Raw genomic sequence first — 115343 nt, forward strand, 5'->3', positions numbered from 1 at the left:
AGCAGATGCTTGGTGTGTTGTTTACAGCATTCAAAAAAAAGCGTTCTTTAGAAGAAACCGTATTGAAAATTCAACAAGGCGATATAAGCCTTCGTAATGATACTATAGAGTCATTCAAACCTTTTATTGCGAAAACAGTGTCATCGGTTTGCAAACGTTACATATACGAATCAGATGATGAATTCAGTATTGGAATGATTGCTTTTAACGAGGCAATCGATAAATATTCCCCGGAAAAAGGCCGTTCTTTATTGGCATTTGCCGAAACCCTCGTTAAACGAAGGGTTATAGATTATTTAAGAAGCCAGTCCAAACAAAAAGAAGTTGTATTGGATTTATCACTGAATGATGATAATGATCAAAGCCATATATATATTGATAATGAAAATTCCATCAATGAATACGAGAAGCAGAAGGAATCGGAAAGAAGAAAAGAAGAAATTCAGCTTTATATAAGCCATCTACAGGATTTTGGTCTGTCATTTGAGGATTTAGTTGAAAACTCTCCCAAACATGCAGATGCCAGGAAGGGAGCTATTATGATCGCTAAATTGTTAATGGAAGATGACGAACTGAAAGAAATCCTGTTTGCAAAAAAGCGGCTGCCGGTAAAACAACTTGAGGGAAAAGTGAAAGTAAGCAGAAAAACGATTGAACGGAATAGAAAATACATCATTGCTGTGGCAATCATAATAAACGGAGATTTTTTGTATTTGAATGATTATATAAAAGGGGCTATCGATGAATGAAAAAAGGAGTTATTCTTTCAGTTAATAAGCGATTTGTAACCCTATTGACCCCCGAGGGTGAATTTCTGAAAACCAAAAGGCAGGAACGGGTATATGAAGTGGGTGAGGAAATCACTTTTTCACCTGCTAAACAAAAGTTCACTTTAGCCTTTTCCAATTTTCATTCATCTTTCAAAAAAACCGCCGTGCTAAGCATTGCCTCCACCTTCTTGATTCTCTTTTCGATTCTTCCTTCTTATTTCTCAGGTCCTGTGTCGGCATATATGACGATAGATGTGAATCCAAGCATTGAATTGGAGCTTGATAATGATTTAGAAGTTCTCAAACTTACCGGTTTAAATGAAGACGGCAAGCTTGTGATAGGTCAGCTGAGGGACTGGGAAGGCAAGGATATAAAGATTGTTACAAACCGTATCGTTGAAACGACGAAGCAACTTGGTTATTTGAAAGGAAATAAACAAATCGTCGTTTCCACAACGTTATTGAAAAAAAATAAAGAACTGGACAAGAATTTAAAAGAAGAGATAAAAGAAATATCGGAGCAGGATAATGTTTCTAATACAAAAATGAAAGTGATCCAGGCAACAAAAAGCGATCGGAAGCAAGCAAGGGAACAAGGCATATCCACGGGTAAGTATCTCGAAAAGAAGTTGAATGAAGATAAAGAAAAGGTAAAAGTCAATAAGAGGGAGCCTGCTCCAGCGCCAGATAAAAAGGTCGAGGAAAAGGTTGTTATTCCTAAAGAGAAGAGCGTAACGCTGAGTACGGAAAACAAATCGGATGGAGAAAAGAAAAAAGAGAATGATGCAATTGAAAAAAAGCAAAAGCCGGCCAATGAAGCCAAACCGATTGAACGGAAAAAACCAGGAGCGCAATTTACAAAAATTAAGGAAAAAACCGAACGGGAAGATTCAATTGGAAAACGGAATGCGATAAATGGATACAAAGAAAAAAGCAAGGAGTCAAAAGGAAAATCCGAGAGCAATCATACCAACCAATCAAAGAACAAGCAGAAAAATGAAAAGAATGATAAAAAGTTCGATGTGAAAAAAGTTCCATCAGCCATAGAAAAGAATAATAATGGTCAGATAAAGCACGACAATAAAAAAAAACAAGGTAAGCAAGATAAGCAAAATAATCAATGGAAAGATAAGCAAAATAATCAAGGTAAGCAAGATTGGGATAAGTCGAAAAGGGGTAAAGGCAATAATGGAAACCGAAATGGACATAAGGATTAAAAAGAGTCCAGCATGCAGCTGGACTCTTAGCCATGGATATTTAATTGTGGTAGAAATTATTGACCTTTAAGTTGAGATTGTGCTTGTTGTACAAGACGTTTCGTGATTTCTCCGCCAACTGAACCATTGGCACGTGCTGAAGTATCGGAACCTAATTGTACACCGAATTCAGATGCAATTTCATATTTGATTTGTTCTAATGCTTGTTCGATTCCAGGAACAAGAAGATTGTTACTGCTGTTAGCCATTTGTATCTCCCCTTTACTTTTTCAACGGCTTTTGCCGCTGTAATGATAGTATAAGTAGAATGCGGATTTTTACTTATATGAGCGGCATCAAACTTATTGGTAAACCTGCCTTTTTGTTGTAAGTAAGTCAGTTTTAAAAGAGAATGGAAAAAAGAATGAAAAAAGGGTAAACTAGATTTTTAATGGTTATGTGATACGCATAACTATAGAGGAGTAAGAAAGGAAACTCTTAATGGTTGCTATCAAAAAAATATTATCAAAGTTAACACCAGCTCAGCTTATCGTCGGTTATTACTTTTTGGCCGTAAGTATCTCGACCGTACTGTTGAGTCTGCCGGTTGCTCTTAAGCCAGGCGTAGAATTTGAATTCATGGATGCATTATTCACAGCCGTAAGTGCAGTTAGTGTGACAGGTCTAACAGTTGTTAGTTTGCCCGAAGTGTATAATGAGGTAGGGTATTTCATTCTAATGTTTGTTCTCCAATTTGGCGGTATTGGCATCATGACACTTGGAACGTTTTTCTGGTTGATTTTGGGTAAGAAAATCGGCTTGAAGGAAAGACAATTGATCATGACAGATCAAAACCAATCGAATCTTTCGGGGCTTGTTAAATTATTGATTCAAATCATTCAAATATTTGTCGTAATTGAAATGATTGGAGCTCTAGTTTTAGGCATTTACTTTCTGAATTATTTTCCAAACTGGAAAGAAGCCTTTTTAAATGGCTTATTTTTAGCCGTAAGTGCCACCACGAATGCTGGTTTTGATATTACCGGTATTTCAATGATTCCATTTAAAGACGATTATTTTGTACAGTTCATCACGATTATCCTGCTTACCCTTGGAGCTATCGGGTTTCCTGTCTTGATTGAGTTGAAAGAGTTTTTATCCAATAGAGCCCGTACTTATAAGTTTCATTTTTCTTTGTTCACGAAACTGACATCAGTCACTTTCTTGTGCCTTATCATTGGGGGAACTATTCTTATCTTCCTGCTGGAGATGAACGGTTTTTTTAAAGATAAGAGCTGGCATGAATCTTTTTTTTACTCTCTATTTATGTCATCGAATACGAGAAGTGGTGGCCTTACAACGATGAATGTGAGCGATTTCTCGGAACCGACCCTTTTATTGATGAGCATATTGATGTTTATTGGAGCGTCTCCGAGCTCAGTTGGAGGCGGTATCCGGACAACTACCCTGGCAATAATGATTCTCTTTTTATGGAATTTTATGAGGGGAAGGCGTTCCATTAAAGTGTTCAAGCGGGAGATTCATCCCGATGATATTCGAAAAGCGACAGCAGTTATGATCATGGGATCGCTCCTTTGCATAATCGCGGTCTTCATTTTATCTATTACTGAGAATTTTACTTTGATGCAAATCATTTTTGAAGTATGTTCGGCTTTTGGTTCAGTTGGCCTTTCGATGGGTATTACGCCTGAACTCAGTAATACCGGTAAAATTGTCATTATGATCATTATGTTCATTGGCCGTGTCGGGATAACTTCCCTCCTGTATATCATAGGCCATAAAGAAGTTACGGAAAATTTCCATTATCCAAAGGAACGCGTCATCATTGGGTAAATGATTTAATTAGGACAGTAACCTTTCCATCGAGGAAAGGTTTTTTGTTTTGTTTGCAGGAATCATGAACAAAATGTTGAAATTTACCTATAAGTGAGTGTTCTACCATTTCTATATATAGAAATATGTTTAATTTGACCCCTTACTTCGAATTCATTCGGATGAAGTATAAATCATTTTGGTAAGGAGGTGGATGAAGTGAAGAAATATACTGGAAGGATCTTTGTCCCTATCCTTTTCTTCATATTGATTTTACCCTATATAGGGTGGCTGGGGCATGAAGAAAGAAGGTTTTCCGCCTTTGCAGGAATATATTTAATCGTAATTTTAACCATTGCCTGGTGTTTGGGTGCCATCTTTGATCATAAACGGAAAACGATTGCTTTATTGCAGGATAGCGAAGGGCGTTATCGCATTATCTCCAACTACTCTAAAGAATTGATCAATAGCTTCAATGAGGTTATTTTCCAAACGGATGAGAAAGGGAAATGGTTGTATTTAAACCCGGCATGGAAATCGATGAGTGGTGCAACCGTGAATGAATCCCTGGGGCTTCACTTTTCTAAATATATGGATAACACTTCTTATCAAGAAGTATTAAAGGCCTTTGCGGACTCCTTTCATCGAGGGAATAAATATTTTCGTGCGGACATTAAACTAAATGCTAAAAAGGGAACAAGTTGGGTTGAAGCATTCGTTAAACTAATTTACGATGACGCTGGGAAATTCATCGGGACGGCGGGCATATTATCGGAAATCAATGAACGTAAACATGCGGAGGAAAAGCTTGTGAGCCTAAATGAACATTTGGCGATCACATCAAGCAAATTATCAACGGCTGCCCAACTTGCGGCAGGGATTGCACATGAGGTCAGGAATCCGATGACAGCGATAATGGGATTCGTGAAGTTGATTAAAGATGGCGGTGCCGAAAAGCAGGAATACTATGATATTATTTTTTCGGAAATAAATCGAATCGAGCAAGTGCTGAATGAACTCTTGCTGCTATCGAAACCTGCTGAGGCGGTTTTTCTTGAAAAGGATTTAAAAAAAAGCTGCAACCATGTTGTTACGCTGTTGGAGACAAACGCCGTACTGAACAATATTCAAATTCATAAAAATTATGATCCAGAACCTATTTTTATGTACTTTGATGAAAACCAAATCAAGCAAGTACTAATAAACATGATAAAAAATTCCATAGAATCGATGCCTTATGGAGGAAATATTTTTGTGAGCCTAAATGAAAAAAATGGAGAAGTTTTTTTGAGCATTTTGGATGAAGGGGAGGGTATTCCGGAAAACTCCCTTCAAAAAGTAGGAGAACCATTTTTCACTACAAAAACATCAGGAACAGGATTGGGTCTTTCCGTTTGTTTTAGAATCATCGAAAAGCATGGCGGAAAAGTTTTCATCACAAGTGAACTGAAAAAAGGTACGAAGATCGTTTGTATATTTCCAACCGTCCAACAAAAGGAATTTAGTGAGAACGAAAAGGCCCAGGTACAGGGCCTTGATTGATAAGAAAATAAATGATTTAATTGTTGAAAAAATCTGAATGTTATGTATATACTTTAAAAGTAATAACATACTAACCGGTTAGTAAGTTTAAAAGGAGGAATTCAATTTGAACTTTGAACATACTCAAAAGGTGAAAAATCTGGAAAAGAAGTTAACGGAATTCATGGAAAAGCACGTATACCCAAATGAATCATTATACAAAAAGCAGCTCGAAGCACAGAAGAGCCGCTGGAGTGAAATACCCCCGGTATTATCCGAATTGACGGCAAAAGCAAAAGAAGAAGGATTATGGAATTTATTTTTACCTGATAGCGATTATGGCGCGGGTTTAACAAATCTAGAATATGCACCGCTTTGTGAAATCATGGGTAGGTCGTCGATAGGACCCGAAATCTTCAACTGTAACGCGCCGGACACTGGTAATATGGAAGTGTTGGTGAGATACGGTTCAGATGAACATAAGGAACGCTGGCTGAAGCCCTTGCTTGCTGGGGAAATCCGCTCATGCTTCTCGATGACAGAACCGGAAGTGGCGTCTTCCGATGCGACCAATATCGAGTGCAGGATAGAAAAGTCGGGTAATGAGTATGTCATAAACGGCCGGAAATGGTGGTCTTCAGGAGCAGGCGATACCCGATGCAAGATTGCCATCGTCATGGGTAAGACAGATCCTGAGGCGTCCAAGCATGAACAACAGTCAATGATTCTTGTACCGCTGGATACACCGGGGGTCAAAATCGAGAGAATGCTCCCTGTGTTTGGTTATGATCATGCCCCGCATGGCCATGCCGAAATCACTTTTGAAAATGTGAGGGTCCCGGCAACGAATATTCTATGGGGTGAAGGCAAAGGATTTGCGATTGCCCAAGGAAGACTAGGACCCGGAAGGATACATCATTGCATGAGGCTGATCGGCGCTGCTGAAAGAGCACTTGAAGAATTATGTAAGCGCATTCAAAATCGTGTCGCTTTTGGTAAAACATTGGCGAGACAAGGTGTGATCATGGAGTGGGTGGCTGATTCACGGATTGAAATCGAACAAGCAAGACTTCTGACCTTAAAAGCTGCTTTTATGATGGATACTGTCGGGAACAAGGAAGCGAAGGCGGAGATTGCCATGATAAAAGTGGTGGCACCAAATATGGCATTGAATGTGCTGGACAGGGCCATCCAAGGCTTTGGAGCTGCAGGCATTTCCGACGATTTCCCTTTTGCTGCACATTGGGCAAATGCACGGACGTTAAGGCTTGCTGATGGTCCAGATGAAGTTCACCGCTCACAAGTTGCTAAAATAGAACTTCGAAAATACCAACAAAAGCATGAGGTGAAAATATGAAAGTTACCGACTTATTCGATCTAACTGGAAAGACGGCGATCATAACCGGTGGAGGGAGAGGATTGGGAGCACAAATAGCGACCGGCTTTGCCGAAGCTGGGGCAAATGTCGTTCTTTGTTCAAGGAAGAAGGAGGCATGCGACGAAGTTGCTTCGCAAATCGAAAAGCTTGGAGTCAAGGCGCTTTCCTTCAAGTGTGATATCACCAATCCGTCAGATGTACAGGAAGTCGTTAACGAAACTTACCGTGAATTTGGTGCCATCGACATTTTAGTAAACAATAGCGGGGCATCCTGGGGGGCACCTGCCGTCGACATGCCCCTTGAAGCGTGGCAGAAGGTGATGAATGTCAATGTAACCGGCACCTTTATCATGAGCCAGACAACAGGCAGAGTCATGATTGAGCAGGGACATGGGAAAATCATAAACATCGCTTCAGTTGCAGGATTAGGCGGGACCGACCCGAGGGTGCTCGATACGGTTGGATATAATGCGAGTAAAGGGGCGGTCATTACTTTAACGAAGGATTTAGCTGTTAAATGGGGTCAGCATAATATCAATGTTAATGCAATCGCACCCGGATTCTTTCCGACAAAAATGACGAAAGGGGTTCTTGAGCAAGGAAAGAATCCTATCTTGGATTCCACGCCGCTAAAAAGATTAGGGAGTGATGATGATTTGAAAGGGGCAGCGGTTTTCCTGGCTTCGAAGGCATCTGATTTTGTGACTGGAAATATCTTGATTGTCGATGGGGGGTCACATGCAAAGTAATGAAAGGTAAGTAAATATGGCTGGAGGGTATGAAATGATGAATGAAAAAAAATGGCTTTCCGTTTATCCTGATTCAATTTCAAAGGAAATAAAAGTCCCTGAGTTTCCGATGCAAAGAATCCTTCAAAATGCATGTCAGTCCTATCCAAACAATACAGCTATTACTTTTTATGACCGAAAGATATCTTATCAGGAACTTTTTCATGCATCGCAAGCCTTTGCTTCAGCCCTGCAAAAAAAAGGTGTTCAAAAAGGCGATCGTGTCGCCATCATGCTACCTAATTGTCCGCAATACGTCATAGCTTATTATGGATCGTTGACAACAGGAGCCATTATCACCCAAATCAACCCAATGCTGGTTGAAAGGGAGCTGCAGCATATCTTGCAGGACTCCGGGGCAGAAACCATTGTGGTATTGGACGGTTTATATCCGAAAGTCAAAAGTGTGCAGCAGCACGCAAATGTGAAAAATATTATCGCAGTGAGCCTGCAGCCATCGGAAGCAGATTTCCAACCTGATGCTTCTTTTGACCAATTCATGAAGGCAGGGGACGGCAAAATCAATCCCGTATCTATCGATCCGGAAAATGATATAGCCGTTCTTCAGTATACAGGAGGAACGACTGGCCGTTCAAAAGGGGCGATGCTGACTCACAGCAATATTCTGGCCAATGTCGTTCAATCGTATGAATTCTTCAAGCATGAATTAAAAATGGGCTCTGAAAGAACGCTGTCGGTCATCCCGCTATTTCATGTTTTTGGAATGACGTCCGCAATGAATTTATCCGTGTATATCGCGGGTGACTCCATCATGCTGCCACGATTTGAAATAGAAGAAGTGCTGGAAACGATTAAGCGTGAACAGCCGACCACTTTTCCTGGTGTACCGACCATGTATGTAGCGTTGACGAACCATCCAAAGGCAGAAGAATATGGAATGGGCTCAATTCAGGTCTGTAACAGCGGAAGTGCACCGATGCCCGTGGAACTGCTACGTGAGTTCGAACGAAAATCAGGTGCGAAGATATTGGAAGGCTATGGACTTACGGAAGCTTCGCCAACAACGCATTGTAACCCCGTATTTGCCGAAAGAAAGCCTGGGAGTGTCGGGATTGGTATCCCTTCGACTGAATATAAAGTGATGGACCTGGGAGACGGGACAAAAGAAGTGGCCCCCGGCGAATTGGGGGAATTGGTCGTCAAAGGACCTCAAGTGATGAAAGGTTACTGGAATATGCCGGAGGAAACGGCGGTGACCCTTAGGGATGGTTGGCTTTATACAGGTGATATCGCCAAAGTTGATGAAGACGGGTATCTCTATATTGTCGACAGGAAAAAAGATTTGATCATCGCAAGTGGTTATAATATATATCCGCGAGATGTGGAGGAAGTTCTCTATGAACATCCTGCTGTGCAGGAAGCGGTTGTCATCGGAGTTCCAGATGCTTACCGAGGGGAGTCGGTAAAAGCGGTGCTTGTACTTAAAAATGATAAAACGGCAAATGAACGGGAAATCATCGATTACTGCCGAGCAAACCTATCGGCCTATAAAGTTCCGCATTTCGTTGAATTTCGTGAAGAGTTACCGAAAACAAATGTCGGAAAGATTTTAAGGCGAGCTTTAAGAGAAGAACTTTCCAGGAAATAAGAGGGCTTTGATAGTACGAAAGCGTATGATATCAATTCAGCTGAAATTTTAACAGATTGCGAGGATGCATACATGAAAGAAAAAATGACAGAACATAGCATACGCTTATTTGAAAAGAAGGGCTTTAGTGAAACGTCGATTTCTGATATCGTCGAATCGGTCGGGGTGACAAAGGGAACGTTTTATTATTACTTTACGAGCAAAGAGCAATTGCTTATGGATATTCATCTAGCCTATATAGACGAGTTGCTTAGTGAGCAGGAAATAATCATGTTGGAACCTAGGAAAAGCTGTAAGGATAAGCTTTTCGATATGGTATTGATGCTTTTAAAAAGCATAAAAACCAAAAAATCCAGCGCAACGGTCTTTTTCCGTGAAATGAAAAATCTAAGTGACGAAAAACTTGCACAAATCCTTCCAAAGCGGGATGAGTTCCGTAATAAAATTGAGCAAGTGCTGATTAGTGGCATCGAGAGCGGAGAACTACGTTCCAATCTCGATGCATCCATCATCTCGTTTGCTATTTTGGGCGTGGCCAATTGGAGCTATCATTGGTTCGACCCAGAAGGTGAAAAAACCGAACAGGAAGTTGCAACCATTTTTATGGGGATGATTCTGCAGGGAATTGAAGCGTGACCAGGTTACATACTAACCAGTTAGTAGAAGGGAGATAGAAGGCATGACCAACAAGCAAATTCAATCAATAACCGTAATTGGGGCTGGGCAAATGGGGCATCAAATTGCGATGCTTGCTGCACTTGGAGGTTACGAAACGATTCTTCAGGATGTTCAGGAAAAAGCGTTGAATACAGCCCAAGAAAAATTGGAAGTCATTTTGACTAAATGGGTTCAAAAAGGAAAATTGTCTGAAGATCGTAAATTGGCTGCTTTTAGCCGTCTTCAATATACCACCGATCTTGAGAAAGCAGCCAGTGGAGCTGATTTGATCATTGAAGCGATTGTTGAAAAGCTTGATGTGAAACAGGAAGTCTTCGCTAAACTTGAACAATTGGCCCCAGCAGAAACCATTTTTGCAACGAATAGTTCAACAATCGTCAATAGCCTGATTGCGAGTGTGACAAATCGTCCGGAAAAGTTCATTAATATGCATTTCTTTTTCCCGCCTCTAATAATGGATTGTGTTGAAGTTGTCATGAGTGATCAAACATCGGAGGAAACAGCGAAGCTTGCGATGGAAGTCACAGAGAAAATGAATAGGACAGGAGTTTTGTTAAGGAAAGAGATATCTGGATTCGTAGCCAATCGAATTTTGGGAGCGTTGCAGCGTGAGGCCTTATATTTGTATGAAGAAGGAATTGTGGACTATAAGGATATCGATTTAATTTGCAGGAAAGCTTTAGGCCATCCCATCGGCCCTTTTGAACTGATGGATCTATCAGGTATTGATGTAGGATACTTTGTCATGCAGCAGCGATACAATGAAACTGGAAATCCAGAAGACAAGCCAAATGCTTGTATAGAAGAAAAGGTGAATAAAGGACATTTAGGAAGGAAAACAGGGAAAGGCTGGTATGATTATCCAAATCAAGGAGTGAAGAATCAATGACAAAATTTATTAGAGTCGTTAAGGAAAATAAGCTTGCGGTCATAACCATCGATAATCCTCCATTAAACGTAATCAGTAAACAAGTATTCAGAGAATTGGGAGAAACATTCGATGAACTTTCAAAAGATACTGAAACTGTTGCGGTACTCATAACCGGTTCAGGCAATACCGCATTTGCGGCTGGTGCTGATATAAAAGAATTCCCTAGCATGATGGGGAACCCGAATATGAAAGAAATGGTAAAGGAAAGTCATGCAGTCCTAACGAAAATCGACCAGTTTCCTAAACCTACAATAGCTGTATTAAATGGTTTGACTTTGGGCGGCGGATGCGAACTGGCTCTGGCCTGTGATTTGCGAGTGGCTGAAACACAGGTTCAAATTGGTCTGCCAGAAGTGAAATTAGGCTTATTTCCTGGAGCTGGCGGTACACAGCGTTTGTCCAGACTTGTAGGAAACGCAAAAGCAAAAGAGATTATATTTACCGGTGATCCGCTTGGTGCCATAGAAGCGGAAAAGATCGGGCTTGTCAATAAAGTCGTTGAGCAGGGCTGCGGCTTATCGGAAGCGAAAATTTTGGCCTCACGAATGACAAGGCACTCACTTCAGGCACTTTCGAGAATCAAGAAGGCAATTAATGAAGGAAGTGAGGCAACGCTTGAACAAGGTCTAGAGATTGAAACGAATCTTTTTGAAGAGATCTTCCAAACTGAAGATATTAAAGAAGGGGTTTCCGCTTTCTTGGATAAACGTAAACCTGCTTTTGTACATCGTTAATCAAGGAGGGGTTTTATGCATGAATTGGAAGTCAACGTCCGTTTTTCCGAAACGGATGCTTTGGGCCATATCAATAACACAAGCTATTTCATATACCTTGAAGAAGCACGCATGAAATTTTTTGAAGCTTTAGGCCTAGCGACGAATGTCGAATCTTGGAATTTTTTGTTAGCCTCCACTAACTGTGACTTTATTGCCCAGGGATATTTCAATCAACTCTTGACCATTCGTACATATTTGACAAAGGTAGGTACGAAAAGTTGTGAAATGGTCCATGATATCATCTGTTCACAAACTGGGGAAGTGATTGCTAAGGGAAGTGCAGTTTTAGTCTGTTTTAATTTTTTGAATCAAAAAAGTGAACCTATTCCTGAACTTATTAAAGAAAAGCTCATTACGCATCTTGTTCATAATTAGAATGACAAAAGTCTAAAGGAGTGGAAGAACATGGCGGACGATACGATTCCTGTTCGGCCCGGCGAAGAACTGAATATTGGTGCATTAGAAGGTTTCCTAAGAAAAAATGTATTGGACCTTCCAAATGAACCGTTAGAATTGCAACAATTTTCAACGGGCTATTCCAATTTGACCTATCAACTGAAAATTGGTGAGTGGGAGGCTGTTCTCAGAAGGCCACCGCTTGGCCCTGTTGCTCCAAAGGCACATGATATGAAGCGTGAACATCATATCCTTTCCTCAATCAACCCATATTTTCAAGCCGCTCCCGAGCCTATTCTGTTCTCGGATGATGAATCGATTGCGGGGGCCCCTTTTTTCCTAATGGAAAGGAAACATGGAATTGTAATAGATACCGAATTTCCCAAGGGAATCGAGCCTACTGTTGAAAAGTGCCGACAGCTTTCTTATGTCATGGTCAATCGGCTTGCTGATCTTCACTCGATTCCCTATGAGAAAACGGGTTTGGTTGAAATCTCCAAACCTGAAGGGTTCATTGAAAGACAAGTACGCGGATGGATTTCCCGCTATGAGAGAGCAAAGACAGATGAAATCAAGGAAATTCGTCCGCTTATCGATTATTTTCAACAGAATATCCCGAAATATAGCCAGACTTCAATTATCCATTATGACTATAAGATCAATAATTCCATGTTTAACCAGGACCTTACAGAGATGGTTGGTTTATTTGATTGGGAAATGTCCACCGTTGGTGATCCGCTAGCCGATCTAGGAGTGGCTTTAAGCTACTGGACGGAAAGTGGTGACCCGGAACTTATCAAAATCGGCGTTGGTCAAGCGTCCGTCACGACTTTAACTGGTTTCCTGACACGAAGGGAGTTTATCGAGACGTATGCAGCAAGAAGTGGCAGGGATGTTTCCAACGTCGATTTTTATTTAACCTTTGGTTACTTTAAGTTAGCTGTCATCCTCCAGCAAATCTATTATCGATATAAAAAAGGCCAGACTAATGATCCCCGTTTTTCCAATCTCGAAAAAACGGTTAAAAGCTTACTCACTCATGCTGCAAATGTAGCTGCGAAGGAAGTTTAATAAAATGGAATATATACAAAACATTCATTTGCTACTAAAAAAAGAAGAGATAGATGGGGAAAAGCTTCAAGAAGGGGAGAAAGTTGCGGTCATCCTGGATGTGTTATTAGCGACCACAACGATTATTTCAGCACTTCATGAAGGAGCACGCCAGGTGATACCGGTCATGAATCCAGTGGATGCCTTGATGAAAAGCCAGGAATTGGACCATGGGGAGTCCATAGTGGCAGGTGAACTAAAAGCAAAGCCGGTTGATGATTTAATGTATCCAAGTCCTACGTTATTGCGTAAGTTGGTACGCGGCAAAACATTAATACTCTCCACTACTAATGGAACGGTTGCGTTGAGAAATTCAGCAGCTGCCAAAAAGGTTTATATCGCATCTTTGTTGAATAATCCGTCTGTTGCGGAAAAAATAAAAAAACATCATAAAACAGAAACGATCATCATCGTTTGTTCGGGAAATTCAGGTGAATTCAGTCTGGAAGACTTTTACGGTGCAGGTCATTTGATAGATTGCCTGATTGCTGGATCGCAAGGCTCGTTCATACTCAACGATGCAGCAAAGGCTGCCAATGCGCTTTATCGTACGAATAGCGAAAATGCCTTTGATATCCTGAAATCATCATATGTCGGACAGTTGTTTGACAAACATAGTTTGATCGCCGATTTGGAATTGGCGGCGCAAAAAGGTTCGTTGGATCTTGTCCCGGAGTTGGTGGATGGAAGGATCGAAGCTGAATTGAAAAGGCAGGAAACGTAGTTCAAAATCCAGATAAGGAGTGAAGGGGATGAGGTTTTCACAGTCAATAGCGGTGGTGACAGGTGCAGGCTCTGGTATTGGGAAAGCTACAGCGATACGCTTGTCGGACGAAGGGGCAAAAGTGTTGTTGGTAGGGCGGACGAAAGGAAAGCTGGAGGAGGCAGCAGCAGAAATCAATGTGAGGCACACGATTCCAGTGGCCGACATTTTCCCTGCAGATGTTACCGTCGAGAAAGATGTAATAGAGCTGGCCATGTATGTGAAGGAACAATATCGTGACCTGCATATTTTAATCAATAACGCAGGTGGATCAAAGTCCTCGAAGCTCTTGGATACGTCTGCAGCTGATTGGGATATGATTCAACATGTCAATTTGAAAAGTGTCTTTCTAGTTTCCAAGTACTTGGGGAAAGTGATGGAAGAAGGAGCGGGTAGTGGAAATGAAGGCTCCATCAATCGGGCAATCGTGAATGTGGCTTCACTGTCAGGGCATCAGGCAGGGGCATTCATCCCGCATTATAGCTCTGCTAAAGCCGGAGTAATCAGTTTAACGAAATCATTGGCACTGGAACTTGCTGCAGTCGGCATTCGGGTCAATTCCGTATCACCGGGATTCATTGAAACGCCATTAACGGAGGATGGATTGCAAAATGAAAAATTCGTAAAGTCCATTCAACGGAACACGGCACTGGAAAGAGTGGGGAAAGCGGAGGAAATAAGTAATGTCATTACCTTTGCTGCTTCCCCGGAGGCTTCCTATATGACTGGGACGGATTTATTGGTGGATGGCGGCTGGTTGATCAAATAGAAAAAGGGGATGGGTAAATGTTAAAAGAACACTTATTGACAGAAGTAATCGATAATGTAATGATCCTGACTTTAAATCGTCCTGAAAGTTTGAATGCATTTAGTCCGGATATGATTGCAAGCTTAACGAAAGCGATTAAGGATGTAAAACAAACACCACATATAAGGGCAGTCATCATCAAAGGGGCGGGAAGGTCATTCACTGCAGGAGGAGACGTTAAGTCAATGGGGAAGGCGTCTGCAGGTCAATTGTATGATCATGTTGGCAGAATGAACGAATGCATATTGGCTCTGGATGCCTCTGAGGTTCCCGTAATCGCTGCCGTCCATGGATTTGCGGCAGGGGCCGGATTCAATTTGGCACTCGCTTGTGATATGATCTTGGCTTCCGATGACAGTCAATTTGCCATGAGTTTTTCACAGGTAGGCCTGATCTCTGACGGAGGGGGCTCGTATTTTTTACCTAAATTAGTAGGGCCCCACCTTGCAAAGCAGCTCTTCTTTTCAGCAGAGCCAATTTCTGCGGAACGCTTATACCAGTTAGGTGTCATTAATTATATATATCCACTCAATCAACTTGAAGAGGAATCATTGAAGCTAGCGGAAAAGCTGGCAAATGGACCGACAAAAGCATATGGGATGATGAAAAAGCTCGTTAGCCATTCATTTACGGCTACTCTTGATGAAATACTCGAACAGGAACGTATCACGCAAACCTTGATGGCTTCCACAGAAGATCATCTTGAGGGAGTTGCAGCATTCAAAGAGAAAAGAAAACCGGAATTTACAGGAAATTAATAAGGGAGGGAAAAAGATGAGAGCCATTCATTTTGAGGAATACGGCGGACCGGAAGTACTGAAATTGACTGAAATGGAAAGACCCGTGCCAACTGGGCATGAAGTTCTGATTGAAATCGATTGTGTCGGAGTCAATTATGCAGATACGGCCAGAAGGGAAGGGCAATATGTAGTACCTACGCCGCTTCCGTTCATTCCAGGTGCGGAAGTGGCTGGCGTAGTGGTGGAAGTTGGTGGAAAGGTGACCAAAATCAAGCCAGGTACAAGGGTCGTGAGTTTAATTGAATCGGGTGGATATTCAGAATATGCCCTATCTGATGAATTCTCGGCCATTCCGCTTCCTGATGCCATTCAGTTCCATGAAGCTGTTGCACTGCCCCTTCAAGGTCTGAGCGCCTATCATATTCTAAAGACAATGGGACGCATACAACAGGGGGAAACGGTATTGGTCCATGCTGCTGCAGGTGGAGTGGGAACGATTGCTGTACAGTTAGCCAAAATCTTCGGGGCTGGAAAAGTGATAGCCACCGCCAGTACAGTGGAAAAGTTGGAACTCGCTAAAGAGATGGGGGCAGATGAACTTATCGATTACACGAAAGAAGGCTGGGAAATGAAAGTCCGTGAGGTCACGGGAGGAAAGGGAGTAGATGTGGCGCTGGAAATGGCTGGAGGGGATATTTTCAATAAAACATTGAAATGTTTGGCCCCATTTGGACGTCTTGTTGTTTTTGGTAATGCCAGTCGTAAGCCTTATACGATGAACCCGCAGCAATTAATGAGGCGCAATCAATGCGTCGTAGGTTTTTTCCTGCCACAGATCATGAAACAGCCAGATTTGCTGTTGCCTAGCATTGAAGACCTTTTTTCTTACGTCGCGTCTGGGGAGCTTAAGCTAACTATCGGCGGTATCTACCCAATTGAAAAGGCTGCAGCTGTTCATGAGGAAATGAACGCCCGTCAAACGAAAGGGAAGTTGATTTTGCAGGTTAAATGAGAATAAGGGGTATGTGATGCACCCCTTGTAGGTTAATGAGATTTCACTGTCATTTGACCTTCTGGAACGACTCAATCCGTATCAGTGCTAACATCTTTATCGGGATGCATGAAAGGCGGCTGCGGTGCTTTTTTAGCCTCTAACAGTTCACGGTTTTCAGTTGAATTCCACCCTATATCATTGGTGGGGTGTATCCATTCGTCTCCAGCCATGATTTCCGGGTCTGTATCTTCGCTCCAATTTTCGAGTGGTGAGTTTTCAGATGCATATTTACTGTCGCCAATGACGACTCCATAATCATTGACGAATGGAGCTTGTGGTTTTATGCCGGTTCCTTTAAAGCTTGGTGCGTTAATTTGGTGTGGTTGTGTATCGTCGACAATTGGTGAATCCAATTTCTTTTTCATATAGTGTCTCCCTTTTCGTTTTAAGGTTATTTTTCTCGTCTGTCCCTATATTATCCCTGAATAATTTCAGGCATTTTTACCCCATTCTAAAAAGTAAACTATATTAAAAAGGGTGGATGAAAATGAAACGGAAAGCCAATGTGGATGGTGCTGTCAAAGCAAGTAAAACGCCAAAAAGAAACCAAGCAGAAAATGAATTTTCCAATGAGTTCGCAGTGGAGGAAAACGCAATGAAAGGTGCCAACCGTAATTCAAAGCAAGGCAGAAAAGGAAGAAGTTAATGGATAAAGAAAAACAGAACAGCCAGGAAATGATGGGAAAACATGTACGAACTGAATTTGGAATTGAATTCAGCGGCGATATGAATGCAACCAAAATTTATGAAATTTTGTCTAAAGAAAATAAAAAACGTGATAGTGATAAGTAAATAAGGACGGACCCAATTCTTGGGTCCGTCCTTATTCTTAAAAAATGATGCTACCGGATTTTGAGAGAGGGAAAATCGTTGAGCCCTTACCACTCGGATCGAAATAGGCAAGCATGAACGATGGTTTCTCGACAATTGTTCCCTCAGCTAAATAAGTTTCCAAATCAAAGGGAAGTGCCTCGAGCAATGTGTGTTTGTGTATTTCTTTTTCATTAAGTTCCAAAGCTGTGAAAGAGGAACCAAGCTGCTCAGGCTTATTCAGAATATCTTCATATATCTCTTTCCGCCCAATTTTATCTAATGAAGCTTCCCACCAAGGTTTACGTGGTTTGTATTTTTGATTCGTAAAATAATCCAATTTCATGAGCCCGATAATGTTTTTCAGTTCAGCAGATTCCCGGGAAGCCAAAAACTGCTGTAAACGTCTGAACAAGTCTTCTAGCTGATGTCCGATTCGTGACCAACCTTGTTCATCCCAATAGGTACCGAAATCTTGAAAGAAGTCGAATGGTGATTGAAATACCGTTTTGACAAGATATTCCGTAGTATGATCCATTCTATGATCGTTCCAGTATTTTTCAAGGACATCTTCAACTTGTTTAATACGGACAATGTCATCAAAGGATAAAACATTATTTCCTAGGATTTCATAGGGAGCATGTTCGCTGTATATATATTGATGTTCATCGGCACGTATCCGTAAGCCAGTGCCACGAAGCATCTTTAAGAAACCAAGCTGCATCTCTTCAGGTCTGAGCTCAAAAACATCATTGAAAGTTTTTCTGAAAGAATGATAATCTTCTTCTGGTAAACCGGCAATAAGGTCTAAATGCTGATCAATTTTCTGCCCTTCTTTTACCATGGTTACGGTTCTGGTCAGTTTTTCGAAGTTCTGCCTTCTCATTACTAGATCATTCGTATGATCATTCGTCGATTGTACCCCAATTTCAAAGCGGAACAGTCCTGCAGGTGCATTATCGTTCAAGAACTGGATAACTTCCGGACGCATGATGTCCGCCGTGATCTCGAATTGGAAAACCACACCGGGAAGATGTTCATCGATTAAGAATTGAAACATTTCCATGGCATAGCTTCGGCTAATATTGAAGGTTCGATCAACGAACTTAATGGTCTTTGCGCCATTAGCCATAAGGTACCTGATATCTTCCTTAATCTTTTCACGATCAAAATACCTGACACCCACTTCAATCGATGAAAGGCAAAATTGGCAGCTGAACGGGCACCCTCGGCTAGTTTCGATATAGGTGACACGTTTAGATAGGTCGCCACGGTCTTCCTCCAAACGATATGGAGTAGGGAGGGATTTCAAATCAATCTTGCCGTTCTGAGGCTGGATGATTTTTTTTCCATCCTGACGATACGCAATGCCACCGACCTTCTTATAGTCATTCGAACCTTCAATTTCAGATAAAAGGGCCTTGAAGGTGACTTCACCTTCGCCAATTACGATGAAATCAGCCCCGGGAATCTGATCAAGCCATTCCCCAACATCATAGGTGACTTCAGGTCCGCCGAGAATGATAACCAATTCTGGATTGATCTTTTTCAGCATGGCAACGACTTTCATTGTTTCCTCGATGTTCCAAATATAGCAGCTGAACCCTATGACATCAGGTTTTTTAGAATGAAGGTCACCAACTATGTTCATAATTGGATCTTTTATCGTATATTCTGCCAGCTGTACATCATAATCTGGCTGGGCATAAGCTTTTAAATATCGGATGGATAGCGATGTATGGATATATTTTGCGTTAAGAGTACTGATTATTATATTCATGTTAAAGGGCGTAAAAGAAACGCCTGGCTCCTTTCGTGTACATGTCTTTTTAAGCCAACAAGCACTAACGAGTAATTTTACCATAGCGTGCTTCATTTGAAAAATGAGTTATGGTATTGAAGGGGAATCTTTTCAGCTTAAGAGTCGAAATGAAATGGACTTTTAAAAAACGGATAAAGCAGAAAATGCTTCATCCGTTTTTTTAAAAAGCTTGTTTAATATAATCTTTCGTTTTGGTCATGAAACGTTTCGTTTTGGTCGCCTTCAATTCGATGATCGGCTGGGCCATGGTAGCGATCATTTCACTTGATAATAACACGGTAATCAAGAAAGAGAGGCCGGCGAGCATGATAAAGCTCTCTGTATTGCTGAAGTATTCCTGTATGGTGCTTTCACGGAAGAACCGAATGAAGAAACCATGCAGCAGATAGACATAAAGGGTTTGTTTACCCCAATTCGTAAAGAAATATTGTCTGCGTGGGATGAACGACAGGAAGCTGAACACTGAAATTATGCTCAATCCATAAAATCCTAGGCGTTTAAACATGGACACGATTGTCGCATCTTCAAGTTCGGCATATGGTTTCGAACCGAGCAGCCATTTATAATTGATATCGGTATTTAAATAAAAACCGATAAAAATCACTAACATGACACTAAATGAAGCCAGACGAACTTTGGGAGTGAATAGTTTTTTTAAATGTTCCTTGCTTAAATGGTACCCGATCAAAAACATCGGGAAAAAAACGAATGTCCTGGAGAGACTAAGGTAATTGGAGATATTGTCAATATATCCAATCAATAATGCGATTAAAATAGATAAACCTATGCCTACTGATGGCTTTAGCTTTGAGAAACCAAGCAGCATGATGTTCCAACAAAATAAACTGATCAAGAACCATAGCGACCATTGGGGGTCAAGCAGGTCTACAGTGATGGCAGAACGTTCATATAAGAAATAATAGTAAACGGTATATATCAATTGGAAAATGATGTAGGGTAAAATCAGCTTTTTAGTAATTTTACCTAAATACCCTTTTTGATAAAAACCTTTCGCAAAGAACCCTGAAACAAGGATAAAGGCAGGCATGTGAAAGGAATAAATGGTTTTATATAAAGCATATATCGTTTCACTGTCATGTATATACGTATTCAGCAAATGTCCAAAGACGACAAAAGCCATGAGAATGAACTTGGCGTTATCGAAGAAAAAATCACGTTGTTTCATTGTTGCCTCCATTTAATAAATTTTTAAGGTAGCTAGAAAGCATTGTTATTTCTTATACCCTAAATACCTTGTACAAAATCAATATTTATTAAATTTATTATAAAAACCTTAAATTAAGCTTAACGCTAAGTTTTACAGCATTCAATATACTATAATTTGATGTATAGTTAAAATTTGGAATTTATGTTTGCGCCAATTTTCGAAAAATACCGAGGAAAATCAATATGGATGTCGAATAAAGTTGGTAAGTATGGGTTTTGATGAGGGGGGTTAATATGAATATCGATTATGAGAATGAAACGGAATATAAACGGGAAATTTTAAAATTGAATAAACAGATCGAAGGGCTTTTGAACATTTTCAATTCGATGTCAGAACCTTTTATTAGGGTTGATGAGGAACTGCGTCTCACTTATGCCAATGATGCCGCTTGTGCCCTGCTGGAAACAGCGAAAGATCAGCTGGAGTCCATGAAGATAACTGATTTTCTCGATGTCATACCATTAAATAACCAGGAAGTGTCAAGTTCCCTAAAAACCTCGAATGAAAGTGAAAGGCAAATTATTCAGCTACATACCGGAGCCCTTAAGCAAATAGAGTTTATACGTATAGGCTCAGTTACCGAAGGACAGCAGTTCTATCGTTTGGGGGATGTGACATTGGATGTTTCTTCATCAAGGGAAACAAGGATGTCAAGGCAGATGTTTTTGGACATTTTCGATACAGCCATAGAAAGCATCGTTCTATTCGACAGTTCAGGAATAATAATGGAAGTGAACCATGCATTTATTCATGTCCTGGGCATCCCGAAAAAAGAGATTGTCGGCAAGAATATGAGGGACCTCATATCCCCAGATTATAGGGGATATTGGTATGAGAGCATACAAAGAGCCTTTGATGGGTCGAACTTCAAAGGAGAGGTAGAGATAAAGGTTGGGGATGAACTGCATCATTTTACTTTTTCAATAAGTTCAACGGTAGGAAATGAATTATATATGTCGGTGCTTCGAAGAATTACAGAATCAAATATAATAGAAAAAAAGTTAGAGACGAGCGAACGTATTTTTGCGGAATTATTCGACCAGTCCATGGATGCGATCATATTCTGGAATGATGACGGGATCATTTTTCGGGTCAATCATTCAGCATGTAAAATATTCGAATCCAGCAGAGAGGATTTGATAGGCAGTTATATCTGGAAATACGTGTACAGCAATAATCACCATTTTGGTCAGATGATGGAAACGTTTGAAAGAGACACCCAGGTGCGGGGTGAGTTGATTTATAAAATGCCTAATAACCAAATTAAACTGCTTGAATTGACTGCCAAAAAACATGAAGGTGACGGATATAACGTAACCATCTTTCGAAATGTCAGTGAGCGCTGGCTGATTGAGAAGGAATTAAGGGATAGTGAGAAGAAGTTCAGGAAGATTTTTGAGGGAACATTAGACGGCTTGATTTTATGGAATCATGAAGGGTTCACGGATATTAATGAAGCGGGTCAGAAAATATTGGAGATTTCGAAGCGTAAACTGCTCTCTTTATCTGTAAAGGGATTCATCGAAAAGATTCCTGAAAATGCTCCTGTCTTGAACGCTCACATTGAAAATGTTTATAAGCATGAGGTCTACTCTTCCATCATTCCGATAACATTCGAAGATGGAAGAGTTAAGCATATTGAATTTTTGACGAGGAAAAATTTATATTCGAACCTGAATTTAAGCATTTTCCGTGATGTGAGTAAAAATCTCGAAATGCAGGAACAAATTCGAAAATCGGATACTTTGAATGTCGTTGGTGAACTGGCGGCCGGGATTGCTCATGAAATCAGGAATCCAATGACAGCCTTAAAAGGTTTTATCCAGTTGCTTGAGGATGGTGTTAAAGGGGAGTTTTCCACATATTTTCATGTGATTACATCCGAAATTAAGCGAATCGAAACCATTATCACGGAATTTTTGGTACTGGCAAAGCCGCAGGCGCTAAAAATTTTCAAACAGGATGTTCATACCATATTGAGAGAGACACTAGAATTACTGGCCGCTCAGGCACTGTTGGAAAATATTCAATTCGAAACAGACTTTGAAGAAGATGAATTCAAGGTTTTATGTGAAGCGAACCAGTTAAAGCAAGTGTTCATTAACCTCATCAAAAATGGATTGGAAGTCATGCCGGATGGCGGATCTGTTCATATTAAAACAAGCCGATTTTCAGAGAAATACGTTTGCATTTCAATTACCGACCAAGGCATGGGGATTTCAACGGAAATGCTAAAAAAATTGGGTGAACCATTTTATACGACTAAGGATAGGGGAACCGGGCTGGGGCTCATGGTCAGCTATAAAATCATTGAAGAGCACAATGGCTATATAGAAGTGGAAAGCGAAGTGGGAAAAGGGACGAGCTTTCATATTTATTTGCCATTCAAGTAATGCAGAAGGGAATGTTCTAAAACCTTTCTTAAGTTAACAGAAAGCATATGAAATTTTCATTAGTTAATGGGGAATCCTTTTCGGACTCCTTTTTTTTGTTCGATCATTTATTATCATGGAATCACAATTGAGGTTGTAACCATGAAAAATATTGTGCTCCCATTAAAGGGAAACTGGCCGAAATAATTAAGCGGAAACAAATAATGACATCCAAATTGGGGAGTTTTCGAATCGATTTTCAGAGCTGGCTTCATATGAAATCTTCCTAACCAATATAAGAGGTTTATGCTTAGAAATTTCCGTCATATCCTGTCTGCTGGTGGGTAAAGCCTTATCGCAATTTAAGAAGTTTTGTCTTTTTTTGCGAATCTATTTACATATAAGGCATATTTTGTAATACTTCTTTATTATAATGTAACTTTAAAAGGGCAGGAGTAGTGAATGTAGTTATGAATTCTAGGTGTGCAACAGAAATTTGTTCTGAGATTCGTATGAAGCGTTGGGAAATGATGGAGTTGGCCAAGATGTATGGACTAGGTCATGAGTATACCCTTCGCCAAAGCGAGCAGCTTGATAAACTAATAAATGAGTATTTGATCCTTCAACATCATTCATCAGTGGAAGTGAGAAATAAGCGAGAAGAAATGGTTGTTATTGTGCAGCAGCCCTTTAATGATGACATTACATTTTAAAGGGAACTGAATGCATGCATGACTTTTTATATTAGCAGGCAGAGAAACATTCCCCTTTATCCGATTTCTGGTGAATGAACCTTTACAAACATATCATGAAAACAATTAAAGAAAGACTCATATACACAAGAATATATCTTTTGATTTTCCTAGGGGTTTAAGGTATATCGAGGGGAGGTCACCAGAAGGTGTCCTTCATGCATCGGGATTGGTTTAGAGGTCTTAATTTTTCTGAATGGATTTAACTGATAACAAAAAAGTAAGAGCTGACTCACTTGATGGAGCCAGCCATGGAAGTTTGGGAATTACAAAATTTCCAATAATATTACCATGAACAAAAGGCCGACAATGAAGGAATAGGTAGATGTGCGTTCATTACCATCCCCATGGCTTTCAGGAATCAATTCCTTATAAACGATGAAAAGCATGGCCCCGGCGGCGAAAGCTAGGCCATATGGAACCAGGAACCCAATGTAAGAGGTTAAATAATAACCCAGTAAGCCCGTAATTATTTCAATGGTACCAGTTAAGGTTGCTATCAGGAACGCTGTGAGTTTACCGATTTTTTGATTAATTAAAAACAAGGCAACTAGTAAGCCTTCCGGAGCATTTTGCAGGCCGATGGCAAAAGCGATCAAGTTACCTGTATCAGCTGTATCAGAGGCGTAACTGACCCCTACAGAAAGACCCTCAGGAATATTATGGAGTGTAATAGCAGTGATGATGAGCAAAGCCTTTTCATCGAACTGAATGCCACTTTTCGTATGGCTGAGATCGATATGAGGAATGTTTTGTTCCATGATCGTTAATGTCATTACCCCGAGAAAAACCCCAATTACTAGCTGAATATACCCTCCTGTGGCCAGAGACTCCGGGATCAGGCTCAATAACGAAGCAGCCATCATGATTCCAGCGGTAAATGCCAGAAGCGTGTCTCTGAATCGATGTGTGATTGAACCTTGAATGAACAAGATCGGTAACGCACCAAACCCTGTAGACATTGCAGATAGGATGCTGCCTATTAAAACTCCACTCATAAATTTCTCCTTTGTAAGGTACTTATCTTTACTTACTTGTAAATTTTTGGGCGGAACAATAATTTATTGTATTTAGACATAAAGAATATGTTCCAGGAAAAAACCATTTTGAATCATTCTTCTGCATACCATTTTTTCAATGTCAGGTCAGAAGGTAGCAATATGCTGATGATCCCCAGTAATGGCAGGAATCCCACTAGCTTAATCATGGATTCGATTCCAATTATATCTGCAATGGCTCCCAATGAAACGGATCCAATGGCACCCATTCCAAAGGCTAACCCTACAGTCAAGCCTGCCATCGTTCCGACTTTTCCCGGGACCAATTCCTGTGCGTATATTACAGTGACGGAAAAACTGCTCATTATAATGAATCCTGCTATCAATAATAAGATAAAAGCGGCTGTAGGAGGTACGAATGGTAAAAGTGCGGTTATTGGCATGCTGGCAGCGAAAGAAAAGAAAATGACATTTTTACGCCCGAATCTATCAGCAAGCGGACCTCCGAAAAATGTACCTACAGCACCAGCGGCTAAAAAGGCAAATAGGAAAAATTGTGCGGATTTTATCGTGAATGAATACTGCTCGATCAAATAAAAACTATAAAAGTTCGTCATGCATGATACATACCAGGAACGGGCAAAGATTATGAATAAAATCAATACCAGGGCTTTGGCCACTTTATGTGACCGCTCTTTATTGACTATTTTTGCAGCAAGCTTTTTAGGCTGGAAGTGAACTAATTTTTGGGAATACCACTTGGCAATATACAGCAATAGGATTACGGCCATTAAGGCAACCAAGGCAAACCAAAGTGCGCCTTTTTGACCAAAGGGAACAAGTATTATGGCTGTGATGAGTGGAGCAAGTGCCTGCCCGCTATTCCCGCCGACTTGATAAATTGATTGTGCCAGGCCTCTCTTTGGTCCTCCTGCCATGTAGGCAACCCTGGAGCCTTCAGGATGGAATATGGCTGACCCTAAGCCCATCAAGATGACTGCACCAAGGATCATGGTATAATTGGGGGCAATTGCGAGAATGATGACCCCGATTAAGGTACTGGTCAACCCAATGGGCAACGCATATGGAAATGGCTTTTTATCCGTATAGAACCCAACTGCTGGTTGCAGGAGCGATGAGACGATATTCAGGCAGAATGCAATCATCCCCAGCTGAGTATACGTTAGCGACATTGATTTTTCGAGGATTGGGAACATGGCCGGTACAACGGCCTGAAGAGAATCATTCATTAAATGGCATATGCCTATGATGATCATGATTTTCAAAGTCATATCTTGTTTTTGCGGTTTTGTTTTAATGGCAGCGATACTTCCCATCTGTATATTTCCTTCTTCCTGATTAAGATTTTTACCTATTCCATAAATAGATTCAAGAAGCATGCACCGTATGCATGACACCTTTAAATAACTCAGAATCGTTACTAGTCTTCATAAAAAAATGAAACTCTTCAAAGTATTGCTAAGGGTGGTCTTTTATCAGCGGTAAGCTGATTGTAACGGTTGTACCGTTCAGAGGTTTACTTGAAAACTCGATGGTACCGTTAAACGATTCAATTATTCGTTTACACACAAATAGCCCTAATCCCGTGCCTTCCTTTTTCGATGTATAGAAGGGATCGAACACTTTACCTATATCTTTTTCATTCAGTCCTTGCCCGGTGTCGATGATCATGATTTTAGCCCATTCATTTTCATGGTGAATTCGAATCCTTAACTTTTTCCCAGCTTCCATGGACTCAAAACCGTTTTTGGCAATGTTGAGAATGACTTGTTTGAGTTGGTCCTTTGTACAATGGACCAGGATCGGCTCCTTTATGATATTCCATTCCACTTCAATATTGAAGTGACGTGCTTCAGATTCTATTATTGGTCTCAATTCAGCAATGATACTGCGAATATCATATAAGGATAATGTCTGGGCCATTGGCTTCCCTAAAATCAAAAATTCGCTGACGATACTATTGATTCGTTCAATTTCCTTCATGATGACAGAGTAATAGAACTGATCTTGTTCATCTGGGTGTTTTTCAAGCAGTAACTGCACTAGCCCCTTTATGCCGGTAAGTGGGTTTTTTATTTCATGCGCAGTACTGGCAGCCAATGTACCGACAAAATCTAATTTCTTCCTTTCGTTTAGTAACTTCTGGTTTTTGGTATTTCTGCGAACGATCAGTTCCTCCACGATGGTATAGATCATGTGAGTAAAAAAGAAAGTGAAAAAGACAAGCATTAAAAAAACATTCATGTTATTTGTGTTAATCTTGTCGGGTACTTTGACGGACAGTGTCCAATCGACTTCGGTCAAAGGAACATCCACCCATGTAGAATGTTCAGTGAATCCATCTCCATTTATATCTAGGATTCGGGTTTTTCCCTTTGTTTCCAATATAAAGGTATGACCAGGGCTGAGCATTTTTAATATTTTTTCCATATGATCCAGCCTGATATGTGCCAATAAAAACCCTTGCACTTTTTTATCATGATCCAGAATGGGAGCAAAGATGGAAAAATAATTGAAATCAGGGTTATATAGCTCCTTTGTTCCTACAACAACGGCTTTTTGAGTTTTTACTGCACGCTCAATATCATTTTGTTCAATTAAATAGTGATGATGGAAATTCTTATTCGTACCTGAAACGGAAACACCGTCGCGATTTAGCCAATATACTCCGGCATACCTGGAATCTGTATCTTTGATCCATTTCATAAGAGATTCGGTTTTTTTGTCATCCATATAAAGCACGGAACTGCTAAGGCTAAGCAGCTCAAGGTTTTCCTTAGTTTCTCTGATAACTTGATCTATGTATTCTTGATAAACCGTACCCGCCCATTCAGCTTGTTCCTGTCTTTCTTTTTGAATGGAACGTTCTAAAAGCATCCAATAAATGATAGAGAGAATAATTAATGGTAAAATAACAATAAGTAGATAAGTGGTGAATTTATGCCTTGTTTTCATGTTTGTCACTACTTTAGCTTTTTTTTCAAGTATATCAAAATGAGTGTTTAAACAATAGTGCATACTAACAGGGCAGATTGACAAAAAAGTCTTAATGTCATATAATAACTTTTAATTCAAGATATTTTAATTAAAAATTTTTAAGGTTGTGAAGTTATGGAGAATAATAACATCCAACAGTCTTTGAAACTGTTCATTGTGATGTCAAGAGCTCATCGATCCATTAATGATGTGGTAAATAAACATATAGCTGAAGAGGGTTTGAATCCAACTGAGTTTGCAGTACTGGAATTACTTTATCATAAAGGTGATCAGCCTCTTCAGCAAATAGGCGGAAAAATCCTGCTAGCGAGCGGCAGCATTACCTATGTCGTGGATAAACTTGAACAGAAGGAATATCTACAGCGAATAGCATGTAAAGAGGATCGCCGTGTAACCTTTGCAAAAATAACGGATAAAGGAAAGGCCTTTATTGAAGGAGTATTTCCTGAGCATGAAAAAAGAATCGATGATATCATGAGTGTACTTACGCAAGATGAAAAAGCCACTGTGATCGAATTGCTTAAAAAGATTGGGTATTCCGCTCAAAATTAGCTAAAGAACCAGCACCAGGATTTGACTATAGGTGCTGGTTTTTTATGTCTGATAAAACCTGAATTTGTTTCGAGGACATAAAGGTTTCTAATAACGCTTTGGCGAATTAAATTATATTACGATAACCGCGATAATGTTGATGTGTCTTGAAAGCAAATCGATTGGATAACTTTCTCTGGATTATACAGGAAATTTTTTTTTTATATTGTTAATAGGAGCGTGTACATATGAAATTTAATGAGTATGAATATAAACGTCCTGAAATGGATGAAATTAAAACCCGGTTCATGAAAGCTTTGGAAAAGTTTACTGACGCTGCTAATGCTGATGCACAAATAAAAGCCATGGAAGAAATAAATGAAATACGAAATTATGTAGGCACGATGTTTAATTTGGTCTATATAAGGCATTCCATTGATACCAATGATGATTTTTATAAAGCGGAGAATGATTATTTAGATGACTTCTCCCCTGAAATGGAAGAGTTAACCTCAAAATTTTACAATGAACTCGTTCGCTCGAAATATCGTAAGGAGCTTGAGGTGAAATGGGGAAATCAACTATTTGACCTGGCAGAGGCCCAACTCAAAACTTTTTCGCCCGAAATCATACCACAGCTGCAAAAAGAAAATAAATTATCAAGTGAATATTCACAATTAATTGCATCTGCAAAAATTCAATTTGATGGAAAAGAATTAACACTTGCGCAGCTTCAACCTTTTATGGAGTCTTCGGACCGTGAATTAAGGAAAAATGCAAGTGAAGCATATTACGGTTTCTTTGAGGAAAAGGAGGAGGAATTGGATCGTATATTCGATGAACTTGTCAAAGTGAGGCATGGAATTTCGACAGCGCTAGGTTATGGGGATTTCGTGGAACTTGGGTATTATCGAATGACAAGGACTGATTATGATGCTGAAATGGTTGCTGCATTCCGCAAGCAGGTTAAAGAGGAAGTGGTACCGCTTGTCACCCGGCTGAAGGGACGTCAGCGCGAACGTCTTGGATTGGAGAACCTGAACTATTATGATGAGAATTTTCATTTCAGAACGGGTAATGCCATTCCAAAAGGCAATGCTGAGTGGATCATCGAAAATGGGAAAAGGATGTACCAGGAACTTTCGCCTGAAACGAATCAGTTTTTCAACTATATGATAGATAATGACCTGATGGACCTTGTGGCGAAGAAAGGAAAAGAAAGCGGAGGCTATTGTACTTTTATAGAAGACTATAAAGCTCCATTCATCTTTTCTAATTTCAACGGTACTTCCGGGGATATAGATGTTTTGACACATGAGGCAGGTCATGCATTCCAAGTGTATCGCAGTCGTGATCTTGACATTCCTGAGTATTATTGGCCCACATATGAAGCGTGTGAAATCCATTCGATGAGCATGGAATTTTTAACTTGGCCATGGATGGAGCTATTTTTCAAGGAAGATACGGAAAAGTATAAGTTTTCCCATTTAAGCGGTGCCCTCATATTCCTCCCGTATGGGGTAGCTGTCGATGAATTTCAGCATTTTGTCTATGAAAATCCTGATGCCTCCCCTGCTGAAAGAAAGCAGGCTTGGCGTAAGATCGAGATGGAATATTTGCCACATCGCGATTATGAAGGAAATGAATTCTTGGAGAATGGCGGGTATTGGCAGAGGCAAAGTCACATTTATCAATCACCTTTTTATTATATCGACTATACATTGGCCCAGATTTGTGCTTTCCAATTCTGGAAAAGGTCGACTGAAAAAGATGAAACGGCTTGGGAGGATTATTTGAATCTGTGCCAACTTGGAGGCAGTAAGTCCTTCCTTGATCTCGTTGAATCTGCGAATCTGAAATCCCCATTTGTTGAGGGGACTGTACAGTCCGTTGTGATGGTGATAGACGAATGGCTCTCCACTGTAGATGATAAGGCATTATGAACTATTAGGGTATATGATACGAACTGGATACTTGAGAAAACGCTTGGAGATTATTCCAAGCGTTCAGTTTGTCGACAAAAAGGGGGCGGAGTCCGAATAGTGAGGTGAAGGTCAAAAAATTTGTGAACGGTCGAAAAAAGTGCTCCGGCTGAAAATCAACTGCAACTTTATTAAAAGGAAAGCTGTAGGCAAACTGGATTTCCATCGAGTTTGTCGAAAAAAGGGGTTCGGAATGGTCTCACTCCGAACTATGATTATAAAAGAAGACTTGGTTATCCATCATGAACACTTTTTTTATAGAATGAAACCTCATTGGATTGAAGAAATTTGCGACACTCCTGCCGAATAACTGGCTAGCCGAGACCCCACAGGCGCTTGCGCCGAGGAGGCTTGGCAAACAGTCGGCGGAAAGGGAGCGGATTTCTGAAATCAACTGGAACTTTTATTAATTAGTCTACAGTCTGAACGCTTGGAGATTATTCCAAGCGTTTTTTCTACGCTCGGAAGTGCGGGCATGAAAAGTGCTGATTTAAGCCTCACAGAGAAATGCACAGGGAGTTTCAGACTGCACAATGAGAGAATGTTAGCCAAGGAAAAAACAGCCGACGAAAGGAATATTGATCGGCTTGTCTTAAATGTCTCTTCCTTACATATAAATGTAGGGAGGAGGGGAGAGTATGTTGTCAAGGTGGTCAGGGAGTTTCCAGATTGCAGCGGTTTATGTAGGCACAGTCGTCGGTGCAGGATTTGCAACTGGAAAAGAGATTGTCGAGTTTTTTACCCGTTATGGCTTTTATGGCTTTATCGGGATTTTAATAGCAGGTTATATTTTTATCTTCACTGGAACGAAGATCATGCTCATTTCCGCAAGGATCAGAGCATCTTCTTATGAGGAGTTCAATCAATTTCTTTTTGGCAGGAAAATAGCAGGAATTATCAACATCTTCTTCCTTATTATGCTGTTAGGGGTGACGGCTGTCATGATTTCGGGTTCAGGAGCCGTTTTCGAAGAACAACTCGGCGTGCCCAAAAGTATAGGAAGTTGGTCTACGATCATACTGGCATCCTTGGTCCTGATGATGGGCATGCGCGGTGTTTTCACTGTGAACTCTTTTGTTGTACCAATTATGATCTGTTTTAGTTTGATCCTGTTTTTCTCGACTTTGGGTAATGGGGATTTCTTTAAGACCCTTACAAAAGTTCCTGATGAAGTGATCACCGTTAAAATGATTTTGTCACCATTTGCTTATACAGCCTTTAACCTTGCTTTGGCACAGGCTGTGCTGGTTCCAGTTGCGTATGAAGTTCGAGATGAGAAGGTCATTAAACATGGTGCAATACTTGGAGGGATATTCCTAACGATCATTTTATTAACGGGGCATTTTTCACTTATGACACTTACTGACGTGAATAGTTATGAAATTCCTTCAGCAGTTATTATGAGAACGGCAGCCAGTCAGTTATATTGGATGTTCATTTTGGTGATTTACGGGGAGATATTCACTTCGGTCATCGGAAACATATATGGATTGCAGAGGCAAATCAGCAGTTATATTAAATTGCCAAGCATGCTGATCATAGCTGTGATTTTTTTAATAGCTTTGATCATTAGTGAATTCGGATATGGAAGGTTACTAGGATATATTTATCCGGTTTTTGGATACATAAGCCTTCTTTTTTTAATGCTGGTCTGGAAAAGTAAGGAGGGGAAGGAGTAATGAAGAACGGGGGGCCTGTCCTTAGCCCTCCGTATCAGGGTAAAATGGATGTTCATCCTTTCAACAGCGTCTTAGCCATCTCTAGAAAAGCATCCCGGTAATCTCTATCTTTTTTCGTGAATATAGTTAAGCGGACGGGTGCTTTTTCATCCTTTAGCAATATGGAAGTGATCACATCATCCCCACTTTCCACTTCAAAGCCCGTGCCGCCCTCGAAATCAAGTGAAGGATCCCTAATCGTTTTTGAAATGCTTTTCAGCTGGGCTTGAACATTTTTTTCCACCTCATCCCAATTGACATCCGCCTTCAACAATTCGATTCTCATATAAATGGAGTCATCTTCAGTCAGGAACACAATATCCTTTCCTGGTTCTTCACCACTTAATTTGAATTGTTGTAAAACATAGAGGCTGAACGGTTGATTATCACTTTTTTTTAGGAACGCTGTTCTTTCTTTTGCTTCCCCGTTAATTGTATACTGCAGGTTTTGCTCCATCAGTCTTACTTTGTTATCACTTCGGTCATTGCGATTATCTCCTTGAGAAGTATTACCTTCGTTCCCCTCTTTTACTGAATCTTCCTGTGGCTCATCTGCATTTTCGTCTGTGGTCGTACCGCAGCCAGTCAGAAGAAAAGCGGCGAATGTGACACAGCCAATATAACGTGTCCAACTAGTCATTTGTTTCCCTCATCTTTCTGATTGAAATTCCAACCTGAATGTGGATATACCTGCATCACATACAGGTGTTTTGCCCTTTAATGAATTAGACGGCATGAAGTGGAAATGGTTACAAAAAACGGGAGAATCAATTCGCACGATTGCTATAAAGTGAAAAACGGAATGGTCATCTAGTAACCATCCCGTTTAAGTACATTGAATTATCCTATGATTTTATAATTTTTATGGTTGACGACGGTTTTCTGTTCAAGTTCCAAATCACGATAATTTTCCATATACGTGACGTCCACGATTACTGAGTTCTCGTTCACTTTCTCGACGATTCCTTTTAAGCCTTCTCTAAATTCAATGATATTTCCAACTTCCGCTTTCTTCATGGTAATCATCCTTTCCCATTTTGTTTCCAATGATCAAAAAGTAACTATGGAGTAATTGGATTATTCGAACATCTTGCGGTTTAGATTTTGACGTGGGAAGTGCTAGTAAGAGAATTAGTTATCTCTTATGTCGGTACAGTAAGCTAAACTTTTAAAGGAAGGTGCAATTCTTAAAATGGAGCAACTGTAATGATGTGGCATAATTTGGTATATCTTGAAAACGCAGTTATGCGTACCAGTATGTAATTCTATGTACAAAAAATGCCAATCATTTTACATTATGATATTTTACTATACAGTTTGCACTATTTTAAGACATTCGTAAAGAATAATGTAGCAAGTGGACCTCAAAAAGTTCTGATTTATATTAAGTGGCAAGCTTATGTTAAAATGAAAACGGAATTTCTCCTGTCTGAATATGATGGAACATTTGATAATTAAGGAGGATAATATGATGAATGCAGAAGAAGCAAAAGATGTACTCGATAAACTGGCAAATCGTGAAATGGATGAATTCCGGATAACAAAAGAAGAATTTTTAGCTTTTCGTGAGGTTCTTGTTAAAAGGGAAGACTTTAAACATTTTCGGGGGAATGCTCAACATAACGGTGTGATAATTTATACGTATTTAGAAGAAGCGAGAAGTTGATGGATGTATATTTGGGGGTGGCTCATGATTGAGCCACCCTAAATTATTTATAATGGAAAAATTAATTGTTTCCTTAATTTATTTAAAGCGGACCTTCTCCATGATTTGACGGATGCTACAGTAACTTGATACATCTCAGCGATTTCAGTCACCGTTTTATTTTCCAGGTATGTCTGTAAAAGCCAGCGTTGCTGATTCAGTGTCAATCCTTCCGTGTAGTTTAAGATATTATCGATGGCAAAGGCCTCTTCATGCATTGAAAAAGGATCCTTAATGTCTAATATGAAGGAATCAAAGGGTTCGGTGCGGATTTCATATTTATGATGATGCTTTAATTCGTTCAGAATTTTGCCTTTGATTACCGTGTAGGCATAGTTGGAGAATTGTCCGTATTCCTCATTGAAATTCCTAAATGACTCCCATAAAGCAATCAAGCCTACTTGAAAATATTCTTCCTTATTTTTATAGATGGAAAGTGAGCGGATAATATGATGGATCATCGGAGTGAATTCCTTCGTTAGTGCTGAGAAATCTTCCATTAAGCAAGTCACCTTTAGAAAGTGCACTTTCCTGTATTCCCGGGTGCTTCTACCATAAAATAAATCGATCGGATATTGCCAAATGGCATAACGGAAAAATGGAGGGAATAAAAAGTTGGGTTTAAGGGAGCTAAAGAGAATCTTATTGAAGGAAAAAAAGGGAGATTCATGTAATGTAGAATGTGGGGGGTGACCAAATGAAAAAACACATCCTGATATTGGATGTGCTTAAACAATTCATTCGTTATTCTTTTAGTTTTTTCTCTTCATTCTATGTAAAGTCATATATCATGAAGATGTGTTTACTGTAGACAAATTTGAAGAAAGCGATTTGCCTTACAGTTTTTTCTTTAAAAAACATTGTAGTTGATTTTAGAAATACGCTCCCTTTCCGCGGACTGTCTGCCAAGCCAGTTATTCGACAGGATTGTCGCAATCCAATTCAAAACAGTAAACTAGTCTTGTATAAAAATCATGGTTCAGGATGAACCATTCCGAACCCCTTTTTGTCGACAAACTGTACACATGAAATGTGTTATTTTTCTTTTTCCAGATGACTTTTCCCTGCAATTCATTGAAATATCATTTAGTTAAAACGTCAGAAATAGCTCAAAGTAAACGTTCCCATGGGAATCCAGATTAGTATCAAGAATGGCCATGGTCCCAGTTCGACTTTCACAACCTATGTCGAGAACTTTAAATATTAGAGTAGTCCAAGAAGTGGGGGAGAAAAGCAGTAACGAAATGCTTCATACCTGTTGTATTTCATTATGTAACTCTAAAGGTTTTTAATTGTGATTTCCGAAGCGGGCAAATAATTAAGCCTTTGTATTTGTTAACTTTGCGATTTTCGGAATCCGGAATCCTGTGCGTCTTGTTCAGTACAAAACATTTCTTCTGGTTTCGTTATTTCGTAATATTGGCCCGAAGGAATGTGATAAATTTTATTGCCTTTAGAGTTTATATTCCCTTTAATTTGCGGGTTACTGCAAGACCCGGTGGGCTTTTCCACTGATGCTTCTTTTGACTTCGAATCATCAAACCCTTTTGAAGTTGCATAGTTTTCAATTGACCAAATACCTATTTTGTCTTTTTGGGCTTGTTTCTGGATATTTTCCAATTCATCAAGATATTTCGTGTTCGGTGCATAAACATAGGCTACTCTGGCCAGTCCTTTTTCAAGCAGGAGTTTATTCACCATTTTACCATCAACATAAAAATAGGCCAGCAGCCGGCCATATTTATCTCTTTCACCTATGCCAGTTTCTACTTCCACTTTTGAACCCGCAGGCATTAGTTCCTTGGTGAATTTGCTAGCTTCAGGTCCAAAAGGCTGAACGGGCTTGGATGGGTGCACGGTTTCTGGAGTATCTACCAAAAGAAGCCTGACCGTTTCTTCATTTCCATTAGCCAATTTGATTTTTACTGTATCTCCGTCAACAACTTTGATGATCTCGGCTGTGAATGTCTTGCCTTTTTCTTCATTTGAAGAATCCGCACTGGATCGGATATTTTCGTTGGAAATTGAATCTTCCTGTTTAGATTGATCAATCAGGTTATCTGATGCTGCCTGGCAGCCAGACAACGTGATCAGGCAAAGTGCAGTAAGGAGAAAAACATTCAGATAAGAATGTAAAAAGGAATTTCTGTTCATGATAAGTCCCTCCATTTATTAAGGTGTTTTCTACGTTCGTCATGGATATATTCGGCAGAAATAATACTAACCTATAAAAAAGCGAAAGAAAATGAAAATCATTGAAATTTTTACATGCATCGCTACCCCATATCATGATAGTTTCTTATAATGACATGGTGGAGTAAGGGAGGCAGGTGTTAAAAATGATATTTAGGCTTGAAAATATCAGGTATAAAGGGATCCTGAAAATTGATGATTTGAAAATACCCGCTTGTATGGTTACTTGCCTGACAGGGGAAAGCGGCGCAGGAAAAACCTCACTGCTCCGATTATTGAACAGGATGGATGACCCGGATAGCGGTTCGATCTATTATCAGGATCAGTTGCTGGATAAATTAAACCCGATAGAGCTCCGACGTAAAGTTACAATGCTTTCTCAGGCACCGTTCACTCTACCAGGTACGATTGAAGAAAATCTTCAGATTGGCCTGGAATTGACAGAACGGGAAAAAAAGGATAAAGCCGAATTAGTTAAAGCACTTGAAACCGTCCAGTTGCAGAAGTCTTTAGACGAGGGGGCGGAGAATCTTTCTGGCGGGGAGAAACAAAGGCTGGCACTAGCTAGGTTACTTTTATTGAAACCCGAGGTGTATTTACTGGATGAGCCGACTTCAGCTCTAGATGAGGAAGCCGAGCTGACGGTCATGAGCCGTTTTTTAGAAGAAGTAAAGCGGGAAAAAGGAACCGTCATCATGATAACCCATTCAAAACAGCTTGCGGAAATATGCGCTGAGAAGAAGATCGTTCTGAAAAAGGCGAAGGAGGGTGACTATTAATGGGGGCGAATGGGATAATAGATATTGAGTTCTGGCGTCTTTGTGCTGCCTACGTCTTTGTAGTAATTTTGCTCATAATCGTGAAATGGCGCGGGATTTCAAGGGAAAAGCAAATCATGCTCGCTACAGTTCGGATGACAGTCCAACTCATTCTCGCCGGATATGTTTTGACATATATCTTTGAAAATCCCCATCCTTTACTTTCTTTAGGATTTTTATGTGCGATGGCCCTGTTTTCCATCCATAATATTTTTAAGCAAGTATCCCACACGCTTAATAAGAAAATCAAAAGGATGGTTATCCTAAGTATGTTGTCAGGTCCCATGGCTGCCTTGTTTTATTTTAATGTGGTCGTGATCCATTTCACGCCATGGTATGAACCGAGGTATTTCATTCCAATTGCAGGGATGATCGTGGGGAATGCCATGACTGGAGTGACATTGGCGCTTAAAAACCTCCATGATGGGATTAGCAGTAATCGAGAAAAGGTAGAAGCGATGTTGATGCTTGGAGCGACTCCGGCGAGGGCTGTGAAGAAATATGTGGATGCTGCATTCGACTCGGCAGTGCTCCCGACTTTGAACAATATGCTCGGGATGGGGATTATCTTCCTTCCAGGAATGATGACAGGACAAATCCTGTCAGGGATAAGCCCGCTCATCGCTATTGAATACCAGATTGCGATACTAATCGGGATTCTTGGAAGTGTTTCATTAACGGTGGTGCTTTTCATTATGCTGAGTTTCAAGGCTTTTTTTACCAAAAATGCACAGCTTTCCATTTAATATTGAAGAATCTGAAAAGTTATAGTTGCAGTTCCATCTATATTTTTGTACTATTTTTTAGGTACCAGATAGTTTTGGTTTGTTTGTTGGGAATGATAATGCTATTCTGATAAGGAAAAGGGTATTTCTTTTTTCATATCTTTCCTGATTGGATAGAGAAAACCCCTTACATAACCTATTTTTGTTAATTTATCTTAAAGGAGATTGATTTATATGGTAGAAAAAACATTTACAGTAACTGCAGAAACAGGAATTCATGCTCGTCCGGCAACATTGCTTGTACAAGCTGCAGGAAAATTCGATTCAGAAATAAACCTTGCTTATAAAGAGAAAAAAGTGAACCTTAAGTCCATTATGGGTGTAATGTCACTAGGTATCGGCAAAGGTGCGGAAATTACGATTTCTGCTGAAGGAAGCGATGAAAATGATGCATTAAACACACTTGCTGAAACGTTGAACAGAGAAGGATTAGCAGAATAATGTCCACTTTGATTAGTGGAATAGCAGCTTCAAACGGAATAGCCATCGCTAAAGCCTATCGACTGACTGAGCCAGATTTATCGATTGAAAAAAGAAGCATAGAAGATGTCGGGGCGGAAATATCCCGTTTTAAGGAAGCTATTCAAAAGTCAACCAATGAATTGGAGATAATCAGGGATAAAGCCGAAAAGGATTTAGGGGCGGATAAAGCCGCTATCTTTGATGCACACCTGCTTGTTTTGGCTGATCCGGAACTTATAACTCCAATTCAGGATAAAATACAATCGGAAAACGTCAACGCCGAGTTTTCCTTAAATGAAACCGCAAGCATGTTCATTACGATGTTTGAACAAATGGATAATGAATACATGAAGGAACGTGCAGCGGATATCCGTGATGTCACGAAACGGGTGATGTCACATCTTTTAGGTGTTCATATTCCAAATCCGAGCATGATTGCTGAAGAAGTGATCATCATTGCGGAGGATTTGACTCCATCCGATACAGCACAGTTGAATCCGGCATACGTCAAAGGATTTACTACCGATATCGGTGGACGTACATCCCATTCAGCCATAATGGCACGTTCTTTGGAAATTCCAGCAGTCGTTGGAGCGAAGTCAGTGACCTCGTCCATCGAAAATGGTGACTTGGTCATCATTGACGGGTTAAAGGGGGAAGTTCACATCAATCCTACTCCTGAACTCGTGAAACGCTACGAAGAGGAACAGGAAGCCTATGCTATGCAAAAGGCTGAGTGGGCGAAACTGGTTCATGAACAAACCGTTACAAATGATGGTCATCATGTGGAATTGGCAGCCAATATTGGTACGCCGAAAGATCTGGAGGGCGTACATCAAAATGGCGGTGAAGGCATCGGGTTATATCGTACGGAATTTCTTTATATGGGCAGAAATGACTTTCCAAGTGAAGAAGAACAGTTCGAGGCATACAAAGCGGTGCTCGAAGGAATGTCAGGTAAGCCTGTAGTCGTCAGAACGCTTGATATAGGCGGAGACAAGGAGTTGCCTTATTTAGAGCTTCCTAAGGAAATGAATCCTTTCCTTGGATACCGCGCGATACGTCTTTGCTTAAATGAGCAGGAGATTTTCCGGACTCAGCTCCGTGCCCTGCTTCGTGCAAGCATTTACGGAGATTTGAAAATCATGTTCCCGATGATTGCCACACTAGCTGAATTCCGCGAAGCTAAAGCCGTCTTGGCTGAAGTTAGGCAGGAATTGCTTGATAATGGTGTTCAAGTTGCCGAAAAAATTGAAGTCGGAATCATGGTTGAAATCCCTTCAACTGCAGTGATGGCGGATATATTTGCTAAGGAAGTTGATTTCTTCAGCATAGGCACTAATGACTTGATCCAGTATACGATGGCCGCTGACCGAATGAATGAGAGAGTATCTTATTTATATCAACCATACAATCCAGCGATTTTACGCATGGTTAAAATGGTCATAGATGCAGCTCATAAAGAAGGGAAATGGGCCGGAATGTGCGGGGAAATGGCTGGAGATGAAGTTGCCATCCCGATTTTGATCGGTTTGGGACTTGATGAATTCTCAATGAGTGCCACTTCGATTTTAAAAGCACGTTCTTTAATTAGCCAACTTTCGCTTGAAGATATGAAAAAACTATCTCAAGAAGTTTTAGGGCTGGATACGAATGATAATGTGAAAGAAGCGGTACTTAACGCTTTGAAGAAGTAAATAAATGAGGAAAACAGCACCCCATCCACAGAACCTTCGGATGGGGTGCTGTCCTGTAATTTTTGCTTGATTATTTGAGAAAAAATGTTTAGTGCACGAAAATGGGGGTAAATAAAAAGCAAGCACAGTTGTTTAGCTCTATTAGGGCAGCTGACATTCTCATTTCCCCCTTTGTCGTCGGTTGGGTTATCCAACCGGCTATTTTTTTTGTAAATAAAAAAATCATAAGAATGATTATTCAGATTTTTCACTTTACGGTTATGACGATATAATGGAATTATAATTTTAAGAAAATGGAGGTTAGATCTTATATGGAATTACATTTGGAAAAGAAAAATGCTTTGATTTTAGCTTCAAGTCAAGGTTTGGGGAAGGCTATGGCAGCTGAATTGGTTAAAGAAGGAGCAAATGTCATGTTAGCCAGCCGTGATGGAGATAAGCTTGCCGCCGTGCAAAGGGAATTATCGCAGCTTGGGGCGGGTAAAGTTTCTTATATGGTAACGGATATAACTAAAGCTGAAGATATTAAAAACTTGGTTGGGCAAACGGCTAAAGAGTTCGGCGGTATCGACATTCTTATTAATAACGCCGGAGGTCCTCCAGGGGGTTCATTTACTGATTTCAACGATGAAGAATGGCAACAATCTTTCGAACTTAATTTACTAAGCTTCATAAGGACGATCCGTGAGAGCTTGCCACATTTAAAAAAACAGGGCGGGAAAATCGTTAATATTGCTTCTTCATCCATTAAGGAACCGATTCCAGGATTGATTTTATCGAATACCTTTCGGACTGCAATCGTTGGATTGTCAAAGACGTTAGCTTCAGAATTAGCACCAGACGGGATATTGATCAATACAGTTGGACCAGGAAGAATCGCAACGGACCGCGTTCAGCACCTTGATAAAATGAATGCTGAGAAACAAGGCGTCACTCCTGAGGAGGTGACTGAACAATCCATTAACAAAATCCCTCTTGGACGTTATGGGGAACCCAAGGAATTTGCAAAGTTCGTTACTTTCCTTGTTTCAGGTGCTAATACATATTTAACGGGGCAGTCCTATTTAGTTGACGGAGGATTGATAAAGTCCATTTAAGGATTTTTGAAACAAAAATGATTGGGAGGAATCTGCAGTGATGCAATCGAACAAAGTGATCGGTTTCATAGGTTTAGGAGTTATGGGAAAAAGTATGGCCGCAAATCTACTTAAGGCGGGATTTGAGGTATTTGTTTATACAAGGACGAAAGATAAGGCAAGTGAACTGCTCACACAGGGTGCGAAGTGGGCATCTGCACCAAAGGAAATTGCACAGAAAGCTAATGTGATCATTTCCATGGTAGGATACCCTAGTGATGTGGAAGAAATCTATCTTGGGGAAAATGGGCTTATCGAGAACGGGAAACATGGAACCCATTTAATCGATATGACGACCTCCACTCCATCTTTGGCAGTGAAAATAGCAGAGGAAGCCAAGAAAAGAGGCATGGAATCATTGGATGCACCGGTTTCCGGAGGAGATATCGGTGCTCGTGATGCAAAGCTTACGATCATGGTCGGCGGGTCTAGTGAGGCATTTGAAGCGGTCCGGCCCATTTTTGATATCATTGGCAGCAATGTTGTCCATCAAGGCCCGGCTGGCTCAGGACAGCATACGAAAATGTGCAATCAAATCGCCATTGCGTCTAATATGATTGGAGTGACTGAAGCGATTTCCTATGCCAAAAAGGCGGGGTTGGATCCGGAACGGGTTTTAAGAAGCATATCATCGGGTTCTGCCGGAAGCTGGTCACTGTCCAATCTTGTACCGCGGATGGTTGAAGGGGATTTTGAACCTGGTTTTTATATCAAGCATTTTATCAAGGATATGAAGATTGCACTTGATGAAGCGGAAAGAATGGGAATGGACGCTCCTGGATTAAGCCTGAGTAAATCCCTATATGAGGGGCTGGCAAAAGCTGGCGAGGAAAATAGCGGTACACAGGCATTATATAAACATTATAATTAAGTGCTAGCATTTCTTTATCATGAATAAGCTGATAGCGACAGCCTTTACAAAAAGGAGTGAAAGCTATGGGCGAATTCGATGATATCAATATGAAATTCCAGGAATTAGAAGATGGTCGATATATTGTAAGGATTGAAGGTTTTAAACGAGAGAAAACAATTCATCGAACGAAGCCCATTCGTTGGGACCTGAAATTAATGAATGAAAGTCCGCTAATCTTGCCGGTGAAATTCAGTCATATCGAAACGAATGCCGGTTTTCAGATCCTGATGCGCGAATTGAAGAGTTTAGGTTTTTCAAAGCCGCGTTCCGCAAAGGAATTTGAAGAAGTGATGGCTGATTTACTTGGGTCCATCGTTGAAGTGAGCCTTACCACGACAAATAAGGAAGAAGGATATCGGGAAATCCGTTTTTTACGGAGATTGTATTAGTTGACTGGCTTGGTGAAAACCTTCGGTAGCCTGACACCTTTGAAAATAGGAAAGTGGCCTTCAATTATTCATTCAATTGAAGGCCACTTTTTTTTCGATCACTTTATAGCTAAAAAAGCTTCAATACGGTCCAAAGCCTTTTCCAGGGTTTCCATGGAATAGGCATAAGATATCCTGAAGTACCCTTCGCCAAGGGGAGAGAAGGCATCTCCAGGGACCACTGCAACTTTTTCCTGTTGAACAAGCTTGAGGCAAAAATCAAGGGAAGAAGCATAGCCTTCTGGCAGCTTTATAAAGAAGTAAAAGGCACCATTTGGTTTGACTATTTCCAGGTTCATCGCTTGTAAGCGACTGTATACGTATTCCCGTCTCCGTGCATACTCAATCTTCATAGGGATGGCATCATCTCTGCCTGCCGTCAATGCTGCCAAGGCAGCTCTCTGTGATATGGAGGCGGCACAAGTCACATTGTATTGATGAACCTTCAGGATGTGCTGAGAGATGGCTACAGGCGCAAACAGAAGGCCAATTCTCCACCCGGTCATGGAATGGGACTTGGACAATCCGTTCAGGACGATGGTTTGTTCTTTTAAGAAAGTGGCAATCGAAACATGCTCCTGATCGAATACCAGTTCACTGTATATCTCATCGGCCAGTATGAAGATGTCCTTGCCCCTTACAAGTTCGGCAATGTCCAATAATTCTTCGGCAGATAATGTAACCCCGGTCGGATTCGATGGATAGGGCAGAACGATGCACCGAGTATGATCAGTTATGTACTTTTCAATTATATCAGCAGTCAAACGAAATCCATTTTTTGTTGTATCGGCATAAACAGGTTTTGCACCGCACATCTTAATGATGGGTTCGTATCCCGGATATACTGGACCCGGTAATATTACTTCGTTCCCTGGGATGAGGATTGTTCGAAAGGTAATGTCTATGCCTTCGCTGGCACCAGAGGTCACTAGGACTTCATTCTCCGGATTATAGCTAAGCTTGTATTTATCCTTTACATATTTTGAAGCGGCTTCCCTTAATTCCAGATAGCCGGCATTGTGAGTATAAACGGTATAGTCATTATCGATGGCTTGTTTTGCCGCTTCTTTAATATGCATCGGAGTTGGAAAGTCAGGCTGTCCTATCGTTAAGGAAATGGTGCCTTCGATATCAGCGACCATATTGTAGAATTTACGGATTCCTGATATTTGAACGTCTTTTACTAGAGGGTTTATTAAATGTTCCATCTATGAATATCCTCCCTTTTCTAACTACATGAATTATGTACTATGTTTGACTCATTCATTCTATTTTATCATTTAGTTTGGATGGGGGAGAAAACTTTTTGAGATTAATGAATTAAAGGTATAATGTATGATAAGAAAATTTTGAGGGTTGATACATATGATAAGGACTTGCGCAATTACTTGTAATCAAGAAGTCAGTTTTGGTTTACCGCTAACGGAAATGAATAATCCGGATATCGAGTGGTACTGGGTGGATTTTTCCAACCCCACAAACAAGGAAATCGAACTTTTATCCAATCATTTTCACTTTCATCCGCTGGCTATTGAAGACTGCCTGGATGATTTTAACCAACGTCCCAAAATGGATTTTTATGAGGGCTACCAATTTCTTGTTATTCATGCGCTAAGGGAGAAGGTATTTAAAGCAGTGGAGTTGGATATGTTTGTTGGTGAAAAATGGATAGTCAGTTTTCATAAGGAAGATATGCTTGAACTGGAAAAGGTATGGGAAGAAATTGCAGGTAATAAAATGTTGAAGCAAAGTCCCTTTTTCTTGATGCATAGGATAATTGACAGGATTGTCGATGAATTTTTCCCACCTGTCTATAAAATTGAAAGCGAATTGGGTAGCATTGAGGAAAATACTGAAAATGACACGATTAACGAATTGATGGATCAGCTTTTCGATTTACGTACAGATATGTCCAGGCTTCGTCGGACCATATTGCCAATGCGTGATTTATTATACAGAATGATTTCATCAGAGCGTCTGAAATACTTGAAAGATCAGCACCTTTATTTTAATGATGTGTACGATCATCTTCTTAAATTGACTGAAATGCTTGAATCCTATCGAGATTTTTCGTCCGATATCCGTGATAGTTATTTGTCTGTGAACTCTAATAATATGAATTCAACGATGATGACATTGACTGTCATCACTACCATTTTCATGCCGCTGACCTTCATAGTGGGCGTATATGGAATGAATTTTGAATACATGCCGGAATTAAATTGGCATTATGGCTATTTCCTCATTCTTGGAATGATGGGCGGAATTGCCTTGATGATGTTTTTATTCTTTGTTAAAAAAGGATGGCTCAATCCAAAGAAAAGGTCGCGAAAGAGATGAAAAGACCCAACTGACCTGCTATTCTAAGTTTCAGTTGAGAAATTGGGGAGTATGCTGGATTTTGTTTCCGCAGCGAGAATATCTTGGAAGGGCTGCAGGGCGTTAATTTGCGAACATCCAATCAGGTCTGCTTTATCCATGTCAGTTATATCATGGAGGGGTTTATATCGAAGAGACAGGCCTTACGATCGATATGGTGGCCGCAGTGGTGAAAAATGAGCTTGGAAAAGGGGGACTCTGATGGGTCCCTTTTTAGTTTGGCTTCTTTTTTTATCTGTACTCTAAACAAAAGAAATATTTAACCGAATTAATAGGTATGAGTTCATTGATAAAACCATGATTTTTTCCTTGCGGTTATTTGACTTTTGGAATTATGAAATGAAAAAGTAGAAGGGCGAGATGAAACAATGGTAGCAAAAAAAGGAATATTACTGGAAAGTGGTACGAATGAGCTTGAGATAGTGGAATTCGGTCTCGGAAAGAATAAATTCGGCATTAACGTAATTAAGGTGAAGGAAATCATTAATCCTGTCCCCATCACGCTTGTCCCTCATTCCCATCCAAATGTGGAGGGGATCATTGAGCTTCGCGGAGAAGTCCTGCCAGTTGTGAATGTGGCGGATGCTTTAGGATTTCCGCCATCTGAAACTCCTGAGCAGGATAAATTCATAGTGGCTGAATTCAATCAGCAAAAAGTGGTTTTCCATGTACATACCGTAACACAGATCCACCGTATTTCCTGGTCCCAAATCGAAAAGCCTTCGGATATGTATCAAGGCCTTGAAAGTCAGATCATTGGAGTAATAAAATTAAATGGTGAAATGTTACTGCTACTCGATTTTGAAAAAATAGTGGTCGAAATCAATCCAGAATCAGGAATAAACATCCAACAGGTTAAAAAGCTTGGTATCCGGCAAAATTCTGACAAGAGAATCCTGATTGCAGAAGATTCTCCTTTACTGAGAAAACTGCTGTTTGATACATTGTCAGAAGCTGGATTCAAGTACTTGGAGTTTTATGAAAATGGACTTGATGCATTTAATTATCTGGAGAATTTAATTGAATCAGGAAAAGTGGCTGAAGATGAAGTGCAACTGGTGATTACCGATATTGAGATGCCTCAAATGGATGGACATCATTTGACTAGAAGAATAAAGGAAAACGGGGAACTAGCTGGGTTGCCGGTGATTATTTTCTCTTCTTTGATTACTGAAAGCCTGCGTCATAAAGGTCAGGTTGTAGGGGCTGATGCACAAATCAGCAAGCCTGAAATTGCAGAGCTTATAAAGTTGATAGACAGCTTGGTATTATGAATGTGAAAACGGGCCGATGAGGCGTTACCTCACGGCCCGTTTGGTTTATCAATAATCAATACTTGGAACCTTTTCCTAAAAAGGAGGATGGGAATGGATTGTGAAAAGGCTGCTTGACCGACCCACGCCCGTGAGCCCTTTTCTCGGTGTTGGTAGGGTTCGGTTGCTTTTCACCTGCTTGTCCAACGTAAGATTGCAGGATCTGTTTTGCCTTGGATAATGACAACGCGGCTTTAGGATTCCGTATGGAGGCTGCCCGGCTGCCGAGGTGGGGCAGTTTTTTCAAATCTTCCTTAGTGGGAGGTAAATGAAAAACATATGATCCGCATTCGACAATGACGTCGGATTGTTGTGCTGCAAAGCGAGGGTTATCAGAGAAATGAAGTCCAATCTTCTTCGCTTTTCCTTCTTGCATAAGCTTGCTTAATGCGAGCCGTTTTAAATTATATAAATTCTTGGGCTCCAATGCAGTCTTTGCGTGTTTATTGACAATAAACACGGCTTGGGCAAGGGAGTTTATCGAAAACTCATCCCTTTCAGAATGTCCTTTCGTTTGGTTCATTATGGAAACTCCTTTTCTTAATAAGGTTAGAAGGACATTACAAACAGACTTCCTTCAGTAAAAACCTGTTTTTATATATTGGTTGAAATAGAGACGTGTGTGCAACCAGGCAGAAAATAGTGAAAAAATAATGCATGTACATCTCTAGGGTATGACCATCATTTCCCAACACTTTACCATCTATTCATTTTCATATTATACCACTTCAAAATATATAGGGAAGTAAAATTCAATCGGACGCCTTTTGGTCCAAGAAAAAGAAGGCGTTTATGTCGCCTTCTGTCCAACCTTTATTGAGTGTATATATTGATATTTTCAGATACCCCAGCCTGTGCGCCGAATTGTTGCTGCTGGTAACCCTGAAAGCCTTGATAAGCAGGGTAAGCAGGATAAGCGGGGTAAGGAGGGTAAGCGGGCGGGTATGGAGGAGGATATGGAGGATAGACAGGTGGACGGTTATTGAATAGCAACGGTCCAATTGCCAATCCTGCAACAAAAGCTACAGGCGCCAATAGCGGAAAGAAAGGAAAGAAGCGCTCGTCATTCCAATATTCAGGTCCATATTCATTCCCATATGCATTTCTGTAATCGTTCTGTAGCATTATGGTCTGCGGATAATGGTAGTAAGGAAAATACTGTGTTTGCATAATTAGCCTCCTTTTCTCAAATTCTTTACATAGTATGGATTTTTTTAAGAAAAGAGCCTGTATCATCTTAATCTGTTATAATGAATCTACTTATGAGAAAAATTTGGGGGGACCTTAATGAGTCGGTTTAAAGGCATTTTTGCAGTCGGTTTTGGAGGAGCGGCTGGAGCGATATTGCGTTATTGCGTAATCTTGACTGCTGGCCATACCTTCTTCCCGTTTGGAACCCTCTTAATAAATATAGTAGGCAGCTTTTTACTTGGAATGATCAATGGCTATTTCGTCTCGAAAAAGAAATCGCTTGTTTTTTTAGCGCTGGGCAGCGGGTTTTGCGGCGGTTTCACCACGATGTCCACATTTTCCCAAGAAGTGGTGAATCTACTGCAGACCTCTCTGCCATTGGCGGGACTGTATCTTGGTGCCACGCTTTTTTTTGGTTTGGTCGCTGGTTTCCTCGGACTGGGCCTTCTTAATAGGCGGAGAGGTGAGTCCCTTTGATTGAGGTTCTTTCAGTTTTTATAGGAGGCTTTTTTGGGGCTGCCTCAAGATATGTCTTGCAGATTATTTTTAATAGGCTATTGCCTGCCCTCTCGATACCAATTAGCATTTTACTGATTAATCTTATAGGTTCCTTTGGGCTGGGAATGGCGTTGCCACAGAAAGAAAGCTGGGCTTTATCTTTGCAGGTTTTTCTGACAATAGGTTTCCTGGGTGCTTTTACGACCTTTTCAACATTCAGTATGGAAACCCTTGAACTTATTAGAAAACACCGATATATAGATAGCCTGATCTATATATCGGCGTCTGTTTTAGGTTGTATCGGCACTTTTCTGTGTGGCTATTTAATTATGGTATAACCTTTATGGCAATTACCATTGGTACTGGTAAAAAAAACCTGGTTTTCTCAGATATACTTCTAATGCTATAATTCATAGGAGTCCATTACAAATGATATGGCAACAAGTTGTTTTATTCGCACAGGTTTTGTTAATAAGTCTGGCGGTTTTCCCCTGTGTTCTTTTCCTATCATTTTTCGGCATGGAATTCGTAAACGGTCAATTCCGGACGTGAAAGGAAACGATAGGGGAGACGAGTAGTGCCAAGCCCTCTATTAACATGTAACGTTAATGAATCGATTTCATACGTGCCTTCCCTATACTTTTCAGCGTATGGGGGAGTTACAAGGGCACCGGCAAAGGGGATTTGCACTTGACCTCCATGACTGTGACCGCTTATTTGATACTGGATGTCATAAGTCCTTGATGTGTCGGCAAGGTCAGGGGCATGCGAAAGCATAATGGTGAACACTTCTTCCGGGATGCCAGAAAGGGCTTCTTCAAAATCAGGTTTTCCAAGCATGGCATCATCAACCCCGGCAATGAATATTTCTTCAGCGGTTAATAAGGTAATCTTGGTTGAGGTATTTTTCAACATGGTGAAATGGGATTTTTCCATGATATCGCTGTAAATTTCTGAGCCATATCCCCCATGATCATGGTTACCGTAGATGCTGAATTTTCCAAGTGGCGCTTTGAGTTGATTCAAAACGGGGGGGATTTTCTGGTGAGCCTTGTATTTATTAGGCTGGTCCATTAAATCTCCGGTAAATAAAATAACATCCGGGTCCAGTTGGTTTATCTTGTTGACAATTGCCTGTAAATCTTTAAGCTGAAATTGAAAGCCTAAATGCGTATCACTGAATTGGACCATTTTCATGCCATGAAAACCTTTTGGGATAAGCGGGTGGCTGATGATTTTATGCTTGGTTTCTAACCATTTCGGCTCCAAATTATGGGCATAATAGCTTCCGCCAATACCTAAACCGGTTAAGGTAGCCAATGTACCAAGACTTTTCTTAAGGAATGTTCTTCTGGATATGGGTTTATTCAAATTAATCAACCTATCTAATTTAAAAATGTTACTTCCTCATACTAACAAACAATATACATAAATTGAAGAAAATATCTTCTATAAGCATATGAAAAACATGTAAACTGGGGTTTAATGAAACCGTGTCCGGTTTGAAATTGAACATCTATACGGAGGTAACATGATGACCGAACCAATGTTTATTACACTGATTATACTTCTATGCGCGATTGCGCTTTTTATACAAGGAAAATTTCGAGCAGATTTAATTGCACTTAGTGCACTATCCATACTTGGTTTACTGGGGATTCTTACATTGGATGAACTGGTGGCCGGTTTTGCGAATCAAGTGGTCATCATGCTGGCTGGGCTATTTATCGTTGGTGCCGGCCTGTTAAATACAGGAATCGTGGAAAAGGCAGGAAATAAGTTGTTGGGTTTATGTGGGGGCAGTGAATGGAAATCGCTGCTCATCGTCATGCTGACAGCAGGAATATTAAGTGCATTTTTAAGCGGAACAGGAATTGTTTCCATACTTCTTCCGCTCGTCATGAGCATGGCTCTACAACAAAAAACAAGTCCGACAAGGTATTTATTGCCCCTTGCCTATGCAAGCAGTATTGGAGGGCTATTAACACTTACAGGTACTCCTTCCAATATGATCGTCGCTGATGTATTACGGCAAAACGGAATAGGGACATTAGCATTTTTTGACTTTACACCTGTGGGTTTAATAGCCTTTGCAGCAGGGTTATTCTTCATGTTGACACTCGGACGCCTGTTGCTTCCAGAGAAGACCATTGCCGCGAACAATAGCGTCAAGGGACTTTCGGCAGGGGAGCTTGCCGGCATGTACAAAGTATATGACCGATTGCATTATCTGCATATACCCGCTACTTCCGATATTGTTGGAGAAAGGCTGTCAGACCTCCAGCTTCCTATTCAGTATGAATTGACTTTGATTGAAATCCAGAGGAAGCCAAAGGATAAGCAATTGCCGCTGTTGCAAAGACAGCTGACGATTTCAGCCAGGGCGGATGAGGTTCTTCATCCTGAAGATATCATTTTGGTGTTTGGAGAAGAAGAAGCAGTTGAGAGATTGGCACTTAACTATGAACTGGAGTTTAAACATTTCAATACCGAACAAATAAAGAAACATTTTCTTAGCAGTAGATTTGGATTGACAGAAATATTGATCGTCCCGAACTCTGATTATGAAAATCAAACCTTGATAGATGTGCATTTTCGTGAGAAATACCAATGTAATGTGCTAGCAATCAATCGGAATGGCGAATATATTCAAGCGGATGTCGGAACGGAACGCCTGAAACCGGGGGATGCAATCCTGATACATGGAGAATGGGAGAACATTGAGAGGATTTCCTCGGATTTACAGGATGTCATCGTTATTGGAAGCACCTCGGAAGATGGCTCTCCGGTCAACTCCAAGGGCAAAGCATGGATTGCCTTGGGAATCACTGCATTGATGGTCATTCTCTTATCGATGGAGTCCGTTCCTGCGGTATTATCGGTTTTGACGGCTGCATTGTTGATGGTGATCACTGGCTGTGTCCGTTCGATGGAGGATGCTTATCAAAAGATTAATTGGGAACCAGTTCTATTGATTGCCGCCATGTTCGGAATAACGGCAGCATTGGATAATACGGGTGGAGTGAGAATGATAAGTGATTGGCTGGCCGTTTTATTCAGTAATATCGGGGCACACGGCATATTAGCGGTCTTCTACCTCCTGACCCTGATCCTGAGCCAATTCATCCCGTATGGAGCCGCGACGGTAATCATGACGCCCATTGCCCTGACATCTGCGGTGAATCAAGGAATCGATCCTCTTCCTGTGTTTCTATGCCTTGCCGTTGCTGGCAGTTTGGCGTTATCCACTCCAAGGGTGGCCACTACCAACGCGCTTGTCATGACAGCGGGTGATTACAAGCATAAAGATTTTATCATGATCGGGATATCCATACAGATTTTCATTGGCGTAATCATGGTGATCACGATACCATGGTTCTTCCCTTTTTGATTAGACATAGGGCATTGTTCCATTTTTGGACAATGCCTTTTCAATGTGTTTCTTTTCAATTGGATAGGGTGAATGGGGAATTTAATGTTCTGAAAAAAGAGCTATGTAGTAGGAATTAAAATTATTTATTATCAATGACAGAAACTAATGGTATAATTTTGGCATATTGGTGTTTTCGTAATTAGGGGGAAGATGCATCATGGATACAGAAAAGATATTAAAGAACTTAGACAGGGTGACACCATTCTTTCAACCGATTTTCAGTGCAGATCAACATCAGGTAATCGGGTATGAAATTCTAGGTCGCTATGAGGAACAATCTGAATATAAAAGCCTTGGCCCTTTTTTTCACGATTCTGCAGTGCCGGAAGAGTATAGGGTGGAAGTGGATAATTATGTACTTGAAATTGCCTTGGAGAGAATAAAAGACTATGGTGAAGATTTTCTTATCTTTATCAACAGAGATCCTAATTTGCTAATGCTGGATCATGGCGAAGAATTCATGGAGATTTTACATCGTCATTTTCAACCGGAGGAAATGCACCGGATCGTGCTGGAATTATCAGACACGATCAGTCCGGAAAACTTAGATCCTTTGCAGCATGTGCTTGCTTACTTTAAAACATATGGGATTAAGATAGCTTTAGATCATTTAGGACAAGATACTCAATTGGACCGAATCGCACAGATTTCTCCGAATATTTTAAAAGTTAACCTGGACCAGCTTCGCATTTCAGGTGGAGATGCCTATCAGGTCATCCTGTTTTCTCTAAGCATGCTTGCACGAAAAATCGGCGCCAATTTACTATTTGAGAACATTGAGTCCGAATACCAGCTTCGCTTTGCATGGAAGAATGGGGGACGATATTATCAAGGGTATTTTTTGGCGAAACCGGAAGGCGAATTCATTAATAAAGATTTACTTCGGGAAAAATTCCATCAAGAATGTCAGTCCTTCATTTCTTTGGAGACCAAGAAGCTTGAAGCCGTTTATCAAAAGACTTTGCAATTCAACGAGAATATGCAAAACTTCTTAAAACAGCAAAAGCGGACCAGCTCCCATGAAGAGTTTCTCGGAGTTTTGGCGAAAAAATTGGATTCCGTTTGTTTTCGGTTATATATTTGTGATGAAGAGGGGTATCAAAAATCTCCCAATATCCTCCATAAGGACGGGCAATGGTTAGTCCAACCCAGTTATATGAATAAAAATTGGAGCTGGAGACCTTATTTCCTCGAAAATATCGTAAAGATGCGTAACGAGAAAAAGGGAAGACTATCCGATTTATACAGTGATATCGAAACGGGAGAAACCATTCGGACCTTTTCATATCCACTGAATAATAAGGAATACATTTTCTGTGATCTATCTTATAGTTATTTATATGAAAATGAAGCACTATTATAAAAAACGATTCATGAATATAATCGCTTTAAATGTGTAACGATAAGCAGAAATGATGCGCTTGGAGGAGACATATTTTGAGCACGTACATCTGGATTCTAATCATAATCGTTACACTCATGGCGTTATATCTGCTCTTTTATACTTATTCTGTAGCAAGGGCACAGAAAGTGAAAGCCAGATATGATTCGACTATCGATGATTCAGTTAAAGAACATCCTTATTTAAAGAACCCGATATTCGTTTCTCTTTTTGTTGGGACGATTTTGGTTGCTGGTTTTATTTTTTACTATGCTTTTCGATAATTGTGAGAAGGAGATTTCAATATCATGAAATCTTCTTTTTTATTGCGAAGAATGGGCACTGGTATCAAGGTCTCAACATGAGAATGTGATTTTGTAGTTTGGCTTTGATCTGGACGGGTATTGAATGACATAGGCAAAAATCCGAATCATTAGGAGAAATTCTATAATTAGGAGATGATTGTAATGAGTAAATATTTAGTTGCATGTCTTGCCAGTGTCCTTCTATTTTTAAGTGGAGGGTTCACTGCTTCAGCGGAGGGCTTAAATAGAGAGGAAGTACTATCTTTAGTACAAGATGCCATGAAGAATCAAAGTTCGATCAGTGAGGAAGTAAGTACTAAGGAAACGATTGAAGGGAAGTTGGATAAACATTTCACAGGTGATTTCATCGAGAAGTTTGTCCAAGCGAATGTAGTGAAAGTCGATGGCGGTTATACCGCATTTGGATCAGATTTCGCTCCATATTATATCCCTTTTTTCAGTTACGACAAGAATACGGAAATTGTATATGAAAAAAACGGTGATTTCATTTATGTTCAGGAGGAATTCCAGGACACAGGGGACGGACCTTCATCGATGGAAAAACATGTTGAATCAGTTACTTTGAAAAAGGAAAATGACGTTTGGAAGGTAATGGACGTAAAGTATGAAAGTGAAAAAATGAAATAAGGAATTTTAAAGGAAAGTCCTTCAAAGTTGAAAAGTATGGGGGCTGAAATGAAAAAGTCCAGAGAAGGTCACAGCCTTCTCTGGACTTTTTTTGTTATATTATATATTCAGTTCTCTCTTTATTTCGTCCAATTCAAAACCAATAATGGCTTTACCGTCGATGACGACCGTTGGTGTGGAATAGGCGCCATATTTATTAGTTAGTTCTTTACGTGCTTGTCCATCTGCTTTAATATCTTTTTCTTTGTATACGACATTATTATCATCAAAGAACATTTTCATGATTTTGCAGGGAGGGCAATCAGGTTGGGTATAGAGCGTAACGTCTTTCATTTCATTCCTCCATGTATGCTTTAAGTAAGGTTTACTTTTTCATTATAGAGAATGCCAAGACATTTGAATAGGGATAAACCTTAAGGATCGTTCTACCGATCTTTTTCCTGTTTTACCAGATAGTCTATCAATCCCATGGAACAAACGTTCAGGTCCATGGCAATGATATCAAAAACAGGATGATCAGCGGTGATTCCTTTTTCGCCTAAATGAACAGCGACTTCCGTGAAAATATTTTTACTGGTCGCTGCGACTTGTTCCTCAAAGCTAGCATATTCCCTAAATGCCGATTTTGCAGTCTCCACAAATTTAGGCAGCCAGTAATGGAGTTGTTTATATACTTCCTTAGGATTTTCGGATACCCCGTAATGGCCAAAATATATACGTTCGACGCCGATGCTTTCATACAATTCCGCTGCAGCAAGCATCGCATCGGGATTAAATTGGTTTGGCGATGTGGACGGTAAGTAAAATTCCAAACCTTCTTCATCGAGTTCACGATAATAGATGCCTATGGTGTCACCTGAAAACATTCCTTTTGAAACCGAATCGTAAATGCTTAAATGATGATTTGCGTGTCCTGGTGTGTCATAAAAGGTTAACTTGGAATTTTCACTTGTTTTTAGGGATTCCCTATCATGTTTAGTTAGCATTCTATCTAATGGAATAGGTAATATCGGATCGAAAAGCTTGTTGAAATCTTCACCATAGACTGCTTTAGCCCCAGCGATCAAACGTGTGGGATCTTCTAGATGCCGTGCACCTTTTGGGTGTACGATCACCTTGGCATTCGGACAATGCCGTAAAAAAAGTCCAGCTCCACCTGCATGGTCCAAATGAATATGGGTAAGAATGATATATGTAATATCTTCGAGGGCGATTCCCAAATGTTCGAGCCCCTTCATTAAGTGGGGGATGGAAGGGCTGGCGGAAGTTTCGACTAAGGTGATGTCTTCATCGGCAATTACATATGTTCCTGTACGATTTCTTCTATCCAAATCAAAACCATCAATCAATGAAATGCGATAACCAAGCTCACTAATGTTTTGCAACAGAATCTACCCCCAGAAAATTTTTCATGTACAAAATCCATTCCTTATTTTATTCTGTTAATAGTGCCATGTAAAGAATGAAGTTTTAAATTATTCTGAATTTATTTCAGCGTGGTTACTGGATAGAAAAGTATGGTATAGTGAAACCTATCGAAAAGGTTTTATTCAGAAAGGAGAGGGAGTATGTCTCAATTACAGGGCATCCTTACCAGATTGAAAAGTCTTCAAGAGCAAGCGAAGGAATCTGAATCTGCTCAACGTTTTTTTGAAATAGATGGTGTGAAAAAATGCCAGGTTACATATTTCAGCAAAACAGAAATGTTCGAGCTTGAAGTATACAGTGATAAAGGGAAATCATCAAAATATCAATTCGATAATATTGATATGATTACCATTGAAATCTTTGATCTTCTTCAATCTTAAAAAATCACAAAAAGCCGCCTTCCTTAGGAAGCGGCTTTTTTATTGTGAATGAAGCCGTTCAATTTTTACTTGAATGAAGTAGTGATTTTTACGACATCTTAATAATTGGAGGGATGTAAATGAGAAATCCAATGGTAATATGCCCGGTGTGCGGTGAGGAAAGGGAAATGGAAAATGTGTTAACGGCACAATCCAACCAGAATGTGATTTATCAATGCCCGGAATGCGGTTTTAAACAGGTTAACATCAAAACTAGTAAGGGCTAAGGGTCTCTTGCGAATCCCGCCGTTTGGGATTTTATTGGTCTAGGAATGAGCCTTTTCTGCTTACATATGTTAAACTATAGAAAGAGCTGTATATAAAAACATATGGTAAGGGGTTTTAACATGATCGGTACTCATGATGGGGATTTATTGGAATCCAGCGTTAAAGACTTAATGATTTCTTCTGAACGCGTGGCCCACGTGCAGGTAACCAATAATTTAGAACATGCACTATTGGTATTAACAAAGAGCGGTTATACGGCCATTCCTGTGTTAGATCCGATGTATAAACTGCATGGTTTAATTAGCACACCAGTCATTCTTGATTCAATCTTGGGACTGGAACGAATTGAATTTGATAATCTTGAGAATAAAAAAGTTTCCGAAATAATGAATATAGAAATACCTCGCCTGCATATTGAAGATACATTGACCAAGGGTGTGGAATTGTTGATTGACCATCCGTTTGTCTGTGTAGAGAATGACGAACATGTATTTGAAGGTATCTTAACGAGAAGGGCAATCCTGAAAAAAGTATTTAAACAAAATACACCTGATAAATAAGTAAGGCTTAAAATGAAGTTGACCTCAAGACTCGCCAGTTGGCGAGTTTTCTTGTTTTTTACATATTTGATCCAGCTAGTAGTAAGGCTATAAACAGTTAGGGTCTATTAGGAGAGGATGCGAAAATTGGGTCAAGCAGTGGATGGAGCAAAAGTGCAGAATAAAAAATTAAAACGTCCCTTCATATTGGCTGCCATCATGTTGGCTATGTTTATGAATGCTATTGAAGGAACGATCGTTTCGACGGCAATGCCAGCCATTGTAAGTGATTTAGGTGGTTTTTCACTTTACAGCTGGGTGTTTTCCGGTTATTTGTTAATGAACGCCGTAACGGTCTTGATATATGGAAAGCTATCGGATATTCTCGGGAGAAAACCTGTCTTATTATTTGGAATCGTTGTTTTTTTAATTGGCTCCCTTCTTTGCGGTTTTGCCAATTCTATGACGGAACTCATCATATATCGCTTTGTACAAGGTTTTGGGGCGGGGGCTGTAGCTCCTGTAGCTTCGACGATTGTCGGTGATATCTATAAAAATGAAGAGAGGGCACGCGTTCAAGGGTATCTATCGAGCGTTTGGGGAATTTCAGCGGTCATGGGGCCAGCTTTGGGCGGCTTGCTCGTTGAATCTCTGACTTGGAAACTTGTCTTCTGGGTTAATGTTCCTTTAGGGTTTCTGGCATTTATTGGGATTTGGTTTTTCCTTCATGAAAATATCGAAAAGAAAAAACGTGATATCGATTACCTAGGTGCAACGCTATTGACATTATCCATATCCACTCTTATGGTGATACTGGTAGAAGGAGGAGTGAAATGGTCATGGGCTTCAGCTCCGCTCATATCCTTGGCATTAGTGGCCATCATCACCTTTATCTTATTCATTCTTCAGGAAAAGAAAGCAGCTGAACCGATGATGCCATTTGAAATCTGGCAGGAGCGTTCCATTCTGATTGCGAACCTTGTATCCTTGACGACAGGGGTGATGATGATTGGATTATCAAGCTTCCTCCCCACATTCGTTCAGGGCGTGATGGAGCGCTCGCCTACGGTAGCTGGTTTTACATTGACAGCCATGTCAATTGGCTGGCCGATCGCATCAATGGTCTCAGGCAGGTTATTGATGAAAATAGGATTCAAATCAACCTCCCTCCTTGGAGGGTGTTCATTGATCCTTGGGAGTTTGATCCTAGTATGGATGAAGCCGGAAGCTGGGCCCCTTATTGCTGCCATGGGATCCTTTTTTGTCGGTGTAGGCATGGGTTTGACTTCTACCTCATTCATTGTCGTCATTCAAAAAACCGTCAGCTGGGAACGAAGGGGTATTGCGACAGCTTCAAATATGTTCATGCGTAATTTAGGAAATACTGTAGGCGCTGCATTACTTGGGGGAATCATGAATATGAGATTTCAAGCCTATTTGAACGAGCATGCGCCAGCCGGCTCGGGAGTGACGATAGATACGGCAAATAAACTGTTGAACAGTGAAGAACGCATGTCTCTTCCTGAAAATGTGGTAAAGGTTTTACAGGAAGGACTTACATTGTCTTTACAGACGATTTATCTCATCGTTCTAGTCTTCTCTGTAATCAGCTTCCTGTTACTTACGAGACTAAGAAAGAATAAGAAGGCATGAGAAAAAGGCAGACTCTTTAAATGGAGTTTGCCCTTGTATTTAAGGAAACGCAACTCGGATGACCAATTGAATCATTAATGCGATCGTGACCGAATGTAAAATTAATTTCAACTGTCGAGTGGAGATTTTTTGGGCCACACGCAAGGCCAGCTGTGATCCGATAAGGGAACCAATCGTGTAATAAATGGCAATCCCCCATGCAATGTTTCCGGCAATGAAATAGGTAATGAATGCAGCTGTACAGCTAATGAAAGTTTGGAATCTAGTAAAGGCCAGGGATTGAAGGTAGGTGGCACCATTTCTTAAAAAGGTATACATGAGCATGGTTGCCTGTCCCGGTCCGAACATCCCGTCATAGACACTGATTCCGAATAGGGATGGATAAACTTTTTTTGGGAGATGCCAATCCGATTCATCGGAAGGTTTCGGTTTTTTAATGAAATTCATGATCAAAGAGACAGTCAAAAGACAGATGGCTAACAAATTCATTGCCTTTTCAGAGAATGAATTAGCAAGCAGACCACCACATAAGCCACCGAAAAGGGCAAATGGGATTAACTGTAGGGCATCCTTCAATTTAAGCTGTTTTTTCTTGAATAAAATATAAAAACTGGAAAAAGAAGAAAACATGTTGGAAAATTTGACTGAACCAATAACCTGGTGGATGGGTAAACCTATCAAAAGAAGGGATGGCATGCCGATAAGACCGCCGCTCCCTGCCAATGTGCCGACAAAGGATGCTGCAAAACTGATGACAAGCAATAAAATGATCGTCAAAGGATATTCACTCCTTTTCTTTTCTCTTGTATTATAAGCCGACTTTGTTGATAATAAAAATTAAATAAATTAAATCATCATGATAAGAATTAATTATCAAGAGGTTGGTGTGTATGTCATTTTCAGAATTTCATTTATTATCCGTGCTTGCTCAGGAAATGAATATGAGAAAAGCAGCTGAGCGGTTGTTCGTTTCCCAGCCGGCTTTATCACAGCGTTTACAATCAATAGAAAAGGATTGGGGTTCGAAACTGTTTCTGCGTTCACAAAAAGGGCTGTCACTGACACCTGCAGGTGAAGCGGTAATTCGTTTGGCCAATGAGGTTATAGAAAAAGAGGAAAAGGTCAGGGAAAGTATTCAAGCTATGGACCATGAAGTATATGGCACTTTGAAAATAGCCTGTGCCTCGATTGTCGGTCAAAATTGGCTGCCGCAAGTATTGAAAAAGTTCGTCCAAAAATATCCGTATGCCAAAATTTCCTTAATCACTGGCTGGAGCAGTGAGATTTTAAAGTCTTTGTATGAAGGACAAGTGCATATTGGCATCATAAGGGGAGCCCCGGATTGGAAAGGGGTAAAACAGCATTTATTTACAGATATGCTTTATTTGGTGGATACTGAAATGAAGGAACTGAATCAAGTGTTCGAAACGGACCGGCCATTCATTCAGTTTAAAAGCGATTCGAATTATTATCAGGAAATTCAGGACTGGTGGCATCGGCAATTTAAAACCACACCAAAAAACACCATAGTCGTGGATCAAATCGAAACATGCAAACAAATGGTGTTTAATGGTATAGGATATGCGATCCTGCCTGCCATCACTTTGCATGATAAAGATACGAATGTTTTTAAAATCCCTCTTTTGGATGGGCATAACCACTCGATCGAACGAGATACATGGCTTTGCGGCTATGAATCTGCCTTTCAGTTAAAGCAAGTCCAGGCATTCACGGAAGTGGTGAAAGAGCATATTCGTGACCAAGGAATGTTATAAGTCCGCTGACGAAAATGTCAATAGGGGAGAATAATATATAAGAGTGACATTCAACTTGTCTTGCCGGCAGTTGTCTGGTAAATTTAAAACGAGTAATGATACATATTTAGGAGGTTTACCCGGAATGAATAAAATGGATGCAAACGAAATTATTTCTTTTATCTCAAATAGTAAAAAATCTACACCTGTAAAGGTATATGTCAAAGGCGACTTAGAAGGCATGGATTTTGGTCCAGCTTCTAAAACTTTCATAACAGGAAATACAGGTGTTGTATTCGGTGAGTGGTCTGAAGTCGAAGAAGCAATCAAGGCAGCAGGAACAAAAATCGAGGATTATGTAGTTGAAAATGATCGCCGTAACTCTGCCATTCCTTTGTTGGACCTAAAAGGCATCAAAGCCCGTATCGAGCCCGGCGCAATAATCCGTGACCAAGTATCCATTGGAGACAACGCAGTCATCATGATGGGTGCATCGATCAATATTGGATCTGTTATCGGTGAAGGCACAATGATCGACATGAACGCAATACTGGGCGGACGTGCAACAGTGGGTAAAAACTGTCACGTAGGTGCAGGTGCCGTTTTAGCAGGAGTCATCGAGCCTCCTTCCGCACAACCGGTCATTTTGGAAGATGATGTTTTAATCGGAGCCAATGCGGTCGTACTAGAAGGTGTGAAAATCGGTCAAGGCTCAGTTGTGGCAGCAGGTGCAGTTGTAACGAAAGACGTTCCTCCTTACTCCGTGGCTGCTGGTATCCCGGCACGGGTCATTAAACAAATTGACGAAAAAACAAAATCAAAAACAGAAATCATGCAAGAACTTCGTCAACTTTAATTTCTTTAGTGAATATTGCCTGAAGCGTGGATAAATATATCCACGCTTTCTGTATAGGGAGGAAATAATGTGAAAATAAATCCTTTTGCCGAGATTCGGCGTGATTTGCATCAAATACCGGAGATAGGATTCAAAGAATTCAAGACACAGCAATACCTACTGAATTACATAACGAATCTGGCCCAGGAGCGGATGGAAATAGAAACTTGGCGGACTGGGATATTCGTGAAAGTGAAGGGAATGAACCCGCGAAAAACAATTGGCTACCGGGCTGATATAGACGGTCTGCCGATAAAAGAAGAAACCGGATTGCCGTTCGCATCCAACCACGAGGAATATATGCATGCCTGCGGTCATGATTTTCATATGAGCATAGGTTTGGGTTTATTGACATATTTCACCGAAAATCCGATCGATGATGACTTGCTGTTCATCTTCCAGCCTGCAGAAGAGGGTCCTGGCGGAGCTGAACCAATGCTTAAATCGGAAACCATGAAAAAATGGAAGCCGGATATGATTCTTGCTTTACATATTGCTCCAGAGTATCCAGTCGGGACGATTGCCGTTAAAGAAGGGCTTCTATTTGCCAATACATCTGAATTATTCATCGATTTGAGGGGGAAAGGAGGGCATGCAGCCTATCCGCACGAAACAAATGACATGGTCATTGCTGCCTGCGCGCTTGTAGGGCAGCTGCAAACAATCGTTTCCAGAAATGTCAATCCACTTGATTCAGCAGTCATTACAGTTGGGAAGATTACTGGAGGCACCGTTCAAAATATTATTGCGGAGACAGCGCGGTTAGAAGGCACAATACGCACCCTTAACCCCGAATCGATGGTAAAGGTCAAGTCAAGAATAAAAGCGCTTGTGGATGGTATACAAGTGGGATATGAGTGCTTGGCTGAAATCGACTATGGCGCGATGTATCACCAGGTTTATAATGAAGAACGGTTGACCAGGGAATTCATGGAATTTACAGAGAAGTCAACTGCTGTTCATTTGCATCAATGTACTGAAGCGATGACTGGTGAAGATTTTGGCTATATGTTAAAGGAAATTCCAGGATTCATGTTCTGGCTGGGGGTTTCATCGGAATATGGATTGCACCACGCTAAGTTAAGTCCGGATGAAACTGCGATTGAACTCGCGATCAATCACTTAACGGACTATATAACGTTTAAAGGAAGCGAAGCGTAAAAATGCTTTTCAGTACAGAACATGCTCTAAAGAGAGAACGAATGACGTTGGAGGGCTTATTGTGAAAAAAGAATTTGCGGTGATTGGACTTGGTCGTTTTGGCGGCAGCATAGTCAAGACATTAGCTGAAGAAGGATTAGGGGTTCTGGCTATCGATGCTGACGAAGATCGAGTGAATGAATTTGCCAGGATAGCTTCACATGCCGTAGTAGGGGATACGACGGATGAAAATGTACTGAGAAACATCGGAATTCGTAATTTTGATCACGTCATTGTAGCGATTGGCGAGAATATTCAAGCTAGTATATTGACGACCCTCATGCTTAAGGAATTGGGTGTCGGAAATGTAACGGTTAAAGCGCAAAATGATTATCATGAGAAGGTTCTTCGGAAAATCGGGGCCGACTTTGTCGTGCACCCCGAACGCGATATGGGGAGAAGGATTGCCCATAATATCGTCTCCAATAACATTCTTGATTATTTGGAGCTTTCTGATGAACACTCCATCGTCGAAATTGTTGCAAGCCAAAAGATGAATGGAAACTCGATATTCGACCTTGATATCCGTGCTCACTATGGGCTGAATATCGTCGCGATCAAAAGAGGTAACGAAATAAATGTATCTCCACAGGCGAGCGATTTAATTCATAAAGGTGATATATTGATCGTCATCGGCGCGGATTCGGACATCACTCGCTTTGAAAAAAAAATAGTGGAATAAGCAAGGCTTGCTCAATATCGGGCAGCACGCACCTTTCATCCACAAAAAAGCCCAGCCATCAATGGCTGGGCTTCTACTATTTATTGAACTTCCATGATGATCGGTAGGATCATTGGACGGCGTTTAGTTTTTTCATATAGGAATGGAGATAAAGTGTCTGTAATTTCATTTTTAATTTCAGACCATTGTGTAGTTTTGCGATCCATCACCTTATTTAAATGCTTAGTGATCAAGGATTGAGCATCGCTGATCAGGTCTCCTGATTCTCTCATATAAACAAATCCGCGTGAGATGATGTCAGGACCGGATGCAATTTTGAATTCCTTCATATTGATGCTGACCACGACAACGACAAGACCTTCCTCGGAAAGAATCCGACGATCACGGAGAACGATATTACCGATATCCCCGATGCCGCTTCCATCGATATAAACCGAACCTGAAGGGATTTTACCGGCGATTTGTGCTGTGTTTTCACTTAAGGAAAGAACTTCACCATTATCCATGATAAAGCAATTTTCTTCCGGAACACCGCAATCGACTGCATGGCGGGCATGTAATTTTTGCATACGGTATTCACCATGGATTGGCATGAAGAATTTTGGTTTTATCAAACGAAGCATTAGCTTCTGTTCCTGCTGTCCGCCATGTCCTGATGTATGAATGTCATTCAAAGGACCTGAAATGACGTCAGCTCCTGCACGATATAATTGATTGATCGTTCTGGAAACGCTGATTGTGTTACCTGGGATAGGTGAAGATGAAAATACTACAGTATCACCAGGAATGATTTGAATTTGACGGTGAGTGCCATTCGCTATGCGCGACAGGGCTGCCATTGGTTCACCTTGGCTACCTGTACAAAGGATGGTTACTTTATTCGCAGGCATACGATTCAATTGCTGTACATCAATAAATGTATCTTTAGGAGCTACGATATAACCAAGATCTTGTCCAATTGATATGGCTGAATCCATGCTTCGGCCAAAAACGGCTATTTTACGGCCGTTAGCCACGGCTGCTTCTACAACTTGCTGAAGGCGATGGATGTTAGATGCAAATGTTGCAAAAATAATCCGGCCGTCAACCTTACGGAAAATGTCATGAATGGTATCGCCGACACGGCTTTCGGACATAGTAAAGTTCTGCACTTCACTATTTGTGCTATCCGAGAGTAAGCACAATACTCCTTCTTTACCGATTTCAGCCATTTTGGTCAGGTTTGCAGGCTCGCCCACTGGTGTGAAGTCGAATTTGAAATCACCAGTATGAACAATTTGTCCAGGTGGGGTTTTTACAACGATCCCATAAGAGTCAGGAATACTGTGAGTTGTGCGGAAGAAAGAGACGGACGTTTTCCGGAACTTGATCACTTCATCTTCACTGATTTCAATCATGGTTGTCTGACGTAATAGGCCGTGTTCTTCCAATTTATTACGAAGCAGTCCAAGTGCCAGCTTCCCGCCGTATACAGGGACATTCACTTTTCTAAGTAAATAAGGAATCCCGCCAATATGGTCTTCATGGCCATGGGTAATGAAGACACCTTTAATTTTATCTACATTTTTCTCTAAATAGCTGTAATCTGGAATCACATAGTCAATACCGAGAAGTTCATCTTCAGGAAATTTAATTCCAGCATCAATGATGATGATTTCATCTTGAAACTGAACAGCATATGTGTTCTTACCGATTTCGCCTAAACCGCCCAGGGCGAATACAGCTGTTTGATCGTTTTTTACAAATTTCATAAATTATAGCTCCAATACTTTGTAATCTTCATTTTGTTTTTCATATTCTAAATATGCTCCGGTTACGGGTAGTACGATCTCTACGTTATAAGGTTCTTTTTTTAGTTTTAAACGGACGTCACGAACGGATTCACCTTCGATAAACATTGTTTTAGTATTCTCCCGGATTGGAACCTCTGATATGGTTACTTGATAGTATACCTTAAAAACCATTTTAATCTCTCCTCACTTGTTTGCATTGCTTTTTTCATTATATATAAAAACAACAATTTTTTCATGTTTTTCAACATCATGTAAAAATAAACCCAGCTCCGCCATAAAAACGGAAGGGGTTTGATGAATTAAATATACCAATGTCTAAAAGTATATATAAAAATAGATGGCAGATTCTGGTATCTATCCAATTGTAGCTTCCTCTACCTTATATCCTATCCGTTTTTGCCATGTGTAAAACTTAAATCATGGGATCTTTTTTTTCTAAACGATTTCTTTAAATTAATAAAGTACCATTGTTTACATCGTTTCATGAAAACACAACGACTCATATTTTGATTGAAATATGTATTCACTTGACCAAATAAAAGCCAAGATAGAAAGAATGCTTAACAAGAACTTTACAACAAGGAAGAAGCCCTCCGCAAGTTTTTGAAGGGCTGTCCGAAAAAAATTCGCATATGGATGACGGCCAAGGCAGGAATGAGTGGCAAATCATGCGATAGATTTTTTTCTTAAAAGATCATTCCACTGTTTAACAAGCTTTTTACGAAGCTTTTTTAACATGGCGATCACGCTCCCTTAGTTATTATTGTATAGGATTATTCAATAATGTAAATACGTCTTTACAGGTACTTGGCCCATTTTTGAAAAAAAAGGCTCATTCAAACAAGCAATTGGGATTTTAGAGGCAAGAAGGATGGGAGAAGTGTAACCTGAGTTAGTTTCTATTAAGAATAGTATATGCCCATTCCTGAATAAAAAACGTAACTTTGAGTTGAATCCGGTATAGTTACTTGACTTATCTTGATGACAATTATTAAATGGGTACATATTAAAAAAGGAAAAAATGAATGAATTGGAAGTGAATCGTTAGTGAAAATCGTATTCTTTGATATTGACGGAACATTGCTTGATCATGAAAAAAAGTTACCTGCTTCAACAAAAAAAGCCATTAAGCAACTGCAGGATAGCGGGGTTTTTGTAGCGATTGCCACAGGAAGGGCTCCGTTCATGTTCGAGTCTTTAAGGGAAGAGCTTGGCATCGATACATTCGTAAGTTTCAATGGACAATACGTTGTTTTTGAAGGGAAAGTCGTTTATAAAAACCCTTTGAGCATACCTGAGATAAAACGGCTCCACGAACATGCTGAGAATAATGAAATACCGATCGTATTCATGAATGAGGAGACAATGAAATCGAGTGTTCCGCATCATAGCCGAATTGAAGAAGCATTAAGCAGCCTGAAGTTTCCCCACCCGGAACATGTGGCAGATTTTTATGAGGACCATGATATATACCAAGCCTTATTATTCTGCTCGGAAGATGAAGAAGGGAACTTTGTTGGGAAATATGATGACTTTCACTTCATAAGATGGCATGCATATTCGACGGATGTACTTCCATTCGGGGGTTCAAAAGCTGAGGGCATTAAAATATTAATGGAAAAAGTCGGGTTTGCTCTGGAGGATGTTTACGCCTTTGGAGATGGCTTAAATGATATAGAGATGTTAAAAGTAGCGGGATATGGCGTGGCAATGGGGAATGCCGGTCAACTTGTGAAGCAAGAGGCCGACTTTGTAACGAAGGATGTCGATGATGATGGCATACTTTTTGGTTTGAAGGAACTTGAACTGATATAAAAAACAACACCCCCGTCAACCAACAGATGGGGGTGTTGCTTATTACGTTTACCTTTCCACCGCAATTGAATTTTCCGGAATGGCAAAGGGGTCTTCCGGATTGATATGATCATAAAACATGATTCCATTAAGGTGGTCGATTTCATGTTGAAAGCAAATGGCTGCGATGCCTTTCAGGCGGAGTTGAACCGATTTTCCTTCCAGGTCCGTACCCACTACCGTTATTCGAGCATAACGGGGCACATAGCCGGAAACGGGACGATTTACGGATAGGCAGCCTTCTCCGGATGTCAAGTATGCTTTTTCCACTGAATGGCTAATGAGTTTAGGGTTGAAAAGTGCATAGCTATACAGTTGATCATCCTTTTCTTTCAAATGAACCGCAATCATCCTTTTTGAAACATTCACCTGTGGTGCAGCCAAGCCAATTCCTGCCCTTAACCCGTATAGAGCAGCAATATCGGGCTTCTGGCTGTTTTGGACATATTCCATCAAGCTGGCTAAAAGTTGCTTATCTTCATATGATGCCGGAAGCGGAACCTCTACCGCGACTTGCCTTAAGATTGGATCGTCTTCATTAACAAAATCATCCATGGTAAGCATAATCTTTCACCCCATAAAAATTCTTATAATATGTATAAGTTATTTTAACAAAAAAAATGCTGAAAGTTAATGGATAGTCTAATGAAAGAAAAATGGAAGGGATGGAATCAAGTCGATTAATTCCTATCCCAGCCATAATTTTATTTACGTGTTAAGGTCTATTTAAAAAAATAAATCATTTTTTGTGAATCAGGGTAAATAGTTAACATTTTCGGGTAAAGGTAATAGTAATTACCTGTTTAGCATAAGCACGCGCCGACAATGATTAGCAAAATGAACAGGACAATGATTATGGCAAAGCCGCTTCCAAAGCCGCAGCCTCCACCATCACCATAACCATAGCTGGGTGCAACGGAAACCGGATAACAACATTCCTGGTTGTAACCTCCATACATAATTTCATACCTCCGTTTTTGTATTATTAAAATGCTGACCACTCTGATTTGAAACGGTCCCTACAGCCTATGCAGTATGGTTTAAAGGGTGTAGGCTAGCGCCCAGTAATGAAAAAAACCTGTTCAGAATATGATTGTAACAAGTGTCTGCGGCTTATAAGGGAATTTAGAGAAATATGAATCTTCGAAGAACTATCAGAAGGAGCTGTCTATGTTGAATCGTTTTGGTCCATATGTTATTTTACTTCTTTCTTTAGTGATCTTGACTGGTTGTTTTAATGGTTCACCGGAAGAAAAAATCCACAAAATCCTAGAGAAAACTGCAGAAAAGGAAAGTGATTTCACCGAGCATCAGGAGCCTCTTAATGATTTGGAGAAAAAAGAAAAAGAAAAATATGAGAAAATCATTAAACTTGGATTGGATGATTATGAACAGATCGTCGAGCTATCAGATGAAGCAACCAAGAATATCGACCAAAGGGAAAAAATAATTGAAAAGGAACAAAGCAGTATGCAATCCTCAAAAGAACAATTCAATCAGATAAATGAACAAATCGGGAAAATAGAGGATGAAAAGATAAAAAAAGAAGCGACTGATATGAAAAAGGTCATGAGTGAGCGCTATAGCACCTACGATAATTTATATGATGCCTATCAACAAAGTCTGGCTTATGATCGTGAATTATATGAACTTTTTAAAAAAGAGGATTTGAAAATGGATGAATTACAAGTGCAAATCGAGAAAATCAATACCTCTTATACAAAAGTTTTGAAAGCGAATGAGGAATTTAATGCTTTAACGGAAAAATCAAATCAAAAAAAAGAAAGTTTTTATGATAGTTCCGGCATAGAAATGGCTGATTCAACAAAATAATATAAATAATGATGGGCTGTGATCCTCACTCACAGCCCATATTTTTTTCAATCCAGTTCATATAAGTACAAAAAGATACTAAAATGGTCTTTTTGTGCAACCAGCTTAATGTGAAATTTTCATACCTGTACTAAAAAAAAACGATAACTAAAATTCTAACAGCAGACTTATATGAAAGCGTTTAAATATTTTTTTGGAATATTATTTTAAAGGCTCAAATGCCTTTAGTTAAAGCGGTTTTGGAATCGATCTGATATGCCGGGGAATTGAAATGTTATCCTTCGCCATCCTTAAATTGAAAAATACGGAAAATTTAATAGTACAGTTGTAAAGTGAAAACTAATACAGTGGAGAAGTGTGAGTATTGGAAATTCTATTAAATCAAAATTATAAGGAACTCCAAGTGATTGACTTGATGATAATTCATCTTGTAAACTTAATCTATAAAAATTCTTGTATCATTTTCCTTGATTTTTTTTATGGTACAGAATAAGATTGAGACATATTAAGCGTATCCACGTTTGAGGGATTGGTCTTAAGGGAAAAATAAAAGAATGAATTGTTGAAGAAACTAAAAAGCAAACTATTTTTGCTTTATAGAATAATAATAGTAAACCTTTTTAATGAAAGGATGAGGTGCCAAAATGGCTCAAAAAACTAAACAAGCTAAAATTAATGTTCAAGATCAGCTTAAGAAAGTGGAAGATCAATTTGAAACTTTTCAAATTTTAAATGAAGAGGGAGAAGTCGTTAACGCAGCGGCAATGCCTGATTTAAGTGATGAACAACTGCAAGAATTAATGCGTCGTATGGTTTATACCCGCATCTTGGATCAACGGTCTATATCACTGAACCGCCAAGGCAGATTAGGGTTCTATGCACCGACTGCCGGTCAAGAAGCTTCTCAAATCGCTTCACAGTATGCTTTGGAAAAAGAGGATTTCATTCTTCCTGGTTACCGTGATGTGCCGCAAATCGTTTGGCACGGCCTGCCGCTTTGGCAAGCATTCCTATTCTCCCGTGGACACTTTAAGGGAAATCAAATTCCTGAAGACGTCAATGTCATTTCGCCTCAAATCATTATCGGCGCTCAATATATCCAAGCTGCCGGAGTGGCTCTTGGATTGAAGAAACGCGGAAAAAAAGCTGTAGCCATCACATATACGGGTGACGGTGGAACATCTCAAGGTGACTTCTATGAGGGTATTAACTTTGCAGGTGCATTTAAAGCGCCAGCTATCTTCATCGTGCAAAATAACCGTTTTGCAATCTCGACTCCTGTTGAATTGCAATCAGCATCAAAAACTTTAGCCCAAAAGGGTGTGGCTGCAGGTATTCCTGGTATCCAGGTTGATGGTATGGATGCATTGGCCGTTTATACAGTTGTTAAAGAAGCACGTGAACGTGCAATTAATGGTGAAGGTCCTACATTGATCGAAACATTAACTTACCGATATGGACCACATACGATGGCTGGGGATGACCCGACACGTTACCGTACTTCCGATATGGATAATGAGTGGGAACTGAAAGATCCATTGGTTCGTTTCCGCAAGTTCTTGGAAAACAAAAAACTTTGGAATGAAGAATTAGAGAACGAAACAATAGAAAAAGCAAAAGACGATATTAAAGAAGCAATCAAAAAGGCTGATGCAGAACCTAAGCAAAAGGTTACAGACCTTATTGAGAACATGTATGAAGAAATGCCTTATAACTTAAAAGAACAATATGAAATTTATAAAGAGAAGGAGTCGAAGTAAGCCATGGCTCAATTGACGATGATTCAAGCAATTACAGAAGCACTACGTACTGAACTTAAAAATGACGAGAATGTACTCGTTTTTGGAGAAGATGTTGGTCTTAATGGGGGAGTTTTCCGTGCAACGGAAAATCTTCAAAAAGAATTCGGTGAAGATCGTGTATTCGATACACCACTTGCTGAATCTGGAATCGGTGGATTAGCGGTTGGTCTTTCTTTACAAGGTTTCCGTCCTGTTCCTGAAATTCAATTCTTCGGGTTTATATATGAAGTAATGGATTCCGTAAGCGGTCAGCTTGCTCGTATGCGCTACCGTTCAGGGGGACGTTACAGTGCGCCGGTTACAATTCGCTCACCTTTTGGAGGCGGAGTGCACACTCCGGAAATGCACGCTGATAGCTTAGAAGGTTTAATGGCTCAGCAACCAGGGTTAAAAGTAGTAATCCCTTCCACTCCTTACGATGCAAAAGGCTTATTGATTTCAGCGATTCGTGATAATGACCCAGTCATTTTCCTTGAGCACATGAAATTGTACCGCTCATTCCGTCAGGAAGTTCCTGAAGAGGAATATACAATTCCATTAGGAAAAGCGGATGTGAAAAGAGAAGGAACGGATTTATCCATTATTACGTATGGTGCGATGGTACAGGAATCCATCAAGGCAGCTGAAGAATTGGCTAAGGATGGTCATTCCGTCGAAGTGGTCGACTTACGGACTGTATCTCCATTGGATATTGATACAATCATTGCTTCTGTAGAAAAAACTGGACGCGCTATCGTTGTTCAAGAAGCCCAAAAGCAAGCTGGTATAGCAGCGAATGTTGTCGCTGAAATTAACGAGCGTGCCATTTTGAGCTTGGATGCTCCAGTACTGCGAGTGGCTGCTGCTGATACGGTATTCCCGTTTTCACAAGCTGAAACAGTATGGCTCCCTAATTATAAAGACATTATTGAAACGGCAACTAAAGTCTTGAAGTTTTAACAATCTTAAGTAATGGGAATGAACGTCCTGCAAGTGAAAGTGATTTTGCATTAACGGTAATGCAAGATAAAGGACTTTATTCAATGCACTAAGTATGATTTAATATAGGAGGTTGAACTCAGTGGCATTCCAATTTAGACTCCCTGATATCGGAGAAGGTATACACGAAGGTGAAATAGTGAAATGGTTTGTAAAACCAGGAGATAAGATACAAGAAGATGACGTGCTTTGTGAGGTTCAAAACGATAAGGCCGTTGTTGAAATCCCATCACCAGTGGAAGGTACCGTTGAAGAAATCCTTGTTCAAGAAGGAACGGTTGCCGTTGTTGGCGATGTACTTGTAACATTCGATGCTCCAGGATATGAAGATCTTCAGTTTAAAGGGGATCATGGAGAAGAAGCGAAGGCAGAAGGTGGAAAGGATACGGAGGCCCAGGTTCAAGCAACTGCTGAAGCTGGACAGGAAGTCAAGAAAGAGGCTGCTCCGGTTCAAGAAAATAGTGCAGAAACGGGCGCGGGATCACAACCACAGGTTGAGGCAGATCCTTCACGACGTATTATCGCCATGCCTTCTGTTAGGAAATATGCACGCGAACAAGGGGTAAATATTCGTGAGATTTCTGGTTCTGGGGATAACGGCCGTATCATGAAAGAAGACATCGATGCTTTCAAAAACGGCAAAACGGCTCCACAGCAACCAGCAGCTCAAAGTGAAGCTTCACAACAAAATGATAAGGAAACAACCGAAAAACCAAAAGTTTCGATTCCAGAAGGACAATATCCTGAAACTCGCGAGAAAATGAGCGGTATGAGAAAAGCTATCGCCAAAGCAATGGTTAAATCCAAACAGACTGCTCCACATGTAACATTGATGGATGAAGTTGATGTGACGCTACTGGTTGCTCACCGTAAGAAATTCAAGGAAATTGCTGCAGAAAAAGGAATCAAGCTTACATTCCTACCTTATGTTGTTAAAGCGTTAACAAGTGCATTGCGTGAATTCCCTATGCTTAACACATCATTTGATGATGAGGCTAGTGAGATTATCCATAAACACTATTACAATATCGGAATTGCGGCAGACACAGACAAAGGACTGCTCGTTCCAGTTGTAAAAGATGCAGATCGTAAATCAACTTTTGCCATTTCACAAGAAATTAATGAATTAGCGACGAAAGCTCGTGACGGTAAATTGGCTCCTAACGAAATGAAAGGTGCTTCTTGCTCCATTACGAATATCGGTTCCGCAGGCGGTCAATGGTTCACACCTGTAATCAATCATCCAGAAGTTGCCATTCTAGGGATTGGACGCATTGCCGAAAAAGCAATTGTACGCGACGGGGAAATTATCGCCGCTCCAGTTCTGGCATTATCACTGAGCTTTGATCACCGCATGATTGATGGAGCAACTGCTCAGCATGCATTGAATCATATCAAAAAGTTATTGAACGACCCAGAATTATTGTTAATGGAGGCGTAAACAATGGTAGTAGGAGATTTTCCAATCGAAACAGATACTTTAGTGATCGGTTCAGGCCCAGGGGGATATGTTGCCGCAATTCGCGCAGCACAGCTTGGACAGAAAGTAACGGTCGTTGAAAAAGGAACAATCGGCGGAGTTTGTTTGAATGTAGGCTGTATCCCATCGAAAGCTTTAATCTCGGCGGGACACCGTTTCCATGAAGCTCAGCATTCAGAAGATATGGGTATCTTTGCAGAAAAAGTTACTGTTGATTTTTCTAAAGTACAAGCTTGGAAAGGTACTGTTGTAAAAAAATTAACAGGCGGTGTAAGCAGCCTGTTAAAAGGTAATAATGTTGAGGTTGTAACTGGCGAAGCTTATTTCGTTGATGAAAACAGCATCCGTGTTATGAATGATGACTCAGCCCAAACATATACATTTAAAAACGCAATCATCGCTACTGGTTCATCACCAATCGAGATTCCGTCATTTAAATATACGAAACGTGTACTTAATTCCACTGGTGCTCTTGCTTTGGAAGAAGTTCCAGGTTCGATCGTGGTAATCGGCGGAGGTTACATCGGTACTGAGCTTGGCGGAGCATTCGCAAGCTTTGGCACTAAAGTGACCATCCTTGAAGGTACGGAAGAAATTCTTTCTGCTGGCTTCGAAAAACAAATGGCAGCACTTGTTAAGCGTAACCTTAAAAACAAGGGTGCTGAAATTGTTACTAAAGCAAATGCTAAAGGCGTGGAAGAAACTGAAACAGGTGTAACTGTAACTTATGAAGTAAAAGGCGAAGAGAAAAAAGTTGAAGCCGATTACGTTCTAGTAACAGTTGGACGTCGTCCAAATACTGCTGAAATCGGCTTGGAGCAAGTCGGAATCAAAATGACTGACCGTGGTTTGATCGAAACGGATAAACAATGCCGTACAAGCGTGAAAAACATCTACGCAATCGGTGATATCGTTTCTGGACCTCAGTTGGCTCATAAAGCTTCTTATGAAGGTAAAATTGCAGCTGAAGCCATTGCTGGACATTCATCTGAAATCGACTATCTTGCTATTCCGGCTGTTGTATTCTCAGAACCGGAACTTGCTTCTGTCGGTTATAATGAAAAAGAAGCTAAGGAAGCTGGAATCGAAGCGCTTGCTTCTAAATTCCCATTCGCTGCAAATGGACGTGCTCTTTCATTAAATAATACGGACGGATTTGTGAAGCTTATCACTCGCAAAGAAGACGGATTGGTTATAGGAGCACAAATTGCAGGACCAAACGCATCTGATATGATTGCAGAACTTGGTTTAGCTATCGAAGCAGGAATGACTGCCGAAGATATTGCAATGACAATCCATGCACATCCAACTTTAGGGGAAATCACAATGGAAGCAGCTGAAGTTGCCCTTGGAACTCCTATTCACATCATTAAGTAATTGATTTTAAAAAAAGCGTACTGCCTAATGCAGTACGCTTTTTTTGTATTGGCCAGATGATGACTCCTCATTCATGTTTTTCTTCTCACTAGTTAAATGAAACGGACAAAAAGGGCATAAGCTATAAAAAGGACTTCGTACTTTTTTCCTTAAAAGGTTTTGAAAAAGGTAATAGAGGATAAAAAATAAGATGAGCGATGTGCTAAAGGAATATTTTTTGCCAATAAAAAGATCATGGCTGATATATTCATAATAAAATGAGGTGGATCACTTGAAAAATTATCTGGTAATCCTCTTTCAACTAATCGTATGGAGTGGGTATACATTAGTTGAATGGCTGTCTGTTAACGATCGATTCGTTTTCAAAGTATTCATGTTTCTGGTCTTTTCTTATTTAGCCATTTACATTGGTAAAATAATTTTAAAATCCAATAGACGAACCATGCTTGTTACCGTGATAAGCCTTTTATGTTACGGGATTTTGCAAATCCTTTTGGAAACGTTAGTACCCGTTTATTGAATTTTTCGTAAGCCTCAATGACACAAGAAACCACGGAGGAATCATGATTAACAAAGTGGTAGCATTATTTACCTTAGTATCATTTTTATTGATGGCTTGTAATGATCCGAGTTCCGGTCAAACTGAAAATGAGAATGAAAAAAGTGAGGAAACGACAACAACGGTCCAAGATGAAAGCCAGCAAGAGAAAGATTTGAAAAAAGAAACGTCAAAAAAAATTGGCGAAGGGAATGTAAAGGCAGAATATCGGGTGGATAAAGAGAATTGGTCATATAAACCCATTGGGGATGCGAATCCGAAAGTGGTGTTGTTAACATTTGATGATGCACCTGATAAATATTCTCTGGAAATCGCCCGAACCCTGAAGCGCCTTGAAGTACCTGCGATATTTTTCGTGAACGGTCACTTTCTTGAAAATGATGAAAATAAAGCGATGCTGAAAGAAATTCATGAAATGGGTTTTTCAATCGGCAATCATACATATTCCCATGTGAATTTAAAAGAGTTGACCGATAAGGAACAAGAGCGGGAAATCGTTAAATTGAACAATTTGGTTGAGGGCATTATAGGGGTACGCCCTAAGTACTTCAGGGCGCCATTTGGATCGAATACCGAGCATTCAAAAAAAGTCGCTGAGAAAGAAAAAATATTGGTCATGAATTGGACATACGGATATGACTGGGAAAAAGAGTATCAGGATAAAAAAGCTTTAACGGAGATCATGTTGAACAGCCCTTATTTAGGAAATGGTGCGAACTTACTGATGCATGACCGGAAATGGACCAGTGAAGCGATAGAGGATATCGTGAAAGGTTTTCAAAAGAAAGGTTATGAGATCCTTGATCCAAAATTAATTGAAACGCCTGCATGAGCCAATTTCGGCATCTGCAGGTTTTTTATTTCCTTGGATAATAATACATCACCCGTTTATTGAAGAGGTGTAGCTGCGCCCGTAATTTCTTTGCAAGGAACTTGCACAATTCATTAGCTTTTCCCTTATCACCGAAAGTTGCAGTTTCAGGGAGGGTGAATTGGATATAGGATTGAATCCGCTCTGATCCATCTTCATCCTTAACGACTTCCTGGTCAACGCCTATCAATATCATGTGGTATCGATCTTCTTTGGATTGGAGGTATATGGCCTTATCTTTCATTCTTTCCGGTTCTTTCATTTCATAAGGAAATGCTTTTTTATCATAGTCCCAATCCAGTTGCTTTCCGGTTTTTGCTGTGATCATTTGATAATAGCTTAGCAATTCTTTCACGTCTTCGATGGTTACAGTCCCTTTAGCGGACTCAGGAACAAGTTTGATATAGGCATTTTCAGTCATGTGGATCCCCCTTAGATAGATAGGATATAAGAATATATTAACATTTTATGGATGTATTATATACATATCTATATGTAAATTAAAAGGCGAAATTCCTATTTCACCTTGCTATGCTGAAGCAAGGAGTGTATGTAATATGTAAAAAGAGCTCCAGGGCTCTTCGTTTATAAAAAATTCTCGTGTTTGAATAAAAAGAATCAGTCTAACGAACGATTGGAATCCATTTCTTCCAACATTACGTTTCATTAAATGGGAAAAAGTATATATGTTATACTTTTTAGCTTGAAATAATAAATGTGTTATATTATAATTCATTTAAAGCGGTTACATTAAGTAATTGATGCATACAATATAGAGGAAGGGGTTGTAAAAATGGGAACTATCGTATGTCAAACTTGCAATAGCACGATTGAACATTTTGAAGATGAAAAAGTAAGTGTACTATATACACACAATCACAACTGCCAAAGCTGTGATACAGCTGCCTCTGAAAAATAAATGGAATAAGGATTTTAAGATTAATAGAATTTAAGGGTGTTTCAGGATTATAACCTGGAGCACCCTTTTTATAGAAGTTAATGAAGCAAAAATCTTCAGTTTATTTGGAGCTACTTGCTCCATAACAAAAGTGGCAAAAAAAACCAGAGCAGTACATGCTCTGGTTTGATGGGATCAATCAATTTTTAATGATGCGTAAATATTTTATTTCTGGGTCCTCAGGGCCTTGAACAGGAAGGCCGGCCTCGATGTTTTTCCGGATGTAATTGATATTATCTTCAGTAATCAATTCACCTGGTATGAAGATCGGGATTCCTGGCGGGTAAACCATGATGAATTCAGCGCTAATTTTGCCGACAGATTCCTCAATGGGAACCACTTCGGTTTCTGCGTAAAATGCCTCCCTGGGTGATAAAGCCAATGGTGGTGTATCAGGAAGCAGGACTTCAATTTTTTCATGTTCAGCCGCCATTTCCTTAAACTCATCCGATAAGTCTCTAAGGGCAGCTATCAGCAGGTCCGCTTCTGTTTTTGAGTCTCCAGGAGTTATCAGGCAAAGGATATTGTACAAGTCAGATAGTTCCACTTCGATATTATGCTTTTCACGAAGCCATTTCTCAACGTCGTATCCGGTAATATTCAATTCCTTAATGGATATGATCAATTTAGTCGGATCATAACTAAAGGCTGCCTCACTCTCGAGAATTTCGCTGCCGACACAGTAAAGATAAGGAATCTCATTAACGGCCTCACGGATATACCCTGCGAGATTGATCGCTTCATCGATCATTTCCCTGCCTACAGTCGCAAGTTGTCTTCTAGCCGTATCCAGGGAAGCCAGAAGGATATAGGAGGTTGAGGTGGTTGTGAGCATGCTCAATATGGCTTGAACACGATTTGCGGAAACTAAACCAGTCTTAACATTTAATATGGAGCTTCCCGTTAGTGAACCGCCCAGTTTATGAACACTCGTTGCAGCCATATCTGCTCCAGCTTGCATGGCTGACATCGGCAAGTCTTCATGGAAGTGTATATGGACACCATGTGCTTCATCTACAAGTACTGGGATTTGGTGGGAATGAGCAACTTCCACTATTTTTTGCAAATCAGCCGAAATGCCGAAATAGGTGGGATTGATGACAAGCAATCCTTTTGCATCGCTATGTTCCCTTAAAGTTTTTTCAACGGCATCGACGGTGATTCCGTGTGAGATGCCCAAATCTTTGTCTATTTCAGGATTGATGAAAATGGGAACAGCTCCGGAAAATACAATGGCAGACATTACGGATTTATGTACATTCCTTGGGACGATGATTTTGTCCCCAGGTCCGCATACTGTCATGACCATCGTCATGATTGCTCCGCTTGTTCCTTGAACGGAAAAGAATGTGTGATCTGCCCCAAAAGCTTCAGCGGCAAGATCCTGAGCTTGTTTAATGATCCCCTTTGGCTGATGGAGATCATCGAGTGGAGCGATATTGATTAAATCTATGGATAATGCATTTTCTCCAATGAAATTACGGAAATCAGCGTCCATTCCTTTTCCTTTTTTATGACCTGGAATATGAAATTGAACGGGATTTTTTTTTGCATGCTGCAATAAGGCAGTGTATAAGGGTGTTTCATTCTGTGACAATTCTTTGTGGCCCCTTTTCAATAAAATAGGTACGAAATATTGGGAGTATATATTCCCTTTCTATTTACGATCGTATGTTTCTCCGTTTCCATTCGTATGGTTAGTAAGCTTGTGGATAGACATAAAACATATGAATTATAGCACGTCTTATAATAAATGCCTAGAGTGACTTTTTAATGTCCTGCTTAAACAATTTCTATATGACATTGTTGTTAAGGGGCTCAATAATATTATCAGCAGATTATAAATGTCTATTTTACTAGTATTTACTAGATCTACTCAAGAATTCTTCTTTTATTAAAATTGTATGTGTGAGTTTAAAAATTGAACGGGTAAACAATATTTGCCATAATGAAGCTAATGATTTGAATTTAACTAAATAAATAAACCACCAAAATGAAAAGGGAGATGAGGAGTTTGAAGTGGAAAACGCGTGTGACCGATTTGTTAGGTATTCAATACCCAATCGTACAAGGAGGATTGGCCCATTTAGCATATGCAGACCTGGCTGCGGCAGTTTCGAATGCAGGAGGGCTAGGGCAGGTAACGGCCATGTCCTTGGACAACCCGGAGCAATTGATAGATGAAATTAGAAAAACCAAATCATTGACGGATAAACCCTTTGGTGTGAACTTTGCAATCGGACAGCATGGAAGATCTTATGAACACATGCTGGAAGCAGCCTTGAAAGAGGATATAGCAGCTGTTTCCGTAACCGGCGGTAACCCTGCACCATTTCTTGATTACGTCAAAGGCACCCAGGTGAAAAAACTCGTGCTTGTTGCTGCAAAAAGGCAGGCAATGAAGGCTGAACAGCTTGGGGCAGATGCAGTGATGGTAGTCGGTCAGGAGGGAGGAGGACATTTAGGCCGTGATGATATTGGAACTTCTGTGTTGATTCCTCAAGTTGTGGACTCCGTGAAAATTCCAGTCATCGCCTCGGGTGGTTTTGGCGATGGACGCGGTTTGATGGCAGCATTGGCACTTGGTGCCGAAGGAATCGAGATGGGAACACGATTCATAGCAGTCAAGGAGTGTGTTCATGCACATGAATTATATAAAAATGCCTTGGTTTCCGGTACAGAAAATGATACCGTTGTCATCAAGCGGTCCATTGGTGCACCAGCCAGGGTAATTGCAAACGGCTGGACCGATAAGATCCTTGAAATAGAAAAAGAAAACGGCGGATATGAACAATTGAAGGATTACATAAGTGGAAAAGCGAATCAGCGATATATCCATGAAGGTGTGGAAGGTGAGGGTTTTGCCTGGGCTGGACAAGTGATGGGGCTAATTCATGATGTACCATCGACTGCGGAACTATTCAGTCGGATTATCGACCAGGCGGAAGCAATTCGTTCAAAATGGGCAGACTGATGATGCATGGTCTGCCGGACAACATGAAAAACTATCTAGAAGGAGCGTGTTTAGGGTATGGATTATCAATATCCAATGGATCTTGATTGGTCTACTGACGAAATCGTAGATGTGATTAAATTCTTTGAAGCGGTAGAAAAGGCTTATGAAAATAAAATACAAAAGGAAGAATTTATGAAGGCTTACCGAAGATTCAAGGAAATAGTCCCCGGTAAGGCGGATGAAAAAAAGTATACGGATGAGTTTGAGTCGGTCAGCACCTATTCAGCATATCTTGTTATAAAGAAGGCAAAGGGAATCGATGACGGAGAATGGATAAAAATGAAAAAATAAAAATATAATTTTTAGAAAACTCCATTGACTTACTGAAAAGATTGTTTTAACATAATAATCAAGAAAAAGATAAAGGCAGTGACGAAGAATAGTACCTTAATGATGTTCTGCAGAGAGCCAGTGGTTGCTGAAAACTGGTGAACGAATTTAAGCGAATGGACTTCCGAGCCCCAAACCGAAACGGATGAACGGAGTAGGCTTTGGCGATTATCTCATCGTTAATGGAGATAGGCATGTTAATGCCGTAAAGTGAGCTAATTTAGCTAATTAAGGTGGTACCACGGGTTCCTCGTCCTTTGGATGAGGGCCCTTTTTGCGTTTTTATGGAAATGATAATTAAATCTATGAATGAGAGTAGTAATCTTTTTAGATGCGTCACAGAGAGCCGGAATAGGTGGAAACCGGTACGATATAAGAAGATGAATGGACTTATGAGTGGTTTCTTGAAATAAGTAGGGAAACTCGGCTGCCACCGTTAAAGGGTAATCGCAAGAATTTTTCATTCTTGCTTGAGAGGGAAAAATGATGCGTTTTTCCAACTTGAGGTGGCACCGCGGTATACCGTCCTCTGCAAACACATATTTGTGTTTGCAGGGGATTTTTTTATTGGAATTTCAATATATATTCCTTTTAGAGAAAACATCAAAAAATATCCGGAGGAATTGAAAACTCAGGCACTTGGCCAAAAAAGGTTTTCCCTTCGAGGGTTTATAAGATCGCATAAGAATCGGGAGGGAATTGAAATGAATAATTTGGATGAAAAAAAAATACTCCGTTTCAAAATGGACACAATTGAAGGGGATATCCACACACCCATTGCCATATTTCAGAAATTAGATGGTGACCAGAAGTTTTTATTGGAAAGTTCGAATTCGCATCATGACAACGGCCGCTACTCTTATCTAGGTTCAAGACCTTACTTGGAGGTGACATCACTTGCTGACCAAGTATATGTGAAAGACACTGAAACAGGTGAGCAAATCGTAAAGAACATCAATATCATCGAGTTTCTAAAAAACGAATTATTAGTTGAAATAGGAGAGGCTCCCATACATCTTCCGCCTTTTAACGGTGGTGCAATCGGATATATGGGCTATGATATCATTCGACTATATGAAAATATAGGTCCGGTGCCTCCTGATTCTCTGCAAATGCCTGATGCTCATTTTCTTTTTTATAAAGAACTGTATATATTCGATCATGTTCTGCAGAAGATCCATCTTTTGACTGCGGAAGAAGATAGTGAAAAAAGTTTATTGGGGATGAAGGAAAAAATCAATCAGGCAAGCAAGCCGTCAAAGGAAATATCGTCGGAATATTTGGAATTCAATTCGAATTTCAGTCAGGATGAATTCGAGAAAATGGTCCTTGAAGTTAAAGCAGCGATAGTAGCGGGTGAAGTGTTCCAAGTTGTTTTATCACAAAGGTTTAAAGCGGACTTCGATGGGGAGCCTTTCGATGCCTACCGTCGTTTGCGATTAGCCAACCCCTCACCTTATATGTTTTATATAGAATTTGGTGACTATACAATTATTGGGTCGTCTCCAGAAAGTTTGATCAGTGTTTCATCAGGAATGGTTCATGTTAATCCCATCGCCGGTACAAGGCCGAGAGGGAAAACGGATGAAGAAGATAAAGGCTTCGAAAAAAGCCTGCTGATGGATGAAAAGGAACTTGCCGAGCATAAGATGCTTGTTGATTTGGGTAGGAATGATCTTGGCAGGGTTTGCGAAATCGGTTCAATCCACCTTACCGAGGAAATGGAAATTCAAAGATATCAGCATGTCATGCATATTGCTTCGAAGGTTAGCGGAAAGCTTAGGGAAGGGTTCACGAGTTTAGATGCGCTGACGGTCTGCCTCCCTGCCGGAACAGTCTCAGGTGCTCCAAAAATCAGAGCAATGGAGCTGATCAATGAACTTGAAAATTGTAAACGGGGGATGTATTCGGGCTCGATAGGGTTCATAGGTTTTGGAGGGGATCTTGATATGGCATTAGCCATTCGGACGATGATCATTAAAGATGGCAAGGCCTATGTACAGGCAGGGGCAGGAATTGTATATGATTCAGATCCAAAAACGGAATTTGAAGAAACACAAAATAAAGCTCGCGCTTTAATGGAGGTTCACACAAAATGATTTTATTAATTGATAACTATGACTCGTTCACTTATAACCTATATCAATATTTAGGAGAAGTGGAAAAAGAAATCATAGTAAAAAGGAATGACGAAATCACCCTTGCGGAAATTGAGGAACTGAATCCAATGGCAATCGTCATTTCCCCGGGACCCGGCAGGCCGGAAGATGCTGGTATCAGTATGGAAATCATTCGTAATTTTTATGAGAGGGTTCCGCTATTAGGCATTTGTTTGGGGCATCAGGCCATTGGGGCAGTTTTTGGTGCCAATGTGGTTGGTGCGAAACAAATCATGCATGGGAAAACATCTGTTATCGAACATGATGGAACAGGTGTATTTGCCAAACAGGACTTACAATTTCCGGTAATGCGTTACCATTCCCTTGTAGTTGAAAGGGAGAGTCTGCCAGATGAACTGACTGTGACGGCAGTAGCACTGGATGATGGGGAGATCATGGCCCTGAAACATCAGGATTTCCCGCTCTACGGTTTACAGTTCCACCCTGAATCAATAGGGACGAAAATCGGCAAGGAATTATTACATCAATTTTATGAGATTGCGGGAACCTTCCAATCAGAGAAGGAACAATCCATCTTATAAAACAAAAAACGACTGGGGGAGTTAGCGGTGAAGGAGTATTTAGCGAAGTTAGCAGAGCGTCAAACATTGACGGAAGAAGAGATGAGCAGAGCAGCCCAATCGTTATTTTCTAAAGATATCACCGAAAGCGAGATGGCAGCTTTCATCATTGCCCTAAAATCCAAAGGGGAAACGGCAGGTGAAATAGCAAGCCTTGTCAGAGTCATGAGAAAAGAAGCGAGAAGTGTACGAACAAGCTCTCTTAATGTAATGGATAATTGCGGAACGGGAGGAGATGGGTCGCAAAGCTTTAATATAAGTACAGCATCTGCCTTCGTACTTGCTGGGGCCGGTGTCAAGGTTGCCAAACATGGAAACCGTAGCATTTCTAGCAAAACAGGCAGTGCGGATGTATTGGAAGAATTAGGTGTTAATTTGTACTTGGAGCCTGACATGTTAAAAGAACTGTTGGAGGAAAATGGGATCACATTCTTATTTGCCCCTTCGGTCCACCCTAATATTGCACGGATAATGAAAGTGAGAAAAGAACTGAAAATCCCGACGATATTTAATCTCATCGGTCCTCTGACAAATCCAGTCCAACTCGAGACGCAATTAATGGGAATTAATCGACGGGATATGCTCGAGCTTTTTGCGGAAGTTCTACATAAATTAGGCAGGAAACGCGCAGTCGTGATAAATGGTGCCGGTTTTATGGATGAAGCGAGCCTACAGGGAGAAAATTCACTCGTGCTTTTGGAGCAAGGGGATATTATCCCATTTACGCTGCATCCTGAAGAAGTGGATCTGCCGGTTTACGGAAATGATGCCATCCGCGGCGGTGATGCCAAACAAAATGCCGATATCATGCTTAGGCTTCTCAAAGGGGAAAAAGGGGCCTACCGTGATACTGTTTTATTGAATGCTGGATTGGGATTATACGCACATGGTACGGCAGCAACGATCAAAAAAGGAATCGCTATGGCCAAAGAAAGCCTTGATAGCGGGTCGGCTCTTGCAAAGTTAGAAAATCTGATTGCTTATGGCAATAGAAATAAGGTGGTCATGTAATGGAAAATATCTTAACGAAAATCATCGAACAGAAAAAGGTGGAAGTCGCAAAATTAAAAGAAAGGGGCTTAGATGATTCGGTAATGAACAACATAGTCAGACCATCTTTGGTGGAAAATTTGAAAACGGCGAAATCGATGGCAATTATCGCGGAAATAAAACGGGCTTCCCCTTCAAAAGGGGACATTAAAATCAATGTGAATCCGATCGAGCAGGCCCTTTCATATGAAAGTGGCGGAGCGGCAGCGATATCAGTATTGACGGATGAGGTTTTCTTCAAAGGATCAATTGCAGATTTGAGAATTGTAAGCGAGGCCATACGGATTCCCAGGTTGTGCAAAGATTTCATCATCGATGAAATCCAAATCGATCGCGCCCATCAAGCTGGTGCCACTATCATTCTATTGATTGTGGCAGCTCTTTCTAAAGAACGTCTTCATGAATTATATCAATATGCAAAAAGAAAAGGGCTTGAAGTATTGACGGAAGTCCATGATGAAGCCGAACTGGAACGGGCTCTCGAGCTGAATGCAGAGCTCATAGGGATTAACAATCGGAATTTAAAGACCTTCAAAGTGGATTTGGCTGTAACGGAACGACTGGCGAAGTTACTTGATCCAAAACTCCATATCATTATCAGTGAAAGTGGAATCAAGACAAAAGAAGACGTGATGCGAGTAAAGGAAGCTGGTGCAAAAGCGATTTTAGTCGGGGAGACACTGATGACTGCAGCAAATCTTCCGCACACGATGGCTGAACTGCAAATGAGTATATAAGGAGATTAATATGTTAGTGAAAATCTGTGGGATAAAGACATTGGCAGCGGCTCAGACTGCTGTTGGATCAGGGGCAGACTTCATTGGTTTCATTTTTGCCGAGAGTAGCAGGAAGGTTGAGCCAGAGATAGTAGGAGAATTCGGACCGCATCTAGCTGGAAATGTTAAAAAAGTTGGAGTGTTTGCCAATCAAACTGAACAAGAAGTGATAAAAAGTGCTGAAATTGCAGGATTGGATTATATTCAGCTTCATGGTAACGAGTCTGCCAGCTTCGCCCGCAGAATGCCCCTACCGGTGATCAAGGCCTTTGCCGTCAATTCAGAGAAAGACCTTGAAAACCTTCATGAATACCCGGCAGATTATCTATTAGTTGATCTTCCTAAGAGTTCATCTGGAAAGGGATTGACTTTGGATTGGGAAATGATCCGAAAAGCGGATCTGCCACTGGACAAGGTAATTCTAGCGGGTGGGCTGACTCCGGAAAATGTCGGAAAAGCGATTAATGCCGTTTCACCATTCGCAGTTGACGTAGCCAGTGGTGTTGAAACAAACGGTTTAAAAGATGCTGAAAAAATAAAAGCATTTATTAATGAGGCGAAATATACAGCCGGAAAAGAGGAATGAATAGATGAACACTTATACACAGCCTGATAAAACTGGACATTTTGGAGCATATGGAGGCCGTTTCGTTCCGGAAACTTTAATGGCGGCGATTACGGAGCTTGAAGAAGTATATGAACAATCTAAAAATGATCCTGAATTCCAAAGGCAGCTAAGCTATTACCTGAAACAATATATCGGTCGGGAAACACCTCTTTATTTTGCGGAGAACTTAACCAGACTAGCTGGTGGTGCAGATATTTATCTGAAGCGCGAAGACTTGAATCATACCGGAGCCCACAAAATAAATAATACGATCGGTCAGGCTTTGTTGACTCAGAAAATGGGCAAGAAAAAGGTGATTGCCGAAACGGGTGCAGGACAGCATGGGGTTGCAACGGCGACTGTGTGTGCTTTGCTGAAGTTGGAATGCATCATCTTTATGGGTGAAGAAGATATCAGGAGACAGAAATTGAATGTATTCCGGATGGAGCTTTTGGGAGCAAAGGTCATATCTGTATCACAAGGAAGCGGGACACTGAAGGATGCAGTCAATGAGGCGTTACGATATTGGGTGGCGAATGTGGATGACACCCATTATATAATGGGATCCGTTCTTGGTCCGCATCCATTCCCCGTTATTGTACGTGATTTCCAAAGCGTGATAGGGAATGAAACAAAGCGTCAATATTCGGAGGCGGTTCATTCCCTACCGGATGCAGTAGTCGCTTGCATAGGCGGAGGAAGTAATGCAATGGGAATGTTTTATCCCTTCATTGAGGATGAAACGGTAAAATTATACGGAGTGGAAGCGGCAGGGCATGGACTTGAAACACCATTACATGCTTCAAGTTTGACGAAGGGAAAACCTGGGGTGCTCCACGGGGCATTTATGTATGTATTGCAGAACGAAGACGGTCAGATCCAGGAGGCACATTCAATTTCAGCAGGGCTGGATTATCCAGGGGTAGGTCCTGAACATAGTTACTTAAAAGATACAAATCGGGTGGAATATACTTCCGTAACCGATGATGAAGCCTTGGAAGCTCTAGCGATGCTTTCAAGGGAGGAAGGGATCATCCCTGCTTTAGAAAGTTCACATGCCATTTCCTACGGTTTAAAGCTTGCTAAAGAAATGGAGAAAGGAACAGGACTGGTGATTTGTTTGTCAGGCCGTGGTGATAAGGATGTTGAAACGGTCCAATCTTTGATGGGGGGTAGTGAACATGAATAAATTAACAAATGCGCTTGAAGAATGTCAAACAAAGCAGGAGAAAGCATTCATACCATATATCATGGCAGGTGATGGAGGTCTGGAACGTTTAAAAAGCCAGCTTCTTTTCCTTGAAAATAGCGGGGCGACTGCCGTTGAACTGGGTATACCATTCTCTGACCCTGTCGCAGATGGACCGGTTATCCAACAAGCTGGCATCCGATCTTTGGAAAATGGCACAACTTTAAAAGATGTCCTGAAAAAAGTAATGGAAATCAAAAATGATGTGACCATTCCAATTATTTTAATGGGCTATACGAATTCAATCCTGGCATATGGACTTAAAGAGTTTACGAATGACTGTCTTCAAGCAGGGATTTCCGGGTGCATCATCCCCGATTTACCGATTGAAGAAGAAGCCATCTTTTCATCAATCAAAACTGCAGGGATCGTTCTTATCCGACTTGTGACACTTACGTCTTCGAAAGAGCGTATCACTGAGATTACCGCAGGTGCAGAGGGATTTATCTACGCAGTTACAGTCAAAGGCATTACAGGTGCCCGTGACGCCTTTGGAGAAGAACTTGGGGGCTATTTAAAGAAGGTAAAAGAGATAAGTCCGGTTCCCGTTCTTGCTGGGTTCGGCATATCGACGCCAGATCATGTCCGTGATGCAATACAATACTGCGATGGTGTCATTGTCGGCAGTAAAATCATCGAATGCTTCGAGACAGGTAAGGAAGATCAAATCAGTGACTTGATCCTAGCAAGCAAAGGCTTAGTGCAAAAATAAGGAAAGGAGAGCCTCCAAGGCTCTCTTTTTTTCTTAACCAGTTTAATTGAAGGCATCCGATATTTCAATCCGAATACGAAGCAAATGTGTTTAATTTAATTGATATAAGGGTAAAAGATGTTCAAACGCATCTTGAATGGTTTGAATGAAATCATCATCTTTTAACTTAATAGCGTCATCACGGGAAATTTTTATACCGCATAGGATTTCGGCTTTTTTTACAGTTTGCAAACGAGTGAACATTGAATTCAAATCATCTACTCCAAGACCATCATGAGGGATGACATCAGGTTTTGTATGGTCCATTGACCATACATAATGGGAGGGAATGCTATTCACTAATCGGTCTGCCTGCTGCTCCAGATGCTTTCCGATTTCAGTTTTATTAGGGGCTTCATAAATGACGGCATACCAGATGAACATATGCGTTTCCCATAACCCGATTTGGAAATGAGGCATCATTTTATAACCTCTGCTGTTGGCAGCTAAAGCAACCCATGTATCATTAGGAGGGTTCACTGTCCGTCTAGCATGCTTTGCAACATGAGGGTGCATTTCATCGCCGGTCATAACTGACAGTTTTTGAGAAAAATGCTCTCCAAGGGCCTGTAATTTGGGCTGGATCCGTTCTTTTAAAGCATCCATGCGCGGTTCCAATCCATCAATATTAAAAACATCAAAATCATTTGCTGTAAAACTTGATATATTCATTTTCATCTCTCCTACCGTAATATCTGCACATATTGTAGCATAAGTAAAAGTAAAATTTAAAAAATACGATTTGGGTTAGGGCAATGTAAAATTCCTTATAGGTTAAAGCACAAATTAGTTGCTATTTGAGGTAGGAAGTCATATGATAAAATAAATTCAGAAAATTACGTTAATTGATGAAGGGAGAATGTTAATTATGAAACAAGTCATGAACCAAGCATTAAAAGCTAAAGAAGTTGAAAGACATAGAGCTGCAGTGTTAAGAATGGAAATGGACTATGAATTAGCAACCCTTTTTGAAGCAATTGGTGAAGAGAATGACCAAAAGAGGTCACAATGCAAGCAAAGGCTAGAACGCATCCGCTTGGAATTGTTGAAACTGAAAGCCTTGTAATTGATTGGCTGCAGAGATCTTGAAGGAGAATGAATAAAGGAAATGAATCAATTTCAATACAAGGAATTTTATTATAGATGAACGGACACTTTATTTTATTAAAAAATAATGTGTCCGTTTTTCATTAAATGTCCAATATATATAAGGTGGTATTTTATTTTGGGTCAGGTCCTCTTAATAAGGAAGGGACACGTTAAGTCAAATGGTTTGAAAAGTATTTGTGCGGGCTGACTCATGATCGCGAAACCGATTAATGGAAGGTAGTCAAGGAACTGTCCTTCCTCATATGTTAAAAAAAATGGAAAATTTAAGATGTTAAAAACTTGAAGGCAAGCTATATTTGCTTTAATCTTTAGAAGAGGATCATTTTAATGTAGTTTCTGATCATAAAGGACGGGGATATTATAATGGCATCGGTCAAGGAAATGGATACATATGCGAAGTTATGGATGAAAGAAGCGGGTACTAGGCTAAGGGCGTCCTTTAAAACCAAGTTGAATATTGAAATGAAAACGAATCCGAATGATTTGGTTACTAATATGGATAAGGGGATAGAAAAGTTTTTTTGCGAAAAAATCGGCGAAGTCTTTCCTGAACACCGCATTTTTGGGGAAGAGGGAATGGGCAATGATATTAAAGACCTAAAAGGTACGGTGTGGATCATCGATCCAATTGATGGAACTTTGAATTTCATTCATCAACAGAGGAATTTTGCAATTTCTCTTGGGGTTTATGTGGATGGCATCGGTAAAATTGGCATGGTATATGATGTCTTTAGTGATGAATTATATCATGCGATTAAGGGGCAGGGAGCATTTCTGAATGATCAAAGGCTCCCATCTCTTGAAGAGGCATCAGTAAGCAAAGCGATCATTTCCATTAATGCAAGCTGGGTAACGGAAAACCGTAGGATCGACCCGAGTCTCTTGGCACCGCTAGTTCGGGATGCAAGGGGGACACGTTCTTATGGCTCCGCAGCATTGGAGCTTGCTTTCGTGGCAGCTGGAAGGATTGATGCATACATAACCATGAGACTCATGCCTTGGGACTTTGCCGGAGGAGTTTTACTGGTTGAGGAAGTGGGCGGGGAAGTTAGTAATATTAAAGGTGACAAATTGAATTTTTTAGAAGGCGACTCACTTTTTGTATCTAAACCAGGGCTTCACAAAGAAATATTCAATAAATATTTATCAGGAAATTCCAGCCATTAGTATCAAGGCCTAATTGAGGGTATGACAAAAAAGTCTTGTACGGATGGAATCAAATACTCATTTTGAAATATTTAACAAAAAAAACTCGCTGTTTGTCAGCGAGTTTTTTATATTATAACTTCCCTGCTTCGCGTAATTTCTTCTTCTGAGTGAAACCGAACCCCATAATTCCGCAAAGTATAACGATTGCAGCTAATATTCCAATTAAGCTTTTTTCAGCAATGAAGATGCCAATGGAGCCGATGCTGGATGTTGCCAATACCGCTAATATTAAGAAATTCCATTTAATATTCATTAATATCACCCCTAATATATCTATTGTACATAATTTCTGTATTTGTTTCTAGTATGTTTGTGATATAATATGTAAGCTAATACTAGTGATACGTTATACACAAACTTTTTTAGGAGTGAATTTTTTGAAATTAAGAGAAAATATTCGTAATATAGCAATCATTGCCCACGTTGACCATGGTAAAACGACGTTAGTGGATCAGTTGCTTAAGCAATCTGGTACTTTCCGTGAAAATGAACATGTGGAAGAACGTGCGATGGATTCTAATGCGATTGAAAAAGAACGCGGAATTACGATTCTTGCGAAAAATACAGCAGTTCAATACCAAGATACAAGAATCAATATTTTGGATACACCTGGTCATGCCGACTTTGGTGGTGAAGTGGAACGGATCATGAAAATGGTTGATGGTGTTCTTCTTGTTGTTGATGCATATGAAGGTTGTATGCCGCAAACTCGTTTCGTGTTGAAAAAAGCATTGGAACAAAAGATCACGCCAATCGTTGTCGTGAACAAAATCGATAAAGATTCTGCACGTCCAGATGAAGTAGTTGATGAAGTAATTGATTTATTCATCGAACTAGGAGCTGAAGAAGAACAGTTAGAATTCCCTGTTGTCTTCACTTCAGGTATTGCTGGTACTGCAAGCTTGGATTCAGATCCTGCTAAACAAGAAAAAGACATGACCCCACTGTTCGAAACAATCGTCGAAACGATCCCTGCACCAATTGATAACTCAGATGAACCGCTTCAATTCCAAGTGGCTTTACTTGACTATAATGATTATGTAGGACGTATCGGTGTTGGCCGTGTATTCCGCGGTAAAATGCATGTAGGTCAACAAGTTTCATTAATGAAACTTGATGGGAAGGTTAAACAATTCCGTGTAACAAAAATCTTTGGTTATATTGGCTTGAAGAAAGTTGAAATCCAAGAAGCTGTTGCCGGTGATTTAATAGCCGTTTCTGGTATGGAAGATATTAACGTAGGGGAAACGGTGTGTCCGACTGAACACCCTGACGCCCTGCCTATCCTACGTATTGACGAGCCAACATTGCAAATGACTTTCCTTGTAAATAACAGCCCATTCGCAGGCCGTGAAGGTAAATTCGTTACTGCTCGTAAGATTGAAGAGCGTTTGAAAAACCAATTGCAAACGGATGTCAGCTTAAGAGTCGAAAATACTGATTCTCCGGATGTCTGGGTTGTTTCAGGTCGTGGGGAGCTTCACCTTTCCATCCTGATCGAAAACATGAGACGTGAAGGTTATGAACTGCAAGTTTCTAAACCTGAAGTTATCGTTCGTTTGATTGATGGTGTCCGTTGTGAGCCAGTTGAACGTGTACAAATCGACGTACCTGAGGAGCACACTGGTTCGATCATGGAATCAATGGGAGCCCGTAAAGGTGAATTGTTGGATATGATCAATAGCGGAAGCGGTCAAGTTCGTTTACTGTTCACGATCCCAGCTCGCGGACTTATTGGCTATTCAACTGAGTTCTTAACGATTACACGCGGATATGGTATCATGAACCACTCATTTGACAGCTACCAACCAATGGCACAAGGTCAAGTCGGCGGAAGACGTCAAGGTGTACTTGTATCCATGGAATCAGGAAAAACTACACAATATGGTATTATGCAAGTAGAAGACCGCGGTGTTATTTTCGTTGAGCCAGGTACGGATATTTATGAAGGCATGATCGTCGGGGAACATAACCGTGATAGCGATTTGACTGTTAATATCGTTAAAGCGAAACAAATGACAAATATGCGTTCAGCAAATAAAGACCAGACTTCTTCCATGAAAAAACCAAGAATCATGTCTCTTGAAGAAGCTCTAGAATATTTGAACGATGACGAGTACTGTGAAGTAACTCCGGATTCAATCCGTCTTCGTAAAAAAATTCTTGATAAAAACGAGCGTGAAAGAGCAGCTAAAAGAAAAAAAGTTGCTGTTGAAGAAAAATAAATAGCAAGAGGAGGAGAAAAGATTGGATATCCAAGAGCGATTATCATTTTTTGCAGCATTGTACAGAGTGGATGAAAATCCTGAAGCAGGAATGTGGTATTTATATTTGACGATCTTTGGATTATGCATCCTTGTCTATCAGTTAGGTTTTGCCAAAAAGTTACCTTTGCTAAAAAATGTGGTCATTTATGTGGTAATGGCACTTGGATGTACCCTTCTTTCTTTCTTTGCAGTGTTTCTTCCTATGGGGGAAGCATTAGTCATCGCTTCGCTTGTTCTGGGGATTTATAGAATCCGTCTTCATAATTCGAGAAAAGAAGAACAGGCTTAAGATAATGAAATCATTACAGGATGCTTTATACAATTGGTTGACGATCAAAGTTGTCTGTGATGCAAGGCCTGATGATACCGCTGCACGCGATACAGAAATGTTTTTCATGCAGATGCTGAAAGACGATCATCAGGTGATAATCGATTCAGTTTCAAAAACAGAACCTTTTTATTTCGTCGAGTATCTTTTGGGAGATGAAATGAAAAAGCAACGTTATCCGATTGAATTGATTGATATCATGTTAGACCAAATTCAGTTAGAGCCAGAGAAGTATAAAAATATCGAGTAATGGTAAAAAGAACCGTGCATACGCACGGTTCTTTTTTATATTGCTTTAGGGAGGGAAAGTCCGTAAAAAAGATGTAAAATTGTCCACAAAAAGAAAGCTGTCAAATCAGAAGGAAGGACAACTTCTGTTTTCGACAGCGCCGATAGTGGAAAGTAAAGCATGATGGCGGGAATGATCGTGATAAAAGCAAGTGCGTATTTGTTCCATTTCCTGAAAATTTTCAAAGGATGAAGAATAAAAACGTAACTAAATGTAATTGCCAGTGAGAATAGGAGGTGGAAAAAGAACAATGATGCCTCACTCCAGGAAACATCTCCGAATACAGGAAGGAAATCGACATTCAATAAAAGCTTATACACTTGTTTACCGGAAAACATTTCGATCCACTTCATAATCACTCCAAGCATAATGCCATTGATGAGACCAATCAGGGAAACTTTATAAAATATTCTACCATTCATCTTCATTTTTGATCGTCCGGTAAAGACGGAAGTTTCCGGTTGCAATCCGCTCGTTCGTACGCTCTTCTATGCGTTGGTTGCATGTATTGCACATATAGGTATGTATAGGACGGTTGCGGAGTTTCTTTGCTTCTGGGCTATCGTCAGGTATAGATTCAATTTGATCGCATATTACACATTTAACTTTCATATTAGTTGAACCTCACTTCAATTTGAATATGCTTTTAAGTATACCAATATTTTTATGGTAAAACGAGGATAAAGTGAAACTAACATTTGAAGGTTATAGTTACCTGGTTCATGGCGGGGATAGAAAAAAACCCGAAGATACACTTCGGGTCAGGAAAATTCATTCTTTAAAGTGATTGGATTGATCATTTTGCTCTTTGTCGAGTTCTGTTCTTTCCGTTTTATCATCAAGTTTATTTTTTTCATTATCGATGTTCTTCGATGGCGTTGGGGTTAAAATATCACCAGGAACCTCCGGGATGACTCGACTAGTGATGTCAGCCAGTTCATTTAGTATCCCAGTTACCGGTTTGCCATCTTTAATATCTTTGGCTACCTCCCTGATCCGTTCATTTAAATCTGGGTCAGCGACGATGATGGCATTTGCACCATCAGGATCATGTTTTAAAGCCTCTCCAACTGAGTACTTAATCGTTCCAACCTGTGAACGTTCAATATCTTGGTCAATATCTATTCCGACGATGGCATATTTGCCAAGTACGACTGCGGTGGCATCGTTCACCTCAGGAATGGATTTAGCCAAACCTGTGAGTCTTTCTGCTGTTTGCTGACCTGTGTGTCTGTCTGCTTCCTTAATGGTCGAATTATTGACTTTCGTTAAATTGTTTTTTGCATTATTTTCAGACACTTCATTTTTATTATCCATTGAGCAACCTGTCATCAACAAAACAGCAGCGAGCGACAATAAGATTTTTTGCAATGTAAAACCTCCTTAATGTTCTTCTTTGGTTCCAGCCTGTCCATCACTGACCAAGTCTGATGCATATAAGTATAAAATGCAGTGAAATATGGTGTAATCAATGTTGGGGATTGCAATCTTTGCTGGAAGTTTTCTTTATAGTCTGTAAATGTTCTTCTATCTTTATGCAAAGGAACATATATTTTATCAACAGTCTCGTCCGCTACATAACTGCTGAGTGTAGTAAATGGTAAGGCATATCCTATAGAGCAGGCAGGAGGCGTCATATTGGGGAAAAAAATCTATGTTTTAGATACAAATGTCCTGTTGCAGGATCCGTATTCGATTTATTCATTCGAAGATAATGAAGTTGTCATTCCAGCAGTCGTATTAGAAGAATTGGATTCGAAAAAAAGGTATATGGATGAAATTGGAAGGAATGCCAGGCAGGTATCGAAATTGATCGATGGCTTTCGAGAAAAAGGGAAGCTTCATCAGAGTATTCCGCTTCATAATGGAGGCAGCATAAGGATTGAACTCAACCACCGTTCATTTCATAAGCTTCAGGAAATTTTTGTGGAGAAAACGAATGATAACAGGATATTGGCAGTCGCGAAAAATTTATCTTTGGAAGAAGAGACGAAGGAAGATGGAAAAACGGTCATTTTGGTTAGCAAAGATACTCTCGTCAGGGTTAAAGCGGATGCCATCGGTCTTGAGGCAGAGGACTTTTTAAATGATCGTGTCGTAGAACTGGACCATATATACGCTGGGCACAAAGAAGTATTTGTATCGATTGATAATCTGAATAAATTTTATGAAAAAAGTTTTCTGTCACTGGAAGAACTGACAAAAGATTCATATTATCCAAATCAATTCCTGTTGATGAAGGACACGCTGGGCAGTTCAGCTTCTGCGATTGGGATAGTGGATGAGAACTGCAGATTCGTTAAGAAGTTGATGTATGAAGGGGAACATATTTGGGGAATTAAACCGAGAAATGTCCAACAGACGATGGCCCTTGATTTGTTGCTTCGTTCGGATATCCAGCTTGTGACGCTCATTGGTAAGGCAGGTACAGGTAAGACTTTATTGGCGTTGGCAACAGGATTGATGCAAACTGAAGATTTGTCACAATATAAGAAACTTCTGGTTGCCAGGCCCATTGTTCCGGTTGGTAAAGATATTGGTTATCTGCCAGGGGAAAAAGAAGAAAAATTAAGACCCTGGATGCAGCCTATTTTCGATAATCTCCAATTTTTGTTCAATACGAAAAAACCGGGTGAATTGGATGCCATTTTAGCAGGCATGAGTTCGATTGAAGTGGAAGCCCTCACCTATATCAGGGGAAGGAGCATCCCGGATCAGTTCATCATTATCGATGAAGCGCAGAACTTAACAAAACATGAGGTCAAGACCATCTTGACCAGAGTCGGGGAGCGGAGCAAAATTGTATTGATGGGAGATCCGGAACAAATAGATCATCCTTATTTAGATGAATATAATAATGGTTTGACCTATGTGGTGGAAAAATTCAAAACTGAGCGTATTGCCGGCCATGTTAAATTGATAAAAGGGGAAAGATCTGGATTGGCCCAACTAGCGGCTACGCTTTTATAATGCGATCGGCAAGGGGTACCCTTGCCGATTGCTCTAAAGTTTTCGGTAAGAATGGACTAAGTCTTATTTAACGGTGAAAGTCCGTACATTTTTTATCGGATCATTGATGTTGGAAGCGTCTCCGAAATAAATTTCCATAGGGCCGCCCTCGGATATTTTAAGCGGCTTTCCATCCTTGGAAAAGCCCAGGAAAAATTCAAGTGCCGTTTCCAATGGGAATGTAAGCTCCTCATCATCGGTTGTAACGATGACTTCAGTTACCCCATTTTCAGGTTCGGCATTTTTTAAAAAAGGTTCAAAAGGGATGCCGAAAGTCCCTTCCAGCAATCTTTGCTTCTCGAACTTTCGTTCCGTTTTTAATGTAGGTGGCATTGTTGCGCCTTCCTGTATTTCTTTTTGCCAATGTTTGGAGGCGGCAATCGTATATTCTTCTAATTCATTGACTTGAACTCTTTCAGCGTGGAAATATGTATCGATTTCAACTTTACGGTCATCAAAAATCCATACTCCAGGATCTAGAGTAATTGGATATTTCACTTTTCCATTTATAAATACGATGGGTTCCAAATATCTCATTCCTTTCTGTTGCTCTTTAATGATTATAATCAATTATAATTGAAATGTCACATCTTCACGATGGTGAACAATTTCCATGGCTGGGTATATTCATATGAGAGGTGATCGTGATATCTCAATGGCAAATTGTTTGTCAATGTCCTTGCTTTTTCACAAAACTAAAGGTAGAATTTAGAGATAAGATTTAATCGCTCTGAGCGGGGGGATTTAACATGGCATCTGATATGCTTGTCAATCATCGAGAAAAAGCTTATGCTTTATTAAAAGCAGATGCTGACAAGATTCTAAAACTGATAAAAGTTCAAATGGAAAATCTCACTATGCCTCAATGTCCTTTATATGAAGAGGTACTTGATACACAAATGTTCGGCCTATCACGAGAAATTGATTTTGCCGTACGTTTAGGTTTGGTAGAGGAAGCCGAGGGTAAATCCCTTTTGGAAACCCTTGAACAGGAATTGTCAGTTTTGCATGAAGCATCATTAAAAAAATAATAGATAAAACATACTAACTCAAACAAATCTCGATGATTGTTTGAGTTTTTTATTTATATACATAATTAACCAATAGTGTTATACTATTTGTTAATAGTGACATACTAATTATTCCGTAGAAGTTCGATTTGAGTTTTTTTTTTAAAATTTTAATGTATAGTGGTCATCTTCACATTTCAAATTTCTCAATAAAATGTGGCATTTTCTGGTCGTATGCCTTTGATTAACAATGGTTTGTTAGTGGGAAGGCAGAGCTAATTCCTTGTTTTTATATACGAATATATGTAATTTTTTATTTTTTTATTGTATTCAGTTAATTTTAGTATTATGGTTATATTAATTGAATGTTAAATCAAATTGATAATATATTATTATAGTTAATTTTCATTTGCTAATGGTGTATGGCTCTTTTTAGTGTTTATCGTACGTAAAAAACAACAATATAAAATATATCAAAATAATTACATAAACGATAAAAAGAGCTTAATCAGATTGATCTCCTAAATTGGGAAATAAAATTTTGAATAAAAAGTGTTTGAAATCTTTCACGCTTTTTTTCTATATATTCAATAAAAATACATATTGATTAGGGTGGTAGCAATGGGGAAACGTATAGAAAAAGTACTTGCGGCAAATCGTGGAGAAATAGCGATAAGGATTTTTCGGGCATGTACGGAATTAGACATTCACACAGTTGCAATCTATTCAAAGGAAGATTATGGTTCTTATCACCGATATAAAGCGGATGAGGCATATTTAGTTGGGGAAGGCAAAAAGCCGATTGATGCATACCTGGATATTGAAGGCATAATTGCGATTGCCAAAATGAGCGGAGTCGATGCGATTCATCCTGGTTATGGTTTCCTTTCAGAAAATATTGAATTTGCGAAACGTTGTGAGGAAGAAGGAATAATCTTCATCGGACCAGAATCAAGACACCTAGATATGTTTGGTGACAAAGTAAAAGCTCGAACACAAGCTGAACTGGCTGATATTCCGGTTATTCCTGGTAGCGATGGACCGGTGACCAGTGTTGAAGAAGTTAAAGAATTTGGTGAACAATATGGGTTTCCAGTTATTATAAAAGCCTCTTTAGGCGGTGGCGGACGCGGAATGCGGATTGTCGAAAAAATCGAAGAAGTTGAAGAGGCTTATGATCGCGCAAAATCAGAAGCTAAAGCAGCTTTTGGTAATGATGAAGTCTATGTTGAGAGATTCATACAAAATCCGAAACATATCGAAGTTCAGATTTTGGCTGATACTCATGGGAATATCGTCCATTTATATGAACGTGACTGTTCCGTTCAGAGACGGCATCAAAAAGTTGTGGAAGTGGCACCTTCCGTTTCCCTTTCCGAGGATTTAAGGGAAAGGATTTGTGAGGCAGCCGTCAAGTTGGCAAAAAATATTGATTATGTGAACGCTGGTACGGTCGAGTTCCTTGTCGCCAATGGCGAATTTTACTTTATTGAAGTCAATCCACGGGTGCAGGTTGAGCATACCATTACTGAAATGATTACGGGCATTGATATCGTTCAATCTCAAATCATGGTAGCTGAAGGGCATGAACTTCATGGTAAAAAGATCGGGATTCCCGAACAAGCAGGAATTAAAACTCATGGATATGCGATTCAATCAAGGGTGACGACTGAGGACCCATTGAATAATTTCATGCCTGATACCGGCAAAATGATGGTTTACCGTTCCGGTGGGGGATTCGGTGTTCGTCTGGACGCTGGAAATGGGTTCCAAGGTGCGGTCATCACGCCATATTATGATTCCCTTCTCGTTAAACTTTCTACTCATGCGCTTTCATTTGAGCAGGCAGCTTCCAAAATGGTTCGTAACCTTAAGGAATTCAGGATTCGTGGTATTAAAACAAATATCCCCTTCCTTGAAAATGTTGTAAAACATGAAAAATTCATAAATGGGGAATATGATACATCATTCATTGATTCAACACCGGAACTATTTAGCTTCCCAATCAGAAAAGACCGTGGGACAAAAATGCTTTCATATATCGGAAATGTGACCGTGAATGGATTCCCAGGAGTCGAGAAAAAGAAAAAACCTGTTTTTGATCCAGCTCCAATTCCGAATGTTGGTGGCCTGCCGCTTATCTCGGGTACAAAAAATATACTTGAACAGCAAGGTGCAGAGGGACTGGTCAATTGGATCAAAGAACAGAAAGAGGTGTTGATCACCGATACGACTTTCCGTGATGCACATCAATCATTACTGGCGACGAGAATTAGGTCGAAAGATATCCTGGATATCGCTGAGCCTACAGCAAAACTACTTCCTGATTTATTTTCAATGGAAATGTGGGGCGGGGCAACTTTCGATGTCGCATATCGCTTCTTGAAAGAAGATCCATGGGACAGGCTGTTAAGTTTCAGGAAAAAAGCACCGAATGTCTTATTACAAATGCTTTTAAGGGCTTCAAATGCAGTTGGTTATAAAAATTACCCTGATAATGTCATTCGTGAATTCGTAGAGAAATCAGCGGATGCAGGCATAGATGTTTTCCGTATCTTCGATAGTTTAAACTGGGTTAAAGGGATGGAATTGGCTATTGATGCAGTCCGTCAATCCGGAAAAATTGCGGAAGCGGCCATTTGTTATACCGGGGATTTGAATGATCCATCACGCAGCAAGTATAATATCGACTACTATAAAAATATGGCAGTGGAATTAGAACATGCCGGTGCCCATATTTTAGCGATCAAGGATATGGCTGGACTCTTGAAACCTGAAGCTGCTTACCGCCTTGTTTCGGAACTGAAGGAAACTACATCCCTTCCGATCCATTTGCATACTCATGATACAAGCGGAAATGGAATTTATATGTATTCGAAAGCGATTGAAGCTGGTGTGGATATCGTTGATACGGCGATTGGTTCTCTAGCTGGACTAACCTCGCAGCCAAGTGTACAAACACTTCGTTATGCATTGGAGGGGTCAAGCAGACAGCCTAAATTGGAAGTCGATTCACTTGAGCGTTTAGGAGAATACTGGGGAGAGGTCAGGAAATTCTATCATGACTTCGAAAGCGGCATGAATGCACCTCATACCGAGGTTTACAAACACGAGATGCCGGGCGGTCAATATAGTAATCTGCAGCAGCAAGCCAAAGCAGTGGGGTTGGGAGACCGCTGGCATGAAGTTAAAGAAATGTACCAGCGCGTCAATGTAATGTTCGGAGATATCGTTAAGGTAACTCCTTCTTCCAAAGTTGTTGGGGACATGGCTTTATTCATGGTTCAAAATAACCTGTCTGAAGAAGATGTTCTGACAAAAGGCAAATCCATCGATTTCCCTGATTCAGTTATAGAGTTATTCGAAGGCTATCTGGGTCAGCCAGTTGGGGGATTCCCTAAAGAGCTTCAGGACGTTATCCTGAAAGGGAAGAAACCTATAACAGTGAGACCGGGCGAATTATTGGAAGAAGTGGACTTTGCAGCTCTTAAAGAAGAATTATTCCAGGAATTGGGACGGGCAGTCACTGATTTCGATGTACTTGCATATGCACTATATCCAAAAGTATTCTTGGACTACAATAAAACGATTGAGCTGTTTGGAGATGTTTCCAACCTCGATACCGCTACTTTCTTATATGGAATGAGGCTAGGGGAAGAAATCGAAGTTGAAATTGAAAAGGGTAAAACGCTCATCGTAAAATTGGTTTCAATCGGTCAGCCATTGCCTGATGGAACACGGGTTGTGTATTTTGAGTTGAATGGTCAATCACGTGAAGTGATCATCAAGGATGAAAACATTAAATCTTCCGTTGTATCAAAAATGAAAGCTGACCCAAAAAATAAAGAACAACTCGGTGCTACAATGCCAGGTACGGTTATTCGTGTAGTGGTCGAGAAAGGCGATCAGGTCAAGCAGGGTGATCACCTGATCATTACGGAAGCGATGAAAATGGAAACTACCGTGCAAGCACCATTCTCCGGGACCATAAAAGATATTTATGTAAAAGATGGAGAAGCGATCAGTACTGGAGACTTATTGATTGAAATAACTAAGTAATATCGCTGACTGTGACCTTTTGAATGATTTGGGGTATATGGGGTATGCTTAAGGTTTCAAGCTGTTCTGTACCCTCTTTTTAGGCAATGTACAGTCATCTAAGCACTCTCTAGGATAAAATAAAAACCACCATTCTCTGGAATGGTGGTTTTTATTTTATCCTATTATATTATTGATTGAACAATCAGATATTAACGGGCGGGTAACGTCGGTGTTATATCCGGTTCATCCTGTCCTTTGACTGTTTGCGTGGAGTTTCTTTTTTGCTTTGCTAGGGCATTTTTTTTGCTTCTTGATGTCAATAGCATCAAATAGCTCATTACACCAAAAAAGCAGGCAATGAATAATGCGTGTGTCAATGCGATATATAAGTTTTGCCTTGAGAAAATGATAAAGGCTCCAGCGGTAACCTGTAAAAATACAAGAATGAATGCAGCAATCCAACCGCCATATAACACTTTCTGATTTTTGTAATGTCTTGTTGCGATATAAGCCACATATGATACCCAAATGAAAATAGCGCCTGCCATTGCACGGTGCCCCATCTGAATCCATTCATAAAGGTTGGAGGGGAGTGCAAGACTATCATTTACACATAAAGGCCAATCCTTACAGATAAGACTTGATTCTGTATGCCTTACAAGAGCACCCGTATATACGACTACCAGACAAAAAATCAATACGCCAATAATATGGAATTGCATTCGTTTGTCAACTATAAGTTTTTCGGCTTCGAACTTCTTGTCTACTTCGAAAATCAACAGTGTCAGTAAAAAGACGGCAGCAAAGGAAATGAGCGATATGCCAAAATGAAGGGCAAGAACGAAATCGGATTGTGACCAAATGACGGCAGCCGCTCCGATCAACCCTTGTAGTAACAGAAAACCAAAAGAAAGGACGGATAAGAAACGCGCTTCACGGATATGGCCGATTTTTTTCCAAGACATATACGATAAAATTAAAACCAAGAATCCTCCAGCACCTGAAACGAGTCGATGGGAAAGCTCAATGACCAATTCAATCGTGATTTTGTCCGGGATCAATTGCCCATTGCACAATGGCCAGGACCTGCCGCATCCCATGCCGGAATCCGTCTTCGTGACTAAAGCTCCACCAAGTAAGATGAAAAGCATTACAATCGTTGTTAAAACAGCAAACCATTTAAGAGACGATTTCACTAGTAGTCCCACCTTTTTCTCTGTAGCAAATTAGGGTTGTTCCATAAAAATAATAATAGCATAAGATTTTTCATAATATTTGTCGAACTTCCTCGATATTACACAAAATAGAATGATTTTACAAGTTCAGTTAATATTATAACTATTAATTAAAATGCCTGAAATAGTTGAAAGTTACAAAAGACTTTGATAGAAATAAAGGGAGTGTAAACCTTTAAGTAGGAGCAAAATAGGGATAGAGCCTAGGGGATGATGATAATAGCATACTATTCATGTTCTTGATGAACATCTTACAAGAGCAGTAAATTATTGAGACACAAATTGGTCAAAAATATCCGAAAAATTTTCACAAAAGCTTCCAAAAATGTGTTTTAATATATTGAAGAAATGATTTTACTAAATTTTACTGTTATTAAGCATGATATTAAGAATGATAGCTCTCGATGGATTCCATTGACAACGGTCATTGGTAAATAATTTACTTTTTGTTTACGCTTCCTTGGTTACAAATATCAAAAAGTATGAAATAATGTTCTATAGCATATGTAAGTATTTTTTTGCATTTGCGTCTGTGCTGAATGATTTAAAGGAGGAAAACAAATGTCAGAAACAAGGGGTTTGTCAGAAGCTGTCATGGAGGACAGTAAAGCCGCCCTTCAATCGGATATACCTGAAACAACAGCTTGGAAGGATTTTCTCGCACTTATAAAAGTGGGGATTGTCAATTCAAATATAATTACAGCTTTTACCGGCGTGTGGTTAGCTCTTCATTTTTCGGGGCTTAGCTTCTTAAGCAATCTAGATGTAGTGTTTTATACACTTGCAGGTTCGGCGCTCATAATGGCGGGATCTTGCAGTTTCAATAATTATTATGACCGTGATATCGATCATTTAATGGAAAGAACGAAAAACCGTCCAACGGTAACTGGAAAAGTACAGCCTTCAAAGGTATTGGTGTTAAGTTTCGGCTTAATTGCTGCAGGGCTGATTTTACTTGCATTGACTAATATGACAACTGCCATACTAGGTGCATTGGGCGTCTTCGCCTATGTTGTTTTATATACCATGGTTTTCAAACGTAGATTTGTCTCGAATACGATTATAGGCAGTATATCCGGAGCGGTGCCTCCACTTATCGGGTGGGCTGCAGTCGACCCGGGCCTTGATAAGATCGCCTGGGTCCTGTTCGCGATCATGTTCTTGTGGCAGCCTCCTCATTTTTATGCACTTGCAATGAGGCGTGTCGAAGAATATCGTGCAGCTGGAGTACCTATGCTTCCGGTCGTGAAAGGGTTCAAGGCCGCAAAAAGATCGATTATGCTATGGATCATCTGTTTAATGTTCGTTCCTTTCTTTTTAACTCCATTAGGAACTCCACTAGTTATTCTTGCTGCATTATTGAGCACAGGTTGGCTTATTTTGGGGATTAAGGGGTATAAAAAGAAAGATGATGTTAAATGGGCAACCTCCATGTTTGTATATTCTTTAAATTATATGACCATTTTATTTGTAGCGATGGTTATTGTTACACTCATCTAGTTTTGGTTAAAATAAGCTGGCAGCCTGTTCTTTTTCAGGCTCCAGCTTACTCATAAATAATGCACTGACCGCCATTCATACATATTAACGGAACCAACGGGGTCATACATAAGAGCGGTTACATTCAACATCTTAATAATTCCTTAGATTAGGGATTCTTTCTTTTTAGAAATTGACATAGAGAGAATATTCGCAATTGCGCCCATTTTTATTTTTGTGAGAAAATTTTGACGAAAGAGGGGTTTCTGAGGCTATGAAAAAAAGGCTGCACAAATGGCGCCTGATTGCTCTGCTGGGTATTGTAGGACTTGTCCTTTCGGGCTGCGGCGAACCATTTCTATCCGCGCTGAAGCCAGCTGGCGATGTTGCGCAATCTCAGTATGACTTACTGATATTGAGTACACTAATCATGGTACTGGTTATTATTGTTGTGATTATTTTGTTCGTTGTAGTTTTACTGCGCTTCCGTCGGAAGAAAGGCGACGAAACAATACCGAAACAAATTGAAGGAAGTCATAAACTCGAAATTATCTGGACTGTTATTCCTATCCTTCTTTTAATTGTTCTGGCTGTTCCAACTGTCGTCACGACTTTCGACTTAGCCGACACAAAGGCAATGGACAAGAAAGATAAGGATGGAAAAACGAAAGATGCACTTGTCGTGAATGTTAGGGCGAACCTTTATTGGTGGGAGTTTGAATATCCAGACCTTGGCGTTGTAACAAGTCAGGATTTGGTAGTGCCAACAGATCAAAAAGTGTATTTCAATCTAACTGCATCCGATGTAAAGCATTCATTCTGGGTACCGTCTGCCGGAGGAAAGATGGATACAAATACAGAAGGAGTCAATCAGTTTTACTTAGAATTCGACAGTAAAAAGGCAGAAGATTCGAACAACTTGTTTTACGGGAAATGTGCTGAACTTTGCGGTCCTTCACATGCTTTGATGGATTTTAAGGTCGTACCGAAGTCTAAAAGCGATTTTGAAGCTTGGACTAAAGATATGAAAGCCGCGAAGGAACCTGTCGTTGAAGGTGATCTGGCCAAACAGGGTGAAGATGTCTTTAATCAAAGTTGTATAGGCTGCCATGCGGTGACACCAAATGACAGCAGGCCTGAGGCTGCACGTAAGGCTCCGAACCTGGCTACATTCGGTGAACGTCAAAAAGTAGCTGGCGTATTGGATCATACGGAAGAGAATGTGAAAAAATGGATCAAGGATCCTGAGAAGTATAAACCGGGCAATACGATGACCGGTACTTACGGCGAACTTTCAGATTCAGATATTAATGCACTGGCAGCTTATCTATTAGAGCTTAAGGTGGAAGACAAATAGAACATTGATTAAGGAGGTTAAATCGTGAGTACGTACGCTAATAAAAAAGGATTTGGCGCTACGATTTGGGATTATCTGACGACGGTAGACCATAAGAAAATCGCCATATTATATCTTATCTCTGGCGGGTTATTCTTTGTAATCGGCGGTTTGGAAGCGATGTTTATCCGTATCCAGCTTGCAATCCCAAATAATGACTTCGTAAGTGCCGGATTTTATAATGAAATATTGACCATGCACGGTACGACAATGATATTTCTGGCGGCCATGCCATTGGTATTTGCTGTAATGAATGCGGTTGTACCATTACAAATAGGGGCACGTGATGTTGCGTTCCCATTTTTGAACTCATTAGGTTTTTGGTTGTTTTTCTTTGGGGGAATCTTTTTAAATCTTTCATGGTTTTTAGGGGGGGCTCCAGATGCAGGCTGGACATCGTATGCATCACTTTCCCTGCACTCCGAAGGCCATGGCATTGATTTTTACGTCCTCGGACTACAAATTTCAGGTTTTGGAACACTAATTGCAGGGATCAATTTCCTTGTTACCATTATTAATATGCGTACGCCTGGTATGACATATATGCGTATGCCGCTGTTTACCTGGTCAACTTTCGTTGTTTCTGCATTGATATTATTCGCTTTTCCTCCGCTTACCGTGGGATTGGTGTTAATGATGTTCGATCGGATGTTTGGCGCGAATTTCTTTGATGTAGCGGCAGGGGGAAATACGATTATTTGGGAGCATTTATTCTGGATATTCGGTCACCCGGAAGTTTATATCCTGATTCTTCCGGCGTTCGGTATTTTTTCCGAAATTTTCGCTACATTCTCCAGAAAAAGACTGTTTGGTTATTCATCGATGGTATTTGCAACCGTTTTAATCGGTTTCTTAGGTTTCATGGTTTGGGCGCACCATATGTTTACCACTGGTCTAGGTCCGATCGCAAATGCAATCTTTGCCGTGGCGACCATGGCTATCGCTGTACCGACGGGTATTAAGATATTCAACTGGATTTTTACGATGTGGGGAGGAAGCGTCAAGTTCACGGTTCCGATGCTTTATGCAGTTGCCTTTATTCCTACATTTACAATGGGTGGCGTGACAGGTATCATGCTCGCATCTGCACCTGCTGATTATCAATACCATGATAGTTATTTCGTTGTTGCTCATTTCCACTATGTAATCGTCGGTGGGGTCGTATTAGGTTTACTGGCTGGAATCAATTTCTATTGGCCGAAGATGTTTGGAACAATGTTAAGCGAAAAATTGGGGCAAATCACATTTTGGACGTTCTTGATTGGTTTCCATTTAACATTCTTCATTCAACATTTCTTAGGTTTGATGGGAATGCCTCGTCGAGTATTTACATTCTTGGACGATCAAGGTTTCAATACAGGTAATATGATTAGTACTGTTGGAGCCTTTTTGATGGCATTTGGGGTCTTGGTGATGGTTATCAATATCATCATTACATCTGTGAAGAATGAAAAAGTCGGCAATGATCCTTGGGGAGATGGCCGTACGCTTGAATGGGCCATTCCATCACCACCGCCGTTTTATAATTTTAAACAACTTCCGTTAGTCCGCGGATTAGATCCTTACTGGGTTGAAAAAATGGAAGGGAAAAAGGAAATGACTCCTGCAGAACCACTTGGGGATATCCATATGCCCAATTCATCCATTCTTCCTTTAACGATTGCTTCCGGTTTATTTATCGCCGCATTCGGTGCTTTATACCATATGGATGATAAGACATGGACCCTGCCTATAATGATTGTTGGACTTTTGGTAACATTTGGTTCAATGTTTATTCGTTCAGTTAAAGACGATCATGGGTACCATATTCATAAAGAAGACCTTATGGACGATAAAGACAAGGGAGGTAAGGCATAATGCAAGCAGATGAAAGATTCACGGATGCTACTTGGCCTGCTTCTCCCGAGAAAGCGACTTTAGAAGGTAAAAATAAGTATTTGGGATTCTGGTTGTTTCTTGGTGGAGAGACGGTATTATTCGCCTCACTATTTGCAACTTACCTGGCATTGAAGGATAAAGTTCCAAATGGTGATGCAGCCCTAGCTAAAGATTTATTCGAATTACCACTTACTTTTGTAGCAACCATGCTGTTATTGACCAGTTCATTGACTAGTGTGTATGCGATGTACCATATGAAAAATAACCACTTTAAACAAATGCAGGCTTGGCTTGTGATTACGGTTGCCCTTGGTTTTGGTTTTCTTGGACTCGAGATTTATGAATTTAATCACTATGTTCATGAATTCCATCATACATTTACGAGTAGTGCCTTCGGCTCCGCGTTTTATACGTTAGTTGGCTTTCACGGAGGACACGTTGCTTTCGGTCTTGTTTGGATCATATCTCTTATGGTTCGTAATGCAAGAAGGGGCTTGAATTTATATAACGCTCCTAAATTTTTTGTTGCAAGTCTTTATTGGCATTTCATTGACGTAGTCTGGGTGTTTATCTTTACTGTCGTATACTTAATGGGAATGGTGGGATAACTGATGGCGAATGAACAATCAAATTCAGCGAACCCGAATGTCGATTTAAAATATCGCCGTAAGAAAAATGCTGAAGAGATGAAACACCAAGTGATATCATTTACACTTATGATTTTCTTTACATTACTTGCTTTTGCTGCAGTAGGAATTGAGGGTTTTTCACATTGGTTCATTAAACCAGTCATTTTGCTGCTGGCAGTTGTACAAGTGATTTTCCAATTGTATTATTTCATGCACATGAAGCATAAAGGGCATGGCACCATTGCATTGTTCTTATTTTCCGGCCTTGCAGTAGGCTTGATAACAGTCCTTGTGTTCACAACGATTGTTTGGTTATAAACCATAAAGAAAATCGGCTATTGAATGATAGCCGGTTTTCTTTATTTTTCTAGAAAAAGTATCCAGGTTTATCTATATTTGTTACCATGTTTCATTTTAGGTATAATGAAAGTAAGAAAAAGTTTATGAACGAGGTGATTTCTTTGTCTATTGATATTTTCGGATTTCGCGCTCTGTGGAGTCCTTATTATTTTGCCGCCCTCGTACTAATAACCGTTGGCTATTTTTGGCTGGTGACAAAAAAAAGGGAGAAGTTTTCGGATAGTTCATCGCTTTCCGCTAAACAGGCAACTTATTTTTTGATAGCCATGCTCCTTCTATATGTGGTAAAAGGATCGCCACTGGATTTATTGAGCCATATCATGTTCAGTGCCCACATGTTTCAAATGGCACTGCTCTATCTTGTGATTCCGCCTTTATTTATCATAGCGATTCCAGATTGGCTTATGAGAACTTTCATAAATTCAAGGGGAGTGAAGACGTTATTTCAATTTTTCACGAGACCTCTTATCGCCCTTTTACTTTTTAATGTTCTTTTCTCGTTGTACCATATCCCGTTAGTATTCGACTTTATTAAAACGGGGATGTGGTTTCATGCCGGATACACGGTCCTTTTATTTACGACTGCTGTTTTGATGTGGTTCCCACTTGTCAATCAACTGCCGGAACGTGAAAGTCTGTCAGGTGTGAAAAAAGTAGCTTATATTTTCGGCAGTGGCATTCTAATGACCCCTGCTTGCGCTTTAATCATTTTTGCTAATGATCCGATGTATGATACATTTACCAACGCGGAATCTTGGGCCAGTGCCATGGAACTCTGCGTTCCGGCTTCAGCGCTGTCGGGCTTAACGCTCAGTGGCCCAGAAATGTTCAATGGACTGCCATTGCTTGAGGATCAACAGCTTGGTGGGGTTCTGATGAAGGTGATTCAAGAAATCGTTTTAGGCTATGTATTAGGTGTCATTTTCTTTGCTTGGTTCAAAAAGGAGAATGGCGGCCAAAATGATATCGATCCGATGCCTTCGGATTTTCAGACTGTAGAATAATTGTAAGATAAAAGACTTGTCTTGAGGCGGACAAGTCTTTTATCTGCCATGGCCTGATTTTCGATTTAAATCAAATAGCCAGTGATTTGACTTGGCAATTCTATAAAAGTGAGCATTCTGTTAATAATCCTTGATTTTATTGAATTTTATGATTGCCTCTTATAAAATGGTAGTTGATTAATAAATATAGAGAGGACTACAATTCATATGTCTTTACCAATCCTTCCAACGATAAGTACAGCCTTCATTGTATTAAGTGCCATCACTGTTGCAATAGGCTGGTATCAAATTAAACAACGCAAAATCGAGACCCATAAAAAAACCATGATGGCAGCTGCGGTTTTTGCAGTAATCTTTTTCACTATATATCTTTCTCGGACGGTCTTCATTGGTAGTACGTCATTTGGCGGACCCGATGACATTAAAATTTATTATACGATTTTTTTGATCTTCCATATAACGCTTGCAACGACTGGAGCTGTTTTGGGGATTATCATGCTTACCACTGGGTTTAAAGGTAAATTCGCCATTCATAAAAAAATCGGGCCTGCGACAAGCATCATTTGGTTTTTCACTGGGATTACTGGTGTAGCTGTTTACATACTGCTTTATGTCATTTATCATGGCGGCGAAACAACATCTTTAATAAAGGCGATCCTAGGATTTTAAAATAACGAAAAAGCCTGGTGCAAAAAAAGCATCAGGCTTTTGTAATGGATACAAAAAAAAAGAGAGCATCACACATGATCCTCTCTCTTTGTACCTCACTTTTCACTAACGGCTTTTACAGACCGTTGAATTGTGTAAGTTCTTCTTTGATTTGAGCGAGGATTTTTTCACTTTGTTTAACTAGTGAAGCAGGGAAATCCTCTCCTTCGCCATATTCAACTCCGTGTGGATAATAGTGTTTTCCTAATAGAGGAACCATTAGTTTGATGACGGCCCTGTGAGCGCCTACATCGCCCTCTGTAGCATAGCCAAGTATTCTCAGGTAAAACGTGCCTTCTTTTAATTCGAACTTACGATCGTAACTGACTCTTTCGTAATCCCATTGTTCTGCACGTATTAAACCATACTGCGGCATTAGGTCATCTAATCGGTTTAAGTCGGCTGTGATGTTTTCGATTCCAAAGCTTTCAAATTTCACGAGTAGTACCTCCTATGTTTACTATTGAGAATTAAAATGACATACCGGGAAAATATTATGTACATGAATATATTAAAAATCTCCAAGTATGTTTATAATATACCATTTTATCCTATATTTTATAATAGTACGAAATGGTGGAAGTTGCAATGAACTCAACTATGGTATTTTAATCATTCACAAAAGTACCATTTTTTAAATAAATATTTAATGTAGGGGCAGTCTATCGTAAATTAGAAAATTATGATTGAACAGTGATATAATCAGGAAAGAAAGGTTTTTGCATTGGATACATAAATTAGATAGAGAGAGGGAGTGTTCCTCTGCGCAGTTTAGGTAAGGTGTTGGTGTTAATCATTATTTTTTTTGTAATCGGTATTTATCTTAATATCGGCGATGAAGATGAAGGAAACCCTCTTATTGATGGTAACAAAGGTGTTAACCCCAATGGACATATAAATGAAAAAAGCACTTCCTCTGAAAAGGAAGGGGTTACTGAAGTGACAGAAGGTCTGGCAGTAACAATCGGGAAAAATGCAAAAGAGATAGAAAAAGAATACGGTAAGCCAGATCGAATTGATATGTCCGCCTATGGATATGAATGGTGGGTTTATAAAAAGGACTATGATAATTATTTCCAATTAGCCGTTGAAAATGAAAAAGTGGTATCTGCTTATGGAATCGGTGATAAGGTCAATGTCGCTCCTTTTAAAATTGGACAATCGATTGATGCCATCTATTCCAGCTTATATGTGGAACCTACTGTTGATATTGAAGTTGGTCACAGTTCCTATCGTTTTGAATTGTCGGAGGAAGATATGAACATGAGGCCTTTAATTGATTTAGGGAATATTAATGTTCAGCTCTATTTGGATAAATTCACCGGGACTGTTTCAAGCATCCGATTTTTGAATGATTCCGCCTTATTGAAACAAAAGCCGTATGAGTTGACCTATCAAGGTGAACTTGTGACAGTTAAGGATCTTTCTGAAGAAGACTTGGCGAAAGTGGAAGATGGCAATGAGCAGCAAATATTCGATATTACGAATATAATGCGCAGTAGGTTTGATTTGGAGCCTTTAGAATGGGATGCTCCAACTGCAGAGGTTGCTTACCTTCATAGCAGGGATATGACGGACGCACCTGAAGGAACCCATGTTTCTGAAACAAAGGGGGATTTGGAAAGGCGTCTCGATGCAGGTCATGTAAAATACAGGGCAGCAGGTGAAAATATAGCGGCTAATTATGTGGACGCAGCTGCAGTCATGGAAGGTTGGCTAAATAGCAAAGGGCATCGGGATGCGTTGCTGAACGAGGAATTTACAGGTCTGGGCGTCGGGGTATATAAAAAGTATTACACCCAGAATTTCATAAAGAGATAAAAAAAACGGATCCGATTAGGGTCCGTTTTCTTGTTCTGGATTATATTTTCAATATGAAAAAGTTCCTTGTCGATATAGCGCAAAGTGCCCCATCATCACGGTGGACTTTCTCCTCGATGATGATCGTTTGCCCATGTATTAATTCGAATGTACACGTTAATCGATCGCCAATGGAAGGTTTAAAGTAACGAACTTGGATATCCGAAGTCACGGCTGCATACCCTTTTGGAACTGTTGAGCTTGTAAGGGTTCCCATCCCCAGAATCTATGAAGGTGGCTATCATGACTCCATGAGTAATGTTTAATTCATAATGTACAAGAGGTGTATTAGGCATAGGCATCGTAGGTGTCGTACCCTGTTTGCTTACATCCTTATTTAATTGCCGTAGGCTTGATGATAACTCTGTTTCATTTGCAGACTCATCCAGATTCTGGAAGCGCTTGATTGAATCACTTGCATCCGACATGAAAATACCTCTTTTTTTCTGATATTATACTACGGAAAATCCAATTGCATTTGAAAACGAATGTTATGCACTTTTTATTTACCTTTAGCATATGGTGCAATAGGCGATGTCTAAGTGTGAGGTGAGAGTAATGGCAAAAAGAAAGCGGCCCTCCGTGGATGGATTTCGGGAGTTTGTAAAGGAACATCCTCATTTAGTGAATGAAGTGAGAAGCAAACAAGCAACATGGCAGGAACTTTTTGAAGAGTGGTATTTACTCGGAGAAGATCATCCACGCTGGCAGGCTGACGGCAGTGTGGGTGAGTCCAAAGTGAATACAGGATCTCCATCACCGCCGGTTGAAAAGGGAGAACAAAGCACTGAGTTGATCGGTTCGTTAATGAGTGCAGTTAAAAATATGGATATGGGGCAGATTCAACAATATATTACGAATGCAAATCAGGCCATTGGTGCAATCCAAGGAGTGCTATCTGCTTTCCAAGGGAATAAATCAGGTGATACCAGTCCTCCCCCAAAAGAAAAAGAGCAGAGAGCTAACCCTTTTTTATTCACTAAAGATTAAGGAGGGTTTTTCATGCGTCAGAATATATATGAATTCATTCAAACAAACGAAGATATGCGAAACTACTTAAGGGTTCAGCCTGCATGGTACAAAAGGTTAATGCGTAATCCCCATGAAGTGGATGTGTTTGAAACCGAAGCGAAATATTATTTTGAAAAGTCGATTCCACATCGGGTTTCTAAATTTTCGGAAAGTGTTCAGGTTGCCTCAATGATGCTTCATATGTTTCAAGCGATGAATGCTCCAGGTGAATGAAGAAAATAAGAGTAAATTACTCCTTTTGGCGAACAATAAAGGCAAAAGGGGGACGATGGAATGAGAAAGTTGATATTGGCTCTAACAGTGTTGATGGCGGCGTCTGGTTGTGGAAAGAAAATACCTGAACCTGAAAATTCAGGAGTAACCATGCAAGGTGTTTCTACACTCAAAGCTGCCACCACTGTATCGAGCATCAGAAATTCAGATGAGGACTTTCGGGTAAAAACTTTTGTTAAAGGCAACTCTGTCTATGTAGAGTGCTACTTGAAAAACTATGGTTTTTCTGAATCAAATCCTGAACAATTGGCAACTGTGTCGGTATTTATTGATAATCAAAAGAAAGTCGATATGAAAACGGCAGCATTTATCTTAAAGGATGTCCCGAATGGCATGCATAAAATTAAGCTGGAGGTTTTGAATGGTTCAGGTGAAAAAACAGGGCTGCAAAAAGAGATCGATGTACATATCACTTCCTCGATTTAATCAAACCATTAGCATCTGATAGGGAGAAATGGTAAAATGGTTGTGGAGGTGAGCTTGTTAATGCTTGCTACTATGGAAATCATCGACATTTTACAACAGGCTGATGGATTAGCTGAAATGATCCTTCATTCTGAAATAGGGGAAGAATACCTCCTTAGTTTATATAAATTACAAAGCGACAAAGAGGCCCAGCGGAAAATTTCCAAGTTTACTTCGCTAAAGGATCTATTTGAAGATGTTCAAAGGTTCGGTAAATATCATCCGGATTATAAACGCATCAATTTAGAAACCAGGCAAGCTAAACGAGATATGGATATGCATCCTGCCGTTTCTGAGTTTAAGCGGGCGGAGACCGAATTGCAATCCGTTCTTGATGAAATCAGCGGAAGAATTGGCCGAGCGGTTTCTGAACAGGTCAAAACCCCAGCTGGGAATCCATTTTTTGTTTCATCCGGTGGATGTTCAACGGGAAGCTGCGGAACTGGCGGAAGTTGTGGGTGCTCTGCTTAAGGTAATGGCCAGATCGTTAACATTTAGGCCGGTATACAAGAACATGCAGCCATCGAAATTCGGCTTACTACGGATTTCGGTGGCTGTGTTCATGTAAGGAACCTTCGTCTAGACAGTAGGGTCAATGAACCGATGCATGTAGTAAGGTCCTTCCTTGTACTTTGTTTCTATCATGTATATTCCGTTTAAGTTACAAAGCGCTTAACTGTGATATAAAATACAGTCCGGACAAAGGTTGCCGCAGCAAAACATCTTTTGCTGCGGCACATAAAAACGATGCCTGAATACATATAAATGTTCTTCCTGCCGTACGAAAATGGTTTCACAATGAAGCTGCTTGCCGCGCATTGAAAGGCTTGCGGCTTTTTTTATTAAATAAGAAAGATTACCATTATCATTTTGTGCTGGATGATAATGGATATATAAAAATGGTATACCCGTGACTTTTTTTATCGAAGCTTGGGTAATTTCATCATTATCCAATAGATGATCAATAAATTGATGCCAAATCTGGTTTAAATCCATCGTTTGTTTGGCTCCCTTCACAGTGAGTATATTCATAATAGTGAGAGAATTTCGTTTATAATCTTTTTTCTTGGTTGAAAGTAAAGATTCTGCTATGCTACACTTAGTTAAAACCTTTATAAAAGGGAGTTATTGATATGCTTGGAGCGAGACAGGGAATCATCGTCTATTTACATACATTAAAACAAGCCAAAATGCTTAGGAAATTTGGAAATATCCATTATGTTTCAAAAAAGTTGAAATATGTAGTTCTTTATACGAATATGGATGAAGTGGAACCACTAGTGGAAAAGCTGAATAATTATTCGTTCGTTAAAAAAGTGGACCTTTCTTACAAGCCTTTTTTGAAGGTGGAGTTCGAAAATTCCAAACCGGATAAAGCGAAAGAATATGATTATAAAATGGGAATTTAAAAAAAGCTGACTCATGTGGAGTCAGCTTTTTTCAATTCAGGGCATCAACATCTTTCAACCTAATGGGGGCAGATATCTATTCATTCGCAAAATGCCGATTAAGTGTTGGTAGTACAACTCGATTTCTGCAAACAGCACTGAAGGTTTCACGTCGATTTCAATAATTGGTCTATCCAGTTCCTCCGCCAAGTTCTCAAAAAGCTCATAGCGTTTGTTTTTGGTGGCATGAGGGTTCGGTATACCTTCACGGCAAATGTAAAGCGGCTGGAACTTCCCAGGATCTGTGGGCTGCATGACGATAACCAATGACGTTACCTTTTTATCATTTATAGTAGTATGCATGGCCAAAAGCCTTGCAACTCGATGTTTCTGATTGCGACCTACTTCCAGCAACTCATATATATCGGAATATCCTTGTCCAATTTCAATAAAACGTTGAATCAATTAAACCTCTCCTAACTAACTTATTATTCATTACTTTATCATTATCGCTCATAAAAGAGAAGGACAACTTTATTGACGAATCATGACAAAAGAAAATTAGATATCAGAGGTTTATCAATAAAAAAAGCCCTGCAAAAATATGCAGGGTCCTTCTATGTCTAACTAAGGACCAGAAGGCAAAGGGAGAGGAGAAACCGGAGGAAGAACTTATGGGGAAACGTAAGCCTTCTCCGCGGTTGGCAACAACACCTAAAAAGGAATGTTGTTATTCACATTATTGCCAAAAACCACTTTATTATTCAAAATGTAAAACATTTATAAAAAGAATGGATATCTTCTTTCCAGGGTACGAAATGATAAGTTGATTTTCATCTTGGAAATGAAGCCAAATGGGTTTAAATATTGGCTAGCTTTTTCTAATATGTTAGGATAGGAAAGTAACAGAAATTTGTCATAAAATGTGGTGAGAATGATGAGGGTCGTTTCCGGAATTTGTAAAGGAAGACCACTTAAGGCTGTACCGGGTACAGGAACCCGTCCGACTACTGATAAAGTCAAGGAATCCATTTTCAACATGATTGGTCCTTATTTCGAAGGAGGTCTGGTCCTCGACTTGTTTGCCGGGAGCGGTGGACTGGGAATTGAAGCGTTAAGCAGAGGCATGGATAAAGCCATATTTGTTGACCGGGATTTTAAAGCAAATCAAACGGTTAAGGCCAATTTGGAACTATGCAAGTTTTCAGACCGTGCAGAAGTTTATAAAAATGATTCAGAGCGTGCACTGAAAGCTTTGGTGAAAAGGGAAATGACTTTTGAATTGATTTTTCTTGATCCGCCTTATAAGAAACAAAAGCTAGTCGAGATTCTTGAAGAAATACATAAATACCGATTGCTGAACGATATAGGATACATTGTTTGTGAGCATGGCCATGATGTAACATTGCCAGAAAAAGTTGGTGACTTTACCGTTAAGAGAAAAGAAGTTTATGGCATCATTGCCGTTACGATTTATCAATGGGGAAACGTACACGAACAGGGGGAACTATGAATGTCCAAAATAGCGATTTGTCCGGGGAGTTTTGATCCAATAACATTTGGTCATCTTGATATCATTCAAAGGGGAGCGAATGTTTTTGATGAGGTATATGTGGTCATCGTGAACAATTCAGCGAAAAATTCACTTTTTACAGTGGAGGAGAGACTGGAATTGATTACTGAGGCGACTGCCCATATGCCGAATGTTAAAGTGGATTTCTATCAAGGATTGACGGTCGACTATGCTGAAAGCGTTTCCGCGAATGCCATAATCAGGGGATTGAGGGCGACTTCCGACTTTGAATATGAAATGCAGGGAACTTCGATGAACAGATTCCTTAACAATAAAATAGAGTCATTCTTTATCATGACGAAAAATCAATATTCTTTCTTGAGTTCAAGTATCGTGAAAGAGGTTGCGAAATATGGCGGGGATATCTCAGAACTGGTGCCAAGCGTCGTCCAGAAAGCCCTGGCCAAAAAGTACAACGAGCTGAAAGGATAGAAAAAAGAGCATTGCCAACGCGCAATGCTCTTTTTTCGGTTACGAAAGGCTTTTGAAAAGCCTTTTGGTATATATGATGATGTATAGGGTCAAAAACACGAGGGTTAGAATGGGACCGAAATCAAGCATGTTCTGATAGAGGGAATTCGCATGTTCACCGGATCCGCTGACTGGAAATGCGTTTATCGGGCTGCCGCTGTACCTATTGCCTTTATAGAATGGTTCCCAAAGCAAGACGGTAATAATGGATGCCAGAAGGCCATGTGCTATCCTAGCCAGAAAAAAGGGAGTGAAACGGATGTCTGTTGCGGCTATGATGCTGGCAACTTGCGCTTGAATGCTGAACCCGTTGAAAGCTAAGATGAAACTTGTCATCACGGTTTGCTGAAAGAGCGTCGCATCTTCAACCGTACTGGTTAATTTTGAACCAAGAGTCATTTCAAACATGCCTGATATGAAGGGGAGGCTTAAAGAATCTGGGAAATTTAAAATATGTAAAATTCCTCCGACCCCCGATGCTAGCAATCCGGTAATGTTCAAATGAAATAAAAGCTTGTTCACCACCGAAAAGAGAATGATGAACCCCCCGATCATTAATAGGGTTTGAATGGATGAGATTACCGCATCTCCAAGTAAACTGCCAAAGGGTCTTGTTTCTTTTAATCTGGTTCGATGCATT

The 115343-nt window shown here is 40.2% G+C and carries 125 protein-coding genes and 2 other annotated features (1 of these 127 running past the window's edge); of the genes, 88 read left to right on the forward strand and 37 right to left on the reverse strand.

The window, feature by feature from the left end; translation table 11 throughout:
- Positions 1-5: 5 nt before the first annotated feature.
- Both sigI and NYE63_RS07600 read left to right on the forward strand, forming a co-directional pair.
- Positions 6-749, forward strand: a complete 744-nt coding sequence (gene sigI / locus NYE63_RS07595) for an RNA polymerase sigma factor SigI (protein WP_342604682.1) — start codon at positions 6-8, stop codon at positions 747-749.
- The gene (locus NYE63_RS07600; protein ID WP_342604683.1) at positions 746-1987 is read left to right on the forward strand and encodes an anti-sigma factor domain-containing protein; all 1242 of its coding nucleotides are present in this window, start codon (positions 746-748) and stop codon (positions 1985-1987) included. Before sigI ends, NYE63_RS07600 begins: the two co-directional genes overlap by 4 nt.
- 56 nt (positions 1988-2043) lie before the next feature.
- Here NYE63_RS07600 and NYE63_RS07605 read toward each other — a convergent pair whose 3' ends face one another.
- Positions 2044-2235: an alpha/beta-type small acid-soluble spore protein gene (locus tag NYE63_RS07605; RefSeq protein ID WP_034314196.1), complete on the reverse strand. Its 192-nt coding sequence runs from the start codon at positions 2233-2235 to the stop codon at positions 2044-2046.
- Between the two features lie 232 nt (positions 2236-2467).
- Here NYE63_RS07605 and NYE63_RS07610 point away from each other — a divergent pair, with 232 nt between their 5' ends.
- The 14 genes from NYE63_RS07610 (at position 2468) to NYE63_RS07675 (ending at position 16309) form a co-directional block, all read left to right on the forward strand.
- Positions 2468-3820 (forward strand): TrkH family potassium uptake protein, encoded by a 1353-nt coding sequence (locus NYE63_RS07610; RefSeq protein ID WP_342604684.1) that lies wholly within the window; start codon positions 2468-2470, stop codon positions 3818-3820.
- A gap of 198 nt (positions 3821-4018) precedes the next feature.
- Positions 4019-5341, forward strand: coding sequence for an ATP-binding protein (locus NYE63_RS07615; protein WP_342604685.1), 1323 nt, complete (start codon positions 4019-4021; stop codon positions 5339-5341).
- A gap of 106 nt (positions 5342-5447) precedes the next feature.
- Complete coding sequence (locus NYE63_RS07620) at positions 5448-6677, forward strand: acyl-CoA dehydrogenase family protein (protein WP_342604686.1); 1230 nt, start codon at positions 5448-5450, stop codon at positions 6675-6677.
- Positions 6674-7447 (forward strand): SDR family oxidoreductase, encoded by a 774-nt coding sequence (locus NYE63_RS07625; protein WP_063232040.1) that lies wholly within the window; start codon positions 6674-6676, stop codon positions 7445-7447. Before NYE63_RS07620 ends, NYE63_RS07625 begins: the two co-directional genes overlap by 4 nt.
- 37 nt (positions 7448-7484) lie before the next feature.
- Positions 7485-9095, forward strand: coding sequence for a long-chain fatty acid--CoA ligase (locus tag NYE63_RS07630; RefSeq protein ID WP_342605703.1), 1611 nt, complete (start codon positions 7485-7487; stop codon positions 9093-9095).
- A 72-nt stretch (positions 9096-9167) separates the two neighbouring features.
- Positions 9168-9731 (forward strand): TetR/AcrR family transcriptional regulator, encoded by a 564-nt coding sequence (locus NYE63_RS07635; protein WP_342604687.1) that lies wholly within the window; start codon positions 9168-9170, stop codon positions 9729-9731.
- A 43-nt stretch (positions 9732-9774) separates the two neighbouring features.
- Entirely contained in the window at positions 9775-10662 is an 888-nt protein-coding gene (locus NYE63_RS07640; protein ID WP_342604688.1) for a 3-hydroxyacyl-CoA dehydrogenase family protein, read from the forward strand.
- A complete protein-coding gene (locus NYE63_RS07645) occupies positions 10659-11438 on the forward strand; it encodes an enoyl-CoA hydratase (protein ID WP_342604689.1) in 780 nt (259 codons plus the stop codon). The genes NYE63_RS07640 and NYE63_RS07645 overlap by 4 nt, the downstream gene beginning before the upstream one ends.
- 15 nt (positions 11439-11453) lie before the next feature.
- Entirely contained in the window at positions 11454-11855 is a 402-nt protein-coding gene (locus NYE63_RS07650) for a thioesterase family protein (protein WP_342604690.1), read from the forward strand.
- A gap of 30 nt (positions 11856-11885) precedes the next feature.
- Positions 11886-12947 (forward strand): phosphotransferase family protein, encoded by a 1062-nt coding sequence (locus NYE63_RS07655; RefSeq protein ID WP_342604691.1) that lies wholly within the window; start codon positions 11886-11888, stop codon positions 12945-12947.
- A gap of 4 nt (positions 12948-12951) precedes the next feature.
- The gene (locus NYE63_RS07660; protein ID WP_342604692.1) at positions 12952-13710 is read left to right on the forward strand and encodes a 2-phosphosulfolactate phosphatase; all 759 of its coding nucleotides are present in this window, start codon (positions 12952-12954) and stop codon (positions 13708-13710) included.
- Between the two features lie 28 nt (positions 13711-13738).
- Entirely contained in the window at positions 13739-14518 is a 780-nt protein-coding gene (locus NYE63_RS07665) for an SDR family oxidoreductase (RefSeq protein ID WP_342604693.1), read from the forward strand.
- Positions 14519-14535: 17 nt separating this feature from the next.
- Positions 14536-15315, forward strand: a complete 780-nt coding sequence (locus NYE63_RS07670) for an enoyl-CoA hydratase (RefSeq protein WP_342604694.1) — start codon at positions 14536-14538, stop codon at positions 15313-15315.
- A 16-nt stretch (positions 15316-15331) separates the two neighbouring features.
- Entirely contained in the window at positions 15332-16309 is a 978-nt protein-coding gene (locus NYE63_RS07675; RefSeq protein ID WP_342604695.1) for a zinc-binding dehydrogenase, read from the forward strand.
- Between the two features lie 71 nt (positions 16310-16380).
- Here NYE63_RS07675 and NYE63_RS07680 read toward each other — a convergent pair whose 3' ends face one another.
- Positions 16381-16716, reverse strand: a complete 336-nt coding sequence (locus NYE63_RS07680; RefSeq protein WP_063232031.1) for a DUF3905 domain-containing protein — start codon at positions 16714-16716, stop codon at positions 16381-16383.
- Positions 16717-16838: 122 nt separating this feature from the next.
- On the opposite strand from NYE63_RS07680, the gene NYE63_RS07685 reads away from it, so the two are divergent.
- Both NYE63_RS07685 and NYE63_RS07690 read left to right on the forward strand, forming a co-directional pair.
- Positions 16839-16997 (forward strand): hypothetical protein, encoded by a 159-nt coding sequence (locus NYE63_RS07685; RefSeq protein ID WP_342604696.1) that lies wholly within the window; start codon positions 16839-16841, stop codon positions 16995-16997.
- On the forward strand, positions 16997-17143 hold the full coding sequence (locus NYE63_RS07690) for a hypothetical protein (protein WP_342604697.1): 147 nt from the start codon (positions 16997-16999) through the stop codon (positions 17141-17143). Before NYE63_RS07685 ends, NYE63_RS07690 begins: the two co-directional genes overlap by 1 nt.
- A gap of 37 nt (positions 17144-17180) precedes the next feature.
- Here the strand turns inward: NYE63_RS07690 and NYE63_RS07695 are convergent, their stop codons facing one another.
- Both NYE63_RS07695 and NYE63_RS07700 read right to left on the reverse strand, forming a co-directional pair.
- Positions 17181-18941, reverse strand: a complete 1761-nt coding sequence (locus NYE63_RS07695; RefSeq protein WP_342605704.1) for a B12-binding domain-containing radical SAM protein — start codon at positions 18939-18941, stop codon at positions 17181-17183.
- A gap of 202 nt (positions 18942-19143) precedes the next feature.
- Complete coding sequence (locus NYE63_RS07700) at positions 19144-20169, reverse strand: acyltransferase family protein (RefSeq protein ID WP_342604698.1); 1026 nt, start codon at positions 20167-20169, stop codon at positions 19144-19146.
- A 275-nt stretch (positions 20170-20444) separates the two neighbouring features.
- Between NYE63_RS07700 and NYE63_RS07705 the strand changes: the two genes are divergently transcribed.
- Positions 20445-22604 (forward strand): PAS domain S-box protein, encoded by a 2160-nt coding sequence (locus NYE63_RS07705; protein WP_342604699.1) that lies wholly within the window; start codon positions 20445-20447, stop codon positions 22602-22604.
- A gap of 449 nt (positions 22605-23053) precedes the next feature.
- Positions 23054-23296: an aspartyl-phosphate phosphatase Spo0E family protein gene (locus tag NYE63_RS07710; protein ID WP_063232027.1), complete on the forward strand. Its 243-nt coding sequence runs from the start codon at positions 23054-23056 to the stop codon at positions 23294-23296.
- Between the two features lie 305 nt (positions 23297-23601).
- On the opposite strand, the gene NYE63_RS07715 is transcribed toward NYE63_RS07710, so the two are convergent.
- The 3 genes from NYE63_RS07715 to NYE63_RS07725 all read right to left on the reverse strand — a co-directional run bounded on the left by NYE63_RS07715 (position 23602) and on the right by NYE63_RS07725 (position 27309).
- A complete protein-coding gene (locus NYE63_RS07715) occupies positions 23602-24333 on the reverse strand; it encodes a ZIP family metal transporter (RefSeq protein WP_342604700.1) in 732 nt (243 codons plus the stop codon).
- Between the two features lie 113 nt (positions 24334-24446).
- Entirely contained in the window at positions 24447-25670 is a 1224-nt protein-coding gene (locus NYE63_RS07720) for an MFS transporter (RefSeq protein WP_342604701.1), read from the reverse strand.
- A 142-nt stretch (positions 25671-25812) separates the two neighbouring features.
- Positions 25813-27309, reverse strand: coding sequence for a sensor histidine kinase (locus tag NYE63_RS07725; RefSeq protein ID WP_342604702.1), 1497 nt, complete (start codon positions 27307-27309; stop codon positions 25813-25815).
- Between the two features lie 156 nt (positions 27310-27465).
- Here NYE63_RS07725 and NYE63_RS07730 point away from each other — a divergent pair, with 156 nt between their 5' ends.
- From NYE63_RS07730 to NYE63_RS07740, 3 genes are all read left to right on the forward strand, one after another.
- Positions 27466-27903: a MarR family transcriptional regulator gene (locus NYE63_RS07730; RefSeq protein WP_034314147.1), complete on the forward strand. Its 438-nt coding sequence runs from the start codon at positions 27466-27468 to the stop codon at positions 27901-27903.
- Positions 27904-28130: 227 nt separating this feature from the next.
- Positions 28131-29825, forward strand: coding sequence for a M3 family oligoendopeptidase (locus tag NYE63_RS07735; RefSeq protein WP_342604703.1), 1695 nt, complete (start codon positions 28131-28133; stop codon positions 29823-29825).
- A gap of 677 nt (positions 29826-30502) precedes the next feature.
- On the forward strand, positions 30503-31543 hold the full coding sequence (locus NYE63_RS07740; RefSeq protein WP_342604704.1) for a hypothetical protein: 1041 nt from the start codon (positions 30503-30505) through the stop codon (positions 31541-31543).
- Between the two features lie 52 nt (positions 31544-31595).
- On the opposite strand, the gene NYE63_RS07745 is transcribed toward NYE63_RS07740, so the two are convergent.
- On the reverse strand, positions 31596-32222 hold the full coding sequence (locus NYE63_RS07745) for a hypothetical protein (RefSeq protein ID WP_342604705.1): 627 nt from the start codon (positions 32220-32222) through the stop codon (positions 31596-31598).
- 200 nt (positions 32223-32422) lie between these two features.
- A complete protein-coding gene (locus NYE63_RS07750) occupies positions 32423-32599 on the reverse strand; it encodes a DUF2187 family protein (RefSeq protein ID WP_064505160.1) in 177 nt (58 codons plus the stop codon).
- Between the two features lie 454 nt (positions 32600-33053).
- Here NYE63_RS07750 and NYE63_RS07755 point away from each other — a divergent pair, with 454 nt between their 5' ends.
- The gene (locus NYE63_RS07755; protein WP_063232021.1) at positions 33054-33248 is read left to right on the forward strand and encodes a hypothetical protein; all 195 of its coding nucleotides are present in this window, start codon (positions 33054-33056) and stop codon (positions 33246-33248) included.
- Between the two features lie 47 nt (positions 33249-33295).
- On the opposite strand, the gene NYE63_RS07760 is transcribed toward NYE63_RS07755, so the two are convergent.
- Both NYE63_RS07760 and NYE63_RS07765 read right to left on the reverse strand, forming a co-directional pair.
- A complete protein-coding gene (locus NYE63_RS07760; RefSeq protein ID WP_342604706.1) occupies positions 33296-33787 on the reverse strand; it encodes a sigma-70 family RNA polymerase sigma factor in 492 nt (163 codons plus the stop codon).
- 835 nt (positions 33788-34622) lie between these two features.
- Positions 34623-35441, reverse strand: a complete 819-nt coding sequence (locus tag NYE63_RS07765; protein WP_342604707.1) for a thermonuclease family protein — start codon at positions 35439-35441, stop codon at positions 34623-34625.
- A 188-nt stretch (positions 35442-35629) separates the two neighbouring features.
- Between NYE63_RS07765 and NYE63_RS07770 the strand changes: the two genes are divergently transcribed.
- From NYE63_RS07770 to NYE63_RS07800, 7 genes are all read left to right on the forward strand, one after another.
- Complete coding sequence (locus NYE63_RS07770; protein ID WP_342605705.1) at positions 35630-36259, forward strand: ATP-binding cassette domain-containing protein; 630 nt, start codon at positions 35630-35632, stop codon at positions 36257-36259.
- Entirely contained in the window at positions 36259-37044 is a 786-nt protein-coding gene (fetB, locus tag NYE63_RS07775; protein ID WP_342604708.1) for an iron export ABC transporter permease subunit FetB, read from the forward strand. Before NYE63_RS07770 ends, fetB begins: the two co-directional genes overlap by 1 nt.
- A 213-nt stretch (positions 37045-37257) precedes the next feature.
- Positions 37258-37524: a phosphocarrier protein HPr gene (locus NYE63_RS07780; protein ID WP_034314127.1), complete on the forward strand. Its 267-nt coding sequence runs from the start codon at positions 37258-37260 to the stop codon at positions 37522-37524.
- Complete coding sequence (gene ptsP, locus NYE63_RS07785) at positions 37524-39242, forward strand: phosphoenolpyruvate--protein phosphotransferase (RefSeq protein ID WP_342604709.1); 1719 nt, start codon at positions 37524-37526, stop codon at positions 39240-39242. The genes NYE63_RS07780 and ptsP overlap by 1 nt, the downstream gene beginning before the upstream one ends.
- Positions 39243-39553: 311 nt before the next feature.
- A complete protein-coding gene (locus NYE63_RS07790) occupies positions 39554-40339 on the forward strand; it encodes an SDR family oxidoreductase (protein ID WP_342604710.1) in 786 nt (261 codons plus the stop codon).
- Between the two features lie 40 nt (positions 40340-40379).
- Complete coding sequence (locus tag NYE63_RS07795; protein WP_342605706.1) at positions 40380-41249, forward strand: NAD(P)-dependent oxidoreductase; 870 nt, start codon at positions 40380-40382, stop codon at positions 41247-41249.
- 65 nt (positions 41250-41314) lie between these two features.
- Positions 41315-41680: a hypothetical protein gene (locus NYE63_RS07800; RefSeq protein WP_342604711.1), complete on the forward strand. Its 366-nt coding sequence runs from the start codon at positions 41315-41317 to the stop codon at positions 41678-41680.
- A gap of 98 nt (positions 41681-41778) precedes the next feature.
- On the opposite strand, the gene NYE63_RS07805 is transcribed toward NYE63_RS07800, so the two are convergent.
- Positions 41779-42927, reverse strand: coding sequence for an aminotransferase A (locus NYE63_RS07805; protein ID WP_342604712.1), 1149 nt, complete (start codon positions 42925-42927; stop codon positions 41779-41781).
- 157 nt (positions 42928-43084) lie between these two features.
- Between NYE63_RS07805 and corA the strand changes: the two genes are divergently transcribed.
- Complete coding sequence (corA, locus tag NYE63_RS07810) at positions 43085-44059, forward strand: magnesium/cobalt transporter CorA (RefSeq protein WP_342604713.1); 975 nt, start codon at positions 43085-43087, stop codon at positions 44057-44059.
- Positions 44060-44466: 407 nt separating this feature from the next.
- Positions 44467-45372, forward strand: coding sequence for a chemotaxis protein (locus tag NYE63_RS07815; RefSeq protein WP_342604714.1), 906 nt, complete (start codon positions 44467-44469; stop codon positions 45370-45372).
- Between the two features lie 55 nt (positions 45373-45427).
- Here NYE63_RS07815 and NYE63_RS07820 read toward each other — a convergent pair whose 3' ends face one another.
- Together NYE63_RS07820 and NYE63_RS07825 are read right to left on the reverse strand one after the other, a co-directional pair.
- On the reverse strand, positions 45428-45934 hold the full coding sequence (locus tag NYE63_RS07820; RefSeq protein ID WP_063232011.1) for a YkyB family protein: 507 nt from the start codon (positions 45932-45934) through the stop codon (positions 45428-45430).
- A 290-nt stretch (positions 45935-46224) separates the two neighbouring features.
- Positions 46225-46581, reverse strand: coding sequence for a hypothetical protein (locus NYE63_RS07825; RefSeq protein WP_342604715.1), 357 nt, complete (start codon positions 46579-46581; stop codon positions 46225-46227).
- Between the two features lie 117 nt (positions 46582-46698).
- On the opposite strand from NYE63_RS07825, the gene NYE63_RS07830 reads away from it, so the two are divergent.
- Both NYE63_RS07830 and crcB read left to right on the forward strand, forming a co-directional pair.
- On the forward strand, positions 46699-47079 hold the full coding sequence (locus NYE63_RS07830) for a CrcB family protein (RefSeq protein ID WP_342604716.1): 381 nt from the start codon (positions 46699-46701) through the stop codon (positions 47077-47079).
- A complete protein-coding gene (crcB, locus tag NYE63_RS07835) occupies positions 47076-47438 on the forward strand; it encodes a fluoride efflux transporter CrcB (RefSeq protein WP_342604717.1) in 363 nt (120 codons plus the stop codon). Before NYE63_RS07830 ends, crcB begins: the two co-directional genes overlap by 4 nt.
- 169 nt (positions 47439-47607) lie before the next feature.
- On the opposite strand, the gene NYE63_RS07840 is transcribed toward crcB, so the two are convergent.
- Positions 47608-48471 (reverse strand): metallophosphoesterase, encoded by an 864-nt coding sequence (locus NYE63_RS07840; RefSeq protein ID WP_342604718.1) that lies wholly within the window; start codon positions 48469-48471, stop codon positions 47608-47610.
- Positions 48472-48634: 163 nt separating this feature from the next.
- Here NYE63_RS07840 and NYE63_RS07845 point away from each other — a divergent pair, with 163 nt between their 5' ends.
- From NYE63_RS07845 to NYE63_RS07860, 4 genes are all read left to right on the forward strand, one after another.
- Positions 48635-50491 (forward strand): SLC13 family permease, encoded by a 1857-nt coding sequence (locus NYE63_RS07845; RefSeq protein ID WP_342604719.1) that lies wholly within the window; start codon positions 48635-48637, stop codon positions 50489-50491.
- Between the two features lie 199 nt (positions 50492-50690).
- Positions 50691-51896 (forward strand): EAL-associated domain-containing protein, encoded by a 1206-nt coding sequence (locus NYE63_RS07850; protein WP_342604720.1) that lies wholly within the window; start codon positions 50691-50693, stop codon positions 51894-51896.
- A gap of 74 nt (positions 51897-51970) precedes the next feature.
- A complete protein-coding gene (locus NYE63_RS07855; protein ID WP_342604721.1) occupies positions 51971-52198 on the forward strand; it encodes a hypothetical protein in 228 nt (75 codons plus the stop codon).
- 183 nt (positions 52199-52381) lie between these two features.
- Positions 52382-52867 carry a DUF3993 domain-containing protein gene (locus NYE63_RS07860; protein WP_342604722.1) on the forward strand — a complete coding sequence of 162 codons (486 nt, stop codon included), beginning with the start codon at positions 52382-52384 and terminating at the stop codon, positions 52865-52867.
- A 99-nt stretch (positions 52868-52966) separates the two neighbouring features.
- On the opposite strand, the gene NYE63_RS07865 is transcribed toward NYE63_RS07860, so the two are convergent.
- Both NYE63_RS07865 and NYE63_RS07870 read right to left on the reverse strand, forming a co-directional pair.
- Positions 52967-53200, reverse strand: a complete 234-nt coding sequence (locus NYE63_RS07865) for a glutaredoxin family protein (protein ID WP_342604723.1) — start codon at positions 53198-53200, stop codon at positions 52967-52969.
- 92 nt (positions 53201-53292) lie between these two features.
- Positions 53293-54252, reverse strand: coding sequence for an MBL fold metallo-hydrolase (locus NYE63_RS07870; protein ID WP_342604724.1), 960 nt, complete (start codon positions 54250-54252; stop codon positions 53293-53295).
- Positions 54253-54435: 183 nt separating this feature from the next.
- Between NYE63_RS07870 and NYE63_RS07875 the strand changes: the two genes are divergently transcribed.
- The 4 genes from NYE63_RS07875 to NYE63_RS07890 all read left to right on the forward strand — a co-directional run bounded on the left by NYE63_RS07875 (position 54436) and on the right by NYE63_RS07890 (position 57134).
- A complete protein-coding gene (locus NYE63_RS07875; protein WP_034314086.1) occupies positions 54436-54675 on the forward strand; it encodes a YkuJ family protein in 240 nt (79 codons plus the stop codon).
- Between the two features lie 119 nt (positions 54676-54794).
- Entirely contained in the window at positions 54795-54941 is a 147-nt protein-coding gene (locus NYE63_RS07880; protein ID WP_342604725.1) for a hypothetical protein, read from the forward strand.
- Between the two features lie 120 nt (positions 54942-55061).
- Complete coding sequence (cbpB, locus tag NYE63_RS07885) at positions 55062-55502, forward strand: cyclic-di-AMP-binding protein CbpB (RefSeq protein WP_063232001.1); 441 nt, start codon at positions 55062-55064, stop codon at positions 55500-55502.
- A gap of 117 nt (positions 55503-55619) precedes the next feature.
- Complete coding sequence (locus tag NYE63_RS07890; protein WP_342604726.1) at positions 55620-57134, forward strand: MDR family MFS transporter; 1515 nt, start codon at positions 55620-55622, stop codon at positions 57132-57134.
- Positions 57135-57173: 39 nt separating this feature from the next.
- Here the strand turns inward: NYE63_RS07890 and NYE63_RS07895 are convergent, their stop codons facing one another.
- Positions 57174-57911 carry a sulfite exporter TauE/SafE family protein gene (locus NYE63_RS07895; RefSeq protein WP_342604727.1) on the reverse strand — a complete coding sequence of 246 codons (738 nt, stop codon included), beginning with the start codon at positions 57909-57911 and terminating at the stop codon, positions 57174-57176.
- A 113-nt stretch (positions 57912-58024) separates the two neighbouring features.
- On the opposite strand from NYE63_RS07895, the gene NYE63_RS07900 reads away from it, so the two are divergent.
- The 4 genes from NYE63_RS07900 (at position 58025) to NYE63_RS07915 (ending at position 61665) form a co-directional block, all read left to right on the forward strand.
- The gene (locus NYE63_RS07900; RefSeq protein WP_063231999.1) at positions 58025-58909 is read left to right on the forward strand and encodes a LysR family transcriptional regulator; all 885 of its coding nucleotides are present in this window, start codon (positions 58025-58027) and stop codon (positions 58907-58909) included.
- A gap of 124 nt (positions 58910-59033) precedes the next feature.
- A complete protein-coding gene (gene dapD / locus NYE63_RS07905; RefSeq protein ID WP_141992439.1) occupies positions 59034-59744 on the forward strand; it encodes a 2,3,4,5-tetrahydropyridine-2,6-dicarboxylate N-acetyltransferase in 711 nt (236 codons plus the stop codon).
- Between the two features lie 75 nt (positions 59745-59819).
- Positions 59820-60944 (forward strand): N-acetyldiaminopimelate deacetylase, encoded by a 1125-nt coding sequence (locus NYE63_RS07910; RefSeq protein ID WP_342605707.1) that lies wholly within the window; start codon positions 59820-59822, stop codon positions 60942-60944.
- A 61-nt stretch (positions 60945-61005) separates the two neighbouring features.
- Positions 61006-61665, forward strand: a complete 660-nt coding sequence (locus tag NYE63_RS07915; protein WP_342604728.1) for a TrkA family potassium uptake protein — start codon at positions 61006-61008, stop codon at positions 61663-61665.
- 80 nt (positions 61666-61745) lie between these two features.
- Here NYE63_RS07915 and rnjA read toward each other — a convergent pair whose 3' ends face one another.
- Together rnjA and NYE63_RS07925 are read right to left on the reverse strand one after the other, a co-directional pair.
- Positions 61746-63416: a ribonuclease J1 gene (gene rnjA, locus NYE63_RS07920; protein WP_063231995.1), complete on the reverse strand. Its 1671-nt coding sequence runs from the start codon at positions 63414-63416 to the stop codon at positions 61746-61748.
- Between the two features lie 3 nt (positions 63417-63419).
- The gene (locus NYE63_RS07925) at positions 63420-63629 is read right to left on the reverse strand and encodes an RNA polymerase epsilon subunit (protein ID WP_063231994.1); all 210 of its coding nucleotides are present in this window, start codon (positions 63627-63629) and stop codon (positions 63420-63422) included.
- 876 nt (positions 63630-64505) lie between these two features.
- Here NYE63_RS07925 and NYE63_RS07930 point away from each other — a divergent pair.
- Entirely contained in the window at positions 64506-65273 is a 768-nt protein-coding gene (locus tag NYE63_RS07930; protein WP_342604729.1) for a Cof-type HAD-IIB family hydrolase, read from the forward strand.
- Between the two features lie 48 nt (positions 65274-65321).
- Here NYE63_RS07930 and def read toward each other — a convergent pair whose 3' ends face one another.
- Complete coding sequence (gene def, locus NYE63_RS07935; RefSeq protein WP_342604730.1) at positions 65322-65876, reverse strand: peptide deformylase; 555 nt, start codon at positions 65874-65876, stop codon at positions 65322-65324.
- A 239-nt stretch (positions 65877-66115) separates the two neighbouring features.
- Positions 66116-66271: a YjcZ family sporulation protein gene (locus tag NYE63_RS07940; protein ID WP_342604731.1), complete on the reverse strand. Its 156-nt coding sequence runs from the start codon at positions 66269-66271 to the stop codon at positions 66116-66118.
- Positions 66272-66482: 211 nt separating this feature from the next.
- Between NYE63_RS07940 and NYE63_RS07945 the strand changes: the two genes are divergently transcribed.
- The 7 genes from NYE63_RS07945 to NYE63_RS07975 all read left to right on the forward strand — a co-directional run bounded on the left by NYE63_RS07945 (position 66483) and on the right by NYE63_RS07975 (position 74173).
- On the forward strand, positions 66483-67145 hold the full coding sequence (locus NYE63_RS07945) for a YkyA family protein (protein WP_342604732.1): 663 nt from the start codon (positions 66483-66485) through the stop codon (positions 67143-67145).
- A gap of 644 nt (positions 67146-67789) precedes the next feature.
- Complete coding sequence (pdhA, locus tag NYE63_RS07950; protein ID WP_289317288.1) at positions 67790-68905, forward strand: pyruvate dehydrogenase (acetyl-transferring) E1 component subunit alpha; 1116 nt, start codon at positions 67790-67792, stop codon at positions 68903-68905.
- Between the two features lie 3 nt (positions 68906-68908).
- Positions 68909-69886: an alpha-ketoacid dehydrogenase subunit beta gene (locus NYE63_RS07955; RefSeq protein WP_251427584.1), complete on the forward strand. Its 978-nt coding sequence runs from the start codon at positions 68909-68911 to the stop codon at positions 69884-69886.
- 121 nt (positions 69887-70007) lie between these two features.
- Positions 70008-71366, forward strand: a complete 1359-nt coding sequence (locus NYE63_RS07960) for a dihydrolipoamide acetyltransferase family protein (RefSeq protein WP_342604733.1) — start codon at positions 70008-70010, stop codon at positions 71364-71366.
- A gap of 3 nt (positions 71367-71369) precedes the next feature.
- Positions 71370-72782, forward strand: a complete 1413-nt coding sequence (gene lpdA, locus NYE63_RS07965; protein WP_342604734.1) for a dihydrolipoyl dehydrogenase — start codon at positions 71370-71372, stop codon at positions 72780-72782.
- A 262-nt stretch (positions 72783-73044) separates the two neighbouring features.
- Positions 73045-73302, forward strand: a complete 258-nt coding sequence (locus tag NYE63_RS07970) for a hypothetical protein (RefSeq protein ID WP_307272566.1) — start codon at positions 73045-73047, stop codon at positions 73300-73302.
- 43 nt (positions 73303-73345) lie between these two features.
- On the forward strand, positions 73346-74173 hold the full coding sequence (locus NYE63_RS07975; RefSeq protein ID WP_342604735.1) for a polysaccharide deacetylase family protein: 828 nt from the start codon (positions 73346-73348) through the stop codon (positions 74171-74173).
- A gap of 25 nt (positions 74174-74198) precedes the next feature.
- Here the strand turns inward: NYE63_RS07975 and NYE63_RS07980 are convergent, their stop codons facing one another.
- On the reverse strand, positions 74199-74633 hold the full coding sequence (locus tag NYE63_RS07980; protein ID WP_342604736.1) for a DUF1885 family protein: 435 nt from the start codon (positions 74631-74633) through the stop codon (positions 74199-74201).
- Between the two features lie 372 nt (positions 74634-75005).
- Here NYE63_RS07980 and NYE63_RS07985 point away from each other — a divergent pair, with 372 nt between their 5' ends.
- Entirely contained in the window at positions 75006-75131 is a 126-nt protein-coding gene (locus NYE63_RS07985; protein ID WP_072272684.1) for a GapA-binding peptide SR1P, read from the forward strand.
- Between the two features lie 178 nt (positions 75132-75309).
- On the opposite strand, the gene NYE63_RS07990 is transcribed toward NYE63_RS07985, so the two are convergent.
- Positions 75310-76767, reverse strand: a complete 1458-nt coding sequence (locus NYE63_RS07990) for an aminotransferase class I/II-fold pyridoxal phosphate-dependent enzyme (RefSeq protein WP_342604737.1) — start codon at positions 76765-76767, stop codon at positions 75310-75312.
- A gap of 417 nt (positions 76768-77184) precedes the next feature.
- On the opposite strand from NYE63_RS07990, the gene NYE63_RS07995 reads away from it, so the two are divergent.
- The 9 genes from NYE63_RS07995 (at position 77185) to trpA (ending at position 85650) form a co-directional block, all read left to right on the forward strand.
- On the forward strand, positions 77185-78144 hold the full coding sequence (locus tag NYE63_RS07995; protein ID WP_342604738.1) for a nitronate monooxygenase family protein: 960 nt from the start codon (positions 77185-77187) through the stop codon (positions 78142-78144).
- A gap of 57 nt (positions 78145-78201) precedes the next feature.
- Positions 78202-78477 (forward strand): UPF0223 family protein, encoded by a 276-nt coding sequence (locus tag NYE63_RS08000; RefSeq protein ID WP_063231981.1) that lies wholly within the window; start codon positions 78202-78204, stop codon positions 78475-78477.
- Positions 78478-78546: 69 nt separating this feature from the next.
- Positions 78547-78777: a binding site (T-box leader), on the forward strand.
- A gap of 35 nt (positions 78778-78812) precedes the next feature.
- Positions 78813-79049, forward strand: a binding site (T-box leader).
- 171 nt (positions 79050-79220) lie between these two features.
- A complete protein-coding gene (gene trpE / locus NYE63_RS08005; protein ID WP_342604739.1) occupies positions 79221-80615 on the forward strand; it encodes an anthranilate synthase component I in 1395 nt (464 codons plus the stop codon).
- A complete protein-coding gene (locus NYE63_RS08010; protein ID WP_342604740.1) occupies positions 80612-81217 on the forward strand; it encodes an aminodeoxychorismate/anthranilate synthase component II in 606 nt (201 codons plus the stop codon). The genes trpE and NYE63_RS08010 overlap by 4 nt, the downstream gene beginning before the upstream one ends.
- Positions 81218-81244: 27 nt before the next feature.
- On the forward strand, positions 81245-82267 hold the full coding sequence (gene trpD, locus NYE63_RS08015; RefSeq protein ID WP_342604741.1) for an anthranilate phosphoribosyltransferase: 1023 nt from the start codon (positions 81245-81247) through the stop codon (positions 82265-82267).
- Entirely contained in the window at positions 82267-83043 is a 777-nt protein-coding gene (gene trpC / locus NYE63_RS08020) for an indole-3-glycerol phosphate synthase TrpC (protein WP_342604742.1), read from the forward strand. Before trpD ends, trpC begins: the two co-directional genes overlap by 1 nt.
- A gap of 10 nt (positions 83044-83053) precedes the next feature.
- Positions 83054-83668 carry a phosphoribosylanthranilate isomerase gene (locus NYE63_RS08025; RefSeq protein ID WP_342604743.1) on the forward strand — a complete coding sequence of 205 codons (615 nt, stop codon included), beginning with the start codon at positions 83054-83056 and terminating at the stop codon, positions 83666-83668.
- 4 nt (positions 83669-83672) lie between these two features.
- Positions 83673-84878, forward strand: a complete 1206-nt coding sequence (trpB, locus tag NYE63_RS08030; RefSeq protein ID WP_134783319.1) for a tryptophan synthase subunit beta — start codon at positions 83673-83675, stop codon at positions 84876-84878.
- On the forward strand, positions 84871-85650 hold the full coding sequence (trpA, locus tag NYE63_RS08035; RefSeq protein WP_342604744.1) for a tryptophan synthase subunit alpha: 780 nt from the start codon (positions 84871-84873) through the stop codon (positions 85648-85650). Before trpB ends, trpA begins: the two co-directional genes overlap by 8 nt.
- 90 nt (positions 85651-85740) lie before the next feature.
- On the opposite strand, the gene NYE63_RS08040 is transcribed toward trpA, so the two are convergent.
- Positions 85741-86361 carry a DUF1054 domain-containing protein gene (locus NYE63_RS08040; RefSeq protein ID WP_342604745.1) on the reverse strand — a complete coding sequence of 207 codons (621 nt, stop codon included), beginning with the start codon at positions 86359-86361 and terminating at the stop codon, positions 85741-85743.
- A gap of 196 nt (positions 86362-86557) precedes the next feature.
- Here NYE63_RS08040 and NYE63_RS08045 point away from each other — a divergent pair, with 196 nt between their 5' ends.
- Complete coding sequence (locus tag NYE63_RS08045; protein WP_034314018.1) at positions 86558-86755, forward strand: hypothetical protein; 198 nt, start codon at positions 86558-86560, stop codon at positions 86753-86755.
- Positions 86756-87162: 407 nt separating this feature from the next.
- Positions 87163-87966 carry an inositol monophosphatase family protein gene (locus NYE63_RS08050; RefSeq protein WP_230161800.1) on the forward strand — a complete coding sequence of 268 codons (804 nt, stop codon included), beginning with the start codon at positions 87163-87165 and terminating at the stop codon, positions 87964-87966.
- A 112-nt stretch (positions 87967-88078) separates the two neighbouring features.
- Here NYE63_RS08050 and NYE63_RS08055 read toward each other — a convergent pair whose 3' ends face one another.
- The gene (locus NYE63_RS08055) at positions 88079-88261 is read right to left on the reverse strand and encodes a YlaF family protein (RefSeq protein WP_034314013.1); all 183 of its coding nucleotides are present in this window, start codon (positions 88259-88261) and stop codon (positions 88079-88081) included.
- A 124-nt stretch (positions 88262-88385) separates the two neighbouring features.
- Here NYE63_RS08055 and typA point away from each other — a divergent pair, with 124 nt between their 5' ends.
- From typA to NYE63_RS08070, 3 genes are read left to right on the forward strand one after another with little or no spacing between them, the layout of a single operon-like run.
- A complete protein-coding gene (gene typA, locus NYE63_RS08060; RefSeq protein WP_342604746.1) occupies positions 88386-90233 on the forward strand; it encodes a translational GTPase TypA in 1848 nt (615 codons plus the stop codon).
- A 22-nt stretch (positions 90234-90255) separates the two neighbouring features.
- Positions 90256-90564, forward strand: coding sequence for a YlaH-like family protein (locus tag NYE63_RS08065; RefSeq protein ID WP_342604747.1), 309 nt, complete (start codon positions 90256-90258; stop codon positions 90562-90564).
- 4 nt (positions 90565-90568) lie between these two features.
- Positions 90569-90853, forward strand: a complete 285-nt coding sequence (locus NYE63_RS08070) for a hypothetical protein (RefSeq protein WP_063231969.1) — start codon at positions 90569-90571, stop codon at positions 90851-90853.
- A gap of 35 nt (positions 90854-90888) precedes the next feature.
- On the opposite strand, the gene NYE63_RS08075 is transcribed toward NYE63_RS08070, so the two are convergent.
- From NYE63_RS08075 to NYE63_RS08085, 3 genes are all read right to left on the reverse strand, one after another.
- Positions 90889-91320, reverse strand: coding sequence for a hypothetical protein (locus NYE63_RS08075; protein ID WP_342604748.1), 432 nt, complete (start codon positions 91318-91320; stop codon positions 90889-90891).
- Positions 91304-91504, reverse strand: a complete 201-nt coding sequence (locus NYE63_RS08080; protein WP_072272690.1) for a YlaI family protein — start codon at positions 91502-91504, stop codon at positions 91304-91306. The genes NYE63_RS08075 and NYE63_RS08080 overlap by 17 nt, the downstream gene beginning before the upstream one ends.
- 159 nt (positions 91505-91663) lie before the next feature.
- Positions 91664-92263 carry a YhcN/YlaJ family sporulation lipoprotein gene (locus NYE63_RS08085; protein ID WP_342604749.1) on the reverse strand — a complete coding sequence of 200 codons (600 nt, stop codon included), beginning with the start codon at positions 92261-92263 and terminating at the stop codon, positions 91664-91666.
- Positions 92264-92530: 267 nt separating this feature from the next.
- Between NYE63_RS08085 and NYE63_RS08090 the strand changes: the two genes are divergently transcribed.
- Positions 92531-93862, forward strand: coding sequence for a PhoH family protein (locus NYE63_RS08090; RefSeq protein WP_342604750.1), 1332 nt, complete (start codon positions 92531-92533; stop codon positions 93860-93862).
- 63 nt (positions 93863-93925) lie between these two features.
- Here NYE63_RS08090 and NYE63_RS08095 read toward each other — a convergent pair whose 3' ends face one another.
- Positions 93926-94429, reverse strand: coding sequence for a peptidyl-prolyl cis-trans isomerase (locus NYE63_RS08095; RefSeq protein ID WP_342604751.1), 504 nt, complete (start codon positions 94427-94429; stop codon positions 93926-93928).
- A 221-nt stretch (positions 94430-94650) separates the two neighbouring features.
- Here NYE63_RS08095 and NYE63_RS08100 point away from each other — a divergent pair, with 221 nt between their 5' ends.
- Entirely contained in the window at positions 94651-94932 is a 282-nt protein-coding gene (locus NYE63_RS08100) for a YlaN family protein (RefSeq protein ID WP_342604752.1), read from the forward strand.
- Positions 94933-95532: 600 nt separating this feature from the next.
- Positions 95533-98970, forward strand: coding sequence for a pyruvate carboxylase (gene pyc, locus NYE63_RS08105; protein WP_342604753.1), 3438 nt, complete (start codon positions 95533-95535; stop codon positions 98968-98970).
- A 191-nt stretch (positions 98971-99161) separates the two neighbouring features.
- Here the strand turns inward: pyc and NYE63_RS08110 are convergent, their stop codons facing one another.
- On the reverse strand, positions 99162-100148 hold the full coding sequence (locus NYE63_RS08110; protein WP_342604754.1) for a heme A synthase: 987 nt from the start codon (positions 100146-100148) through the stop codon (positions 99162-99164).
- A gap of 600 nt (positions 100149-100748) precedes the next feature.
- Here NYE63_RS08110 and cyoE point away from each other — a divergent pair.
- From cyoE to NYE63_RS08145, 7 genes are all read left to right on the forward strand, one after another.
- Positions 100749-101687: a heme o synthase gene (gene cyoE / locus NYE63_RS08115; protein ID WP_342604755.1), complete on the forward strand. Its 939-nt coding sequence runs from the start codon at positions 100749-100751 to the stop codon at positions 101685-101687.
- Positions 101688-101940: 253 nt separating this feature from the next.
- A complete protein-coding gene (gene coxB / locus NYE63_RS08120) occupies positions 101941-103023 on the forward strand; it encodes a cytochrome c oxidase subunit II (protein WP_063231963.1) in 1083 nt (360 codons plus the stop codon).
- Positions 103024-103047: 24 nt separating this feature from the next.
- Positions 103048-104919, forward strand: coding sequence for a cytochrome c oxidase subunit I (ctaD, locus tag NYE63_RS08125; RefSeq protein ID WP_063231962.1), 1872 nt, complete (start codon positions 103048-103050; stop codon positions 104917-104919).
- Positions 104919-105548 (forward strand): cytochrome (ubi)quinol oxidase subunit III, encoded by a 630-nt coding sequence (locus NYE63_RS08130; protein WP_063231961.1) that lies wholly within the window; start codon positions 104919-104921, stop codon positions 105546-105548. Before ctaD ends, NYE63_RS08130 begins: the two co-directional genes overlap by 1 nt.
- Before the next feature lie 3 nt (positions 105549-105551).
- Complete coding sequence (gene ctaF / locus NYE63_RS08135; protein ID WP_048684534.1) at positions 105552-105887, forward strand: cytochrome c oxidase subunit IVB; 336 nt, start codon at positions 105552-105554, stop codon at positions 105885-105887.
- A 134-nt stretch (positions 105888-106021) separates the two neighbouring features.
- Positions 106022-106933: a cytochrome c oxidase assembly factor CtaG gene (gene ctaG, locus NYE63_RS08140; RefSeq protein ID WP_342605708.1), complete on the forward strand. Its 912-nt coding sequence runs from the start codon at positions 106022-106024 to the stop codon at positions 106931-106933.
- Between the two features lie 207 nt (positions 106934-107140).
- Positions 107141-107602: a DUF420 domain-containing protein gene (locus tag NYE63_RS08145; RefSeq protein ID WP_057278459.1), complete on the forward strand. Its 462-nt coding sequence runs from the start codon at positions 107141-107143 to the stop codon at positions 107600-107602.
- A 115-nt stretch (positions 107603-107717) separates the two neighbouring features.
- Here the strand turns inward: NYE63_RS08145 and NYE63_RS08150 are convergent, their stop codons facing one another.
- Positions 107718-108080, reverse strand: a complete 363-nt coding sequence (locus tag NYE63_RS08150; RefSeq protein WP_034313973.1) for a YugN family protein — start codon at positions 108078-108080, stop codon at positions 107718-107720.
- Between the two features lie 347 nt (positions 108081-108427).
- Between NYE63_RS08150 and NYE63_RS08155 the strand changes: the two genes are divergently transcribed.
- The gene (locus NYE63_RS08155; protein ID WP_342604756.1) at positions 108428-109462 is read left to right on the forward strand and encodes a CAP domain-containing protein; all 1035 of its coding nucleotides are present in this window, start codon (positions 108428-108430) and stop codon (positions 109460-109462) included.
- Positions 109463-109502: 40 nt separating this feature from the next.
- Here the strand turns inward: NYE63_RS08155 and NYE63_RS08160 are convergent, their stop codons facing one another.
- Together NYE63_RS08160 and NYE63_RS08165 are read right to left on the reverse strand one after the other, a co-directional pair.
- Entirely contained in the window at positions 109503-109673 is a 171-nt protein-coding gene (locus NYE63_RS08160) for a hypothetical protein (protein WP_342604757.1), read from the reverse strand.
- A complete protein-coding gene (locus tag NYE63_RS08165; RefSeq protein ID WP_342604758.1) occupies positions 109642-109929 on the reverse strand; it encodes a hypothetical protein in 288 nt (95 codons plus the stop codon). Before NYE63_RS08165 ends, NYE63_RS08160 begins: the two co-directional genes overlap by 32 nt.
- A 130-nt stretch (positions 109930-110059) precedes the next feature.
- On the opposite strand from NYE63_RS08165, the gene NYE63_RS08170 reads away from it, so the two are divergent.
- The 4 genes from NYE63_RS08170 to NYE63_RS08185 are packed head-to-tail and all read left to right on the forward strand — an operon-like array spanning position 110060 to position 111742.
- Entirely contained in the window at positions 110060-110491 is a 432-nt protein-coding gene (locus NYE63_RS08170) for a YlbD family protein (RefSeq protein ID WP_286184519.1), read from the forward strand.
- Between the two features lie 12 nt (positions 110492-110503).
- Positions 110504-110746 carry a YlbE-like family protein gene (locus NYE63_RS08175; RefSeq protein WP_061144075.1) on the forward strand — a complete coding sequence of 81 codons (243 nt, stop codon included), beginning with the start codon at positions 110504-110506 and terminating at the stop codon, positions 110744-110746.
- Positions 110747-110806: 60 nt separating this feature from the next.
- Entirely contained in the window at positions 110807-111232 is a 426-nt protein-coding gene (locus NYE63_RS08180; protein ID WP_342604759.1) for a hypothetical protein, read from the forward strand.
- A 60-nt stretch (positions 111233-111292) separates the two neighbouring features.
- The gene (locus NYE63_RS08185) at positions 111293-111742 is read left to right on the forward strand and encodes a YlbF family regulator (RefSeq protein ID WP_342605709.1); all 450 of its coding nucleotides are present in this window, start codon (positions 111293-111295) and stop codon (positions 111740-111742) included.
- Positions 111743-111943: 201 nt separating this feature from the next.
- On the opposite strand, the gene NYE63_RS08190 is transcribed toward NYE63_RS08185, so the two are convergent.
- Positions 111944-112267, reverse strand: a complete 324-nt coding sequence (locus NYE63_RS08190; RefSeq protein ID WP_342604760.1) for a hypothetical protein — start codon at positions 112265-112267, stop codon at positions 111944-111946.
- Between the two features lie 137 nt (positions 112268-112404).
- Between NYE63_RS08190 and NYE63_RS08195 the strand changes: the two genes are divergently transcribed.
- Positions 112405-112680: a YlbG family protein gene (locus tag NYE63_RS08195; RefSeq protein ID WP_048684554.1), complete on the forward strand. Its 276-nt coding sequence runs from the start codon at positions 112405-112407 to the stop codon at positions 112678-112680.
- Between the two features lie 54 nt (positions 112681-112734).
- Here NYE63_RS08195 and NYE63_RS08200 read toward each other — a convergent pair whose 3' ends face one another.
- A complete protein-coding gene (locus tag NYE63_RS08200) occupies positions 112735-113124 on the reverse strand; it encodes a hypothetical protein (RefSeq protein WP_063231953.1) in 390 nt (129 codons plus the stop codon).
- A gap of 472 nt (positions 113125-113596) precedes the next feature.
- On the opposite strand from NYE63_RS08200, the gene rsmD reads away from it, so the two are divergent.
- Complete coding sequence (rsmD, locus tag NYE63_RS08205) at positions 113597-114172, forward strand: 16S rRNA (guanine(966)-N(2))-methyltransferase RsmD (RefSeq protein WP_342605710.1); 576 nt, start codon at positions 113597-113599, stop codon at positions 114170-114172.
- Positions 114173-114664, forward strand: coding sequence for a pantetheine-phosphate adenylyltransferase (coaD, locus tag NYE63_RS08210; RefSeq protein WP_342604761.1), 492 nt, complete (start codon positions 114173-114175; stop codon positions 114662-114664).
- Between the two features lie 39 nt (positions 114665-114703).
- Here coaD and ylbJ read toward each other — a convergent pair whose 3' ends face one another.
- A protein-coding gene (gene ylbJ / locus NYE63_RS08215; protein ID WP_342604762.1) for a sporulation integral membrane protein YlbJ crosses the window boundary here: on the reverse strand, positions 114704-115343 show its 3' portion. 578 nt of this gene lie beyond the right edge of the window; 640 of the gene's 1218 nt are visible here — the last part of the coding sequence; the start codon falls outside the window, past its right edge; its stop codon occupies positions 114704-114706.

Source organism: Peribacillus sp. FSL E2-0159, from assembly GCF_038643155.1.
Lineage (GTDB): Bacteria > Bacillota > Bacilli > Bacillales > DSM-1321 > Peribacillus > Peribacillus simplex.

Excerpts from the sequence above, each read along its gene's own strand:
- sigI (WP_342604682.1), top strand. The coding sequence starts at position 6 with ATGCTTGGTGTGTTGTTTACAGCATTCAAAAAAAAGCGTTCTTTAGAA.
- NYE63_RS08000 (WP_063231981.1), top strand. The coding sequence starts at position 78,202 with ATGGATTATCAATATCCAATGGATCTTGATTGGTCTACTGACGAAATC.
- coaD (WP_342604761.1), top strand. The coding sequence starts at position 114,173 with ATGTCCAAAATAGCGATTTGTCCGGGGAGTTTTGATCCAATAACATTT.
- NYE63_RS07825 (WP_342604715.1), bottom strand. The coding sequence starts at position 46,581 with ATGCAAACACAGTATTTTCCTTACTACCATTATCCGCAGACCATAATG.
- NYE63_RS07680 (WP_063232031.1), bottom strand. The coding sequence starts at position 16,716 with ATGAAAAAGAAATTGGATTCACCAATTGTCGACGATACACAACCACAC.
- NYE63_RS08075 (WP_342604748.1), bottom strand. The coding sequence starts at position 91,320 with ATGAAGATGAATGGTAGAATATTTTATAAAGTTTCCCTGATTGGTCTC.
- NYE63_RS07865 (WP_342604723.1), bottom strand. The coding sequence starts at position 53,200 with ATGAAAGACGTTACGCTCTATACCCAACCTGATTGCCCTCCCTGCAAA.
- NYE63_RS08195 (WP_048684554.1), top strand. The coding sequence starts at position 112,405 with ATGCTTGGAGCGAGACAGGGAATCATCGTCTATTTACATACATTAAAA.
- NYE63_RS07625 (WP_063232040.1), top strand. The coding sequence starts at position 6,674 with ATGAAAGTTACCGACTTATTCGATCTAACTGGAAAGACGGCGATCATA.
- lpdA (WP_342604734.1), top strand. The coding sequence starts at position 71,370 with ATGGTAGTAGGAGATTTTCCAATCGAAACAGATACTTTAGTGATCGGT.
- NYE63_RS07675 (WP_342604695.1), top strand. The coding sequence starts at position 15,332 with ATGAGAGCCATTCATTTTGAGGAATACGGCGGACCGGAAGTACTGAAA.
- corA (WP_342604713.1), top strand. The coding sequence starts at position 43,085 with ATGATAAGGACTTGCGCAATTACTTGTAATCAAGAAGTCAGTTTTGGT.
- NYE63_RS07900 (WP_063231999.1), top strand. The coding sequence starts at position 58,025 with ATGTCATTTTCAGAATTTCATTTATTATCCGTGCTTGCTCAGGAAATG.
- trpC (WP_342604742.1), top strand. The coding sequence starts at position 82,267 with ATGGAAAATATCTTAACGAAAATCATCGAACAGAAAAAGGTGGAAGTC.
- NYE63_RS07780 (WP_034314127.1), top strand. The coding sequence starts at position 37,258 with ATGGTAGAAAAAACATTTACAGTAACTGCAGAAACAGGAATTCATGCT.
- NYE63_RS08175 (WP_061144075.1), top strand. The coding sequence starts at position 110,504 with ATGCGTCAGAATATATATGAATTCATTCAAACAAACGAAGATATGCGA.
- NYE63_RS07735 (WP_342604703.1), top strand. The coding sequence starts at position 28,131 with ATGAAATTTAATGAGTATGAATATAAACGTCCTGAAATGGATGAAATT.
- NYE63_RS08050 (WP_230161800.1), top strand. The coding sequence starts at position 87,163 with ATGGCATCGGTCAAGGAAATGGATACATATGCGAAGTTATGGATGAAA.
- NYE63_RS07600 (WP_342604683.1), top strand. The coding sequence starts at position 746 with ATGAAAAAAGGAGTTATTCTTTCAGTTAATAAGCGATTTGTAACCCTA.
- NYE63_RS07605 (WP_034314196.1), bottom strand. The coding sequence starts at position 2,235 with ATGGCTAACAGCAGTAACAATCTTCTTGTTCCTGGAATCGAACAAGCA.
- NYE63_RS08190 (WP_342604760.1), bottom strand. The coding sequence starts at position 112,267 with ATGGATTTAAACCAGATTTGGCATCAATTTATTGATCATCTATTGGAT.
- NYE63_RS07705 (WP_342604699.1), top strand. The coding sequence starts at position 20,445 with ATGAATATCGATTATGAGAATGAAACGGAATATAAACGGGAAATTTTA.
- ctaF (WP_048684534.1), top strand. The coding sequence starts at position 105,552 with ATGGCGAATGAACAATCAAATTCAGCGAACCCGAATGTCGATTTAAAA.
- NYE63_RS07800 (WP_342604711.1), top strand. The coding sequence starts at position 41,315 with ATGGGCGAATTCGATGATATCAATATGAAATTCCAGGAATTAGAAGAT.
- NYE63_RS08165 (WP_342604758.1), bottom strand. The coding sequence starts at position 109,929 with ATGTCGGATGCAAGTGATTCAATCAAGCGCTTCCAGAATCTGGATGAG.
- NYE63_RS07755 (WP_063232021.1), top strand. The coding sequence starts at position 33,054 with ATGAATGCAGAAGAAGCAAAAGATGTACTCGATAAACTGGCAAATCGT.
- trpE (WP_342604739.1), top strand. The coding sequence starts at position 79,221 with ATGAATAATTTGGATGAAAAAAAAATACTCCGTTTCAAAATGGACACA.
- NYE63_RS07790 (WP_342604710.1), top strand. The coding sequence starts at position 39,554 with ATGGAATTACATTTGGAAAAGAAAAATGCTTTGATTTTAGCTTCAAGT.
- def (WP_342604730.1), bottom strand. The coding sequence starts at position 65,876 with ATGCTTACCATGGATGATTTTGTTAATGAAGACGATCCAATCTTAAGG.
- NYE63_RS07655 (WP_342604691.1), top strand. The coding sequence starts at position 11,886 with ATGGCGGACGATACGATTCCTGTTCGGCCCGGCGAAGAACTGAATATT.
- NYE63_RS07730 (WP_034314147.1), top strand. The coding sequence starts at position 27,466 with ATGGAGAATAATAACATCCAACAGTCTTTGAAACTGTTCATTGTGATG.
- NYE63_RS07890 (WP_342604726.1), top strand. The coding sequence starts at position 55,620 with ATGCGAAAATTGGGTCAAGCAGTGGATGGAGCAAAAGTGCAGAATAAA.
- pyc (WP_342604753.1), top strand. The coding sequence starts at position 95,533 with ATGGGGAAACGTATAGAAAAAGTACTTGCGGCAAATCGTGGAGAAATA.
- NYE63_RS08080 (WP_072272690.1), bottom strand. The coding sequence starts at position 91,504 with ATGAAAGTTAAATGTGTAATATGCGATCAAATTGAATCTATACCTGAC.
- cbpB (WP_063232001.1), top strand. The coding sequence starts at position 55,062 with ATGATCGGTACTCATGATGGGGATTTATTGGAATCCAGCGTTAAAGAC.
- NYE63_RS07795 (WP_342605706.1), top strand. The coding sequence starts at position 40,380 with ATGCAATCGAACAAAGTGATCGGTTTCATAGGTTTAGGAGTTATGGGA.
- NYE63_RS07815 (WP_342604714.1), top strand. The coding sequence starts at position 44,467 with ATGGTAGCAAAAAAAGGAATATTACTGGAAAGTGGTACGAATGAGCTT.
- NYE63_RS07640 (WP_342604688.1), top strand. The coding sequence starts at position 9,775 with ATGACCAACAAGCAAATTCAATCAATAACCGTAATTGGGGCTGGGCAA.
- NYE63_RS07660 (WP_342604692.1), top strand. The coding sequence starts at position 12,952 with ATGGAATATATACAAAACATTCATTTGCTACTAAAAAAAGAAGAGATA.
- trpB (WP_134783319.1), top strand. The coding sequence starts at position 83,673 with ATGAACACTTATACACAGCCTGATAAAACTGGACATTTTGGAGCATAT.
- NYE63_RS07685 (WP_342604696.1), top strand. The coding sequence starts at position 16,839 with ATGAAACGGAAAGCCAATGTGGATGGTGCTGTCAAAGCAAGTAAAACG.
- NYE63_RS07765 (WP_342604707.1), bottom strand. The coding sequence starts at position 35,441 with ATGAACAGAAATTCCTTTTTACATTCTTATCTGAATGTTTTTCTCCTT.
- NYE63_RS07725 (WP_342604702.1), bottom strand. The coding sequence starts at position 27,309 with ATGAAAACAAGGCATAAATTCACCACTTATCTACTTATTGTTATTTTA.
- ptsP (WP_342604709.1), top strand. The coding sequence starts at position 37,524 with ATGTCCACTTTGATTAGTGGAATAGCAGCTTCAAACGGAATAGCCATC.
- NYE63_RS07805 (WP_342604712.1), bottom strand. The coding sequence starts at position 42,927 with ATGGAACATTTAATAAACCCTCTAGTAAAAGACGTTCAAATATCAGGA.
- NYE63_RS07610 (WP_342604684.1), top strand. The coding sequence starts at position 2,468 with ATGGTTGCTATCAAAAAAATATTATCAAAGTTAACACCAGCTCAGCTT.
- NYE63_RS08185 (WP_342605709.1), top strand. The coding sequence starts at position 111,293 with ATGCTTGCTACTATGGAAATCATCGACATTTTACAACAGGCTGATGGA.
- cyoE (WP_342604755.1), top strand. The coding sequence starts at position 100,749 with ATGTCAGAAACAAGGGGTTTGTCAGAAGCTGTCATGGAGGACAGTAAA.
- NYE63_RS07740 (WP_342604704.1), top strand. The coding sequence starts at position 30,503 with ATGTTGTCAAGGTGGTCAGGGAGTTTCCAGATTGCAGCGGTTTATGTA.
- pdhA (WP_289317288.1), top strand. The coding sequence starts at position 67,790 with ATGGCTCAAAAAACTAAACAAGCTAAAATTAATGTTCAAGATCAGCTT.
- NYE63_RS07850 (WP_342604720.1), top strand. The coding sequence starts at position 50,691 with ATGGATACAGAAAAGATATTAAAGAACTTAGACAGGGTGACACCATTC.
- NYE63_RS07955 (WP_251427584.1), top strand. The coding sequence starts at position 68,909 with ATGGCTCAATTGACGATGATTCAAGCAATTACAGAAGCACTACGTACT.
- rsmD (WP_342605710.1), top strand. The coding sequence starts at position 113,597 with ATGAGGGTCGTTTCCGGAATTTGTAAAGGAAGACCACTTAAGGCTGTA.
- NYE63_RS07665 (WP_342604693.1), top strand. The coding sequence starts at position 13,739 with ATGAGGTTTTCACAGTCAATAGCGGTGGTGACAGGTGCAGGCTCTGGT.
- NYE63_RS07630 (WP_342605703.1), top strand. The coding sequence starts at position 7,485 with ATGAATGAAAAAAAATGGCTTTCCGTTTATCCTGATTCAATTTCAAAG.
- NYE63_RS07880 (WP_342604725.1), top strand. The coding sequence starts at position 54,795 with ATGAGAAATCCAATGGTAATATGCCCGGTGTGCGGTGAGGAAAGGGAA.
- NYE63_RS07875 (WP_034314086.1), top strand. The coding sequence starts at position 54,436 with ATGTCTCAATTACAGGGCATCCTTACCAGATTGAAAAGTCTTCAAGAG.
- NYE63_RS07975 (WP_342604735.1), top strand. The coding sequence starts at position 73,346 with ATGATTAACAAAGTGGTAGCATTATTTACCTTAGTATCATTTTTATTG.
- NYE63_RS07750 (WP_064505160.1), bottom strand. The coding sequence starts at position 32,599 with ATGAAGAAAGCGGAAGTTGGAAATATCATTGAATTTAGAGAAGGCTTA.
- NYE63_RS07940 (WP_342604731.1), bottom strand. The coding sequence starts at position 66,271 with ATGTATGGAGGTTACAACCAGGAATGTTGTTATCCGGTTTCCGTTGCA.
- NYE63_RS07925 (WP_063231994.1), bottom strand. The coding sequence starts at position 63,629 with ATGGTTTTTAAGGTATACTATCAAGTAACCATATCAGAGGTTCCAATC.
- fetB (WP_342604708.1), top strand. The coding sequence starts at position 36,259 with ATGGGGGCGAATGGGATAATAGATATTGAGTTCTGGCGTCTTTGTGCT.
- NYE63_RS08070 (WP_063231969.1), top strand. The coding sequence starts at position 90,569 with ATGAAATCATTACAGGATGCTTTATACAATTGGTTGACGATCAAAGTT.
- NYE63_RS07945 (WP_342604732.1), top strand. The coding sequence starts at position 66,483 with ATGTTGAATCGTTTTGGTCCATATGTTATTTTACTTCTTTCTTTAGTG.
- NYE63_RS07985 (WP_072272684.1), top strand. The coding sequence starts at position 75,006 with ATGGGAACTATCGTATGTCAAACTTGCAATAGCACGATTGAACATTTT.
- NYE63_RS08145 (WP_057278459.1), top strand. The coding sequence starts at position 107,141 with ATGTCTTTACCAATCCTTCCAACGATAAGTACAGCCTTCATTGTATTA.
- NYE63_RS07695 (WP_342605704.1), bottom strand. The coding sequence starts at position 18,941 with ATGAATATAATAATCAGTACTCTTAACGCAAAATATATCCATACATCG.
- NYE63_RS07635 (WP_342604687.1), top strand. The coding sequence starts at position 9,168 with ATGAAAGAAAAAATGACAGAACATAGCATACGCTTATTTGAAAAGAAG.
- NYE63_RS07710 (WP_063232027.1), top strand. The coding sequence starts at position 23,054 with ATGAATTCTAGGTGTGCAACAGAAATTTGTTCTGAGATTCGTATGAAG.
- NYE63_RS07845 (WP_342604719.1), top strand. The coding sequence starts at position 48,635 with ATGACCGAACCAATGTTTATTACACTGATTATACTTCTATGCGCGATT.
- NYE63_RS07700 (WP_342604698.1), bottom strand. The coding sequence starts at position 20,169 with ATGAAACAACGTGATTTTTTCTTCGATAACGCCAAGTTCATTCTCATG.
- NYE63_RS08040 (WP_342604745.1), bottom strand. The coding sequence starts at position 86,361 with ATGAATATATCAAGTTTTACAGCAAATGATTTTGATGTTTTTAATATT.
- NYE63_RS07745 (WP_342604705.1), bottom strand. The coding sequence starts at position 32,222 with ATGACTAGTTGGACACGTTATATTGGCTGTGTCACATTCGCCGCTTTT.
- NYE63_RS07650 (WP_342604690.1), top strand. The coding sequence starts at position 11,454 with ATGCATGAATTGGAAGTCAACGTCCGTTTTTCCGAAACGGATGCTTTG.
- trpA (WP_342604744.1), top strand. The coding sequence starts at position 84,871 with ATGAATAAATTAACAAATGCGCTTGAAGAATGTCAAACAAAGCAGGAG.
- NYE63_RS08055 (WP_034314013.1), bottom strand. The coding sequence starts at position 88,261 with ATGAATATTAAATGGAATTTCTTAATATTAGCGGTATTGGCAACATCC.
- NYE63_RS07670 (WP_342604694.1), top strand. The coding sequence starts at position 14,536 with ATGTTAAAAGAACACTTATTGACAGAAGTAATCGATAATGTAATGATC.
- NYE63_RS08100 (WP_342604752.1), top strand. The coding sequence starts at position 94,651 with ATGGCATCTGATATGCTTGTCAATCATCGAGAAAAAGCTTATGCTTTA.
- NYE63_RS08130 (WP_063231961.1), top strand. The coding sequence starts at position 104,919 with ATGCAAGCAGATGAAAGATTCACGGATGCTACTTGGCCTGCTTCTCCC.
- NYE63_RS07860 (WP_342604722.1), top strand. The coding sequence starts at position 52,382 with ATGAGTAAATATTTAGTTGCATGTCTTGCCAGTGTCCTTCTATTTTTA.
- NYE63_RS07645 (WP_342604689.1), top strand. The coding sequence starts at position 10,659 with ATGACAAAATTTATTAGAGTCGTTAAGGAAAATAAGCTTGCGGTCATA.
- NYE63_RS07720 (WP_342604701.1), bottom strand. The coding sequence starts at position 25,670 with ATGGGAAGTATCGCTGCCATTAAAACAAAACCGCAAAAACAAGATATG.
- NYE63_RS07690 (WP_342604697.1), top strand. The coding sequence starts at position 16,997 with ATGGATAAAGAAAAACAGAACAGCCAGGAAATGATGGGAAAACATGTA.
- NYE63_RS07760 (WP_342604706.1), bottom strand. The coding sequence starts at position 33,787 with ATGGAAGATTTCTCAGCACTAACGAAGGAATTCACTCCGATGATCCAT.
- NYE63_RS07980 (WP_342604736.1), bottom strand. The coding sequence starts at position 74,633 with ATGACTGAAAATGCCTATATCAAACTTGTTCCTGAGTCCGCTAAAGGG.
- coxB (WP_063231963.1), top strand. The coding sequence starts at position 101,941 with ATGAAAAAAAGGCTGCACAAATGGCGCCTGATTGCTCTGCTGGGTATT.
- NYE63_RS08180 (WP_342604759.1), top strand. The coding sequence starts at position 110,807 with ATGAGAAAGTTGATATTGGCTCTAACAGTGTTGATGGCGGCGTCTGGT.
- NYE63_RS08010 (WP_342604740.1), top strand. The coding sequence starts at position 80,612 with ATGATTTTATTAATTGATAACTATGACTCGTTCACTTATAACCTATAT.
- NYE63_RS08170 (WP_286184519.1), top strand. The coding sequence starts at position 110,060 with ATGGCAAAAAGAAAGCGGCCCTCCGTGGATGGATTTCGGGAGTTTGTA.
- NYE63_RS08025 (WP_342604743.1), top strand. The coding sequence starts at position 83,054 with ATGTTAGTGAAAATCTGTGGGATAAAGACATTGGCAGCGGCTCAGACT.
- NYE63_RS07715 (WP_342604700.1), bottom strand. The coding sequence starts at position 24,333 with ATGAGTGGAGTTTTAATAGGCAGCATCCTATCTGCAATGTCTACAGGG.
- NYE63_RS07830 (WP_342604716.1), top strand. The coding sequence starts at position 46,699 with ATGAGTCGGTTTAAAGGCATTTTTGCAGTCGGTTTTGGAGGAGCGGCT.
- NYE63_RS07820 (WP_063232011.1), bottom strand. The coding sequence starts at position 45,934 with ATGAACCAAACGAAAGGACATTCTGAAAGGGATGAGTTTTCGATAAAC.
- NYE63_RS08045 (WP_034314018.1), top strand. The coding sequence starts at position 86,558 with ATGAAACAAGTCATGAACCAAGCATTAAAAGCTAAAGAAGTTGAAAGA.
- dapD (WP_141992439.1), top strand. The coding sequence starts at position 59,034 with ATGAATAAAATGGATGCAAACGAAATTATTTCTTTTATCTCAAATAGT.
- rnjA (WP_063231995.1), bottom strand. The coding sequence starts at position 63,416 with ATGAAATTTGTAAAAAACGATCAAACAGCTGTATTCGCCCTGGGCGGT.